General features: G+C 64.4%; 103 protein-coding genes, 2 tRNA genes and 2 pseudogenes (1 of these 107 only partly in view). 74 read left to right on the plus strand and 33 right to left on the minus strand.

Annotated elements, in window-relative coordinates:
- Positions 1-284: 284 nt before the first annotated feature.
- Positions 285-1,301, minus strand: coding sequence for a hypothetical protein (locus tag P2G62_RS12340; protein WP_275735209.1), 1,017 nt, complete (start codon positions 1,299-1,301; stop codon positions 285-287).
- Positions 1,302-1,424: 123 nt separating this feature from the next.
- Here P2G62_RS12340 and P2G62_RS12345 point away from each other — a divergent pair, with 123 nt between their 5' ends.
- On the plus strand, positions 1,425-1,691 hold the full coding sequence (locus P2G62_RS12345; protein ID WP_275735210.1) for a helix-turn-helix transcriptional regulator: 267 nt from the start codon (positions 1,425-1,427) through the stop codon (positions 1,689-1,691).
- On the opposite strand, the gene P2G62_RS12350 is transcribed toward P2G62_RS12345, so the two are convergent.
- Both P2G62_RS12350 and P2G62_RS12355 read right to left on the minus strand, forming a co-directional pair.
- Complete coding sequence (locus P2G62_RS12350) at positions 1,688-3,259, minus strand: site-specific integrase (RefSeq protein ID WP_275735211.1); 1,572 nt, start codon at positions 3,257-3,259, stop codon at positions 1,688-1,690. The genes P2G62_RS12345 and P2G62_RS12350 overlap by 4 nt on opposite strands.
- A 67-nt stretch (positions 3,260-3,326) precedes the next feature.
- A tRNA-Ser gene (locus P2G62_RS12355) sits at positions 3,327-3,416 on the minus strand.
- Between the two features lie 224 nt (positions 3,417-3,640).
- On the opposite strand from P2G62_RS12355, the gene P2G62_RS12360 reads away from it, so the two are divergent.
- Entirely contained in the window at positions 3,641-4,480 is an 840-nt protein-coding gene (locus tag P2G62_RS12360) for a hypothetical protein (protein ID WP_275735212.1), read from the plus strand.
- Here P2G62_RS12360 and P2G62_RS12365 read toward each other — a convergent pair whose 3' ends face one another.
- Positions 4,481-5,227, minus strand: a complete 747-nt coding sequence (locus P2G62_RS12365; protein ID WP_275735213.1) for an SDR family NAD(P)-dependent oxidoreductase — start codon at positions 5,225-5,227, stop codon at positions 4,481-4,483.
- Between the two features lie 218 nt (positions 5,228-5,445).
- On the opposite strand from P2G62_RS12365, the gene P2G62_RS12370 reads away from it, so the two are divergent.
- On the plus strand, positions 5,446-6,039 hold the full coding sequence (locus tag P2G62_RS12370; RefSeq protein ID WP_275735214.1) for an outer membrane beta-barrel protein: 594 nt from the start codon (positions 5,446-5,448) through the stop codon (positions 6,037-6,039).
- 17 nt (positions 6,040-6,056) lie between these two features.
- Here the strand turns inward: P2G62_RS12370 and P2G62_RS12375 are convergent, their stop codons facing one another.
- Positions 6,057-6,899 (minus strand): TPM domain-containing protein, encoded by an 843-nt coding sequence (locus tag P2G62_RS12375; protein ID WP_275735215.1) that lies wholly within the window; start codon positions 6,897-6,899, stop codon positions 6,057-6,059.
- Positions 6,900-7,063: 164 nt separating this feature from the next.
- On the opposite strand from P2G62_RS12375, the gene P2G62_RS12380 reads away from it, so the two are divergent.
- Both P2G62_RS12380 and P2G62_RS12385 read left to right on the plus strand, forming a co-directional pair.
- The gene (locus P2G62_RS12380; RefSeq protein ID WP_275735216.1) at positions 7,064-7,525 is read left to right on the plus strand and encodes an Lrp/AsnC family transcriptional regulator; all 462 of its coding nucleotides are present in this window, start codon (positions 7,064-7,066) and stop codon (positions 7,523-7,525) included.
- Entirely contained in the window at positions 7,525-8,154 is a 630-nt protein-coding gene (locus P2G62_RS12385; RefSeq protein WP_275735217.1) for a LysE family transporter, read from the plus strand. The genes P2G62_RS12380 and P2G62_RS12385 overlap by 1 nt, the downstream gene beginning before the upstream one ends.
- A 51-nt stretch (positions 8,155-8,205) precedes the next feature.
- Here P2G62_RS12385 and P2G62_RS12390 read toward each other — a convergent pair whose 3' ends face one another.
- The 9 genes from P2G62_RS12390 to P2G62_RS12430 form a co-directional block, all read right to left on the minus strand.
- A complete protein-coding gene (locus tag P2G62_RS12390; protein ID WP_275735218.1) occupies positions 8,206-9,378 on the minus strand; it encodes a pyridoxal phosphate-dependent aminotransferase in 1,173 nt (390 codons plus the stop codon).
- Positions 9,379-9,394: 16 nt separating this feature from the next.
- On the minus strand, positions 9,395-10,012 hold the full coding sequence (locus P2G62_RS12395) for a TetR/AcrR family transcriptional regulator (RefSeq protein WP_275735219.1): 618 nt from the start codon (positions 10,010-10,012) through the stop codon (positions 9,395-9,397).
- On the minus strand, positions 10,005-10,949 hold the full coding sequence (gene ppk2, locus P2G62_RS12400; protein ID WP_275735220.1) for a polyphosphate kinase 2: 945 nt from the start codon (positions 10,947-10,949) through the stop codon (positions 10,005-10,007). Before ppk2 ends, P2G62_RS12395 begins: the two co-directional genes overlap by 8 nt.
- A 205-nt stretch (positions 10,950-11,154) precedes the next feature.
- Positions 11,155-12,075 carry a homoserine O-succinyltransferase gene (metA, locus tag P2G62_RS12405; RefSeq protein ID WP_275735221.1) on the minus strand — a complete coding sequence of 307 codons (921 nt, stop codon included), beginning with the start codon at positions 12,073-12,075 and terminating at the stop codon, positions 11,155-11,157.
- A gap of 63 nt (positions 12,076-12,138) precedes the next feature.
- The gene (locus tag P2G62_RS12410; RefSeq protein ID WP_275735222.1) at positions 12,139-12,999 is read right to left on the minus strand and encodes an ATPase; all 861 of its coding nucleotides are present in this window, start codon (positions 12,997-12,999) and stop codon (positions 12,139-12,141) included.
- A gap of 50 nt (positions 13,000-13,049) precedes the next feature.
- Positions 13,050-13,979, minus strand: a complete 930-nt coding sequence (locus tag P2G62_RS12415; RefSeq protein ID WP_275735223.1) for a DMT family transporter — start codon at positions 13,977-13,979, stop codon at positions 13,050-13,052.
- Between the two features lie 118 nt (positions 13,980-14,097).
- A complete protein-coding gene (locus tag P2G62_RS12420; RefSeq protein ID WP_275735224.1) occupies positions 14,098-15,228 on the minus strand; it encodes a hypothetical protein in 1,131 nt (376 codons plus the stop codon).
- Between the two features lie 132 nt (positions 15,229-15,360).
- Complete coding sequence (locus P2G62_RS12425; protein ID WP_345799269.1) at positions 15,361-16,308, minus strand: DMT family transporter; 948 nt, start codon at positions 16,306-16,308, stop codon at positions 15,361-15,363.
- Positions 16,309-16,416: 108 nt separating this feature from the next.
- Positions 16,417-16,599 carry a hypothetical protein gene (locus tag P2G62_RS12430; protein WP_275735225.1) on the minus strand — a complete coding sequence of 61 codons (183 nt, stop codon included), beginning with the start codon at positions 16,597-16,599 and terminating at the stop codon, positions 16,417-16,419.
- Positions 16,600-16,661: 62 nt separating this feature from the next.
- On the opposite strand from P2G62_RS12430, the gene P2G62_RS12435 reads away from it, so the two are divergent.
- A complete protein-coding gene (locus P2G62_RS12435; protein WP_275735226.1) occupies positions 16,662-17,573 on the plus strand; it encodes a hypothetical protein in 912 nt (303 codons plus the stop codon).
- 34 nt (positions 17,574-17,607) lie between these two features.
- Here P2G62_RS12435 and speB read toward each other — a convergent pair whose 3' ends face one another.
- Positions 17,608-18,582, minus strand: coding sequence for an agmatinase (gene speB, locus P2G62_RS12440; RefSeq protein WP_275735227.1), 975 nt, complete (start codon positions 18,580-18,582; stop codon positions 17,608-17,610).
- A gap of 100 nt (positions 18,583-18,682) precedes the next feature.
- Here speB and P2G62_RS12445 point away from each other — a divergent pair, with 100 nt between their 5' ends.
- The 4 genes from P2G62_RS12445 (at position 18,683) to P2G62_RS12460 (ending at position 24,910) form a co-directional block, all read left to right on the plus strand.
- A complete protein-coding gene (locus P2G62_RS12445; RefSeq protein ID WP_275735228.1) occupies positions 18,683-19,648 on the plus strand; it encodes a tellurium resistance protein in 966 nt (321 codons plus the stop codon).
- 69 nt (positions 19,649-19,717) lie between these two features.
- On the plus strand, positions 19,718-21,166 hold the full coding sequence (gene guaB / locus P2G62_RS12450) for an IMP dehydrogenase (RefSeq protein ID WP_275735229.1): 1,449 nt from the start codon (positions 19,718-19,720) through the stop codon (positions 21,164-21,166).
- A gap of 160 nt (positions 21,167-21,326) precedes the next feature.
- Positions 21,327-22,505 carry an RsmB/NOP family class I SAM-dependent RNA methyltransferase gene (locus P2G62_RS12455; RefSeq protein WP_275735230.1) on the plus strand — a complete coding sequence of 393 codons (1,179 nt, stop codon included), beginning with the start codon at positions 21,327-21,329 and terminating at the stop codon, positions 22,503-22,505.
- 233 nt (positions 22,506-22,738) lie between these two features.
- On the plus strand, positions 22,739-24,910 hold the full coding sequence (locus P2G62_RS12460; protein ID WP_275735379.1) for an ATP-binding protein: 2,172 nt from the start codon (positions 22,739-22,741) through the stop codon (positions 24,908-24,910).
- A gap of 45 nt (positions 24,911-24,955) precedes the next feature.
- Here the strand turns inward: P2G62_RS12460 and P2G62_RS12465 are convergent, their stop codons facing one another.
- Positions 24,956-25,549, minus strand: a complete 594-nt coding sequence (locus P2G62_RS12465) for a hypothetical protein (protein ID WP_275735231.1) — start codon at positions 25,547-25,549, stop codon at positions 24,956-24,958.
- Between the two features lie 210 nt (positions 25,550-25,759).
- Here P2G62_RS12465 and recA point away from each other — a divergent pair, with 210 nt between their 5' ends.
- From recA to P2G62_RS12525, 12 genes are all read left to right on the plus strand, one after another.
- Positions 25,760-26,827, plus strand: coding sequence for a recombinase RecA (gene recA / locus P2G62_RS12470; protein WP_275735232.1), 1,068 nt, complete (start codon positions 25,760-25,762; stop codon positions 26,825-26,827).
- A 114-nt stretch (positions 26,828-26,941) separates the two neighbouring features.
- Positions 26,942-29,599 carry an alanine--tRNA ligase gene (alaS, locus tag P2G62_RS12475; protein ID WP_275735233.1) on the plus strand — a complete coding sequence of 886 codons (2,658 nt, stop codon included), beginning with the start codon at positions 26,942-26,944 and terminating at the stop codon, positions 29,597-29,599.
- Positions 29,599-29,889 carry a DUF1330 domain-containing protein gene (locus P2G62_RS12480; RefSeq protein ID WP_275735234.1) on the plus strand — a complete coding sequence of 97 codons (291 nt, stop codon included), beginning with the start codon at positions 29,599-29,601 and terminating at the stop codon, positions 29,887-29,889. Before alaS ends, P2G62_RS12480 begins: the two co-directional genes overlap by 1 nt.
- An 88-nt stretch (positions 29,890-29,977) precedes the next feature.
- On the plus strand, positions 29,978-30,772 hold the full coding sequence (locus tag P2G62_RS12485) for a class II glutamine amidotransferase (protein WP_275735235.1): 795 nt from the start codon (positions 29,978-29,980) through the stop codon (positions 30,770-30,772).
- 175 nt (positions 30,773-30,947) lie between these two features.
- On the plus strand, positions 30,948-32,336 hold the full coding sequence (gene cysS, locus P2G62_RS12490; protein WP_275735236.1) for a cysteine--tRNA ligase: 1,389 nt from the start codon (positions 30,948-30,950) through the stop codon (positions 32,334-32,336).
- Positions 32,337-32,385: 49 nt separating this feature from the next.
- Positions 32,386-34,008 carry a citramalate synthase gene (gene cimA / locus P2G62_RS12495; RefSeq protein WP_275735237.1) on the plus strand — a complete coding sequence of 541 codons (1,623 nt, stop codon included), beginning with the start codon at positions 32,386-32,388 and terminating at the stop codon, positions 34,006-34,008.
- Complete coding sequence (locus P2G62_RS12500) at positions 34,005-34,766, plus strand: squalene/phytoene synthase family protein (protein WP_275735238.1); 762 nt, start codon at positions 34,005-34,007, stop codon at positions 34,764-34,766. The genes cimA and P2G62_RS12500 overlap by 4 nt, the downstream gene beginning before the upstream one ends.
- A gap of 121 nt (positions 34,767-34,887) precedes the next feature.
- Positions 34,888-37,989 (plus strand): methyl-accepting chemotaxis protein, encoded by a 3,102-nt coding sequence (locus P2G62_RS12505; RefSeq protein WP_275735239.1) that lies wholly within the window; start codon positions 34,888-34,890, stop codon positions 37,987-37,989.
- 45 nt (positions 37,990-38,034) lie between these two features.
- Positions 38,035-39,081 carry a chemotaxis response regulator protein-glutamate methylesterase gene (locus P2G62_RS12510; RefSeq protein ID WP_275735240.1) on the plus strand — a complete coding sequence of 349 codons (1,047 nt, stop codon included), beginning with the start codon at positions 38,035-38,037 and terminating at the stop codon, positions 39,079-39,081.
- Positions 39,082-39,083: 2 nt separating this feature from the next.
- On the plus strand, positions 39,084-39,605 hold the full coding sequence (locus P2G62_RS12515; RefSeq protein ID WP_275735241.1) for a chemotaxis protein CheD: 522 nt from the start codon (positions 39,084-39,086) through the stop codon (positions 39,603-39,605).
- 670 nt (positions 39,606-40,275) lie between these two features.
- The gene (locus tag P2G62_RS12520; RefSeq protein WP_275735242.1) at positions 40,276-43,965 is read left to right on the plus strand and encodes a vitamin B12-dependent ribonucleotide reductase; all 3,690 of its coding nucleotides are present in this window, start codon (positions 40,276-40,278) and stop codon (positions 43,963-43,965) included.
- Between the two features lie 239 nt (positions 43,966-44,204).
- Positions 44,205-44,450 (plus strand): hypothetical protein, encoded by a 246-nt coding sequence (locus tag P2G62_RS12525; protein ID WP_275735243.1) that lies wholly within the window; start codon positions 44,205-44,207, stop codon positions 44,448-44,450.
- Between the two features lie 207 nt (positions 44,451-44,657).
- Here the strand turns inward: P2G62_RS12525 and P2G62_RS12530 are convergent.
- A pseudogene (locus P2G62_RS12530) lies at positions 44,658-44,798 on the minus strand (transposase); the annotation flags it as partial.
- 121 nt (positions 44,799-44,919) lie between these two features.
- Here P2G62_RS12530 and P2G62_RS12535 point away from each other — a divergent pair.
- Together P2G62_RS12535 and P2G62_RS12540 are read left to right on the plus strand one after the other, a co-directional pair.
- On the plus strand, positions 44,920-45,216 hold the full coding sequence (locus P2G62_RS12535; RefSeq protein ID WP_275735244.1) for a hypothetical protein: 297 nt from the start codon (positions 44,920-44,922) through the stop codon (positions 45,214-45,216).
- A 4-nt stretch (positions 45,217-45,220) separates the two neighbouring features.
- Positions 45,221-45,406: pseudogene (locus P2G62_RS12540) on the plus strand (transposase); the annotation flags it as partial.
- Positions 45,407-45,674: 268 nt separating this feature from the next.
- Here P2G62_RS12540 and P2G62_RS12545 read toward each other — a convergent pair.
- The 5 genes from P2G62_RS12545 to P2G62_RS12565 all read right to left on the minus strand — a co-directional run bounded on the left by P2G62_RS12545 (position 45,675) and on the right by P2G62_RS12565 (position 55,868).
- On the minus strand, positions 45,675-47,999 hold the full coding sequence (locus P2G62_RS12545; protein WP_275735245.1) for an ankyrin repeat domain-containing protein: 2,325 nt from the start codon (positions 47,997-47,999) through the stop codon (positions 45,675-45,677).
- Positions 48,000-48,473: 474 nt separating this feature from the next.
- Positions 48,474-49,187, minus strand: a complete 714-nt coding sequence (locus P2G62_RS12550; RefSeq protein WP_275735246.1) for a SprT family zinc-dependent metalloprotease — start codon at positions 49,185-49,187, stop codon at positions 48,474-48,476.
- Positions 49,174-52,260 (minus strand): HsdR family type I site-specific deoxyribonuclease, encoded by a 3,087-nt coding sequence (locus P2G62_RS12555; RefSeq protein WP_275735247.1) that lies wholly within the window; start codon positions 52,258-52,260, stop codon positions 49,174-49,176. Before P2G62_RS12555 ends, P2G62_RS12550 begins: the two co-directional genes overlap by 14 nt.
- Positions 52,261-52,290: 30 nt before the next feature.
- Positions 52,291-53,433 (minus strand): restriction endonuclease subunit S, encoded by a 1,143-nt coding sequence (locus P2G62_RS12560; protein WP_275735248.1) that lies wholly within the window; start codon positions 53,431-53,433, stop codon positions 52,291-52,293.
- Positions 53,430-55,868, minus strand: a complete 2,439-nt coding sequence (locus tag P2G62_RS12565; protein WP_275735249.1) for a class I SAM-dependent DNA methyltransferase — start codon at positions 55,866-55,868, stop codon at positions 53,430-53,432. Before P2G62_RS12565 ends, P2G62_RS12560 begins: the two co-directional genes overlap by 4 nt.
- A 715-nt stretch (positions 55,869-56,583) precedes the next feature.
- On the opposite strand from P2G62_RS12565, the gene P2G62_RS12570 reads away from it, so the two are divergent.
- From P2G62_RS12570 to P2G62_RS12650, 17 genes are all read left to right on the plus strand, one after another.
- Positions 56,584-57,678 carry an AAA family ATPase gene (locus tag P2G62_RS12570; RefSeq protein ID WP_275735250.1) on the plus strand — a complete coding sequence of 365 codons (1,095 nt, stop codon included), beginning with the start codon at positions 56,584-56,586 and terminating at the stop codon, positions 57,676-57,678.
- Between the two features lie 232 nt (positions 57,679-57,910).
- On the plus strand, positions 57,911-58,801 hold the full coding sequence (locus P2G62_RS12575; protein WP_275735251.1) for a hypothetical protein: 891 nt from the start codon (positions 57,911-57,913) through the stop codon (positions 58,799-58,801).
- On the plus strand, positions 58,798-60,954 hold the full coding sequence (locus P2G62_RS12580) for a hypothetical protein (protein ID WP_275735252.1): 2,157 nt from the start codon (positions 58,798-58,800) through the stop codon (positions 60,952-60,954). Before P2G62_RS12575 ends, P2G62_RS12580 begins: the two co-directional genes overlap by 4 nt.
- Positions 60,951-61,934: an ATP-binding protein gene (locus P2G62_RS12585; RefSeq protein WP_275735253.1), complete on the plus strand. Its 984-nt coding sequence runs from the start codon at positions 60,951-60,953 to the stop codon at positions 61,932-61,934. The genes P2G62_RS12580 and P2G62_RS12585 overlap by 4 nt, the downstream gene beginning before the upstream one ends.
- The gene (locus P2G62_RS12590; protein ID WP_275735254.1) at positions 61,931-63,442 is read left to right on the plus strand and encodes a TniQ family protein; all 1,512 of its coding nucleotides are present in this window, start codon (positions 61,931-61,933) and stop codon (positions 63,440-63,442) included. The genes P2G62_RS12585 and P2G62_RS12590 overlap by 4 nt, the downstream gene beginning before the upstream one ends.
- A 300-nt stretch (positions 63,443-63,742) precedes the next feature.
- A complete protein-coding gene (locus tag P2G62_RS12595) occupies positions 63,743-63,988 on the plus strand; it encodes a hypothetical protein (protein WP_275735255.1) in 246 nt (81 codons plus the stop codon).
- 201 nt (positions 63,989-64,189) lie between these two features.
- Positions 64,190-65,041, plus strand: a complete 852-nt coding sequence (locus tag P2G62_RS12600; protein ID WP_275735256.1) for a MarR family transcriptional regulator — start codon at positions 64,190-64,192, stop codon at positions 65,039-65,041.
- Positions 65,041-66,057: an ArsJ-associated glyceraldehyde-3-phosphate dehydrogenase gene (locus P2G62_RS12605; protein WP_275735257.1), complete on the plus strand. Its 1,017-nt coding sequence runs from the start codon at positions 65,041-65,043 to the stop codon at positions 66,055-66,057. Before P2G62_RS12600 ends, P2G62_RS12605 begins: the two co-directional genes overlap by 1 nt.
- Complete coding sequence (gene arsJ, locus P2G62_RS12610; RefSeq protein WP_275735258.1) at positions 66,054-67,310, plus strand: organoarsenical effux MFS transporter ArsJ; 1,257 nt, start codon at positions 66,054-66,056, stop codon at positions 67,308-67,310. Before P2G62_RS12605 ends, arsJ begins: the two co-directional genes overlap by 4 nt.
- A gap of 56 nt (positions 67,311-67,366) precedes the next feature.
- Positions 67,367-68,953: a methyltransferase gene (locus P2G62_RS12615; protein WP_275735259.1), complete on the plus strand. Its 1,587-nt coding sequence runs from the start codon at positions 67,367-67,369 to the stop codon at positions 68,951-68,953.
- Complete coding sequence (locus tag P2G62_RS12620; RefSeq protein ID WP_275735260.1) at positions 68,950-69,792, plus strand: fumarylacetoacetate hydrolase family protein; 843 nt, start codon at positions 68,950-68,952, stop codon at positions 69,790-69,792. The genes P2G62_RS12615 and P2G62_RS12620 overlap by 4 nt, the downstream gene beginning before the upstream one ends.
- A complete protein-coding gene (locus tag P2G62_RS12625) occupies positions 69,789-71,180 on the plus strand; it encodes an aldehyde dehydrogenase family protein (protein WP_275735261.1) in 1,392 nt (463 codons plus the stop codon). The genes P2G62_RS12620 and P2G62_RS12625 overlap by 4 nt, the downstream gene beginning before the upstream one ends.
- Positions 71,181-71,271: 91 nt before the next feature.
- On the plus strand, positions 71,272-72,189 hold the full coding sequence (locus P2G62_RS12630) for a DMT family transporter (protein WP_275735262.1): 918 nt from the start codon (positions 71,272-71,274) through the stop codon (positions 72,187-72,189).
- Positions 72,190-72,335: 146 nt separating this feature from the next.
- Complete coding sequence (gene rpsF / locus P2G62_RS12635; protein WP_275735263.1) at positions 72,336-72,725, plus strand: 30S ribosomal protein S6; 390 nt, start codon at positions 72,336-72,338, stop codon at positions 72,723-72,725.
- Between the two features lie 19 nt (positions 72,726-72,744).
- Positions 72,745-72,972 carry a 30S ribosomal protein S18 gene (rpsR, locus tag P2G62_RS12640; RefSeq protein ID WP_068765176.1) on the plus strand — a complete coding sequence of 76 codons (228 nt, stop codon included), beginning with the start codon at positions 72,745-72,747 and terminating at the stop codon, positions 72,970-72,972.
- 12 nt (positions 72,973-72,984) lie between these two features.
- Positions 72,985-73,563, plus strand: coding sequence for a 50S ribosomal protein L9 (gene rplI / locus P2G62_RS12645; protein ID WP_275735264.1), 579 nt, complete (start codon positions 72,985-72,987; stop codon positions 73,561-73,563).
- Between the two features lie 126 nt (positions 73,564-73,689).
- Positions 73,690-74,049: a hypothetical protein gene (locus tag P2G62_RS12650; protein WP_275735265.1), complete on the plus strand. Its 360-nt coding sequence runs from the start codon at positions 73,690-73,692 to the stop codon at positions 74,047-74,049.
- Between the two features lie 56 nt (positions 74,050-74,105).
- On the opposite strand, the gene tig is transcribed toward P2G62_RS12650, so the two are convergent.
- Together tig and P2G62_RS12660 are read right to left on the minus strand one after the other, a co-directional pair.
- A complete protein-coding gene (tig, locus tag P2G62_RS12655; protein ID WP_275735266.1) occupies positions 74,106-75,440 on the minus strand; it encodes a trigger factor in 1,335 nt (444 codons plus the stop codon).
- Positions 75,441-75,582: 142 nt separating this feature from the next.
- Positions 75,583-75,666, minus strand: a tRNA-Leu gene (locus tag P2G62_RS12660).
- A 160-nt stretch (positions 75,667-75,826) separates the two neighbouring features.
- On the opposite strand from P2G62_RS12660, the gene P2G62_RS12665 reads away from it, so the two are divergent.
- On the plus strand, positions 75,827-76,333 hold the full coding sequence (locus P2G62_RS12665; protein WP_275735267.1) for a Hint domain-containing protein: 507 nt from the start codon (positions 75,827-75,829) through the stop codon (positions 76,331-76,333).
- 66 nt (positions 76,334-76,399) lie between these two features.
- Here the strand turns inward: P2G62_RS12665 and P2G62_RS17800 are convergent, their stop codons facing one another.
- Together P2G62_RS17800 and P2G62_RS17805 are read right to left on the minus strand one after the other, a co-directional pair.
- The gene (locus P2G62_RS17800) at positions 76,400-77,251 is read right to left on the minus strand and encodes an NAD(P)H-hydrate dehydratase (RefSeq protein ID WP_345799270.1); all 852 of its coding nucleotides are present in this window, start codon (positions 77,249-77,251) and stop codon (positions 76,400-76,402) included.
- A 69-nt stretch (positions 77,252-77,320) separates the two neighbouring features.
- Entirely contained in the window at positions 77,321-77,959 is a 639-nt protein-coding gene (locus P2G62_RS17805) for an NAD(P)H-hydrate epimerase (RefSeq protein ID WP_345799271.1), read from the minus strand.
- Positions 77,960-78,133: 174 nt separating this feature from the next.
- On the opposite strand from P2G62_RS17805, the gene P2G62_RS12675 reads away from it, so the two are divergent.
- The 3 genes from P2G62_RS12675 (at position 78,134) to P2G62_RS12685 (ending at position 80,702) form a co-directional block, all read left to right on the plus strand.
- Complete coding sequence (locus P2G62_RS12675; protein ID WP_275735268.1) at positions 78,134-78,472, plus strand: P-II family nitrogen regulator; 339 nt, start codon at positions 78,134-78,136, stop codon at positions 78,470-78,472.
- Between the two features lie 63 nt (positions 78,473-78,535).
- On the plus strand, positions 78,536-79,945 hold the full coding sequence (gene glnA, locus P2G62_RS12680) for a type I glutamate--ammonia ligase (protein WP_275735269.1): 1,410 nt from the start codon (positions 78,536-78,538) through the stop codon (positions 79,943-79,945).
- A 181-nt stretch (positions 79,946-80,126) separates the two neighbouring features.
- A complete protein-coding gene (locus P2G62_RS12685) occupies positions 80,127-80,702 on the plus strand; it encodes a YceI family protein (RefSeq protein ID WP_275735270.1) in 576 nt (191 codons plus the stop codon).
- 148 nt (positions 80,703-80,850) lie between these two features.
- Here P2G62_RS12685 and P2G62_RS12690 read toward each other — a convergent pair whose 3' ends face one another.
- Complete coding sequence (locus P2G62_RS12690; RefSeq protein ID WP_275735272.1) at positions 80,851-82,032, minus strand: cytochrome b/b6 domain-containing protein; 1,182 nt, start codon at positions 82,030-82,032, stop codon at positions 80,851-80,853.
- Positions 82,033-82,183: 151 nt separating this feature from the next.
- On the opposite strand from P2G62_RS12690, the gene fabD reads away from it, so the two are divergent.
- The 23 genes from fabD to cysE all read left to right on the plus strand — a co-directional run bounded on the left by fabD (position 82,184) and on the right by cysE (position 102,392).
- Positions 82,184-83,113, plus strand: coding sequence for an ACP S-malonyltransferase (gene fabD / locus P2G62_RS12695; protein ID WP_275735273.1), 930 nt, complete (start codon positions 82,184-82,186; stop codon positions 83,111-83,113).
- A 90-nt stretch (positions 83,114-83,203) separates the two neighbouring features.
- A complete protein-coding gene (gene fabG, locus P2G62_RS12700; protein WP_275735274.1) occupies positions 83,204-83,941 on the plus strand; it encodes a 3-oxoacyl-ACP reductase FabG in 738 nt (245 codons plus the stop codon).
- 181 nt (positions 83,942-84,122) lie between these two features.
- Positions 84,123-84,356 carry an acyl carrier protein gene (locus P2G62_RS12705; protein WP_013067402.1) on the plus strand — a complete coding sequence of 78 codons (234 nt, stop codon included), beginning with the start codon at positions 84,123-84,125 and terminating at the stop codon, positions 84,354-84,356.
- A 164-nt stretch (positions 84,357-84,520) separates the two neighbouring features.
- Entirely contained in the window at positions 84,521-85,783 is a 1,263-nt protein-coding gene (gene fabF, locus P2G62_RS12710) for a beta-ketoacyl-ACP synthase II (protein ID WP_275735275.1), read from the plus strand.
- Positions 85,783-86,949, plus strand: coding sequence for an endolytic transglycosylase MltG (gene mltG / locus P2G62_RS12715; RefSeq protein ID WP_275735276.1), 1,167 nt, complete (start codon positions 85,783-85,785; stop codon positions 86,947-86,949). Before fabF ends, mltG begins: the two co-directional genes overlap by 1 nt.
- 249 nt (positions 86,950-87,198) lie before the next feature.
- Entirely contained in the window at positions 87,199-87,489 is a 291-nt protein-coding gene (locus P2G62_RS12720) for a hypothetical protein (RefSeq protein WP_275735277.1), read from the plus strand.
- The gene (locus tag P2G62_RS12725; RefSeq protein WP_275735278.1) at positions 87,437-88,783 is read left to right on the plus strand and encodes a terminase family protein; all 1,347 of its coding nucleotides are present in this window, start codon (positions 87,437-87,439) and stop codon (positions 88,781-88,783) included. The genes P2G62_RS12720 and P2G62_RS12725 overlap by 53 nt, the downstream gene beginning before the upstream one ends.
- Before the next feature lie 178 nt (positions 88,784-88,961).
- Complete coding sequence (locus P2G62_RS12730) at positions 88,962-90,140, plus strand: phage portal protein (protein WP_275735279.1); 1,179 nt, start codon at positions 88,962-88,964, stop codon at positions 90,138-90,140.
- Between the two features lies 1 nt (position 90,141).
- The gene (locus tag P2G62_RS12735) at positions 90,142-90,375 is read left to right on the plus strand and encodes a hypothetical protein (RefSeq protein WP_275735280.1); all 234 of its coding nucleotides are present in this window, start codon (positions 90,142-90,144) and stop codon (positions 90,373-90,375) included.
- A 10-nt stretch (positions 90,376-90,385) separates the two neighbouring features.
- Complete coding sequence (locus tag P2G62_RS12740) at positions 90,386-90,943, plus strand: HK97 family phage prohead protease (protein WP_275735281.1); 558 nt, start codon at positions 90,386-90,388, stop codon at positions 90,941-90,943.
- Between the two features lie 33 nt (positions 90,944-90,976).
- On the plus strand, positions 90,977-92,176 hold the full coding sequence (locus P2G62_RS12745; protein WP_275735380.1) for a phage major capsid protein: 1,200 nt from the start codon (positions 90,977-90,979) through the stop codon (positions 92,174-92,176).
- Between the two features lie 192 nt (positions 92,177-92,368).
- A complete protein-coding gene (locus P2G62_RS12750) occupies positions 92,369-92,965 on the plus strand; it encodes a hypothetical protein (protein WP_275735282.1) in 597 nt (198 codons plus the stop codon).
- Positions 92,962-93,300 carry a head-tail adaptor protein gene (locus tag P2G62_RS12755; RefSeq protein WP_275735283.1) on the plus strand — a complete coding sequence of 113 codons (339 nt, stop codon included), beginning with the start codon at positions 92,962-92,964 and terminating at the stop codon, positions 93,298-93,300. The genes P2G62_RS12750 and P2G62_RS12755 overlap by 4 nt, the downstream gene beginning before the upstream one ends.
- Positions 93,297-93,704, plus strand: coding sequence for a DUF3168 domain-containing protein (locus tag P2G62_RS12760; RefSeq protein WP_275735284.1), 408 nt, complete (start codon positions 93,297-93,299; stop codon positions 93,702-93,704). The genes P2G62_RS12755 and P2G62_RS12760 overlap by 4 nt, the downstream gene beginning before the upstream one ends.
- A 79-nt stretch (positions 93,705-93,783) precedes the next feature.
- The gene (locus tag P2G62_RS12765) at positions 93,784-94,197 is read left to right on the plus strand and encodes a phage major tail protein, TP901-1 family (RefSeq protein WP_275735285.1); all 414 of its coding nucleotides are present in this window, start codon (positions 93,784-93,786) and stop codon (positions 94,195-94,197) included.
- An 8-nt stretch (positions 94,198-94,205) separates the two neighbouring features.
- Complete coding sequence (locus P2G62_RS12770) at positions 94,206-94,526, plus strand: gene transfer agent family protein (protein ID WP_275735286.1); 321 nt, start codon at positions 94,206-94,208, stop codon at positions 94,524-94,526.
- Positions 94,523-94,762 (plus strand): phage tail assembly chaperone, encoded by a 240-nt coding sequence (locus P2G62_RS12775; protein WP_275735287.1) that lies wholly within the window; start codon positions 94,523-94,525, stop codon positions 94,760-94,762. The genes P2G62_RS12770 and P2G62_RS12775 overlap by 4 nt, the downstream gene beginning before the upstream one ends.
- Positions 94,759-95,418 carry a phage tail tape measure protein gene (locus P2G62_RS12780; RefSeq protein WP_275735288.1) on the plus strand — a complete coding sequence of 220 codons (660 nt, stop codon included), beginning with the start codon at positions 94,759-94,761 and terminating at the stop codon, positions 95,416-95,418. Before P2G62_RS12775 ends, P2G62_RS12780 begins: the two co-directional genes overlap by 4 nt.
- Positions 95,419-95,430: 12 nt before the next feature.
- Positions 95,431-96,063: a DUF2460 domain-containing protein gene (locus P2G62_RS12785; RefSeq protein ID WP_275735289.1), complete on the plus strand. Its 633-nt coding sequence runs from the start codon at positions 95,431-95,433 to the stop codon at positions 96,061-96,063.
- Positions 96,063-96,953 carry a DUF2163 domain-containing protein gene (locus P2G62_RS12790; RefSeq protein ID WP_275735290.1) on the plus strand — a complete coding sequence of 297 codons (891 nt, stop codon included), beginning with the start codon at positions 96,063-96,065 and terminating at the stop codon, positions 96,951-96,953. Before P2G62_RS12785 ends, P2G62_RS12790 begins: the two co-directional genes overlap by 1 nt.
- A complete protein-coding gene (locus P2G62_RS12795; protein ID WP_275735291.1) occupies positions 96,950-97,411 on the plus strand; it encodes a peptidase in 462 nt (153 codons plus the stop codon). Before P2G62_RS12790 ends, P2G62_RS12795 begins: the two co-directional genes overlap by 4 nt.
- Complete coding sequence (locus tag P2G62_RS12800; RefSeq protein ID WP_275735292.1) at positions 97,412-101,383, plus strand: glycoside hydrolase/phage tail family protein; 3,972 nt, start codon at positions 97,412-97,414, stop codon at positions 101,381-101,383. It begins immediately after the preceding gene.
- A gap of 190 nt (positions 101,384-101,573) precedes the next feature.
- Positions 101,574-102,392, plus strand: a complete 819-nt coding sequence (gene cysE, locus P2G62_RS12805; RefSeq protein WP_275735293.1) for a serine O-acetyltransferase — start codon at positions 101,574-101,576, stop codon at positions 102,390-102,392.
- 61 nt (positions 102,393-102,453) lie between these two features.
- Here the strand turns inward: cysE and P2G62_RS12810 are convergent, their stop codons facing one another.
- The 5 genes from P2G62_RS12810 to P2G62_RS12830 all read right to left on the minus strand — a co-directional run bounded on the left by P2G62_RS12810 (position 102,454) and on the right by P2G62_RS12830 (position 107,669).
- Complete coding sequence (locus P2G62_RS12810; protein WP_275735294.1) at positions 102,454-103,716, minus strand: 2-oxo acid dehydrogenase subunit E2; 1,263 nt, start codon at positions 103,714-103,716, stop codon at positions 102,454-102,456.
- 13 nt (positions 103,717-103,729) lie between these two features.
- On the minus strand, positions 103,730-105,088 hold the full coding sequence (locus P2G62_RS12815; protein WP_275735295.1) for a pyruvate dehydrogenase complex E1 component subunit beta: 1,359 nt from the start codon (positions 105,086-105,088) through the stop codon (positions 103,730-103,732).
- Between the two features lie 13 nt (positions 105,089-105,101).
- On the minus strand, positions 105,102-106,106 hold the full coding sequence (gene pdhA, locus P2G62_RS12820; protein ID WP_275735296.1) for a pyruvate dehydrogenase (acetyl-transferring) E1 component subunit alpha: 1,005 nt from the start codon (positions 106,104-106,106) through the stop codon (positions 105,102-105,104).
- A 177-nt stretch (positions 106,107-106,283) separates the two neighbouring features.
- A complete protein-coding gene (locus P2G62_RS12825) occupies positions 106,284-106,580 on the minus strand; it encodes a septum formation initiator family protein (RefSeq protein WP_275735297.1) in 297 nt (98 codons plus the stop codon).
- 195 nt (positions 106,581-106,775) lie between these two features.
- Positions 106,776-107,669, minus strand: coding sequence for a fructose bisphosphate aldolase (locus P2G62_RS12830; RefSeq protein ID WP_275735298.1), 894 nt, complete (start codon positions 107,667-107,669; stop codon positions 106,776-106,778).
- Between the two features lie 231 nt (positions 107,670-107,900).
- On the opposite strand from P2G62_RS12830, the gene P2G62_RS12835 reads away from it, so the two are divergent.
- Positions 107,901-108,884 carry an OmpA family protein gene (locus P2G62_RS12835; RefSeq protein ID WP_275735299.1) on the plus strand — a complete coding sequence of 328 codons (984 nt, stop codon included), beginning with the start codon at positions 107,901-107,903 and terminating at the stop codon, positions 108,882-108,884.
- Positions 108,881-109,357: a hypothetical protein gene (locus P2G62_RS12840; RefSeq protein ID WP_275735300.1), complete on the plus strand. Its 477-nt coding sequence runs from the start codon at positions 108,881-108,883 to the stop codon at positions 109,355-109,357. Before P2G62_RS12835 ends, P2G62_RS12840 begins: the two co-directional genes overlap by 4 nt.
- A gap of 59 nt (positions 109,358-109,416) precedes the next feature.
- Here the strand turns inward: P2G62_RS12840 and P2G62_RS12845 are convergent, their stop codons facing one another.
- Positions 109,417-110,607: a phosphoglycerate kinase gene (locus P2G62_RS12845; protein ID WP_275735301.1), complete on the minus strand. Its 1,191-nt coding sequence runs from the start codon at positions 110,605-110,607 to the stop codon at positions 109,417-109,419.
- A gap of 169 nt (positions 110,608-110,776) precedes the next feature.
- Between P2G62_RS12845 and P2G62_RS12850 the strand changes: the two genes are divergently transcribed.
- The 4 genes from P2G62_RS12850 to P2G62_RS12865 all read left to right on the plus strand — a co-directional run.
- Entirely contained in the window at positions 110,777-111,283 is a 507-nt protein-coding gene (locus P2G62_RS12850; RefSeq protein WP_275735302.1) for a peptidylprolyl isomerase, read from the plus strand.
- The gene (locus P2G62_RS12855; protein ID WP_275735303.1) at positions 111,276-111,854 is read left to right on the plus strand and encodes a peptidylprolyl isomerase; all 579 of its coding nucleotides are present in this window, start codon (positions 111,276-111,278) and stop codon (positions 111,852-111,854) included. The genes P2G62_RS12850 and P2G62_RS12855 overlap by 8 nt, the downstream gene beginning before the upstream one ends.
- A 288-nt stretch (positions 111,855-112,142) precedes the next feature.
- The gene (locus P2G62_RS12860; RefSeq protein ID WP_275735304.1) at positions 112,143-112,523 is read left to right on the plus strand and encodes a phasin family protein; all 381 of its coding nucleotides are present in this window, start codon (positions 112,143-112,145) and stop codon (positions 112,521-112,523) included.
- A gap of 42 nt (positions 112,524-112,565) precedes the next feature.
- On the plus strand, positions 112,566-112,749 hold the 5' portion of the coding sequence (locus P2G62_RS12865) for an alpha/beta fold hydrolase (RefSeq protein WP_275735305.1). The gene runs 1,874 nt beyond the window's last position; only the first 184 of its 2,058 coding nucleotides appear in the window; its start codon is at positions 112,566-112,568; its stop codon lies off the right edge, out of view.

Below are 112,749 nucleotides of genomic sequence, written 5' to 3' on the forward strand. Positions count from 1 at the left end.
GGACGCTTGAGCAATTTGAGGGCTCCGCGCCCGGCGCGCTTGCCCACAACAACCGATCCGACTACCAATCTCAAACCTGCAGACTCTCGTTATGAACGAGGGACCCAAGGGGGGCAGGTCATCTATATGGGAGGAAGTCAGATTGTCGAATGAAAACAGATAGATATAATGAGTTAAGCCTTGCTGCCAATCCGGGGCGTATGTGGCAGTTGGGCGGGGGCATGGGGGAAACCTGTGCTGCGCCTATGTAGAGATGGTCGCTCGGAAAAATGCGCCGTGAAATCTTATTGTGAGCATCGAAGCCTTTCATACTCAGCCCGAACGCGCCACTCTACCGACGCAGCGGAGACTTGCTGGGCAGGCAGGCTGGCTACAATCTCTGCGGCTTGTTGTCTGAGTTCCACCTGAGCGGCCACTTGCAGCATCATCTCATAGACAAAACTGGCAGGTGCGCCAGTACGCTCCAACTCTCGATAGGTTTCAAGTCCGAGGCGTGTTGGTGGTAGGTGTCCCATGCCTGCGGATCGGCCTGCATATCCGTGCAAATCTATGTTTACATAGCCAAAACACGATTTAATGTGCCCGCCATATGAGTGATCTTCATCGGGGCATTCGCGGACAAGTGGACCATCGCTTTGATGCAGAGCGAGTGGGTCGCTCGGATCAACTTCAGTCCATTGGTGCCATTCTGATCCAGTCTGGATCAAATGAGGCACACGACGAGGATTGGCCAGATACGTTTCGCGCTCAGCGACGGTAAGCGTACCCTCAGCCTCTTTTGTGGCTAGTGCTGCAAAGTCAGTATTCGTGGTTTCGATCTGCGTGGCGATGGAAGGTGCGAGGCTTCGGATCAATGCAAGCTGGGCATCAGTGTCCAAACAAGCGGTCTGACTTGCATACCAAAAGGGGAACATGTCGAAGAAACGTTGTTCGGTGTCCTGGGCGGCCAAACGCTGCAACTGACGGCTTCTGGCGCGTTGTGCGGCAGCTAAGTTGTCGTGGCGCATGATGTTGCGGTGAAGATGCAATGGTATCCCGTTTGTCAGTGCGTCCCTGTGTTCTGCTCTATCATAGTCGGCATCACCGGCGCGAAGTCCGCCGATGACAGCCAAGCTGGCTGGAATATACGCTGCATAGCGAGCAAAGCTGCTTCCGTTCACCCAGCCCCATTCATCGAGTAGCGCAGGCACTTCGTCCTTCATGACGGCCTGAATGCCCCCATCGTTAATCAGTCTGCTTGTGGCGACACCAGCCAGCACAAGCGCAGTGGCGGCAACGGCCACTTTGTAAACCGTCTTCATATCAAATCCCGACTTTTCAGGTTGCAAGGTTGCAGGCCCCACTTCTGCACACGATTATCCTAAAATGGTATTATCCTGACTTGGGATTACCCGACTGCCTGCGTCCGATCAACAGGCAGTCACTTGAGCAAGACACTTCGCACACCTGAACACGTTTACCTGTGCCAGCGGCTCAGGCAGGTGCGCCTTGATGCTGGCCTGACGCAAGCTGACTTGGCCGAGAGGCTGGACAAGCCCCAGTCCTTTGTTGCCAAGGTAGAGACGCAAGAACGCAGGCTAGACCTGATCGAGTTCGTCATGTGGATGGTTGCCTGCGGCGACATTGAAGCCGCGCACCAGACTGTTGCCGCGATTGCCGACGGCATCCCCGACAACCTAGTAGCGCCCTAAATCTCAAATTTCTCAATAGCTTCCCGCTTCTGTGTCAGCGTGTGTCCCTCCTTGAAATAGACCTGTTGCGCCACGCCTTGGCGTTCATGGCCCACGATTTCCTGAAACAGTGGCTCGGGCACACCCGCCTGTGCAAGCCGCGTGACCATCGTGTGTCGCAGGCTGTGGAACACCAGCCCGCTTTCCTTCATGCCCAGACCCTGCAGGAACACGGTGTTGAACCAGCGGCCCAGATTGCGGCCATAGCCTTCTTTCGCGTTGTAGGTGAAGGACAGAAACAGGCGTTGCCCCTTGGGCTTGGCCGCGACCCAATCGAGAAAGCCCAGCCGGATCATGTCCGAGTGAACAGGCACGCGGCGCTTGGCGGCAGGGGTCTTGAGGCTCTTGTTTGGCCCGTCACTATTGATATCGAGATACCAGATATCGCCCTCTTGCCGAATGTCGGCAACGTCAAGCTGGGCAATCTCGCGCAGTCTTGCGCCCGTGTAGAGGCCCAGAAGCGCACCCCACTTGTAGTCGTCCTTCTTCACCAGCCCGGAAGCGTTACCCGTCAACGCGGCATGTAGTTTGCGCGTCTGCTCTGGCGTATAGGCTTTGCGGCCTTCATCGGCATGTTTGGCTTTGGCAACCTTCATCCCGTCGAACAGCTTCGCGGGCGCATGGCCATGACGTTCGGCCCAATCCCAGAAGCGGCGGAAGGTGTCGATGTAGCTGTTGACGGTCTTGGCGCTGATCTTCTTGAGGCCCGGAAAGGCTATCGCGTCCTGCAAGGTCAGGTCGCGGGTTTCAGATCTGGTGTTGCGGTTCGCAGGAAGGGACTGCACCAGTTTCTTCATCTCGGCGGCGTCTTGGCGGGTGATTGCGGCCAAGGCCCGATCCTGCCCGAAATGTTCCACCAGCAGCGCGAGGTAGGCGCGGGCCTTGTTCTGCATCTCTGGCGACCATTGCGGCGAATGCTCGGCCATGAAATCCTCAATTGCCGCGCCCAGAGCCACGGAGCGGGCCTGTGGTGGCTCTGGTACTGTCGGGGCGGGTTTGGTGAAGGAATAGCCATCAAGGCCCTCAGCGGCGCTCAGAATGGCCCTGATCTGGTCGCGGCGGGCCTTGCGCATCTCGCGGCGCAGGGAGGGGGCGTTTTCGGCCCATTGAGCGTCTGTAAGGCCCGCTGAGGCGCGGAGGGCGTCAGGGTCTAGAAACAAGTCCGACAGATCGTCGTGGCCCTCTGTGGCGTCCTCATGGGCAGCGAGTTCTTGGCGCAACAGGTCAAGGGACCGATCTGGCAACCCGGTATCGTTCAACCGCTCCACATACCGATCCAGCGAAGCCGCGAAGTAGCTTCGCACCATCTCGCGCATCTCGTCTTGTCTGAGCCTTGCCAAAGCCTTGTTTTCCCGGACCAATCGCCCACAGGATGCAAGATAACGGGCCAGATCGCCAGCCCTATCCGGGCACTTGGTGCGCAGGGAAACCCGAATGGTGCTGCGCTGGCGTTGTTCAGACCGGGGAAGCGGCCAGCGGAAGTAATAGACGCCATGCCGAGAGGGTGACAGGTAGGCGGACAGTTTCATGGGCCTTGTGCTCCACTTGGTGTCGCACTGGCCTGTCCAACTCTTAAGTCATTGATTTAGAGTGATATGGCGGAGAGACAGGGATTCGAACCCTGGGTCGGCGCAAACCGACAACGGTTTTCGAGACCGCCGCATTCGACCACTCTGCCACCTCTCCGCGTCAGGGGTCTTCGTGAGGCGGGGATTTATCGTGCCGCACGGGGGGTTGCAACCGCTTTTTGCAGGATTTTTTCAAAACTGTCGCGGGACGTGGCAGGGCGCCTGCGGGGCTGGCGATTTGGCGCCGGAATGCAGGGGGTTTGCGCGGGTGGCGGCGGTGGGCGCTTGGCAGATCGGGCGGGGCAGAGTAGCCATGTGGGGGCAGTTTGGGAGTGGCCGCCGATGATCCGTCGATTCTTTATCGCCTGGGGGCAGGGGCTCTGCGCGGCGCTGGTGCTGGGCGGGCTGGGGGCCGGGCCTGCGCAGGCCGACCCGGCGCGGATTTCGGACCTTTTGCAGACCGGCCCGATCTTCGAGATCCTGCAGCAGGAGGGTGTGGATTACGGCGCTGATCTGTCCGAGGAAATGCTGGGGCAGCCCGCCGATCCCGCCTGGCGCGCCGAGGTGGCCGAGATCCATGCGCCCGACCGGCTGCGCCCGCCCTATGAGGCGGCCTTTGCCGCCGCGCTGGAGGGGGCCGATCAAAGGGCTATCGAGGACTGGCTGACCTCGGATCTTGGGCATCGGGTCGTCACGCTGGAAGTCAGCGCGCGCCGGGCATTACTGGACCCGGATGTCGAGGAGGCGGCGCTGATTGCGGCTGAACGCGCGGATGCGGCGGGGGATGCGCGGCTAAAGGCGGTGCGCGCGGTGATCGAGGCCGCCGATCTGATCGAGCCGAACGTGATTGGCGGGCTGAATGCCAATCTGGCCTTTTATCGTGCGATGGCGGCCGGGCAGGCCTTTCCCTACGAGGTGACCGAGACCGACATGCTGGCCGAGGTGGCTGCGCAAGAGCCCGACATCCGGGCCGATGTGACCGGCTGGCTCGAAGGCTATCTGTTCATGGCCTATGCCCCGCTCAGCCTGGACGAGTTGCACGACTGCGCCGAATTCAGCGACTCGCCCGCCGGGCGGGCGCTGATGCAGGCGCAGTTCGCGGCCTTTGACGTGATCTATGAAACCAGTTCCGCCGCACTGGGGGCGGCCCTGGCGCGGCGGATGGCGGGGATGGAGCTGTAATCAGCGCATCCGGAGCGCACCGTCGAGGCGGATCACCTCGCCATTCAGATAACCGCAGGAAATGATGAACCCGGCCAGCCGGGCATATTCCGCCGGATCGCCCAGGCGTTTGGGGAAGGTGACCTCGGCTGCAAGGCTGTCTTGCACCTCGGCGGGCAGGCCTTTCATCATCGGCGTGGCGAAGATCCCCGGCGCGATCGCGCAGACCCGGATGCCCTGGGTCGCCAGATCGCGCGCCAGCGGCAGCGTCATCCCCGCGATCCCGCCTTTCGAAGCGGCATAGGCGGCTTGTCCCTTCTGCCCGTCGAAGGCCGCGATCGAGGCGGTGTTGACGATCACGCCGCGCTCGGGCCCCGGGTTTTGCGCCATCTCGGCGGCTGCCAGCCGCAGCACGTTGAAACTGCCGATCAGGTTGATCTCGATGGTGCGGGAGAAACTGTCCAGCCGATGCGGCCCGTCGCGGCCCACCACACGCTCGCCCGTGGCGATGCCCGCGCAGTTGATCAGCGCATCAATGCCGCCCATCGCGGCCTTGGCCTGCGCGATTCCGGCCGCCACGCTGGCTTCGCTGGTCACATCCACCTGAGCGAACTGTCCGCCGATCTCGGCCGCCAGCGCGGTGCCGCGCGCCGTGTCGCGGTCAAACAGGGTGACCTGCGCGCCCTGCGCGGCAAGGTACTGCGCGGTTGCCGCCCCCAGACCCGAGGCCCCTCCGGTGACAATCGCCCTGAGTTGCTGCAGTTCCATTCTGTCCTCCCGATAACTGAACACATGTTCAGTTATGCCGGGGGCGATGCGCCCTGTCCAGTCCGGCCTTCTGCGTCCGCCGGGCGGCCTTCGGCGCAATCTTGCCGCACCCCCTCGAAACCTTGGAACGGAAGGTCTATAATAGAGTTGCTCCAGATGTGGGGGCTGTGCTTTTTGTTTCGGCCTCACACGGTGATGGAGACAAAAAGGAGGGATCCATGAAACGTATTGTATCTTTTGTGGCCGCCAGCGTTCTTGCCGCACCTGCTGCTTTTGCCGGGGGCTATGTGGCACCCGTCGTGGAGCCGGAAGTGGCGCCGGTGGTGATGCCGGTTGCGGGGCGTGACTGGACCGGGTTCTATGGCGGTGTCCAGCTGGGCTACGGCGATGCTTCGGGCGATAACATCGACTTCAGCGCCGATGGCGCCTTTGGCGGTGTCCACGCAGGTTATATGTATGACTTCGGCAAATTCGTGCTGGGCGGTGAACTGGCCTATTCCGCGGCCGACATCAGCGACTCTGACGGGTTTGGCAAGATCGACTCGATGACCCAGTTGAAACTGCTGGCCGGTGCCGATATGGGCGACTGGCTGCTTTACGGGACCGCCGGGATCGAGCGTCTGAACGTCGCGGTCGGTGCGACCGATTTCTCCGACAACATCGGCTTTGGCGGTATCGGTGCCGCTTGGGCGATGAACGACAACTGGATGCTCGGTGGCGAGGTGCTGTATCACAAGGCCGACGATTTCGACGGCACCGGTGTGGACGGCGATATGACCACCGTTGGTCTGAAAGCCTCGTTCCGCTTCTGATCCAAGACGAGCGGGCGCTACCAGCGCCCGCTCGCACCACCGCCCGAGGATCGCCCGCCACCGAAAGACCCGCCCGAATTGCGTGTCTTGCGTGAGACGGTGAAGGGGGTGCGGCGGCTCCAGTCGCAGTTTCGGCAGCGTTCTTCGGTATGCCCGCTGCCGGTGTGGTCCCGGGTCGCAGGAGTGTCGATCACCCGTTCCCGGTTCAGCCCGACCGCGCCGCAATTCGGACAGCGTTTCACGCGCCCGATCAGTTTCCAGATCTGTGTTCGCAGGACAGAAACGGCGAAGGCCAGCACCACCCCGATTGCCAGAACCTTGCCGATCCAGTCGCGATTTTGCGCAGGCGGCGGGGACAGCCCTTCGATGTGGCGTTCCACGATCTGCGTGATTACCGCCTCGGTGCCGGTTTCGATCCCCTCGGCCATCCGCCCGTCCCGAAATGCGGGCAGCATCACCCGATTGACGATGTCCTGCGCGGGGATGTCGTATTCCGGGTTGTAACCCGCGCCCAGTTCGATCCGCATTTCACGATCCTCGGCCAGCACCAGGATCAGGATTCCGTCGTTGCGGGTGGCGTCGCCAATCCCCCAGCCGTTGAACACCCGCGTCGCGAAAGCCTCGAGCGAGTCGGCCGGGTCATAGCTGGCGCGTGTGGGCAGGGTGAGCACCGTGACCTCGATCCCGCTGGCCTCGCGCAGCGTATCCAGCCGCGCCGCGATCCGTGCTTCGGCATCGGCGGGCAGAAGATCGGCCTCATCATTCACAGCAAGGCTATGATAGGGCGGGTAGGGCTCGGCCCCCACAGGGCCGCACAGCGCCAGCCACACCCCCAGCATCCATCCGATCACGACGCGCATTCAGGCTCTCCACCGTTCGGGTCACAGGCCCGTCATCATCGGTGCAATGGTGCGAAAGGTCAAATTTTGCGGCCGATCCAGTTGTGTGCCGCATATATTTCTTTGAAATCCGATGTGGGAGTTATATTTTACTGACGAATCGAATTATTGCTTGGGGTTTTCCTGTGGATGATGATCTAGACCGTAAAATATGCGCCTTGCTGGCAGCGGACGCGCGCCAGTCGCTGGCCCGGATCGGCGAACAGGTGGGGCTGTCGACCTCGGCGGTCAACGAACGCATTCGCCGCCTGACCGAGCGCGGCACGATCCGCCGGATCATGGCCGATATCGCCCCCGAGGCCGCAGGCCTGCCCGTCACCGCCTTCATCTGGGTGGCCCTGGCCGCCGGGGTGGACGAAACCGCCTTTCGCCATGCCATGGTCGGGACGCCGCGCGTCACCGCCTGCCATCATGTCACTGGCGGCTGGTCCTATCTGGTTCAGATCCGCGCGGCCTCGCTACAGGGGGTCGAGGAATTCCTGACGGATCTGAAGGGCGGGCAGTGGATTGCACGCTCGGAAACCATGCTGGCGCTGTCGACCGTGGTCGAACCGCCGTTCCTGTTTCGTGGCAACGTCGAGGGCTGATGATGCTGTTCTTGAAATCACTGATGATGGGGCTGGCCATCGCGGCCCCCTTGGGGCCGATCGGGGCGCTGTGTATTCAGCGCACGCTCAATCGCGGATTTGCCGCCGGGGTGGCCGGGGGGCTGGGCACCGCGCTGGCCGATGCCGCCTATGCCAGCGCGGCGGCGGCGGGCTTTGCCACCTTCGCGGCCGTCTTGCAGGTGGTTTCGGCCCCCCTCGGGCTTGTGGGCGGGCTTTTCCTGCTTTGGCTGGCGTGGAAGGGATGGCCGCGCGGGGCAAGCCCCGTGCGTGCCGCCAGCGCGCCGGACAGTCGCGGGCTTTGGGCCACCACCGCCACCACCTTCGCGCTGACGCTGACCAATCCGGCCACGATCCTCAGCTTCGCGGCGATCTTTGCGGGGCTTGGTCTTGCGAAAACCGCTTCGTTCGGGGCCGCCGCCACCGTGGTTGGCGGGGTCTTCGCGGGGTCGATGCTGTGGTGGATGGCCCTGTCGGGAACGGTTGCCCTGTTGCACCACCGCCTGCCCGAAGGCTTTGCCGCCTGGACGGCGCGGATCTCCAGCCTGATGATGGCGGGCTTCGGGATCTGGGCGCTGTGGTCCGGGGCTGCCGGTCTGTTCCCGGCGTGAAACCCCAGGCGGGCGGAGGGGCCGCGATGGCGCCTCCGTCCCCGGTGCGTCTCAGGGCATCTGCGCCTCGGCAAAGCCGCGCAAGACACGCAGCGCGTCTTCCAGCACCGCGTCAGCCTGGGTCAGGGCGATGCGGATATGCCCGGCCGCGGCCGCGCCGAAACTTTCGCCCGGCATCACGCAGATCTTGTGCTCTTCCAGCAGCCGCGCGGCGAAGGCATCGCCCGACAGGCCGGTGGGCCGGATGTCGGCCATCACATACATCGCGCCCGCCGGCGGGATCAGCCGCAGCGCCTGCGACCCGGACAGCACCGCCTTGGCAATGTCGCGCCGCCGGTGGAAGGGGGCGGCCACCGCCGCCTCGAAGGCCGTGCCCTGACGCAACGCGAACAGGGCCGCGTCCTGGATGAAGCCGGGCACGCCATAGGTGGTGTTGATCGCCAGTTCCAGCGCGGCGGCGATCACCGGCTCGGGCGCGACCATCCAGCCGATCCGCGATCCCGTCATCGCATGGCTTTTCGACAGCGAGCCCAGCACCACGGTGCGCTCGGCCATGCCGGGCAGGGCGCGCGGGCTTTGGAACTGGCCCTGCCAGACCTGCGTGTCATAGACCTCGTCCGAGATCAGCCACAGATCGGCCGCCTGACAGGCGCGCGCGATGCCCCGCAGCGTGGCGTCGGAATAGATCACGCCGGTCGGGTTGTTGGGCGAGTTGATCAGCAGCGTGCGGGCCCCCGCGCTTGCCGCCAGAATATCGGCCTCGGCCGGCTGGAACCCGGCTTCGGCGCGCGCCTCGATCACCCGGGCCTCGGCGCCGGTCGACCGGATCGTGCCGGGGTAGGTGGCGTAATAGGGCGCTACGAACAGCCCCGCCTGACCGGGGTCCAAAAGCACGCTATGCGCCGAGAACAGCGCCGATTGCCCGCCGGGGGTGACAAGTACATTCTCGGGGCGGGTCGGCACGCCACTGCGCGCCTGCACCCGCGCCGCGATTTGCGCGCGCAGTGCCATGGTGCCGGCAATGTCGGGATATCCGGTGTGGCCATTGGCCGCCGATTGCGCCATCGCCGTCAGGATTGCCGGGTCGGTTTTCACGTCCGGCTCGCCGATCGACAGCATCACCACGCTTTCGCCTGCCGCGATCATCTCGCGGGCGCGGAACAGGATGCCCCAGCCATTTCCCGCATCGCCCCGCATATGCGCCACGCGCGCTGCCAGTTCCATTCGTCTCTCCAGTATGTCAGCGGTCCGCGGGCAAAATCCCAAGGCCGCGCAGGTAAATCCCGATGCCGCTTTCCAGCAGATCCTCGGGCGCGTAGGGCGCGCGCGATCCCGGGGCCGCGCGCGCGTAAAGTTCGACGACGCCATGGCTCATCGCCCAGATATGGGCATGCACCATCGCGGCGGGTGGGCGGCGGTTTTCGGGCAGATGCCGCGTCAGCGCCTCGGTCGCGCGCAGCATCGCGCTTTCGGCGCGCGCCGCCGCATCGGCCAGATCGGGGCTGCGCGAGGCGGCGATGCCGCTTTCGAACATCGCCATGTAATGCCCCGGAAACCGGCGCGCAAAGGCCAGATAGGCCCGCCCCACCGCACCGAAGGCGGCCAGCGCCGAAGGCGCGCCACCGTTCCAGGCATGTTCCAGCAGATCGGCAAAGATCCCGAAGCCCTGCCGCGCGCATTCCGCAATCAGATCTTCGCGGCCCGCGAAATGGCGGTAGACGGCGGCGGGCGTCACCCCGGCATCCTTGGCCGCCTCGGACAGGGTAAAGCCCGTGGGCCCCTGCGCCGCGATCAGCCGCAGCGCCGCCTCGACCAGCGCCTGACGCAGGTTGCCGTGATGATAGCCTTGCTTACTCATCCAGGATGCTGCGCCCGCCGCAGATTTTGTTGTCAATCTTGCCAATGGCTTTCGCGTCTTTCTTTGCGTAGTCCACGGCGTTCAGCACAGTCTGGATCGCGGCGATCCGCGCGCGCATCTTGTCGTCCGAGCGGATCACCGTCCACGGCGCATGGTCAGTGTCCGAGCGTTTCAGCGTTTCGCGGATCGCCTCGGAATAGGCGTCCCATTTCTTCAGCCCCTCGACGTCGATCCAGCTGAGCTTCCACTGTTTGAGCGGGTCATGTTCGCGGTCGAGGAACCGCTTCAATTGCTCGGCCCGGTCGACCGAGAGCCACAGCTTGACCAGAATGATGCCTTCCTCGACCAGCATCTTTTCGAAATCCGGCAGTTGGGCAAAGAAATGGGCCCGCTGTTCGGGGGTGCAAAACCCGAAGACATGTTCGACCACGCCGCGGTTGTACCAGCTGCGGTCAAACAGCGCGATTTCCCCCGCCGCAGGCAGCCAGTCGACATAGCGCTGGAAATACCACTGCGTCGCCTCGCGTTCGGTCGGCTTGGGCAGCGCCACGACATAGGCCGAGCGCGGGTTCAGGTTTTCCTGCATCCGCGCGATGGTGCCACCCTTGCCGGCGGCATCGCGCCCTTCGAAGATCACCGCCAACCGCTTGCCAGTGGCTTTCAGATCCCACAGCATCTTGACCAGTTCGATCTGCAGCGCATCCATCTGCGCCTCGTAGTCCTTTTTCTTCATCTCATCGCGGTAAGGATATGACTTCGAAAGGATTTCATCTTTCTTGGCGGTCAGGATCGCGTCGCGCAACGCGGACGGGGCTTCTTCGTTCAGAAACCGGGTGATGTCGCCCACGAACGGGATATCGGCCACCAGCGCCTGCGGCGCGGGCTCTGCCGTTTCGGGTGCGTCCTTGTCTTTTGCCTTGTCCTTGTTCTTGCCCATGGCGGCCCCCGTTGCGATGTGAATGGGCTTCACTATAGGCGCGGCGCGCGGCGCTGCAAGCGGGGTCGGGGGCGCTGCCCCCGCGGGCCCGTGCCGGGCCCTTCCCCCGGAGTATTTTCGCCAAGAAGAAATCGGGCCTCTTCTTCTTGGTCCAAATACTCCCGGGGGTCCGGGGGTGGGGCGCCCCCGGCTGCGGCACCCGCGCTCAGCGGCCGATTTCGGCCAGATCGTAGGGCGTGTCCTGATAGATCGCGTTGATCCAGTTGCCATAAAGCAGATGCGCGTGGCTGCGCCAGCGGTTCGAGGGCGTCCGGCGCGGGTCGTCGTCGGGGTAGTAATTCGCCGGCACATTGATCGCTTTGCCGACGGCCACGTCGCGATCGTATTCTTCCTTCAGCGTGGTGCTGTCATATTCGAAATGGTTGAAGACATAGAGCGCGCGGTGACAGGCATCCTCGACCAGGCAGGGGCCGGTGTCATCCGAGGCCAGCAGCGTGGTCAGCCCCGCCGCGTCCAGTTCCGGCTGGCGCATTTCGGTCCAGCGGCTGACCGGGATCAGCAGATCGTCGGAAAACCCGCGCAGATAGGGCGAGGCAGGCGCCAGATTGCGGTGCCGGAAACAGCCGAAGGCCTTGTGGTCCAGCATGTGCTTGTTCACGCCGTGGAAGTAATAGGCCATCGCCATGCCGCCCCAGCATACCCCGAAGGTCGAGAACACATGGCTTTGCGTCCAGTCGAACACGCGCGTCATCTCGTCCCAATAGGTGACCTCGTCGAAGGGCAGGTGTTCGATCGGCGCACCGGTGATGATCAGCCCGTCGAATTTCTCGCCCGAGGCCTCGACCTCGGCGAAGGGGCGATAGAAGGTTTCCATATGCTCGGCGGCGGTGTTCTTGGTCTGATGCTCGGTCATGCGGATCAGCTGAAAGTCGATCTGGATCGGGGTTGCGCCGATCAGCCGGGCGAACTGGTTCTCGGTCTGGATCTTCTTCGGCATCAGGTTCAGCAGGCCGATGCGAAGCGGCCGGATTTCCTGCCGCGCCGCGCGTTCGGGCGTCATCACCATCACGCCTTCCTTCGACAGGATGTCAAAGGCGGGCAGGGATTCAGGCAGGGTGATGGGCATTGCGTTCGTCCTTGTGGCGGTGTCTGGCCGGTTTTGCCCGGGGCCTTGGCCCCGGCGGATGGGTCAAGCGGGCAGGGCGCCCGCGATCAGCGATGTAAAATCTTTCTCGTCGCGGACAAGGGCGACATCCTCGGCCCGGACCTTGATGCCCCAGTTTTCGGCCATCGCCGCATAGCGGGGCTGGCGATGGGCCAGCGCCTGCGCATAGGTCCAGCGCACGAAATCGTCGGGGTTGACCTCGTCTTCCTTCAACCCCCGCTCGACGCGGTATTCGACCCATTTGCGCTCCAGGAACTGGGGCTGGTAATACATCGGCTTGGGCGCGCGGTCGAAACGGCGCACCAGTTCGCCGGTATGCGCGTCCGAACCTTCGATCCAGACCATCAGCAGGTTGCGCGACAGCGCGTTCAGGATCGGGTCGGCCGGGTCTTCGGGATTGACCACCTCGCAGATCGAGCCGCCCGAATCGCAGACGAAATGCGGGATCTGATAGATTTCTCGCGCACGGGCGATGAAATGCTCGGTGTCGAGCAGCGCCGATTTTTCCGCGGCGCGGTGCTGGTTCTGGCGCAGCATGTAGTCGTCGAAGGGCAGGCCACCCTTGGCCGGGCTGCCGGGCTTGCCCAGATAGGTGGACAGGGGCGCCAGATTGTCGAAGGTGATGTTGCTGGCGATATAGACGCTGTCGCTGAGCAGCAATTCACGCAGGAACGGGTTCTTCATCGCCTCGCGCTTGAAGTTGTCGGCGATATATTCGCCCATGTAGCGCGTGCCGATCCGGTAATCGACCGAGTAGTGAAACCACCCCGAGGCCGAGGCGCGCAGCATCGAGGCCAGATAGGTCTTGCCCAGCCCCGACATGCCGAACAGCAGCACCCGTTTCTGGCTGGCGCCAAGCCATTCTGCGCGATTGGAATAGATCATCCCGGTCCCCTTGCTTGCGCCTCCGGGTTTAACGGCTGTGCGCGCCGCCGTCACGGGGTTTTGGCAGGGGCGGGAACGCGGGCGGCTTTCGGGCGGCTGTTCAGGATCAGCAAGCCTGCCGCCAGCACGGCAAATCCCGCCCAGGCGTTCCAGCCCAATCGTTCGGAATAGGTGGCCCAGCCCGCCACGATCGCCACCGGGGGGATCAGCAGGGTGACCAGCGACAGGTTGCCCGCGCCTGCCAGCGCAAGGATGCGGTAATAGATCAGATAGGCCAGCGCCGAGCAGCCGAGCCCGAGCCACAGCACCGCCCCCCAGACCGGGGCGGACCAGCCGAACTGCGGGACGCCCTCGGTCAGCAGAAGCGCGGGCACCAGCCAGACGGCGCCGCCCGTCAACATGCCTGCGGCGGCGACTTCGGGGGCGATGCCGCGCATTGAAAATCGCGCGTAAGCCCCTGCAAAGCCGTAGGAAATCGACGCACCGATGATCGACAGTTGCCCCATCGAGGCGGGGTTGAAGCCGCGCAGCGCCTCGGGGCCGATGGCCAGCACCACGCCACAAAAGCCGATGCCCACGCCCAGGGCACGGCGCCGGGTCAGGTGTTCGTCGCTGAACACCAGGGCCGCGATCAGCACGCCGAAGATCGCGGTCGAGGCATTCAGGATCGAGGCCAGCCCCGAGTCGATATGCTGCTGGCCCCAGACGATCAGCGAAAACGGAATTGCGTTGTTCAGCGCACCCATCATCAGAAAGCGGAGGATATAGCGCGGCTCGCGTGGCAGGGGCAGGCGGCGCAGCCCGACCCACAGCCACAGCAGCACCATGCCGCCCAGCACCCGCAGGGTCACGGTGGCCAGCACGCTGGCCTCGGTCAGGGCCACGCGGTTGGACAGGAACGAGGTGCCCCAGATCAGCGCAAGCGCGCCAAGCAAGGTCCAGACAAGCGGTGACAGGCGGGGGGAGGCGGTGGTGTTCATGGCGCGACGCTAGCCGGGCGCGCGGGGCTGCGCCACCCGGATCTTGCGGCTGTGCAACGCGCCGCAATGAAAAAGCCCCGCAGACACTGCGGGGCTTTTCCGGTGCAAGGCGTTTGCCTCAGAAGCTGTAGCCGATGCGCAGGCCGACGGCGACGGCGTGGTTGTCGGTGAACTTGCCGAAGGTGCCACAATCGCCATCCGGGCAGGGCGCGACCAGCGCGGCCGGGATTTCGGTATCGGCATCGCCGATCATCACATAGCGCACGCCGCCGGTGATTTTCAGGTTGTCGCGGGTATAGGTCGCCGCCAGACCGACCGCGGTCGAGCCGTCGGTCGGCCCGAGGTCGCCCGCATAGCCGTCCTTGCCGGTTTCGTGGCTGACGAACATGGCGCCCGACCAGTTTTCGGTGAACCGGCGCCCCACACCCAGCGTGTAGGTGATCGAGTCGTTGTCATAGCTGACCAGCGGGTCCTTATAGACGTTCGCGGGGTTGGCCATGTAATTCGTCGGTGCGATCTGGAACGCGGTCCAGTCGACCCAGCGGATCGAGCCGAACACCAGCGTGTCCTTCGCGACCCCGGTCTGACCTTCCAGCGTCAGCGATTGCGGGATCTCGGTCTCGAAGCTGGTTTCCGCGCCGTTCTCGTTGGCGGTGAAATCATGCGTGACGGCCGAGTTGTAGGTCAGCGCGACGCGGGCCGCGATCTCGGGCTTTTCCCAGGCGACGCCCAGCACATAGCCATAGTCGGTCTCGCTCGACGACGACATGTCATAGCCGTCGAACAGATGCACCGTGCCGTTCGTGCGGATCGCGCGCAGGCCGCCGATCACACTGATATTGTTGTCGAATTTATAGCGCATCAGCGCCGTCGTGGCGTAGGAGTTGATGTCCGCCGTAGAGCCGCCGTAAAGGTAGCCGGTGACCGGATAGGACAAGTCGGCGCCCACCGGCTCGTCGATGATCAGCGCGGCGTCGATGCGGTCGTTGACCTTCATCTTCAGCCCAAGGCTCATCGTGGTGTAGTCCTCGGCCATGTCGCCCGAGCCGACCCCGGCCGGCGACAGCGGCGACACGGGGATCTGCTGCGTGCCCGACACTTCCGGGCGCACCCGGCCGATGTTGAACTCCACATAGTTGCCTTGTTCGAACAGGATCCCGACCGACTGGCCCGACCGTTCGATCCCCCCTGCGGTGGCAGCGGTGGCCCCAAGGGCCAGCGCGCTTGCCGTCATCATAACACGTCTCATTTGATCCTCATCCCTAGCGTGTCAGTTATGCGTCTGGGGAAACCCTACCATGACGTTTGCGTTAATCAATCAAGCCTGCGGCCTTACGTCACGTCCGCAAAAGATGCTGCATTGCAGCTTGTTGCGGCTCAGTCACGTTTCGTCAAGGGGCAGCGGTTGCGGGGTGTCCGGCCGGTTGCGCAGGTTGATCCAGTTTGCCCACAAGATCACCGCACCGCCCAGGATCACGGCGATCGAGAGGTTCTCGTGATAGAGCAGCGCCCCCAGTGCCGCGATCAGCGGCAGGCGCAGAAAGTCGATCGGGATGACGACCGAGGCGGGCGCCAGCGCCAGCGCGCGGGTCATGCAGAAATGCGCCCCCAGCCCCGCGACCCCGATCAGCGCGAGCCAGGGCGCGCTGGCCGCCGTCGGCCATCGCCAGACGCCATCGCCCATCATCATCACCGCGCCGAACACCGCCTGCATCACCGTCAGCCACAGCAAGATCTCGATCACCGGGGCGCTGCGCGTCAGCCGCTTCGTGCTGAGCGCGGAGCCCGCAAACCCGACCGCCGCCAGCATCGCCAGCACGGTTCCAAAGCTCAGGCCCCCCTTGCCCCAGGGCTGCGCCACCAGAAGAACGCCGGCAAAGCCGATGCCCGCCGCCAGCAGGCCGCGCGGGGTCAGCCGTTCGCCCAGCACCAGCGGCGCGGCCAGCGTCACCAGGATCGGATAGGAAAATTCCAGCGCGAACAGCTGGGCCAGCGGGATCAGCGTCAGCGCGGCGAACCACAGGTTCTGCCCGGTGAAATGGCTCAGGTTGCGGATCAGGTGCAGCCCCATGTTGCGCGCCTGCAAGGCCCCCCACTGGCCGCTGATCCGCGCGGCCCCCAGCACGATCATCACCCCCAGCACCGATCGCCAGGTCATTATTTCGAACGTGTCGTGCCAGCGCGCGACCTCGCGCCCGGCCAATGCCATCGACACGAAACCGGTCATCGCGCCTGCCATCCACAGGGCCGCGCGGCCATAGGCGTGGGGCGTGTGCGGCGATGCGGCGACATCGGGTCGGCGGCGTGTCTGGGGCTGCGGGCTGGGCACGGGCGGGCTCCGGGGGTTGGGCCTGCTTGATCGCCGGGCGGCGCGGGCTTGTCCAGCGAATTTGATCGCAGGCCGCGGGGCGGTTTGTGTCGACACGCGCGCCGAAGGTCACAAGCCCAGCACGCGCCACAGCGCCAGCGCGCCAAGCCAGGCCAGCGACAGCGCCAGCGCGACCAGCCCCGCAGCCCAGGGTGTGTAGCGCGGGGCAGGCAGGCTGCGCAGGGTGAACCGCGTGACGGGGCGCGCGCGTGCAGGGCGGGACGGGGTGGTTTTTGTGGGGGAAAGGGGCATCTGGTCCTCCTCGGGATGGGGAATTTAAGCATGCGTTAGGTGAAATCTGGCTTAACAGGCGCATGGAGCGGATCGAAATTTCAGAATCGGGTCTGGATGCGGCGGGCTGGGCGATCGCGCTGGCGGCGTTCGAGGGGCTGCCGGGGGCCGCGCTGCAACAGCAGTGGAGCTATGGCCAGATTGCCCGCGCGGGCGGGCGCGACCTGCGCCGCCTGGTGCTGTCCTGTGCGGGGCGGCGCATCGGTCTGGTGCAGGCGGTCGGGCGGTCGGGGCTGTGGCTGGTCAGTCGCGGGCCGGTCTGGCGCGCGGGTGTCGGCGCCGATCAGGCGCGCGCGGGGCTGCGCGCGCTGGCGCGTCATCTGCCCGGGGTGCTGATCGCCACGCCTGAGGTGCCGGCGGCGGGTTTCGGGCTGATCCCGCTGGTCACGCCGCGCCATCAGGCGATCTGGCGCCTCGGGCCGGAGCCTGCGACCTTGCGCGCGGGGCTTGATGTCAAGTGGCGCAACCGCCTGGGCGCGGCCGAACGCAGCGGCATCGCCGTGGTGGCCGACCCCGATCCCGGCTGGCTGCTGCAGGCCGAGGCCGATCAACGGCGGGTGCGCGGTTACGGCGGGGTGCCGGGCGATTTCGTCACCGCCTGGGGGCGCGGCGCGCGGGGCGGCGTGCTGGCGCTGGCGGCGCTCGGGCCCACGGCCAGCGCGCAGGCGGGCGAAAACCTGGCGGGCGTCGTCTTTCTACGTCACGGCAGCGGCGCAACCTATCAGATCGGCTGGTCCGGCGCCGCGGGGCGGGCCTGCGGGGCGCATAACCTGCTGCTGTGGCAGGCGGCGCTGATGCTGCGGGGGCAGGGTGTGCGCTGGCTCGATCTGGGCGATGTCAATTCCGGCGCGGGGGCGGGGCTGATGCGCTTCAAGCTGGGCACTGGCGCCGAGGTGCTGAGCCTTGGCGCCACCAGCCTCGTGTTGCCGGGCTGAGCGCGCGCTGATATTGCCGCCTCCGCCCGGTCCGTCAGGGCGCAAGCGCCGCGCGCTGGCCCCGTTCATGGAAGATGAAGCCCAGGAAGTTCAGCAAGACCTGCGCGGCCAGGATCGCGGTCGATCCGGTCGGGTCGTAATCGGGCGCCACCTCGACCAGGTCGATCCCCACCACCTCATGCGCGCGCGCCACACCCTGCAGGATTTCCAGCACCTCGTAATAGAGGAAACCGCCGTGGCTCGGCGTGCCGGTGCCCGGCGCGATCGAGGGGCAGAACCCGTCGATGTCGATTGTCACATAAAGCCGCGCGCCCTTGGGGATGCGCGCCAGCGCCCCCTCGACCCCGAGCTTGCGGACCTGCCGCACCGACAGGATGTCGTCGCCCATCGCGCGGGCGGCCTCGTATCCTTCGCGCGTGGTCGAGCTGACGTTGCGAATGCCGAGTGCGGTGATCCCAGTCACATAGTCGCGTTCGGCCGCACGGCGCATCGGGTTGCCGTGACCGTGGCGCACGCCGTGGCGCACGTCGACGAAATCCAGATGCGCGTCGATCTGCAGAATGTGGATCGGGCCCTGATCGTCGAAGGCGCGGATGCAGGGGATATTCACCGAATGATCGCCGCCGATCACCACCGGCAGCGCGCCGCCCGCCAGCATCGCGCGCACGCCCGCTTCGATATTTGCATGGCTGGTTTCGGTGTCGGTATGCACGATGTCGGCGTCGCCGATGTCGACGATCCGCACGTCGGGCCCCAGATAGGTGGCCTCGTCCTCGTGGTCGTAGGCGCCGGCATGGCCGAAGGAGAACAGCGTCGAGGCCTCGCGCACCGCGCGCGGGCCAAAGCGGGCGCCGGCGCGGAACTGGGTGCCGAAATCGAACGGCGCCCCCATCACCGCCACGTCGGCGTCGATCGCCGACCAGTCGGAGACATAGTCGCGCTTGCCGAAGGTGGCGATGCCGACGAAGGGCAGGTTCAGCCGCCCGGTTTCATATGCGTGCCGTGTCATGATGTCTCCTCGTGTTTGCCGCAGATTTCCCGGCATAAGCCGCAGTTGCAAGAGCAAGCCCGGGGGATTATGCCGGGACCAGCACAGGAAAGGCGATGCGATGGCATTTCAGGCACCCAAACCGACACCCAAGGGACTTTGGCGGCGCACCCCCCCGGCGATGTTTCCGCCGGTGATGGGGCTTTTGGGGCTGGGCCTCGCCTGGCGGCGCGGGATCAACGAATTCGCCCTGCCGCCGGCACTGGCCGATGCGCTGATGGGCGCGGTGACGATCCTCGGGCTGTTTGCGGTGCTGACCTATGTCGTGAAATTCATGCGCCGCCCGGGCGTGGTGCTGGAAGATCTGCGGATCTTGCCGGGGCGCGCGGGTCTGGCGGCGGGGGTGCTGTGCCTCTATTTGCTGGCGGCGGCCTTCGGCCCCTATGCGCCCGAGCAGGCGCGTCCGCTGCTGCTGACGGGGATCGGCGTGCATCTGGCTCTGACCGTCGCGGTGGTCTTCGTCTTCGCCACCGGCCCGGCAGAGCAGCGCCGCGTCAGCCCGGTGTGGCATCTGCTGTTCTCGGGCTGGATCGTGGCGGCGATGGTGTCGCAGGGGCTGGGGCTGATGCAACTGGGTGTTGCGCTGTTCTGGGTTGCGCTGGCGGCGGCGGTGGCGATCTGGAGCATCTCGCTCGGCCAGTTGTCGCGTGAAACCGTGCCTGCGCCGCTGCGCCCGTTCCTGGCGATCCATCTGGCCCCCGCGGCGCTGCTGGCGACGGTGGCGCATGGCTTCGGCGCGGCGGCGATGGCACAGGCCTTTGCCATACTGACGGCGATCATTCTTGGGGGGCTGGTGCTGCGCGGCCGCTGGCTTCTGGCGGGCGAGTTCTCTCCGATGTGGGGGGCGCTGACCTTCCCGCTGGCGGCAACCGCCAATGCCTGGCTGAGCCTGGGCGGGGTCTGGCGCCTGCCGGGGGCCTTCGCGCTGATCCTGGCGACGCTCGCGATCCCGCCGATCGCGGTGAAGATCTTCAAACTCTGGGCCAAAGGGCAACTTGCGGTGAAAACCAACGCCGCCACCGCCTGAGGGGCTTGCATCCCGCGCAAAGCCGTGAAACAGGGAACCGCCAAACGTTCCCTGCCAAGGAGGCTTTCCATGCAGATTCGTGAGGCGCTCACCTTTGATGACGTTCTCCTTGTTCCGGCCGCATCTTCGGTGCTGCCTTCGGAGGCAGATGTCTCGACCTTCGTGACCAAATCCATCCGCCTCAACATCCCGCTGCTGTCCTCGGCCATGGATACGGTGACCGAGGCGCGCATGGCGATCGCGATGGCCCAGGCAGGCGGCATGGGGGTGATCCACCGCAACCTGACGGTCGATCAGCAGGCCTCGGATGTGCGCCGCGTGAAGCGTTTCGAAAGCGGCATCGTCTACAACCCGATCACCCTGACCGCCGATCAGACCCTGGCCGATGCCAAGGCGCTGCAGGACCGCTATAACGTCACCGGATTTCCGGTGGTGGATGATGCCGGCCGGGTCGTGGGCATCGTGACCAACCGCGACATGCGCTTCGCCAGCGACGACCGCACCCCGGTGCGCGCGATGATGACCTCGGACAACCTGGCGATGCTGCGCGAACCGGCCGACCGCGACGAGGCGATGAGCCTGATGAAGGAACGCCGGATCGAGAAGCTGCTGGTGGTGAACGCCGAGGGCAAGCTGACCGGGCTGCTGACGCTGAAGGACAGCGAACAATCCGTGCTGCACCCGCAGGCCTGCAAGGATGACAAGGGGCGTCTGCGGGTCGCCGCCGCCTCGACCGTGGGCGATGCGGGCTATGAGCGCAGCTGCGCGCTGATCGAGGCGGGGTGCGATCTGATCGTGATCGACACCGCGCATGGCCATTCCGAAGGCGTTGCACGCGCGGTCGAACGGATCAAGAAATTCTCGGGGTCGACGCAGGTCGTGGCTGGCAACGTCGCCACCGCCGAGGCCACCCGGGCACTGATCGGGGCGGGCGCCGACGCGGTCAAGGTCGGTATCGGCCCGGGCTCCATCTGCACCACGCGGATCGTGGCGGGCGTCGGCGTGCCGCAGCTGACCGCGATCATGGACGCGGCCTCGGGCGCGGGCGATGTGCCGATCATCGCGGATGGCGGCATCAAGTTCTCGGGCGATTTCGCCAAGGCGATCGCGGCGGGGGCCAGCTGCGCGATGGTGGGCTCGGCGATTGCCGGAACCGATGAATCCCCGGGCGAGGTGATCCTGTATCAGGGCCGCTCGTATAAATCCTATCGCGGCATGGGCTCGCTCGGGGCGATGGCGCGCGGTTCGGCCGATCGCTATTTCCAGAAGGACGCGGCTTCTGACAAGCTGGTGCCCGAAGGGATCGAGGGCCAGGTGTCCTACAAGGGCCCGGCGGGCGCGGTGATCCATCAGCTGGTCGGCGGCCTGCGCGCGGCGATGGGCTACACCGGCAGCCGCACCGTGGCCGAGATGAAGGGCGGCTGCCAGTTCGTCCGCATCACCGGCGCCGGGCTGAAGGAAAGCCACGTCCATGACGTGCAGATCACCCGCGAAAGCCCGAACTACCGCATCGGGTAAGCACAGCCGGGGGGCTCTGCCCCCCGAACTCCCCGGGATATTTGGACCAGAGTGAAAGAGAATTCCCTTTCTTTCTGGCACAAATATCCCGGGGGTGCGGGGGCGGCGCCCCCGCTTGTCCCGGCGGCTCGTCCGGGTACTTGACGCTCAGGAGAGAGCCATGACCCCCGCTGCCCGCATCGCCGCCGCCATTGAAATTCTGGATCGCACCCTGGCTGGCACACCGGCCGAGCAGGTGCTGACGACCTGGGCGCGCGGGCATCGGTTTGCGGGTTCGGGCGACCGGGTGGCAATCCGCGATCATGTCTATGACGTGCTGCGCTGCCACGGGTCTTATGCGCTTCTGGGCGGCGCGGCAGAGGGCGCGCCGAGCGGGCGCGCGCTGATGCTGGGGTTGTGTCGCGCGCAGGGTTTGCCGATCGAGGATCTGTTTACCGGGGAAGGTTTTGCCCCCGCGGCCCTGACCGAGGCCGAACGCGCCGCGCTGGCCGCACCGATGCCCGAGGATCTGGAAATTCTGGACTGGCCCGCATGGTTGCGCCCGGCGGTGGCGCAGGCCCTGGGGGCGGATTTCGGCGCGGTGAGTGCACTGATGCGCACGCGTGCGCCGGTATTCTTGCGCGTCAATCTGGCGAAGGTGTCGCGCGCCGCGGCGCAGGCCGCGCTGGCGGATGAGGGCATCGAAACGCAGGCTCATTCCCTGGCAGACAGCGCGCTCGAGGTCATGGCAGGGGCCCGCAAGCTGGCTGCCAGCAAGGCCTATGCCGCGGGTCTGGTCGAGTTGCAGGATGCCGCGTCTCAGGCGATGATCGGGATGCTCGATCTGCGCCCGGGGATGCGGGTGCTGGATTATTGCGCGGGCGGCGGCGGCAAGGCGCTGGCGCTGGCCGCGCGCGAGCCGCAGGCCAAGGTGGCCGTGCATGACATCGACGCGGGCCGGATGCGCGACATTCCCGCGCGTGCGGCGCGGGCCGGAGCGACGTTGCGGACCTGCCCGCCCGGGCGACCCGGCGGGCCCTACGATCTTGTGCTGGTTGATGCGCCTTGTTCGGGCTCGGGCACCTGGCGGCGCACGCCAGAGGCGAAATGGCGCCTGACGCCCGAAGCGCTGGCGGCGCTGGTCGAGACACAGCGTGCGATCCTGCAGCAGGCGGCGGATCTGGTGGTGCCCGGCGGTGTGCTGGCCTACATGACCTGTTCTGTGCTGGGGGTCGAAAATACCGGGCAGGCAGAGTGGTTTGCGCAGACCTATGGCTGGCCGGTCGAGACCTGCCGCCAGTTGACGCCGATGCAGGGCGCGGACGGGTTTTTCGGCCTGGTCATGCGGCGTCCGGCGTAAAGGATTGACACATCCTTGGGTTGTGCTTTGATGCCCGTTAACCGGGCCTTAAGCCTTTTGGCGCGCAATGCGGGGAGTTGATTCTGAAGAGGACTTCTGACGTGGTGCACCCCGATCAGCCCCTGCAGCCGCTCTCCCGGTCGGCTGCGCTGCTTGCGCCGGGCGCGCTCTATCTGCTGGTTGCGGGGCTTGGCGCGGCGGCGGGCGCGTTGCTGGTCGAGGATCGCGTGCAGATGATGGTGCTGTTGTCGGCGGGGGGCAGCCTTGTGGCGCTGGCGGCGCTGATGCGTCTGGCCGTGCGGCGCCAGCAGGCGGCGCGTGCGCGGATGAACGATCAGATCGCGGCGTTCATCGCGCATGATGCCTCTCCGTCCTTCACCACCGATGCCGACGGGGAGATCGGTTTTCAGAACCGCGCCGCGCTGGAACGGTTCGGTGCGCGCGGCGGGCAGACGCTGACGCGCGCATTGGGGGAGGTGTTCGCCAATCCCGGGGCGGTGCTGCACCGGCTGCAAAACAAGGCGGCGGCCTTGGGGGGGGCGCGCGAGGATCTGGTCACACGACGCGGCCATGTCCGGCTGTCGGTGCAGCAGATCGGCGCTGGCGCCTATCTTTGGCGGCTGGAAGACATGGTCGAGCGGCCGCTGGGCGGGCGGGGCGCGGAAACTATCAGCCTGCCGATGCTGACCGTGTCGAAATCGGGCACCATCCTGTTCATGAACGAGGCGTTGCGCCGGATCGTCGGCGAGAGGGTGCGCACGCTCGATCGGATCTTCACCGAATTGCCGCTGCGCTCGGGCGAGGAGCATGAGATCGCCAGCACCGAAGGCCCGATGCGCTGTGTCGTGGCCGAACTGGAGGGGGCGGCCGGGCGCAACGAGATCTATCTTCTGCCGGTTTCCGCGGGGCGGGCCAGCACGCATGACCCGGCCTCGTTCGAATCCTTGCCGGTCGCGCTGATGCGACTGGCGGGCGACGGCCGGGTGCTTGCGGTCAATCGGGCGGCGCGCGGGCTGATGGGGCAGATCGCACCCGACACGCGGCTGGCCGAGCTGTTCGAGGGGCTGGGACGGCCGGTCAACGATTGGGTGGCCGATGCCCTGGCCGGGCGGACCGAACGGCGCCCCGAGGTGCTGCGCGCGCGGCGTGGCGATCGCGAGGTGTTCTTGCAGGTCACGCTGAGCCGGTTCGTCGAAGAGGGGCGCGCCGGTCTGATCGCCGTTCTGTCCGACGCGACGCAACTGAAAACGCTTGAAGCGCAGTTCGTGCAAAGCCAGAAGATGCAGGCGATCGGCCAGTTGGCGGGGGGGGTTGCCCATGATTTCAACAACTTGCTGACCGCGATTTCCGGCCATTGCGATTTGCTGATGCTGCGCCATGACAAGGGCGACCCGGATTATGCCGATCTGGACCAGATCAGCCAGAACGCCAATCGCGCGGCCTCGCTGGTCGGGCAGTTGCTGGCGTTCTCGCGCAAGCAGACGCTGAAACCGCGAATTATCGACCTGCGCGATACGCTGTCGGATCTGACCCATCTGCTGAATCGGCTGGTCGGCGAAAAGGTGCGGCTGAGTCTGACGCATGCGCCCGATCTGCGCCCGATCCGCGCCGACAAGCGGCAGCTGGAACAGGTGATCATGAATCTCGTGGTCAACGCTCGCGACGCGATGCCGGGTGGCGGTGAGATCCGGATCGAGACCGACGGGGTGACGTTGCTGGAGGATCTGCGGCGTGATCGCGTTGCGGTGCCCAAAGGCGATTATGTCGTGGTCAAGGTCACTGACGAGGGCACCGGTATCGCGCCCGACAAGATCAGCAAGATTTTCGAGCCGTTCTATACCACCAAACGCGCGGGCGAGGGGACTGGGCTGGGCCTGTCCACAGCCTATGGCATCATCAAGCAGACCGGCGGCTATATTTTCTGCGATTCCGTTCTGGGATCTGGCACCTGTTTCACGATCTATCTGCCCGCGCACGATCATGTGGCTGAGCCCGAGCACGATCCCGAACCGCCGCCGGCGGAACATCCGGCCCGGGCCGGCAACGCGACGATCCTGCTGGTCGAAGATGAGGCGCCGGTCCGCGCCTTTGCCTCGCGGGCGCTGAAATTGCGCGGCTATACCGTTTTCGAGGCCGATTGCGCCGAAGAGGCACTGCGTATCCTGGAGGATGACACGCTGAGCGTCGATGTGTTCGTCACCGATGTTATCATGCCCGGGATGGACGGGCCGACCTGGGTCGCCGAGGCTCTGAAAGCGCGCCCGAATACCGCGGTCGTGTTCGTGTCCGGCTATGCCGAGGATGTCTTCAGCGAGGGCCGTCCGCCGGTGCCCAACTCGATCTTCCTGCCCAAGCCGTTCTCGTTGAGCGAACTGACGGCAACGGTGCAAAACATGATGTCCTGATCGGTCCATGCCAGCGTGCCCTTGGCCGCCAGCGCGTGCTGCGTCTCAGTCCAGCGTGTTGTAAAGTGCGAAATCGGCGGCCATCACCTGTTGCAGCCGTGCCTCGGTTTCCGGCGACAGCTGCACGTCCACCGCAGGCGGCACGTTCACGCGCGGCAGGGTGATGGCGCAATCGAGCTGGTCTTCGAGAAAATGCACGAAAGCGTCCATGTTCTCGTACCGAAAGATCCGGTCGACCAGCGGTGCGCCGTCGGGTCCGGTCAGAATCGCCGACTGACTGCCGATGTCGGCATGGGCGGGCGGCGTGTCCGCTGCATAATCGCGGGCGAAGGCGTCGAAATTGAGCGCACGCATCGGGTGGCCCGGGGTGTCCGCGTCATCACGCAACCGGAAACGATACCAAGAGCGCAGCCAGCCGATCGGTTCGCGCATCAGGGCGACGGTGGAAAATTTCGCCCCCGTGCGCGCGGTCAGATAGGGCGCGATGTGGCGCTGATAATCCTGTGCATTCATATGCTTGAGGTCGGCCGGGCGTTGCATCGCGACAGCCGCCAGCGGTTCGAGCGCCGCCTCGACCGCAGAGGACCCCGCTTTCGGTGTGGCCAGAAACACCAGCCGCTGCTCCCAGAAAATCAGCATCCTGTCCTCTTGTCTGTTTGCCCCTGAATAAAGCCCGGCTCGATTTAGGTAAACCACTCTTTAACCAATATCTTGCTAAGTATTCATGACGAATTCGGTTGATGTGTTCTTATTTTGTGCTCATATAGAGCTAAGATCAAAGCGTGAACATCTTGCGCGGGAAAGCGGCGATTGCTGATCCTCCTGCGCTATGGGATAAGGAAGCGAACCATGGCAACGGCGGGCCTTTTCGAGATGAATGACAAGAGCAAGGCAGACAAGCAAAAGGCGCTGGAATCCGCGCTGGCGCAGATCGAACGGCAATTCGGCAAGGGCTCGATCATGAAACTGGGGGCAGATAACCCCGCAGCCGAGATCGAGGCGACCTCGACCGGATCGCTGGGCCTTGATATCGCCTTGGGGATCGGCGGTCTGCCCAAGGGCCGGATCATCGAGATCTACGGGCCGGAAAGCTCGGGCAAGACCACGCTGACGCTGCATGCCATTGCCGAAGAACAGAAAAAAGGCGGGGTCTGCGCCTTTGTCGATGCCGAACACGCGCTCGACCCGCAATATGCGCGCAAGCTGGGCGTCAATCTGGACGAGCTGCTGATTTCGCAGCCCGACACGGGCGAGCAGGCGCTGGAGATCGTCGATACGCTGGTGCGTTCGGGCGCGGTCAGCATGGTCGTGGTCGACTCGGTCGCGGCGCTGACGCCGAAAGCCGAGATCGAGGGCGACATGGGCGATGCGACCGTCGGCGCGCAGGCCCGACTGATGAGCCAGGCGATGCGCAAGCTGACCGCCTCGATCGGGCGCAGCAATTGCATGGTGATCTTCATCAACCAGATCCGCATGAAGATCGGCGTGATGTTCGGCAACCCGGAGACCACCTCGGGCGGCAATGCGCTGAAATTCTACGCCTCTGTGCGCCTGGACATCCGCCGCATCGGCGCGATCAAGGACCGCGACGAGGTGGTGGGCAACCAGACCCGCGTGAAAGTGGTGAAGAACAAGGTTGCGCCGCCCTTCCGGCAGGTCGAATTCGACATCATGTATGGCGAAGGGATTTCCAAGGTCGGCGAGCTGATCGACCTTGGCGTCAAGGCCGGTGTGGTCGACAAATCGGGCGCTTGGTATTCCTATGGCGACGAACGGATCGGGCAGGGGCGCGAAAACGCCAAGCAATTCCTGCGCGACCATCCCGACATGGCCTATGAAATCGAGGACAAGATCCGCGCGAGCCATGGTCTCGACTTCGGCGTGGCGGGGGAAGACGACACTCTCACCGAAGAGTGAGGCCCGGAACGGGCCAACCAGCGCGGTCGGGTGACAGCCCGGCCGTTTTGCGCTCTCGACAGGGGCGGGGACGGGCGCTAAACGGGGAGAAATCCGCGAAAAGGCCCTCATCACATGCCCAGCCTGAACGATATCCGCTCTACTTTCCTGAACTTCTTCGAGCGCAACGGTCACCGCATCGTGGACAGCTCTCCGCTGGTTCCGCGCAACGACCCCACGCTGATGTTCACCAACTCCGGCATGGTGCAGTTCAAGAACTGCTTCACCGGCGTCGAGAAACGCGACTATGTGCGCGCCACCACCGCGCAGAAATGCGTGCGCGCGGGCGGCAAGCACAACGACCTGGATAACGTCGGCTACACCGCGCGCCACCATACCTTCTTTGAAATGCTGGGCAATTTCAGCTTCGGCGATTATTTCAAATCGGACGCGATCCCCTTTGCGTGGGAACTGCTGACCAAGGATTTCGCGATCCCGAAAGACAAGCTCCTGGTCACGGTCTATCACACCGATGACGAGGCGGCGACGATCTGGAAGAAGGTCGCGGGGCTGAGCGACGACCGGATCATCCGCATTCCCACCAATGACAACTTCTGGATGATGGGCCCGACCGGCCCTTGCGGCCCCTGCACCGAAATCTTCTTCGATCACGGCGATCACATCTGGGGCGGCCCGCCCGGTTCGAAAGACGAGGATGGCGACCGTTTCATCGAGATCTGGAACCTCGTGTTCATGCAGTTCGAACAGTTCGAGGACGGCAGCAAGCGCGATCTGGACATGCAGTCGATCGACACCGGCATGGGGCTGGAGCGGATCGGCGCGCTGCTGCAGGGCAAGCACGACAACTACGACACCGACCTGATGCGCGCGCTGATCGAGGCCTCGGCCCATGCGACCAGCAATGACCCGGACGGGCCGGGCAAGGTGCATCACCGCGTGATCGCCGACCACCTGCGCTCGACCTCTTTCCTGCTGGCCGACGGGGTGATGCCCTCGAACGAAGGTCGCGGCTATGTGCTGCGCCGGATCATGCGCCGCGCGATGCGCCATGCGCATATGTTGGGCGCGAAAGACCCGGTGATGCACAAGCTCGTGCCCGCGCTGGTGCGCCAGATGGGCGCCGCTTATCCCGAACTCGGCCGGGCGCAGGCGCTGATCGAGGAAACCCTGAAGCTGGAGGAAACCCGCTTCAAGCAGACGCTGGATCGCGGGCTGAAGCTGCTGGATGACGAACTGGCGAGCCTGCCCGAAGGGGCGGCGCTGCCGGGCGAGGCGGCGTTCAAGCTTTACGACACCTACGGCTTCCCGCTCGATCTGACGCAGGACGCGCTGCGCGAAAAGGGCCGCACAGTCGAAACCGAAGGCTTCGACGCCGCGATGGCCGAGCAGAAGGCCAAGGCGCGTGCAAGCTGGGCTGGTTCGGGCGAGGCGAAAGACGCGACGATCTGGTATGATATCGCCGAAAAGCAAGGGGTTACCGAGTTTCTGGGCTATGACACCGAGACTGCCGAAGGGCAGATCGTGGCGCTGGTCGCAGATGGCGGCGAAGTGGCCGAAGCCCGGGGCGCGGTGTCGATCGTGGTCAACCAGACGCCGTTCTACGCCGAATCCGGCGGTCAGGTCGGCGATCAGGGGATCATCCGCACCGAGACCGGGGAAGCCCGCGTGACCGACACCAAAAAGGTTGCGGGTGTGTTCATCCATTTCGCCGAGGTGACGAAGGGCGTGATTTCGGCGGGGCAACCCGCGCGGCTGGAGGTCGATCATGCCCGCCGCAGCGCGATCCGCGCCAACCACTCGGCCACGCACCTGCTGCACGAGGCGCTGCGCCGTGCGCTTGGCGATCACGTCGCGCAGAAGGGCAGCCTGAACGCCGAGGACCGGCTGCGTTTCGACTTCAGCCATTCCAAGGCGATGGACCCGGCCGAAGTTGCGCAGGTCGAGGCCGAAGTGAATGAATTCATTCGGCAAAACACCGCCGTCGACACCCGGATCATGACCCCGGACGATGCCCGCGCACTGGGTGCGCAGGCGCTGTTTGGCGAGAAATACGGCGACGAGGTGCGTGTGGTGTCGATGGGCACGCTGCTGGGCTCGGGCAAGGGCGCGGATGGCAAGACCTACAGTCTGGAGCTGTGCGGCGGCACCCATGTCGCGCGCACCGGCGACATCGGCGCTTTCGTGGCGCTTGGCGATTCCGCGTCGAGCGCGGGCGTGCGCCGGTTCGAGGCCCTGACGGGGCAGGCGGCGCTGGACTATCTGAATGCGCAGAATGCCCGTCTGGCCGAGGTTGCCGGCGTGCTGAAAACCTCGCCTGCCGATGTGGCCGAGCGGGTCAAGGCCTTGGCCGAGGAACGCAAGGCACTGGCCAACGAAGTGGCGCAGCTGCGCCGCGAGCTGGCCATGGGCGGCGGTGCCGCGGGCGGACCGGAAGCGATTGAAATCAACGGCTTGAAGTTCATTGCTCAGGTGGTTTCCGGTGTGTCCGGCAAGGATCTGCCGGCGCTGGTGGACGAGTTGAAATCGCGCATCGGTTCGGGCGCGGTGCTGGTTGTGGCCGATACGGGCGGCAAGGCTGCGGTGGCAGCCGGCGTGACCGCGGATGCGACGGGCAAGATCAGCGCGGTCGATATGGTCAAGGCGGCGGCGGCCGCGCTTGGCGGCAAGGGCGGCGGCGGCCGCCCGGACATGGCACAGGCAGGCGGGGCCGATCCGTCGAAGGCCGACGAGGCGGTGGCCGCCGTCAAGGCCGTGATTGCAGGAGAGCTGTGATGCCCGGAGCGTATTGGATCGCCCATGTGACCGTGCTGGACCCCGAAGCCTACGGCAAATATGCCGAGCTGGCGGGGCCGGCGATTGCCGCGGCGGGGGGTAAATTTCTGGCCCGTGGCGCGCGCTATGTGCAGCTGGAAGGCAATGACCGGGCGCGCAATGTGCTGGCCTGGTTCCCGAGCTTGGAGGCGGCCGAGGCCTGCTATCGCGGCCCGGCCTATCAGGCGGCGCTGGCCCATGCCAAGGGCGCCTCGGAACGCGATCTGGTGATCGTCGAAGCGATGGAATGACTTCTCGCGCCGCCCCGGGGCTGCTATCGTGCACCCCGGGGCGGAGCATCTGGACGGCGGTCTTCTGGGGCCGCGATGGGGACAAACCATGTGCCGTTGGGCCGCCTATATCGGGGAACCGATCTTTCTGGATGAGATCATCAGCCGCCCGGGCCATTCGCTGATCCATCAAAGCCATTGTGCCACGCAATGCCATACTGCGATCAACGCCGACGGGTTCGGGCTGGCCTGGTATGGCGAGCGTCGCGACCCTGGGCTTTACCGCGACGTGATGCCCGCCTGGTCGGACCCGAACCTGCGCTCGCTAACTGCGCAGGTGAAATCGGGCCTGTTTCTGGCCCATGTGCGTGCCTCGACCGGCACCGCGACCAGCCGCAACAATTGCCACCCCTTCGTCGTCGGGCACTGGAGCTTTATGCACAATGGCCAGATCGGCGGCTATGACCTGTTCCGCCGCGCCGCCGAAATGATGATTTCCGACAGCCTTTATCCGCATCGCAAGGGTGCCACCGACAGCGAGGCGCTGTTTCTGGTGGCGCTGGACGCGGGGCTGGAGGGCGATCCGAAATGCGCGATGGAACGCGCCACCGCCCGGTTCGAGGCCCTGTCGCGCGAACGCGGCACCACACCCCACATGCGGCTGACGGCGGCGTTTTCCGATGGCGGGCGGCTTTATGCGATCCGCTATGCCAGCGACGATGCGGCGCCCACGCTGTATCACCGCTGGTCCGACAGCCGTCAGGGTCGGGCGGTCGTATCCGAACCGCTGGAGGATGGCGAGGGCGACTGGCAGGAAGTGCCGGCCAATTCCTTCTGCACGTTCGAGGGGGCTTCGGTCAAAATCGAACCCTTCGCGCCGGGGCAATGGGCTGTGGCCGCGTGACGCGTGCGCGCCCCCTTGGCAAGCCCTGCGGGCCGCGCTAGGGTCGCGCCATGAAACAAACCGCCACCCTGATTTGCTGCATTATCGGCTGACTTTTGTCGGGCCGGTTGTTTCTTCAGTTTTCCAAAACGCGATGAACTGCTAAGCCCGCCGCCGAGGCCACTCGCGAGGAGCTATGACCCAGATCCGTTTGCGCAACACCAAGACCCGCAAGGTCGAGGAATTCGCCCCGATCGACCCCCGGAATGTGCGCATGTATCTGTGCGGGCCGACCGTTTATGACCGCGCGCATCTGGGCAATGCGCGCCCGGTCGTGGTGTTCGATGTGCTCTATCGGCTGCTGCGTCACGTCTATGGCGCGGACCACGTCACCTATGTGCGCAATTTCACCGATGTCGATGACAAGATCAACGCAACCGCGCTGGCGCGGCAACAGGCGGGCGCTCCGGGCAGTCTGGAAGAGCTGATCCGCGAACGGACCGAGGAAACGATCGGCTGGTATCACGCCGATATGGATGCACTTGGCGCGCTGCGGCCGAATTTCGAACCGCGCGCGACCGATTTCATCGGTGCGATGATCGCGATGATTGCCGATCTGATCGCCAAGGGGCATGCCTATGCCAAGGATGGCCATGTGCTGTTCCGGGTGCGCAGCTATGAAAATTACGGTGCGCTGTCGGGGCGGTCGGTCGATGACATGATCGCGGGCGCGCGGGTCGAGGTGGCACCCTTCAAGGAAGACCCGATGGATTTCGTGCTGTGGAAGCCCTCGGACGCGGGCTTGCCGGGCTGGGACAGCCCCTGGGGCCGCGGCCGCCCGGGCTGGCACATCGAATGCTCGGCGATGAGCTATGAATTGCTGGGGGCCTCGTTCGACATTCACGCGGGCGGGATCGACCTGCAATTTCCGCACCACGAGAACGAAATCGCGCAAAGCTGCTGCGCGCACCCGGAAGGCCATTTCGCGAATTACTGGCTGCACAATGAAATGCTGCAGGTCGAGGGCAAGAAGATGTCCAAGTCCCTGGGCAATTTCTTCACCGTGCGCGACCTGCTCGATCAGGGCATCCCGGGCGAGGTGATCCGGTTTGTGTTCTTGCAGACCCATTACGGCAAGCCGATGGACTGGACCGCCGAAAAGGCCACGCAGGCCGAGGCGACCCTGCGCAAGTGGCGCGTGCTGACCGATGGCGTGACGCCCGCCGCACAGCCCGCGCCCGGCGTGGTGGCCGCGCTGGCCGACGATCTGAACACGGCGGGTGCGATGGCCGAGTTGCACGCGCTGAGTGCCGATCCGGCGGTGCTGAAGGCCTCGGCCGCGCTGTTGGGTCTGTTGGAGGATGGCATGGGCGATTGGGCCAAAGCGCCCGATGTGGACCTGTCGGCGCATGCCGAAGCCCTGTCAACTTTGCGCGCCAAGGCCATGGAAACCAAGGATTTCGTCCCGGTTGACGCGCTGAAATCTGCGCTGATGGCGGCGGGGGTCGAGGTGCGGATGTCGAAGGCGGGGGTGGAGTTGTTGCCCGGACCGGGCTTCGATGCCAGCCGGCTGCCGCCCCTGTAAACGGGCAGATGAGTATTTGCGCCAAGAAGAAGCCACGAGGAACCAGCCAATGAGCCGCGAGCGACTTTACCTGTTCGACACCACCCTGCGCGACGGGCAGCAGACCCAGGGCGTGCAATTCTCGGTGGCCGAAAAGATCGCGATTGCCGAGGCGCTCGATACGATTGGCGTCGATTACATCGAGGGCGGCTGGCCCGGCGCGAACCCGACCGACAGCGATTTCTTCGCGGCGCGTCCGCAGACCCGCGCGACCTTCACCGCCTTTGGCATGACCAAGCGCGCCGGGCGTTCGGCGGCGAATGACGAGGTGCTGGCGGGGGTGATGAACGCGGGCACCCCGGCGGTCTGTCTGGTTGGCAAGACGCATGATTACCATGTCACCGCCGCCTTGGGGATCACGCTGGAAGAGAACCTCGACAACATCCGCGCCAGCATCGCGCATCTGGTGGCGCAGGGCCGCGAGGCGCTGTTCGATGCCGAGCATTTCTTCGACGGGTTCAAGGCGAATGCGCCCTATGCGCTCGAATGCGCGCTGGCGGCCTACAAGGCGGGGGCGCGGTGGGTGGTGCTGTGCGATACCAACGGCGGCACGCTGCCCGCCGAGGTGGCCGAGATCACCCGCGCGGTGATCGACGCGGGCATCCCGGGCGATCATGTCGGCATTCACTGCCACGACGATACCGGCAATGCGGTGGCGGCGTCGCTGGCGGCGGTGCAGGCCGGGGCGCGGCAGGTGCAGGGCACGCTCAACGGTCTGGGCGAGCGGTGCGGCAATGCCAATCTGACCTCGCTGATCCCGACGCTGCTGCTGAAAGAGCCGTTCCGCAGCCAGCTGGAAACCGGCATCACCGAGGCTGCGCTGCTGGGGATCACCAAGCTGTCGCGCAAGCTGGACGACATTCTGAACCGGGTGCCGTTGCGCAGCGCGCCCTACGTCGGCGCCTCGGCCTTTGCGCATAAGGCGGGGCTGCATGCCTCGGCCATCCTGAAAGACCCGGGCACCTATGAACATATCGACCCGGGCCTGGTCGGCAACACCCGGCTGATCCCGATGTCCAATCAGGCCGGGCAGTCGAACCTGCGCGCGCGGCTGGCGGGCATGGGCATCGAGGTCGACCCGAAAGACCCGCGTCTGGCCACGATCCTGGACGAGATCAAGGCGCGCGAGGATCACGGCTATGCCTATGACGGGGCGCAGGCCAGTTTCGAGCTGCTGGCGCGGCGCGAACTGGGCGTGCTGCCCAGCTTCTTCGAGGTCGAGCGCTATCGCGTCACGGTCGAGCGCAAGCGCGATGCGAAGGGCCGGATGGCGGCGCTGTCCGAGGCGGTCGTGGTCGTCAATATCGGCGGTCAGCGCACGCTGAGCGTGTCCGAGGGAATCGTCGAGGATGGCTCGGACGGCGGCCCGGTCAACGCGCTGTCGAAGGCGCTGGCCAAGGATCTGGGCCCGTATCAGCATTATATCGACGACATGAAGCTGGTCGATTTCCGGGTGCGCATCACCCAGGGCGGGACCGAGGCCGTGACCCGCGTCATCATCGACAGCGAAGACGGGCAGGGGCGGCGCTGGTCCACCGTGGGGGTCAGCCCGAACATCGTCGATGCCTCGTTCGAGGCGCTGCTGGAGGCGATCGTCTGGAAGCTGGCGCGCGACGGGGCGGCCCCGGTATGAGCGATCTGGCGGCCAGCGTGGCGATCTGCGCGGCACGGGTCGAGGCGGGCGACCCGGACCGTTTTGCCGCGGTGATGGCCAGCCCTGCGGAACTGCGCGCGCGGCTCTGGCCGCTTTACGCCGCCAATCTGGAAATCGCGCGCGCGCCTTGGGCCTCGGCCGAGCCGATGGTGGCCGAGATGCGGCTGCAATGGTGGGTCGACGCGCTGGAGGATCTGGCGGCGACGGGGCGGGCGCCTGCGCATGAGATCGGCCCCGCGCTGGCCGATCTGCGCGATCAGGCGGGTCTGCTGGTGGCGGTGGCCGAGGCGCGCCGCTGGGATTGCTGGCGCGAGCCTTTCGACGACCGCGCGGCGTTCGAGACCTATCTCGATCAGACGGCGGGCAATCTGTATTGGGCGGCGGCGCGTGCCCTGGGGGCGGCCCCGGGGGATGAGCGCGCGGTGCGCGATCACGGATTCGCCGCAGGTCTGGCGGCCTGGCTTTCCGCCGTGCCCGCGCTGGAAGCGCAGGGCCGCAAGCCCCTGCATGACGGTCGTCCCGAGGCGGTGGCCGATCTGGCCCGCGCCGGTCTGGCGCGGATGCAGGCAACGACTCTGTCGGGCGCCGCGGCGCTGGCCCTGTTGCCCGGCTGGCAGGCGCGCGCGACCCTGACCCGGGCGGCGCGCGACCCTGCACGCGTGGCGCAAGGGGCGCTGGCCGGGTCGGAATTCGGCCGCCGTGCCGGTCTGCTGTGGCGGGCGCTTTTCCTGCGTTGAGATCCGGCGCGGCTTAAACTTATCTTCAGGTGTTCCGGTCATGTTCCGAGCCAATGGGCGGCTGCCCCTTGGTTCAAGGAACGATTCTGTCTGCGTGGCAGGATTTGTCGGAGGCATGGTGATGAAACTTCTTCACAACCTGAAGCTTGGGGTCAAATTGCCCCTGATGTTGGTGACGATCGCGCTGGTCGCGCTGACGATCATGGGGGGATCTGCCTATCGTGAGGCGCGCAATCTGCTGGAAAAAGACGGCGCGCAGCGCCTGACGCAGGCGCTCGACGATCGCCGCGCGGATCTGGAGGCCTGGGCGGCGAAGCTGATGGCAGATGCCCGTGCCGTGACGGACACGCCTGCGACCAACCGCGCCCTGCGCGAGATGTCCGCCTCGTGGAAGCGGCTGGGCGATGCGCCGGGCGCCTATCTGCGCAAGGCCTACATCGAGGACAATCCCAACCCCAAGGGCGCGCGCCACAAGCTCGATTATCCGGGCGATGTGACCGATTATTCGATCCTGCATCGCCGCTATCACCCCGGTTTCGTGAGCATGGCCATGCAGATGGGCTTTGCGGACATCTACATGATCAACGCCGATGGGGTGGTGGTCTATTCGATGGGCAAGAATGACGATTTCGCTACCGATCTGTTGCAGGGCCCTTACAAGGGCGGGCCGCTGGCGCAGGTGGCAAAGGCGGCGCTGGCGGCAGGCGATAGCGCGCCGGTGGTGTCGGACCTTGCCCAACGCGATGCAGGCGGTGACGCAGTCGGGCTGTTCATCGCCGTCCCGTTGCGCAATGCCGAAGGTATGGTGCAGGGTGTCATCGCTTTCGAGGTCAGCGTGACCCATATCGACGCGACCTTGGCGAACATGCGCGGCCTGGGCGAGACCGGGCAGGGCTATCTGGTGTCCGTCGCACGGGTCTTGCAGAACGATCTGCGCCTGTCGAAGGACAAGACCCTGTTGCAGCCGGTCGAGGAAAGTCCGGCCATTCGCGCGGCCTTTGCCGGTGAAAGCGGCATCATTGTGCAGACGGGCATTGCCGGACAGCCGGTGGTGGCAGCCTTTGCGCCGGTGCAGCTGTTCGGCCGCCATTTCGCGGCAGTGGTCGAGCAAAGCGCCGAGGAGATGTTCGCGCCAGCGCACGATCTGGCACGCTCGATGCTGTTCAATGCGGCCTGGCTGATGGCGCTGCTTCTGGCGATGTCGTGGGGAATGGCGCGCTCGGTCGCGGCGCCGCTGCAGATGCTGGGCGGGATGATCCGCAAGATTTCGGGGGGGGATCGGGTCACCCCGGTTGCCGGCACGCAACGCTCCGACGAGGTCGGGCATATTGCCTGTGCGCTCGAGGCGCTGCGCACGGAATTGCAGGCCGCGGATTCCGCGCAATTGCAGGCCGCGATGCAGGGCACGGCGTTCGAAAGCTGTTCGGCGGCAATGATGATGGTCGATAAGGATTTCAACATCATCTACACTAACCGGGCGTTCATCAAGATGGTGAGCAATCGGCTGGACGATTTCCGCACCGTAACCGCCGATATCATTCCCGATGATCTGATCGGGCGCTCGATGGATGCGTTTCACAAGATGCCGGAGCGCGCGCGCAAGGTCCTCTCCGACCCGGCCAATCTGCCCTACCATGCGGATATCGTGGTGGGCGAAGGGCGCTTTGGCCTGGATGTCAGCGAAGTTGCGATGCCGGGCAAGGGGCAGATCGGTTTCGTGGTGGAATGGCGCGATGTGACGGAATTGCGGATGAACCGCGCGCTTCTGAACGCGCTGGATGCCAATCAGCTGCTGTGCGAATTCACCCCTGCCGGTCTGCTGAGCCGGGCCAATGCCAACATGTGTGCCGCGTTGGGCGAAGAAGAGGCCACGCTTCTGGGGCGCGGGCATGACGTTTTCTTTCACGACGATGGTGCCGGGGGCGAGCTGTGGGCCCGGCTGCAGAAGTTCGAGCCGATCATGGGGCGTTTCGTGCTGCCTGGGGCGGGCGATCGCCAGGTAATCGTTGAAGGCAGCGTGACCCCTGTCCCCGACCGCAACAATCGCATGCTCAAGATCGTCTTGATCGGCAATGACATCACAGAAGCGCAGCATGTCCTGAAGACTGCGGAAGAGCGCAACGCCGCGATGATGGCGGGGCAGCAGGCCGTGGTCGAAGCATTGCGTGTGGGATTGACGAAACTGTCGGACGGCGATCTTTGCGCCCGGATCGACGCGGTTTTCTCCAGCGATTACGAGCAGTTGCGTGCTGATTTCAACGCGGCTGTCAACAATCTTGCTCTGGCCATGCAGGTCGTGATCGACAATGCCACTGCGATCGACAGCGAAGCGCAGGAAATCAGCAACGCGGCAGAGGACCTGAGCCGCCGCACCGAAAAGCAGGCCGCCACTCTGGAGCAGACCGCTGCGGCGCTGGATCAGCTGACCTCTTCCGTCACCTCGGCGACCGAGGGGGCCACCGAGGCCGAGCGCGTCGTGCGCGAAGCACGGGTGAGTGCGGAAGCGTCGGGCGAGATCGTCCAGCAGGCGGTCGCCGCAATGGGCGAGATCGAGGAATCCTCGCAAAAGATCTCGCGGATCATCAGCGTGATTGATGATATTGCATTCCAGACCAATTTGCTGGCGCTCAATGCCGGGGTCGAGGCCGCGCGCGCGGGCGAAGCGGGCCGGGGGTTTGCGGTCGTCGCCTCCGAAGTGCGGGCCCTGGCGCAGCGGTCCTCGGAAGCGGCGCGCGAAATTGACACGCTGATCTCGGCCTCTTCGGGGCATGTGCGCCGTGGCGTCGATCTGGTGGGGGAGACCGGTCGGGCGTTGACCGGCATTCTTGGCTCTGTGATCGACGTGGCCGCGCGGGTGTCCCAGGTGGCGGCCTCGTCGCGTGAACAGGCCTCTGGCCTGGCGGAAATCAATGTCGCCGTGAACCAGCTCGATCAGGTCACGCAGCAAAACGCGGCGATGTTTGAACAGACCACCGCAGCGAGCCATGCCCTGAACCGCGGGGCGCAATCTCTGACCGCCACGACGTCGATGTTCCGGACCCCGGATGCTCGGCCCGTCCCGGCGCAAGGTCCGAAGGGGACGTCGAAGCCTGCGCCACTTGTGGTGCCGGCCTCGAAACCCGCTGAGGCGAGCGCTGCTCCGCCCCCGGCCCCCATGGCGGTCGCAGATGGCAACACCCTGCGCAAACCGATGATCGACGAGGATGAATGGGAAGATTTCTGAGCCAGGGTCCAGCCCAATTGCGTCTTTTGCCGAGAAAGGTCTGACATGGGTCCGAAGCGTGTCTTGATTGTCGACGATTCCCCGACCATCCGCCATCTTATTCGCAGCCGACTTGGGTACGATCCGCGTCTGACCGTTGTCGGCGAGGCATCGGACCCCTACGAGGCCCGCGAAAAGATCAAGGTTCTGATGCCGGATGTGCTGACGCTGGATGTCGAGATGCCCCGCATGAACGGTCTGGAGTTTCTGGAAAAGCTGATGCGGTTGCGGCCGATGCCGGTGGTCATGGTCTCGACCGAGACGCAGCGCGGCTCCACGGCGGCGCTGGAGGCGCTGTCGCTCGGGGCAGTGGATTGCATTGGCAAACCGCGGGTGGACTGTCTGCCCGAAGCGTTTCAGAACCTTGCCGACCTGCTGGTCGCGGCGGCCGGGGCAAGACTGCGGGATCCGGGGCCACGCCAGAAGATCGCACCGGCGACAGGGTTTCACTGGAATGGCCGGATCGTGCTGATCGGGTCGTCGACCGGTGGGGTGGACGCCTTGGAAACTGTATTGTCGGGGTTCCCTGCGAACTGCCCGCCGACCTTGATCACGCAACACATGCCGGCAAGCTTTCTGGCGAGTTTCGCGCGCCGGCTGGCGGGCAAGATCGCGCCGCGCATGAGCCTTGCGGAAAACGATGCGCCCCTGTTGCAGGGGCACGTCTATCTGGCGCCCGGAGGAGAGTATCATTTGGCTGTCGCACCGGGGGACCCTGCGCGCTGCCATCTGATTGCAGGCGAAAAGCGCAGCGGTCACCGGCCGTCGGTCGATATTCTGCTCGAGTCTGCGGTGCCGATGGCGCCCCGGGTCGTTTCGGTGATCCTGACGGGGATGGGTCGCGACGGTGCGGAAGGCATGCTTGCCCTGCGCCGGGGCGGAGCGCAGTGTCTGGCGCAGGATGAGGCGAGTTCGGTGGTCTATGGCATGCCGCGGGCCGCGCTGGAACTGGGTGCGGCGCAACGGGCGGTGCCTCTGGGACAGGTCGCGCAGCAAGTCTTGCAGCTGTGCGGGCGGAGCGATGCGCTTGCAGCGCAGGAAAGCAGGAGGTGACGATGCAACATGCCAAAGACCTGCGGCCTCACCACTTGTCACAGGGGGAATATGCGATCGGCCAACCGGATGGGCGCCCGCTGACCACGATTCTGGGCTCTTGTGTGGCGAGCTGTCTGTATGATCCGCTGACCGGGATCGGGGGGATGAACCATTTCCTGCTTCCCGAAAGCACCGGCCAGTCGGCGCAGGCCGCGAGTTTCGGCGTGAACGCGATGGAGCTGCTGATCAATGATCTGATCAAGCACGGTGCGCAGCGCGGGCGTTTCAAGGCCAAGGTCTTCGGGGGGGCGCGAATGATCGCTGGGCTTTCGGATATCGGCGCCAAAAACGCGCGTTTCATTCTGGATTTCCTGCAACGCGAAGGCATCGAATGCACCGGGCAGAGCCTGGGGGGGACACAGGCCCGCCGGGTCGAATTCTGGCCCGACAGCGGGCGCGCACGTCAACGCCTTCTGGCAGAGGCAAAGATTGTTGAAACCGTCCCCTTGGCCGTCCCGGCGCATGATGTCGAACTGTTCTGAAACAGCGGGAACTGCGGCCAGGCGCGGCTGAAGGCCATGCTGCCATGGGGGCGCCGTGGCGTGGATTGCGGCGCGGCAGATCGGTGAACGGACGGCGGGGATGCCTCCTGATTTGCCACGGGCATGCGAATCTGGCCATTGCCGGGCGGCCCCTACCAGATCTTGTGTCGGTCCCGGGGGGCGATTCCCGCCCTGTGCCGATGCGCTTGCCATTTGCGGGACTTGGGCCAGCACGATAGCGGCGCAGGGGGTAACAAACAGTTACTATCCACAAGATATGGTGGGCTGTGGATGAAATTTCGCGAAATCATCACGCAGATGTCACGAAGCGCAGGAAACAAGGAAAAATCACGCGGGTGCCGCAGCTTGCTGCGCGTGCTGCCTTGTGGATGAATCAAAAGGTTAACGCGGCACCTTCCGCAGGCGGCCCCGTCAACTGAAAAAACGCTCTCGAATGTGTGAAAGTTTTATTGACCGAACTTCTGACCTACGTCAGTTTGTGCGGGTCAGACGCTGAGCCACCAGATGTTGTGGTCGTTGCGGGCGGCATCAGATCCAGTTTCAGGTCGTTCCGAAGGGGTCGGACGACCCCCGGCGCAGCTGTGGGGAAGGGGATCGGTCTGTCCTGACGAAGCGGTCAACGTTTAGAAAAGTGCATGGGACAGGGCAGATGAAAATCGAACGCAAGTTCACCACGGCAGACACCGGCGCCTATGGCGAGATCACCTTCACCACGACCGCATCCGAGATCCGCAATCCTGACGGCAAGATCGTGTTCCGCAACGAGGCGGTCGAGGTGCCCGAAGGCTGGAGCCAGGTGGCCTCTGACGTGCTGGCACAGAAATATTTCCGCAAGGCGGGGGTTCCGGCGGCCCTGACGCGCGTGAAGGAAAAGGGCGTGCCCGAATTCCTGTGGCGTTCGGTCCCCGATCAGGCCGCGCTTGAAAAACTGCCGCAAGATCAGCGTTTTGTGGGCGAAACCTCGGCCAAGCAGGTGTTCGACCGGCTGGCGGGGGCGTGGTGCTACTGGGGCTGGAAAGGTGGCTATTTCACCACCGAAGACGACGCGCGCACCTATTATGACGAGATGCGCTTCATGCTGGCCGAACAGATGGCCGCGCCGAACAGCCCGCAGTGGTTCAACACCGGCCTGCACTGGGCCTATGGTATCGACGGCCCGAGCCAGGGCCATTACTACGTCGATCACGTCAGCGGCGTTCTGACCAAATCGGCCAGCGCCTATGAACACCCGCAGCCGCACGCCTGCTTCATCCAGTCGGTCAAGGACGATCTGGTCGGCGACGGCGGGATCATGGATCTGTGGGTGCGCGAGGCGCGTCTGTTCAAATACGGCTCGGGCACCGGGACCAACTTTTCCTCGCTGCGCGCCGAGGGCGAGAAACTGTCGGGCGGTGGCAAATCCAGCGGTCTGATGGGGTTCCTGAAAATCGGCGACCGGGCGGCCGGTGCGATCAAATCGGGCGGCACCACACGGCGCGCGGCCAAGATGGTGATCTGCGACATGGATCACCCCGATATCGAGCAGTTCATCAACTGGAAGGTCATCGAAGAGCAGAAGGTGGCCAGCCTGGTCGCCGGCTCCAAGATGCACGAGCGCGAGCTGAACAAGATCTTCGAGGCGATCCGCGGTTGGGACGGCTCGGCCGAAGGGGCCACCGATCCGGCGCAGAACGAGGCGCTGAAGGCGGCGATCAAATCGGCCAAGCGCGTGATGATCCCGGAAACCTATATCAACCGCGTGCTGCAATACGCGCGGCAGGGCTATTCCAGCATCGAATTCCCGACCTATGACACCGATTGGGATTCAGAGGCCTATGTCTCGGTCTCAGGGCAGAACTCGAACAACTCGGTGCGGGTCACCAACGCCTTCCTGAAGGCGGTCAAGGAGGATGCCGACTGGGAGCTGATCCGCCGCACGGACGGCAAGGTCGCGAAAACCGTCAAGGCGCGCGAGCTGTGGGATCAGGTGGGCCATGCCGCCTGGGCCTGCGCCGACCCGGGCATCCAGTTCCACGATACCGTCAACGAATGGCACACCTGCCCCGAAGACGGGCAGATCCGCGGCTCGAACCCGTGCTCGGAATACATGTTCCTGGACGATACCGCCTGCAACCTGGCGTCGATGAACCTGCTGACCTTCTACAAGAACGGCCAGTTCGACGCCGACGCCTATGTGCATGCGACCCGGCTGTGGACCGTGACGCTGGAAATCTCGGTGCTGATGGCGCAATTCCCCAGCCAGGAGATCGCGCAGCGCAGCTATGATTTCCGCACGCTGGGACTGGGCTATGCCAACATCGGCGGTCTGCTGATGAACATGGGCCTTGGCTATGACAGTGCCGAGGGCCGGGCGCTGTGTGGTGCGCTGACCGCGGTGATGACCGGGATTTCCTATGCGACCTCGGCCGAGATGGCGGGCGAGCTGGGCGCGTTCCCGGGCTATGCCAAGAACGCGCAGCACATGCTGCGGGTGATCCGCAACCACCGCACCGCCGCCTATGGCAAGACCGACGGCTACGAGGCGCTGGAAATCAAGCCGGTGCCGCTGGATCTGGTGAACTGCCCCGACGACCGTCTGGTCGCGATGGCACAGACGGCCTGGGACGAGGCGCTGACGCTGGGCGAAAAGAACGGCTTCCGCAACGCGCAGGTTTCGGTGATCGCGCCGACCGGCACCATCGGTCTGGTGATGGATTGCGACACCACCGGGATCGAGCCCGATTTCGCGCTGGTCAAGTTCAAGAAACTGGCGGGCGGCGGCTATTTCAAGATCATCAACCGCTCGGTTCCTGCCGCGCTGGAAACGCTGGGCTACAGCTCGGCGCAGATCGAGGAAATCATCGCCTATGCGGTGGGCCACGCGTCCTTGGGCAACTGCCCCGGCATCAACCACACCGCGCTGATCGGCCATGGCTTCGGCGCACGCGAGCTGGAAAAGATCGAGGCCGCGCTGCCCTCGGCCTTCGACATCCGCTTCGTGTTCAACCAGTGGACGCTGGGCGAGGATTTCTGCACCCAGACGCTGGGCATCCCGGCCGAGAAGCTGAACGATCCGACCTTCGACATGCTGCGTCACCTGGGCTTCACCCGCGCGCAGATCGACGCGGCCAATGACCATGTGTGCGGCACGATGACCCTGGAAGGCGCGCCCTTCCTGAAGCCCGAACATATCTCGGTCTTCGATTGCGCCAATGCCTGCGGCAAGAAGGGCAAGCGTTACCTGTCGGTCGAAAGCCACATCCACATGATGGCGGCGGCGCAAAGCTTCATCTCGGGCGCGATTTCCAAGACGATCAACATGCCGAATTCGGCCTCGATCGAGGAAACGCTGGCAGCTTACGAACTGTCGTGGAGCCTCGGCATCAAGGCCAACGCGCTGTATCGCGATGGCTCGAAACTCAGCCAGCCGCTGGCGTCTGCCCTGGTCGAGGATGACGAAGAGGCCGAGGAAATCCTCGCCTCGGGCAGCCAGCAGGAAAAGGCCGCCGTGCTGGCCGAGAAGATCATCGAGAAGGTGATCGTCAAGGAAATCGTGCGCAGCCACCGCGAGAAACTGCCCGAGCGCCGCAAGGGCTATACCCAGAAGGCAGTCGTGGGCGGGCACAAGGTCTATCTGCGCACCGGCGAATATGCCGACGGCCAGCTGGGCGAGATCTTCATCGACATGCACAAGGAAGGCGCGGGCTTCCGGGCGATGATGAACAACTTCGCGATCGCCGTGTCGGTCGGCCTGCAATACGGCGTGCCGCTGGAGGAATTCGTCGACGCCTTCACCTTCACCAAGTTTGAACCCGCCGGCATGGTGCAGGGCAACGACAGCATCAAGAACGCAACCTCGATCCTGGACTATGTGTTCCGCGAACTGGCGGTCAGCTATCTGGACCGCACCGATCTGGCGCATATCAAGCCGCAGGGCACCACCTTCGACGATCTGGGCGGTGGCAAGGACGAGGGCAAGCGCAACGTCGAGCCGGTCAGCGAAAGCGCCGCCTCGAAATCGCTGGAAGTGCTGCGTCAGATTTCCTCGACCGGCTATCTGCGCAAGCGTCTGCCGCAGGAACTGGTGGTGCTGCAGGGCGGCGCCGGGGCGATGGCGCTGGCCGGTGCGGTGGACCCGGTGACCGCGCTCAACACGCTGGTGCCGGAAACCGCGATGGCGGCCGGCGGCGGGTCGTCGACCGCGATTTCCTCGGGCGTGGTGTCGATGGATGCGCGCACCCGGGCGAAGATGCAGGGCTATGAGGGCGAAGCCTGCGGCGAATGCGGCAACTACACGCTGGTGCGCAACGGCACCTGCATGAAGTGCAACACCTGCGGCGGCACCAGCGGCTGCAGCTGAGCCCCGGCGAGGGTGTCTCTCCGGCGAAAGTTCCTCCCAAATCGGGCAAGTTTGTCCCGGATTCGCCGAAAGTCTGTCCCACTGCAGACTCTGGAAATTACGTTCGGATCCGGGAATTGCACGAAGAGGCCATGCGATAAGCGTATGTAAAATATAGTAAATCTGTCAGGTGCGTTTGTGGGCTATGCGTCATTGTCAGGTTTTGCGCCGCGACCAGTAGACTTGAAGGAGTCGCTCTCATGGAGCTTGTTGTCGGAACTCACCGAATAAATGCTACCCTTCGCCGCATTCCCGGTGGGGTAGAAGCCGAACTTGCGGGCGCGGCTCTCAAGCGGTTGATCGACGCCACCTTGGGCTCTGGCGAGACCATCGAGGTGTTGGGCGGCGATCTCGATCGCCATGCGCTCGATGTCGCCGATATCCGCATGGCAGGGGCGGCGACCACGGTGACGCTGCTTTCGATGGGAGCACAAACGGTGCATTGAAATCGGGGGCGGGTGCGCTCGCCCCAGACGCCGAGATGGCCCAGGCAGAATGACGAAAGCTCGGGCGGTCAACGAATGAGCCTGATCGGCGAGACTGGCCCCCTTTGGAAACGAAGGGGGCCATTTTATGAGCCATTTCGAAGTCTCGCCATTGATTGCTGATGCCGCGCTGAAGGCACCTGGCTTGTCAAAATGACAACCGTTCGTGAACCTGCGCTTCCATGCATAGAGCGAGTGCTTGCTCACCCCAAGCCGCTCAGAAACCTCGCTGACAGGCTATCCCCGCTCGGCGATCTGTGCGACCGCATCACGCTCGAACTCGTCGCTGAAAGTGTCTGTGCCCATCATGGCCTCCCTGCCTAAAAATTAGCAAAGAAGGCGTCCACGAAACATGGGGCTATTCACGGATCGACGAGCTGCTGCCTTGGTTGTGGCAAGCGAAACGTCAGCCCAGCAGAGACGCTGCCTGATGGCGACGACCACCTCCGTCTGCATGCTCAGTCACGTCGCCAACCTGCTTGGCGAGGATCTGGACCTCCTCGAAGCCATTGTCAGCAACGACGACAACCTCACCTACGGCAATATCGTCAGTGTCCAGGTCGACCAGGAAACCTACCAGACTGCCCTCACCGACGACGGCATCGGCGAACTTCGCGACATGCTCAGGGCCGCCCGGATATCGACAGAGGAATGGCAAGGCTTCCTCGAGGACTTCGTCGGCAATCCAGACATCATCGCACGCGTCAAGGACATGCCGCTGCGGTAACTATCGGGCGCTTACGAAGAAAGTAGAGATGCTCTTCGCACATCTGAAGCGCATTCTCGGCCTGACCCGGCTACGCCTGCGCGGCCCCAATGGTGCGAAGGACGAATTCCTCCTCGCCGCCATCGCCCAGAACCTCCGAAAGCTCGCAAAGCTGCGGCCTCAGTGCGCCAACTCGGAGGCCACGGCATGATCTAAGTGGCCAGATAGTCGCTACAAGGCGGCGCGACGGGCGATTGTCCGAACCAAACGGCGACCCCCGAGCCTGAGGGCAGCTCAAAACGCGTTCTCAGGCCGACTTTTTCAACAAAATCCGCCCAACGCGCTCGGCCCTCCCGGCAGCGAACTCCGAAGCGGCAGTTCAGGCGAAGCGCCGCGAGAGGCCTGCTCAGCCCTGAACTGCCGATCATGCAGGTCGCAGCACGACCTATGGCGCTCATTTTCTGGGTCGAGGGTGTCAATTACGCGGGGCAAGAGCGACTGCACGCTTCTATGATCTCTTTGAACGCAAACCGAGCCCCCAAGTCGACACCCTTTCTCCGATATTCGCCTCGCAATGCCTTGTAGCACTTCTCATTCCGTGCCGCGATTTCCTGGGCGGCACGTAGTTCCTTTTCGCTCATGGCCCGTAGGCGATGCCCCAACCGATACTGGAATATCTGCGCTCGACCAAACTCGGCGGCAAATATCGCGGGTGTCTTGCCCTCGCATGTTTCCAAAGTGGGGTTGGCGCCAGCGTCGAGTAGAAACTTGAAGCATTCGACCGCGTTGGATCTTACAGCCGAATGCAAGGCAGTGCGTCCAAGCGCATCCTGTGCATCGAGATCGACATTGCGTTCGACGAGGATTTTGACAAATTCCGCGTCTTTGCAATCAGCCGCCCGCATCAACGCCGTCTGTCCGAGATAGTCGCGCGCAGAGAGCACATCGGTCGGCAACAGACGCACAAACCGCAGATAGGTCCCACGCATTCTGGCCGCCAATTCATTGGATGACGGAGGTGCGTTCGACCCGATCATGCTCTCATGCAGTGGCATTACGCGCATTCCAGCGACGAGGTCCGGAACCATTTTGGCCGTAATGGTGAAAAACGTGTCGCCACGCACGTCGCGCAGCTTTCGCTTCAGGATGCCTTTGTGCTCGGAAAGAAAGGTTCGGATTTCTCTTTCATCAGCATCGTTGAACAGCAGCTTGAAAAACGCACCGAAGATTGGCTGGCTCGTGGCTAATGGACGTTCCACAGTCACCCCGGGATAGGGGCGCATGCCGACGTCCCAGAACCATTGAGAGGCGTCGACCGCGGCGAGGCGCATAGAATATTCCAGCGGCGCCTTGCCGATCTCCCAGCGATCCGCTTCCTCAGGAGGCAGAGACCGAGAAAAAACCCGAAAATCCGCCTCGCATCGGTTCTGGTTGAAAGCCGCATCACGCACGGAAAGTGCAAGCCCCAACCGCGCTATGCCGAGCGTGACTGACCCAAAGCTGCCTGCCGCACAAAGCTCTCGCCCGCGATCAAGACTTTCGTGTGCAGCTTCGAAATCGCCTCGAGAAAGGGCGTCCAGAGCGGCAATATACTCGATATCGGCTTCCATGTCGGCCGGTCGCGGATGGGCGCGCGCCCGAGCCAGCGCCTCCGCAACTTTCGCGGCGCGATCCGGCGCGTTGGAACTTCGGGCAGCGTGCCCCTCTTGGATGCATGTTTCCAGGCGTTGCCGCTCGGCCAAAAGCGTGAGATCTACAACCGGCGCTGCTGGAGTATCCATCGCCGCATCGCGGAAGATGTCTTGCAGCGGCCCGCCGGGAACCAAGGAACGAAAATGCTCGCTGAATCGCGCCGCAGTCTTCTCTGCGGCGGGAAGGCGGCCATCTGGGTGCGGCAGGATTGACCAGAAATCTCCCTGCGCAAGCCATTCCGGCACTGCCGCCCGAAACATGTGGTCAGCGGCCACCGGGTCATTCGTCGGCGGAGCGACGGTCAGCTGATGTGCCAGTCGGAACAGCTCAACAAGTTGCAGAGCCTTGTTTTGCATAGGATCCGGTTCATCTGGCGCGACATCCGGCGTCAGACTCGCGACCAAGGCCTTCCAGCCGGTTTCCATCACACGCGCCCAAAGAAACAACTGACGCACAATCCGGGTTTCAGGCGGCGGCGTCACATCGGCGCGGTATTGGAACCTCTGGCCGTCAGTATACCATTCGCCGAGTTTGCGCGGCGTGGGGGTCGCTTTACCCGCAAGCCAGGTCTTGAACGTAAGATGCCGATCATCGCTTGCCTCATTCCATATCGCCTCGATCGGTCCGTCAAGCAGACCGCGCCACCAGCGCGCGGCTGCCGCGACCGGCAAGACGAGGCGCTCCGGGTGATCTGGATCCACGCGAGGCAGAAACCAAAGATCGCCCCCCGGAAGATCGGGCATGATTGGTTCATCGCGGCACCAAAACCCCCAAGTCCGCCCAAGCGCGGGCGCAAGGTCGCGCCACAGGGTCCAGAGAATTTGGCGCTCATCGGCACCGAACGTGGCCGTGTGTAGCGCGTAGGCATCGAGTGTTTCGGCGAAATGGAAGAGTTGTCGCGCAAAATCATCCGACAATTCGGACTGCGGCGGCAGGGGCAGAGAAAGTGCCTCGAAAACGTTCTCGACAAGCTCGGAGGACCGCTTTTCAAAGGCCGCAAGGCGCAAGTTCGAAGCCGCGAAGCGTTCCCGTTCAGCAGCTTGCCAGCCGGGCGAAGCGAACAGCGAAGAAAGAGTCAAAAGTGCTTTGGGAGCATCAGGGAAAGAGGTCATAATTTCAGGGAAATCTCAGGATTGACGACGCGGCCGGGCTGCAAGAACCCGGCCGGTTGAATTGACTATTTGCCCGAGGGCGGGTTATTGCCGCGTCCGCCACCGGAGGGGTTACCAGTGGTGGACGGGCCATTCGGCGGGCGTTGATTGGACATAACTTGCTCCATTTTCTCGTGATCTGAGTATCCTGGCACCGGCGCGTCGCCTACCAGATGAGTCCAAGCTAATCACGTTGGTCAGTTGTCGCGAGAAGGTTGGCGATACACTGCCAAAATTGGTGAAAGTTTACCCCTTGCTCCGCCATGTTCTATCTACTGCTTTGGGGCTCGTTCACCGAGCGGGGGGAGCGTTTGGACGAGGAGCGATGTCCACAAACTGCGCAGCGCGTCGCTCTTTGAGCGAGTCGAGAATGGCCGCTATCGCCGATTGCCGCAGGTGCGATGCCACAACCTCACCGGCGGCTCTCCTCCCTTCTCAGACTGAGAGCGGCAAGGCATTAAGGTCTGCCCGGATTTGTCGCCAGCCCGGCATATTCCTATCCATGATGGCAACGAACACGTCATTGTGCTGCGGCGCCAAGAGGTGGGACAGTTCGTGCAGGACCACGTAATCCAAGGATGGAAGTGGCTTTTGGGCAAGGTCCAGGTTCAACCAAACAAGGCCCTTTTCAGGATTGCAGCTGCCCCATTTCGTTCGCATTAGCTTTATCCCCCAGCGTGGGGTCGAAACGCCCAAGCGTTCGGCCCACTTCGCAACGCGGGGTGATGCCCGCTCTTTCAGTTGCGCTCGAGACCAAGCCTTGAACCACAGGGCCTTCTGATGGGATGTTGCATCTTCCGGCACCGTCATGATCAGACGATCCGATCCCTCAGGTTGGATTGAACACCTTCTCGTGGCAGCGCTTTTGACAAGGAGACGAAGCGGGCGGCCGAAGAGATAATGGGTTTCTCCTGATACGTATCGACGCTCGGTCTGGCGGGCCTGGCCCTCGAATTCGCGTTGCTTCTTCTTGATCCATCCAAGTCGCGTCACGACCGCCACGCGGATAGCGTCATCGCTGATGGCTGGAGGGGCTGCGACGCGCACCCGTCCGGTCGGAGGATAAACCCCGATATGCAGGTTTTTGATCGGTTTACGGATCAGTTCGACCGAAAGCCCAGCGATTTCGATCAATTCAGTATTCATCATGCGACCGGATAATATCGATGATGCTGTCCACGGCGTCCTCTGCGTCAAGGATTTCCAAGAGTTTTCGCCGCAGCATCCGCTCTTTCATCCTGTTCCCGCGCCAGCCGGTTTGGGCCGTGCTTCGGATTGCCTCATCCACTGCCACAGTTGCAGCCTCATCCTGACCGAGGTTGTCGTAAAGCGCCTTGCGCCCGGGCGATGTCATGGACGAGGGGTATTCCCCGCCATGTCCTGCCTTTACCGCCCTGACCAGCGCCGCGATCTTTTCCAGGTATTCGGCATAGGCAATCGCGTCATCCTTTCGCTTCTTGACGAGGTCGGTCAGCAGTTCCGACATCCGTTCATAAAACTTCGGGTTCACCGGCGTTTCGTCGATGATCAATCGGCGGACGTTGTTTTCGATGGCCTCGGCCACGTTCTCGCGCTTTGATTTCAAAGCGTTGGGCAATTCGCCCTCAATGGCTGCCCCTTTGCTTGCGACAAGATCGATCAGGCTGATGTCGTCGAGGTGAGAAATCACCTCGGATTCGTCTGCCTTGATATAAGTGTCGATCAGGTGCCGCATCGCAGGTTCGAACTGCTTCATGTCGACCGCATCACCGCTGTGAAGGCGCACGGCATCGCGCAGCGAGATCGCGCGTTCGACCTCGCCCCGATACTGTGCCAGCTGCAGGTCGTTGACGCCTGACGCGCCCGGATCATCCGCCACCGCCGCGAAGGCACGGGCATAGGCCCCGGCGAGCTTGTATAGCGCCTGTCGCCGCCGCGCTTTCTCGTCGGCCTGCGGATCGCTCTCCCATCCTCCGGGGCTGGAGAACCAGGCCAGAACCTCGGCGTCGCCCTTGGGTTGTTCCACCGGGTCGAGCAGTCCGAACCAGGCGTCGCGCGCGGTCATCAGGTCTTCGCCCGCTTTTTCGGCGCGCGATGAAATCAGCCCCGCGACATCGGCCGCATCAAAGGCATCGAAGGCGCCCGAGGTGTAATCCTCGACGGCCGTTTCGATGTTCTTGAAAAGATCCTTGTAGTCGACGACATAGCCGTAATCCTTGTCGTCCCCGTCGAGGCGGTTCACCCGGCAGATCGCCTGGAACAGCCCGTGGTCGCGCATCTGCTTGTCGATATAGATGTAGGTCGCGGTCGGTGCGTCGAATCCGGTCAGCAGGCGGCTGACGACGATCAACAGCTTCATCTGCGCCGGTTCCTTGCGGAACTTCCGCAGGGCTTCGGTTTCATAGGCGTCCTCGTCCGTGCCCAGATCGGTCATCAGCCGGTCATAGACCTTGTAGACGTATTGCTTTTCCGTCTCGCCCATCCCGGCTTCTTCGCCGGTCAGTTCAGATGCGGTTCGCTTGTAGGAGGTCACGATCGCGCATTTCTTGGCCAGATCGGACCCGGAATTGCGAAAGATCTCGAACAACCTGCAGGCTTCGGGGATCGACCCCGCCACCAGCATGGCGTTGCCACGGCCCGCCTCCAGGCGCGGCTTCTTTGCCATGTCCAAGATGATGTCCGCAGCTATCTGCCCCAATCGGTCCTTCGAGGACAGAACACGCTGCAACGTGCCCCAGCGCTGTTTCAGGGTCGCCTTGGCCACCGGGGTCAGGCCCTTGGTCTTGGCCTCGAACCATTCGTCGATCTTCTTGGGCGAGGCCACGCGCTGGTCGATGTCGCGCGCCTCATAGCGCAGGTCCAGCACGACGCCATCCTCGACCGCCTCGTTGAATCGGTAGGGCGTGCCGATATAGGGGCCGAATACCTCGAGCGATGTCTGCTTGTCCGACCGCAAGAGCGGCGTGCCGGTAAAGCCGAAGAACACCGCATCGGGCAGGATCGTCCGCATCGCGCGGGCCAGCTTGCCCGATTGGGTCCGGTGCGCCTCGTCGATGAAGACGAAGAACTCGCCCACCGGGGCGCCGATCTGGCCGCGCTGGATCTCGGCGATCATCGCGCCCAGCTCGTCCTCTTCCCGCCGCCCGAACTTGTGGACCAGCGAGGACACCACCCGGTCCTTGGGGTCGGCCAAGGCCGCCAGCAGGTCGGCGCCCGATTTCGCACGGCGCACCTTGTCGCCGGTATTGCCGAAAACCGCCTCGATCTGGTCGTCCAACTCCTTGCGGTCCGTCACCACCAGGATACGCGCATCGGGCCGCGCCTCGCGGATCCAGCGGGCCAGCATCACCATGATCAGGCTTTTGCCCGAGCCTTGGGTCTGCCAGATGATCCCGCCCTTTTTCGCCGCCACCGCCTCTTGCGCGGCCTTTACGGCGAAATACTGGTTGGGGCGGGCGAGCTTCTTGATCCCTGCATCGAACAGGATGAAATCGTTGATCAGTTCCAGAAACCGCGCGGGCGCCAGCATCTGCGCCACGTCGCGCTCCAGGGGCAGGGGGGTCGCGCTCTCTTCTTTCCAGGCCAGCCAATAGGGCTGCGGGGTCTGGATCGCGGCATAGCGCAGGCCCTGCATGTCGTTGCCCGCAAACGTGATCTGCACGGTGGTAAAGAAGTGGCGGATGAATTCGGGGCGCTGGTTGTCCAGCGTCTGGCGGATGCCCGCGCCCAGATCGACGGTGGATTTCTTCAGCTCCACCACGCCCATGGCAATGCCGTTCACATACATCACCAGATCGGGGCGCTTGTTATAGGCCTTGGGGGTCTTGGCGCTGATCGCGACCTCTTCGGCCAGCCCGAGGTCATTGGCCTGCGCATTGTCCCAATCGACAAAGCGCACGGTCACGGGGGCCTCGCCGGGGACGGGGGTGACCTGCACGCCATAGCGCAGCATGTCATAGGTGGCGCGGTTCGCCTCATAGAGCTTCAGCCCGTCCATCCGCGCCACGCGCTGCAACTCGGCGATGGCTTTGGTCGCCACCTCGGGGTCATACCCGCGCGCGATCAGCCAGGGGCGCAACAGGCTGGGTTCGATATTGGCGTTGCCCTCGCGCTTGTGCCAGTCACCCAGATAGCGCCAGCCCAGTCCCCTGTTTTCGGTGCCGCCGGGCTGCCCGGAGGTATCACCGCACAGCTGCGCGATCATGCGGTTTTGTGTGGCGCGTTCCGGATCGCCGATGGCCATGGAAATACCCCCTTGAATACTGTCACCCAGTCAGACCAGCCTGACCCGCCCTGTCAAAAGATTTTGCATCATCCCCTCCTTCACCGCCCGCGCCTTGGCGAGGCGGGACTCGAGGGTCTGGATTTCGGCGTCCATGTCCGAGAGGACGGCAGCGATGGCTTGCTGTTCAGACAGCGACGGTGGGCATCGAAGTTCGAAGCCCGTGAAAGTCGGTCTTCTGAGCGAGTCCACTGTAGCTTTTACGGTGTTAATCATCGCATGAGCCCCGAAAAACTGTCGAAGAACGAAGTAAATGAACCTGCCACTTGTCTCTTCCGAGAAGGCTGAAATGCAATAGACCCTTTGGTGAACGTCGAACCTGCCGTTGATGTAGTGGAAGATTTCGCCAATTCGCCCTTCGCCGGGGACCAAGATCGCCTCACAGTCATAAGAAAAGCTGCGAATTCGTTCGACGCTGTCAGAGCGCACGAAGAACGGATATTGACCCATTGGGTCCTTATCTTGGTTGTTGCGCCCACCTGTTGCGATACGCGCAACATCCCCCAGCCGCTTCACCTCCCACTCCCCCGAGAACCCAGGGAGGCGGCGGCGGGCGGTGAGGAGGTCTTGCGCAGCACCCTGCTTGATCAGGCGCTTCTTGGTGATCACCCGCTCCAACCCCGCCACCACCCCATCCGCATCCGACAACGCGGCGGCGATGGCCTGTTGTTCGTCTGGGTCATCGGGCACTGCTGTGGTGAAAGCGCCAATTTCCTGCCTGTTGATCTTGGGCATCCCACTGCGCGCAGACACCGAAATAGCAAAATTGGTGAAGTTCTCTGATAGCAGAACAAACTTCAGAAAATGAGGCGAAACGCCTTCCTTCGCGGTGATCGGATACATGTCGGCGCTGCACAAACAGGCTTTATCGGCAAGGGCGAGCTTCTGAAGATTCGGACGAATCTTGCTGTATATGACGTCGTTTGGTTGAACGAGATATTTGCCGCTAATCGCCCCAAGCTCTTCCGCAGTATATTCGACTGCTATTCTGCCCGTCCCACTTTCGATGTGATCAGGCGCCACTAGAACCATTCTGCGATATGGTTCCAACCGTGGGTCAACTTGTCCGTTCGCAATTCTGCCAAGCTGATAGAAGCTCTTGACGCTCCAACCTTTTGGAATGGCTTCACTCATCCCGCGACCCCCATCGCCGCCAGATGCCCGGCCACCCGCGCCTCCAGCACCCCCAGATCCTTCATGATCTGGGGCAGGGTCTGGCCATAGCGTTCGGTCAGCACCCGCACGCGGGCGGTCAGGGTTTCCGTCCGCGCCTCGACCTCGGCGCCGATGGCCGCAGTGATGTCGGCCAGCCATTTGTCCTGCACCACAAGGGTCTGGATCTGATCCATCGTCAGGGTGGGGTATGTCTTGAGCACGGCTTGCGTCAGCGCGGCCTCGGCCTCTTTCGCCGCGCGTTTCGCCTCGGTCTCGGCCTCGAACAGCTTGGCCACCTGTTTCAGCAGGGCCTTTTCGTCCGGCTCGATGGTCTTGTCCTTCAGGCGTGCCTTCACCCCGCCCGCCGTCAGCTTGCCCGTGTCGCCCATCACCTCCTCGAACAGCCCGCCCTCGGCCCCGTGTTCCTCGGCCAGGTCCTCGATCTCGCGCCCCAGTTCCTCGACGCGGGCGGTGGTATCGTCCAGCGCCTGCTTCATGTCGGGGAAGAAGCTCGCGGTGATCAGGGCGGGCGGGATCACGTCGGCCACAAGGCGGACCTTGTTCACCGTCAGGTCACCCTCTTCCAGCCACTTGACCTTGCCGTCGTCGCTGGTCTCTTTCCGGGCCTCGCGCAGATCGCGCGCCGCCAGCCAGCCGCCGCCCGCGATGATGAACACATCGTCCTGCAGGGTGGTGGCCCAATAGGACATCAGGCGCTGATAGGCCTCATACTTGTCGATCAGGGGGGCGGCGTCGAAGCGGGTCAGCATGTCCTCGGCCAGGCGCTGGATCAGGTCGCGCGGGTGGTCGCCCTGGCTGATCCCCATCAGCAGGGGGGTGTTGGCCCGGGTCCAGCCGTCCAGAATGCCGGTGACCTGCGCGCGGAAGGCCGCGAAATCGGGGTGGCTGCGGATGGTCGCGCGGACCTGATCGGGGGCCACCAGCGGATCGGCATAGCCCGGTCGCGGGTTCGGCCCGAAGAGCGTGGCGCGCAGCGTAGGCATGACCGCCCAGAATTCGCCCAACCCGTCGATGTCCCTTTCGGGCACGCCGCCGTGCAGATGTGCGGTGATGTCTTGCAGATCCTCGGGGTCGGAGCCGTCGATGTAGCGCGGGATGTTCAGGTTGAAATCGTTGCGGGCGATCTCGTCGAAGGGGACGAGACGGGAATAGCCGGGGATGGTCTGGGCTCGCGTGAAGGCGTCGATGATCTTGTGGATGTCACGCGCGCGCAGGCGGTTCTTGTTGCCGTCCTTGATGAAGCCCTTGGAGGCGTCGATCATGAAGACGGGGCGGTTGGCGGTGGCCTGCGCCTTGTCCAGCACGATGATCGAGGCGGGGATGCCGGTGCCATAGAACAGGTTGGCGGGCAGGCCGATCACGCCCTTGATGGTGCCGCGTTTGAGGATCTTCTCGCGCAGCTTGGCCTCGGCATTGCCGCGGAACAGGACGCCGTGCGGCAAGATGACCGCGCCCGAGCCGGTGGCCTTCATCGAGGCAAGGATGTGCAGAAGGAAGGCGAAATCGCCGTTCTTGGCCGGCGGTTCGCCATCAGTGAAACGACCGTATTTCGTTTCCTCGGTCAGGCCCGAGGCCCATGCCTTGGCCGAGAAGGGAGGGTTGGCGACGACGAAATCGAAGGTCTGGAGGGAGTGGTTGTCGGCGAGGAAATGCGGTTCGGCGATGACATCACCCTGAGCGATCTCGGCCGTGGCGCGGTTGTGCATGATCATGTTCATGCGGGCGAGGCCACGGGTGGCGATGTCCATCTCTTGCCCGAAGATCGTGATCGGCACGCGGGCGGTCTCGGCGGCTTTCAGCAGCAGCGAGCCCGAGCCGCAGGTCGGGTCATAAACCGTCTGCTTGGGGCTGGTGGCCCGGCTGACGCCCGCCACGGCGGCCACGACACGCGACACCTCGGCCGGGGTGTAGAACTGGCCCTTGGACTTGCCCGCCTCGGTCGCGAAGTTCCGCATCAGGTATTCGTAAGCGTCCCCCAGAATGTCGTCGCCGTCAGCCCGGTTCTTTGAAAAATTTAGCTCCTCCCGGCTGAAGATGTTGATCAGCGCGGTCAGCGTGTTGATCATCTTCTGGCCGCGCCCGAATTTTTCCGGGTCGTTGAAGAAGGCCCGGTCGATCACGCCGCTGAGGTCGTTCTCCTCGGCGATGCGCGCGATGATCGTGTCCATTCCTTCGCCGATGTTCTTGGACCCGCGCAGGGCCTTCATGTCGGAAAAGGACGCGCCAACCGGCACCTCGATTAGCGCGTCGGGCTGGCCTGCGCGGTCCGAGACATATTTTACGAACAGAAGGGTAAGGATGTAGTCCTTGTAAAGAGAGGCATCCATGCCGCCGCGGAGCTGGTCGCAGCTCTCCCAAAGGGACCTGTAGATGTCGCTCTTCTTGATGGCCATCGGCTGCCCCTTCTCGAAATCTCTTCGGTTTTCAGTTTGATAGGGCGTATTTGCCCTGAATGACAGCCTCCGGTTCGCTCAAGGCTCTGCTTTGTTGAAGGGAAACTGTTGGGAACGAAAGCGTGGCGGGCTGCATTGGCCTACGGTTCCGACGGCCCCGTTTTTCCTTGGGTTCCCTGGGGGAGCAGGCAGGACGAAGTTGGCATCAGGATTGTTTTTCCCACGGCGCGAGTGTGGCGGTCGAGGAAGCCCTTCGGAGCCTGAGCCCGCCGGTGCTGGCCAGAGATCAGGGTGCCATTTGCGCAAAGATGCAATGTTTCTTGAGTTCGAGTTCGATGAAGGTTGATCGCCCGCCCGGTTCGACGGTTTGCGAATTTTTGAAACTTCGCTTCTTCTTTCAGAGTTCGGTCGCAGAAATCATTTTTCGCAAATAAATCAGTGTGTTGACTCAATTTGTCATTTCTGGTGCTTGGCGGCACCAGAAGAATCACCGCCGCCGATGCTGGCTATTTCAGCCCAACGAACGAGAGCGACCTTACCCGGGTCAACGAAGGACAAAGACCATGAAACATCACGACCGGTCTATCGACAGACCCTGACCGTTTGAGGCCTGAGCGGCCTCAGGCAATCGTTTTTCCCAGAACTCACATCCCAGTCTGACGGGCGCAATTTGCCCGCTGGCTTCCCCATGTCGTCATCACACGAAGGACCTCCCATGGCCCGCATACCTTTCATACTCGGGCGCTTACCCGATCCGAAGTTCAACAAAGCCGGAATCGAGCAGCGCCTGAAACAGCATTTTCTGCGTCTGAAAGCGCAAAAAGCCATCTGCGATCTGGCAGAAGAGCCTGTCGAAGATGATGAAATTGAAGACGATAGAAACGGCAGGCAGATCCCTTGGGGTGAGAAGTTCAAGATCACCCGTCGTGCCGACCGGATGCACGCCTGTGCTCTCAAGAGATCTGTTTTCGGGCAATTGAAGCCTGAAGATCGCGAGCGTCTTGAGGGAGTTGCAGCGGGAATTGAGGTCATTCGCATTCCCTCGGATCACCGCGCTGACGAGATTGCTGCTGGACTGCACGAATACTTCCCATGGTTGGAACCAGTGACCAATGTCGTCTGGCGGGGCTTGCGGCGCTCGGTGGAACAGGGCGATCCCGGTGTGCGACTGCCTCCGCTTCTGCTTGATGGTTCCGCGGGCATCGGCAAAAGCCATTTCGCGCGCAAGCTTGCGGAGCTGATTGGCGTGCCCTTCATGGTTGTCGAGGCGACGAGCGAGAATGCGAGCTTCGGTGTCGTAGGCTCCCAAAAAAGCTGGGGCAACGCGGCGCCCGGGCGCTTGTTGAACTTCATCTTGAGCGAGCGGGTCGCGAACCCCATCGTGGTCATCGACGAACTGGAGAAGGCTGGGGACGTTCGCTCTGACAAGGGCCGCAGCTTTTCCTTGACGGAGTCGTTGCTCCCAATGCTCGAACCCCTGTCCGCAGCACGATGGAACTGCCCCTATTTCGAGGTCCCGTTCGACATGCGCTGGGTCGGATGGGTCATGACCACGAACAATTATCACCTCTTGCCTGACCCACTTCTCAGCCGGTGCCCCCCGATCCGCCTTTCTGCACCAACCATCGAACACCTGAAGGCATTTGCACGACGCCAGGGCGCCGACCGCAAGCTGAGCGAGGCGTCGATCGAGGCGATCTGCGAGGCATTGGATCGTGCTGGCGCGCGCGGTTACCTGCCTGATCTTCGCGCTGTGATCAGGATGCTTGACCGAGCCGAATGGATGGAACGGAGGCCGCGCCTTCAGTGATGCGCAAAAAATCCTGGGATCAAGTTGCTCTGCTATCGATTCTGGAAAGCGGCAGGCCCGTGCGGAGATTTGGATAAGTCTTAGAATTTTATGGAAAAATGCCGAAAATATCCCTGTGCCGCCGGAGTTCAGTTCCACGCCAGGACGGCTTCTAATCGAACCTGTGGACAAGTGATTGAATTGACTCGGAATTTTCTTCGAGCATCGCAAAAATACGTAAATGACCTCAACGATGGAGACCACCGACCAGAGAGACAAGGAACTCGAAAAGAAAAGCCCGATCCATCTGGACCGGGCCATTAGTCGGCCGGGCGAAACCCGACACATCACAGGGCAAAAGCCTACGCAGTTTCAACGCAAACGGCAAGTGGTGACCCCGGCCATTCAGCAAAAACCACAGCGGCACTGCCGCGACCTCGATCCAGAGGACGCTAGAATGTTGAATGAAATCTTGACGACTTGGCAGGCGCCAAGGCCAAGTCGCGCCAGACGGACAATTCCGAGAAAGTCATCCAACCACTTCGTTGGGCAGATGACCTTTGGCGAAGAGGTGGGGCAGGGCCAATGCCTCCAGTTTGAAAGCAAACTCGAGCATGATACCGCCTTGCTGCTGATTTACCGGCCGGGTGTCGTGGATGTGATCGACCAAGTTGGTCCAATTCCGCTTCCGCCCAAGCCGAACGAACCCCGCGAACACTATTTTGATTTCGTCTCGGTCGAAGCGATGGGGCGTCGCACCGGGGTGATGGTAAAGCCCAAGTTTCGCACGCAGCGCCATAAATTCCAGGATCTTGCGGCGCGCGTCAGGGCCGCTGCAGTCCCCCGGTTTGTCGATCGCGTGGTCACTGTTACGGAGAACGAGATCGATCCGCGCAAGTTGGCCCGGGCTTCTTTGTTCCACTATTGCCGGTTTGCACAGCCTTCGATCGACCAGATTCTCGCCACGGCGGCGAACGATTTCCGGGGACCTTCGACTGTCCGTCAGTTTTGCCATCAGGTGGGCCTGGGGGATGAGGGGTTCCACGGCGCGATCCGGCTGATCCGGCGCGGTGCCCTGCAGACTGATGTCGAATGGCCGCTCAATCTCGACAGCGTCGTGCATCGCGGAGGTGTCGCGGCATGATGAGACAGCCTGCCTCGTCGCCGATGGTCCTTGCCGAGGGTAGCGAGTTCGCTCGCGGGTATCGTCTTGGCAGAGTGTATCGCTCTGGGCCGACTGGTTGTGAGGTTATCTGGCAGGAATACATTGACCCCGAAACGGGCGAGGTCATCAAGGCTATCGCCGATTTCATCCCGGCCGATATCATCGGCCGGGAGATCTCGCGAGGTTCTCTTCGCATCCTTCGGTTGCCGCCGGAAATGGGGCCGAACGTTGCTGAAATAGCGCAAGAAAAGTCGCCAACTTCGGCTGAACTTACCCGCGCCAGCAATCGCGAGTGTTATATTCTTGCAGCACAGAACCTGATCGATAAGGGCACGATGAAGCCCGTTCGCGCCGATTTTGTCAAAAATTTTGATCAATTGCTCGGCGATGGCCTTCGCGAGGCAAATGCAAGGGCGAGCCGCAGTGCGCGTGGCGCTAAATGTGGCACGGCGCTTGTGATGCTGCGCCCGCCCCAATGTGGTGAAACGATCTATCGCTGGTGGCGCCCCTGGGTGGCGTCTGCCCAAATGCTCAAGATGGACAGTTTCCGCAACTGTGGTCGAAAAGTGGGTGATCGATACACCGACGAGGAAGACGAATTTTACAAGAGCATCATCGAAGTTCGCCTGACCGAGGAACGGCCGAGCATTGCCAGCATCTGTGAGAGCGTCCAAGCCGCTGTCCGCTGCGAAAACGAACGACGCTTGGCCCTGCCTGCGCCCGAGGCGACATTGGCAGTGCCCGGCTATAATTGGGTTTGGCAACTTATCGCACGGATTGCGCCTGCCGATCACGAGGTTCGCACCCGCGGTATGGAGGTTGCCTACCGGGACCTCCATACGCTCGGGTTGGGATTGCAGGTGACCCGCGTTCTCGAACGGGTCGAGCTTGATGAATACACCGTCGATTTGATGCTCTTTCTTCGGATGATTGGACTCGATGTATTCCTGACGCGGGAAGAAGCATCGGCCTTCGGTCTCGATGGCACGCCCAAACGCGTGATCCTGTCGGCCGCCGTTGATGTCTACAGCGGTGCGATCATGGGGCTGCAGATTGCGCGCAGCAGTTCGATCGAGGTCACCCTGCGCACGATCGAAATGATTTATCTCGACAAGCAACCCCTTGCTGATGCCATCGGGGCCGAAATGCCCTGGCCGATGTATGGACAGCCGCAGACGCTGGCCCTTGACCGGGCGAGCGTCAACATGAGTGATGCAGTTTATTTGCGGCTCAGCCATGCCGGCATCACAAATTTGGCCGTGCCTGCGGGAAAGCCGTTCCTCAAGCCGTGGATCGAACGGTTCTTCGCAACGTTCGGCGCACTTTTGCTGCAGCGGTTCACGGGTAGAACTTTTGCGGATGTGGTCCGGAAAGGGGAAAACGACCCTGCGGCCCGCGCAACCGTGACTCTCGATGAATTCCTCGAGTGGCTGACTCGATGGATTGTGGACATTTACCATACGCGCAAGCCACAAACTTTGGGGAAGAAGTCGCCCCTTCAGACGTGGAACGAGGCTGTCGCCGTCAGCCCTCCAATGGTTCGGGCGGATCAGAAAATGCTGCGTCACGCCTTCGGTGTCACAACGACCCGGAAGGCCACCCGCCATGGCATCACCGTCGAGGATATTCGGTATCAGCACGAGGAGATCGCCAAATGGTTTCTGAATGAAACCGAGCGGGATCTGACCGTTGTCTGGTGGGAAAAGAAGATCGGCTCGATCGAGGTTTATCTGCCGGATGGCCGGTCGGTCACAGCGCATTGCGTTGATCCGAAATGGTCCGACAAATCCTATGCCGATCTCGTCGAACAGCGCATGGCTGAGAAGGAGGCGAAGTTGTTCGGCCAAAGAGCGCGAGATCGCGCTACGGTCGAAATTGACGCGTTCACCCGCAACAAGGCCGCGCTTCGCGGCCTCCTGCCGATCATCCCAACCGGGGAGGAATTGGCCACCCGGACGCGCGATTTCAGCCGCTACATGGGGGCCCCCGAGCGCAGGCCTGAAACCTATGGCGATGTCTTCGACAACGAAGTCCAGCCGTGTTCACCGGAGGAGGCCATGCCTGGCAGCCATCCCGGCTTGCTTGCTTCCCAACCAGCCAATGCCAATGACACAGGAGATATCATGGAATGACCACTCTGAAATCGTCAGATACCGCGCCCATGACGGCGCCACCGGATCCAAGCGATCCCGCATCATTCTGCAGGTGGCTCGGAGAGCGCTACATGCTCAATTCTCGCGATGAGATGTTTTCCGCGGCCCTCGGCGAAATCCTTGCAACATCGCCGGACGGTGCTCTGACCGCTACACCTATGCGCTTCGAACTCGTCAACGAAACCCGCGGCATCTTGGTCTACGGCGAGTCTGGCAGCGGCAAGACCGCACTGATCCGGCGGAATCTTCGGCGCACCGCTGCGATCGGGCTGTGGGATGGCAGTGGACATGGCAAGGCCTTCTACATTCGGGTTCCCCCGGAGGCGACGCTGAAGGGGCTTGCAACCGAAATTGCCAAGGAAACCGGCTATCAAGTGGCGCCGAAGCTTCGCACGACGGAAGTCTGGGAAATCGCTCTGCATCGCTTGGCACAGCGTGGGATTACGATCCTCTGGGTCGATGAGGCGCACCACCTGCTCGGTGGCAAAGAAAACGTCGAGGTCCGCCAGCGCCTGAAATCGCTGATGCAGGGTGACAAGGCCATGGCATTGATCGTTTCCGGGATTCCCCTTCTGGATGCCAACATTCGCCAGGACCGCGAAACCGATCGCAGATTTCTGGCCCGGGTCGTGCTCGGACCGATCCGGACCGAACAAGAACGTGGCAAGCTGCGGGAGTTCTTCGGGTGTTGCTGTGAGTTCGCGCGCCTCGCCCCGCCGCGGGACCCTCATCTGGTCGAGCGGCTGGAAGCCGTGACCCATTCCAGCCTGGGCGGATCCATTGAGATGTTTCAGAAGGCAATCTATCGCGCCCTGCGGCGGGGTGATGGCCAACTGGCCCTTGGGGACTTTCAGTTCCTCTATGACATGAGACGTGGTCATCATACCCTTGGCCCCTTTGATCCCGAGGACTGGCCTGCCCTGAAGGATCGTCTCCAGGCCCTGGGATGGGCGCCATGATGATCCTGCGTCCGCATCTGCCCTACGACCCCCGGGAAACATCGGCGTCCTTCGCGCGACGCCTGGCCCTTTTCCACACTGGCCATGGCGCGGGTCGGCTCCTGGAAGATCTCCGGCTTGATCGACATGCCTTTGGTGCAGGAAAGTTCGACACCATGTCCGTGCTCGCGACAGCGTCAGAGATCGATCTTGATGCCCTTTTGGATGGCACGATCGCAAGGTTTTCACGGCACCGGGAATTCCGGGGGGAACGCTGGTCGCGCGAGTTTGTCCTTCCAGAGGGGGCACGCTTCTGTCCCGCATGTCTCCTTGATGATGGTGCCGATAGGGTCGAATGGCATGGCAAGGGCCGCATTGCGTGGCGCCTGCGGCCTATTCTGACCTGTCAGCGTCACGGTCTCCGCCTTGTCACGATGCCGGAAAGGCAAGCCCGCGATGAGCTTGACCATCGCTATCCAATCGGAACGGAACTGCGTGAAATGGCGGCGCGCCAGGTGGAACAGACGCCAACTGCGCTTGAAAATCTGATCCACGACCGCATCTCCGGTCGCCAAACCGATGAAGGGGGATGGCTGCGTGCCCAGACCATCGAACAGGTGACAGAGGTCTGCGAAATGATCGGCGCGACGGTGGAGCAGGGCCCTGTCTTCGACGTCGCGGGCGTGACGGCAGAGGGCTGGCGGCGGGCAGGCGCAGTCGGCCTTGGCATCGCCTCCAAGGGCGAAACCGCCCTTCGTGATACCCTGAATGGAATTGCCGCCCTTTCGGACACGTCCTCTGGAAAAGCCGGGCCTCGGGCGATCTACGGGCGTCTGTATGAATGGCTGGCCTACACGACCCCGGTGGTCGATCATGGACCGATCCGTGCGCTGCTGCGCGAGCAAATCCTCGACACCTTGGCCATTGCCCCGGATGAGGTCCTGCTTGGCGAAAGGGTGGAAGGGCGGCGGCTGCATTCCGTGCATAGTTTGTCCGAGCAGACGGGGATTCATCGCAAACGGCTGCGCAAAATCCTTGTTCAAGCTGGCCTTGCTTCTGGCGAAAGCTGGGACCACGCGGCGCACCGGCTCGTCTTTCCCGCCCAAGTTGCAGAAGGATTTTGTCGCGATTTGGTTGACGCGGTGTCACTGCATCAACTGGCCGAAGCGCTGGATTGCACCCGAAGCCAAGCGGAAAGCCTGTATCGGGACGGAGTTTTGAAGCCAGTTGTTGACCGTGACCTTGGGCAGGGCATTCACAAGCTGGCTTTTGCCCAGCGAGAGATCCGAGGTTTCCTCGAATTTCTGGCGGCGCTTCCTGATGAAACTCGGCAAGTGCCGGAGACTGTCAGCCTTACCACCGCGACGAAAAGGACGGGCCGTAGCACGAGTGACCTCCTTGGCCGGATCAAGGCTGGTGATCTGGCTGCAGTCCGGCGCCCCGGACAAGTCGGATTGGCAAACCTTCGCCTGATTGCTGCAGACCTTCAACCTTTGAAGATCTTGGTCGGCGCCGCCGTTTCTGGCTGAATTCATCGCCTCTTGCGAAAAACTGAACTTGATTCCAAAAGGCTCGCATTGGCGGGCCTTTTTTATTTTAGGTCTTATCACGATAGCGGGAAGTGCCGCTTGGGACAGACTTTTCCCAGAACTGGGACAAACTTTACTCCCACGCCAGTTCATTGCCATTGATTTCAAAAGAAAAAATCACCCCTCTGGGAGGAACTTTACCCGGAGGGACAGGGGGTGACAGAATCGGTTCGGGCGCGTAAGGGCCCGGACCACATCACGAAAACGGACCCCGCGACCGGGGTGAAAGCAGGGGCCAAAGTGGAACTGATTGTCGGAAACCAGCGCATCGCAGCCACGCATCTGCGCCGCATCCCGGGCGGGATCGAGGCGGAACTGGCGGGCGCGGCGCTGACCTCGCTGCTGGATGCGAGTTTCGGCGGCACCGAAATTGCGGTGCTGGGCGGCGATCTTGACCATCACGCGCTGGATGTGGCCGATATCCGTATGGCGGGCGCCACGACCACCATCACCCTGCTGAGCGCGGGCGCGGTGACGCTGCACTGAGATCCGGGGCGGGTGCGCTCGCCCCAGACGTCGAGATGGCCCAGGCAAACCAATACACCTCGGGCGGTGAACCAATGAGCCTGATCGACGAAACTGGCCCCCTTCGGCAGCGAAGGGGGCCTCTTTCGTAACAGGGCTTGTCATCCGGGTGTCATGGAAATTTCACTGGATGACGCTCCATAATTCGATTATTCGCGAATTATGGAAAAGATAATCTCTGATCTGGATGCGACACGCGCCTTTGCGGCCCTTGGCCATGCTGGCCGGCTGGCGGTGTTCCGTCTGCTGATGCGCTTTGCCCCGCGCCCGGTGCGCCCGACCGAAATCGCCACGGCGCTGGATCTGCGGCCCAGCACGCTGTCGAGCTATCTGGCCGATCTGGTCGCTGCCGGGCTGGTGCAGGTCACGCGCGACGGGCGTTCGCTGCATTACGCGGTGGCGATGGCCGAATGCGAGGGGCTGGTGCGCTATCTGGTCGAGGATTGCTGCCGGGGCCGCCCGGCCATCTGTTCCGCCCACACCCCGCCAATGGAGGCGAAGATGCCGGACCGTGTCTATAACGTGTTGTTCATCTGCTCGGGCAATTCCGCCCGCTCGATCTTTGCCGAGGCGCTGCTGCGCGATCTGGGGGCAGGGCGGTTCACCGCCTGGTCTGCGGGCACGCGGCCCGGATCGGCGCTCAATCCCTTTGCGGTCGATCTGCTGGCCCGCAACGGGCATGCAACCGACGGGCTGCGCGCCAAGCATCTGTCGGAGTTTCAGGCCCCGGATGCGCCGGTGATGGATTTCGTCTTCACCGTTTGCGACACCGCCGCCGCCGAGGAATGCCCGCCCTGGCCCGGTCAGCCGATCACCGGCCACTGGGGCCTGCCCGACCCGGTTCAGGCGCAGGGCACGCAGGCGGAAAAGGCGCTGGCCTTCGCGCGGACCTATGCGGCGCTGCGCCACCGCATTGCGGCCTTTGTCGCACTGCCGCTTTCCAGTCTGGACCGGATGTCGGCGCAACAGGCGGTCGACGATCTGGACCGCAACGCTTTGCAAGAGGTGCTGTGATGATCCCCCCTCGTATCGCTGTGAATGGCCTTGGCCGGATGGGCAAACTTGTGCTGCGTGACCTGATCGACCGCGGAGCGGGCGGGCAGATCGTGCTGCTGAACGATTCCGCGGGCGATGCCGAACAGCACGCGCTGCTGCTGGAATTCGACAGCGTGCATGGCCGCTGGCCCGCGCAGATCACCGCGGAACCCGGCGCACTGACGATCAACGGAAGCCGCATCGCGCTGACCCATGAAAAGACGATCGAGGCCTTGCCCCTGGCCGATCTGGGCGTCGATCTGGTGATCGACTGCACCGGGGTGTTCAAGACCGCCGCGAAAGTGGCGCCCTATTACGCGGCGGGGGTGAAGAAGGTCGTTGTCTCGGCCCCGGTCAAGGATGGCGGCGCGCTCAACATCGTTTACGGGGTCAATCACGGGCTTTACGACCCCGCGCAGCATGATCTGGTGACCGCCGCCAGCTGCACCACCAACTGTCTGGCGCCGGTGGTCAAGGTGGTGCACGAAACCTTCGGCATCCGGCACGGCTCGATCACCACGATCCATGACGTGACCAACACCCAGACCATCGTCGACCGCCCGGCCAAGGACATGCGCCGCGCGCGCTCGGCCCTGACCAACCTGATCCCGACCTCGACCGGATCGGCCACCGCGATCACCGCGATCTTCCCCGAACTGACGGGGCGGTTGAACGGCCACGCGGTGCGGGTGCCGCTGCTGAATGCCTCGATCACCGATTGCGTGTTCGAACTGGCGCGCGAGGTTACGGTGGCCGAGGTCAACGCCGCCCTGCAGGCCGCGGCCGAAGGCCCGCTGGCGGGGATTTTGGGGTTCGAAACCCGGCCGCTGGTGTCCTGCGATTACCTGAACGATCCGCGTTCGGGCATCGTCGACGGGCCGATGACGATGGTCGTGGGCGGCACCCAACTGAAGCTTTACGTCTGGTATGACAACGAATGGGGCTACGCCTGCCGTCTGGGCGATGTCGCGCGCATGGTCGCGGGGGCGATGTGAGCGCGCCTGCCACGATCACGCGCCCCTTGCGCGCCTATGCGGCGGTGACGGCGGCCTATTGGGCCTTCATGCTCAGCGATGGCGCACTGCGGATGCTGGTGCTGTTGCATTTCAACGGGCTGGGGTTTTCGGCGCTGCAGCTGGCCTGGCTGTTTCTGCTCTATGAGGTCGCGGGCATCGTCACCAACCTGACCGCGGGCTGGATCGCGGCGCGCTTCGGGCTGGCCAGCACGCTTTATGCCGGGCTCGGGCTGCAGATCGCGGCGCTGGTGGCGCTGACGCAACTGGACCCGGGCTGGAGCGTGGGCGCCTCGGTCATTTTCGTGATGGCGGTGCAGGGGGCAAGCGGCGTAGCCAAGGACCTGGCCAAGATGTCGTCGAAATCGGCGGTCAAACTGCTGGCGCCAACGGGCGAGGGTGCGCTGTTTCGCTGGGTCGCGGCGCTGACCGGGTCGAAGAACGCGGTCAAGGGGCTGGGGTTCTTTCTGGGCGCGGCCCTGCTGGCGCTGGCGGGGTTCGCGCCCAGCCTTTGGGCGATGGCGGCGGTGTTGGGTGCGATCCTGATCGCGGTGGCGCTGTTCATGCCCAAGGGCCTGCCTGCGGGCAAAAAGGGGGTCAAGCTGACCTCGGTCTGGTCGCGCGATGCGCGGATCAACCGGCTCAGCCTGGCGCGGATGTTCCTGTTCGGCGCGCGCGATGTGTGGTTCGTGGTCGGCCTGCCGATCTATTTCGAGGCGGTGCTGTCGGATGGCACAGATCCGGGGCGGCGCGCGGCCTTCTTCCTGGTGGGCGGTTTCATGGCGGTCTGGATCATCGCCTATGGCGCGGTTCAGGGATTCGCGCCGCGGCTGCTGCGCGCCAGTGAACAGGGGCGCGCCGCGCAGGCGGCGCGTCTGGCGGCCTGGCTGACCCCGATACCGCTGGCGCTGGCGGGTCTGGCGCTGCTGGCGGGCGGGCCGCAGCCCTGGCTGACGGCGGCGCTGGTGGCCGGGCTTTTGCTGTTCGGCTTTGTCTTTGCGCTGAATTCCTCGGTCCATTCCTACCTGATCCTGGCCTTTTCCACGGCCGAGCGGGTGACGATGGATGTGGGCTTCTACTACATGGCCAATGCGGCGGGGCGGCTGCTGGGCACGGCGCTGTCGGGGCTCAGCTACGGTCTGGGCGGGCTGTGGCTGTGCCTTGCGACCTCGGGGGTGATGGCGGGGCTGAGCTGGCTGTCGGTGCGGCGTCTGCGCGATTTGCCCGGCCCCTGAGCGGGCTTGCATCGCGCCGCCCCCGCGCCCATGATCGCGCCAGTTCGGGGGGCGGAATGGACGGCGCAACATCACAGCAGGCAGCGGATCTGACGCCGCAGGCGGTCGATCTGGCCTATCTGGAGGCTACGCCCAAGGCACACCGGCGCCGTTTTGCCCAGGTGCTGACCCCGCCCGATTGCGCCGCGACGATGGCCGATTGGGTGGCGGCGGGGGCGCCCGAAACCTTGCTCGACCCGGCCTTTGGCACCGGCATTCTGGCCCGCGCCGTGGCCGCGCGTCGCCCCGCGATCCGCGTCACGGGATATGAAATCGACCCGCAGATCGCCGCGGCGGGGCAGGCGGCCTGCGCCAGGATGGCGCTGGATCTGCGGCGCGCCGATTTCTTCGACGCGCCTGCCGATCAGCGCTTCGATGCGATCATCGCGAACCCGCCCTTCCTGCGCCCGGGCGCGGGCACCGCGTTGCGCGCGCAGGTGCGCGCCACTGCCGCGCGGCTTGGCGTGCCGCTGTCGGGGCTGACGAATGCCTATCTTCTGTTCGTCTTCGAGGCGCTGGCGCGGCTGAAACCGGGCGGGCGCGCGGCCTTTCTTCTGCCTGCGGAATGGGCCAATGCCAACACCGGCGCGCCACTAAAAGAGGTATTGATCTCAGGTGGTTACCTGCGCGAGTTGATCCACTTCTGCGCCCTCAACCCGGTGTTTGCGCGTACGTTGACCACCGCCTCTTTGGTGCTGCTGCAAGCCCCGCGCCCGGGTGAACGTCCGCCCGCAACGATCCGCGCGCGTTTCGTGCCTGCCGATGGGGCAGCGCCGCGCGACAGTGTGCTTGAGGTGGCCGACCTGCGCGCCTCCCCAAAATGGGACGAGCTGATCCGCACCGGCCCGCAGGCGGTGCCGCCGGGCTTCGTCACCTTGGGCGATCTGGCCAGCACCCGGCGCGGCATCGCGACCGGGGCGAACGGGTTCTTTCATCTGAGCGCCGCGGCGGCGGCGGCACGGGGCCTGCGCGCGTCGCAGCTGTTGCCCTGTGTGGCCAAGGCCGCCGATGTGCCCGGGCTGCGCTTCACCCGCGCCGATTTCGCCGCGCTGGAGGCCAGCGACCGCCCGACCCGGTTTTTCGCCCCGCGCCAGCCGCTGAGTGCGCCCGAGGCGGCCTATGTTGCCGAAGGCGCGGCGGCGGGGATAGATCAGCGGTTTCTGACGCGCAACCGCACGCCCTGGTATGCGCCCGAGAGGATCTATCTGGCGCCGGTCTGGGCGGCGACTTTCGGGCGCGGGCAGATGCGGTTCATCCTGAACGAGGCGCGGGTCTGGCAGCTGACCGCGTTTCACGGGCTGTTCCCGATCCGCGATGACGTTGCGTTCCACCGCGCGTTGGTGGCTTGTCTGAACGCCGCGCCGGTGCAGGATCTGATGCGGGGCAGCTTGCGGATCTATGCGCGCGGGTTGCAAAAGCTGGAGCCGCGCGATCTGTTGCAGATCCCGGTGCCAGATCTGCGCCGGGTGCCGCCCGCGCGGCTGGCGGCCTTGGGGCGGGCGCTGACGAGTTTGGACACCGGGCGCCGGGGGGCCGCGGCGCGGCTGACAGCGCTGGTGATGGAGACGGCGGCTGCGGCCGCGATGGCGGAGGACATGGAATGAAACTGGTGCGCTTTGGGCCGGACGGGTCGGAAAAGCCGGGGCTGTTGGACGCGGACGGCACGATCCGCGATCTGTCGGGGGTGGTGGATGACATCGGCGGCGCGGTGCTGTCCGATGCCGGGCTGGCAGAACTGGCCGCGCTGGACCCCGCCACCTTGCCCGCGGTTGCGCCCGATGTGCGGCTGGGGCCGCCGGTCGCCGGCGTGGGCAAGATGATCTGCATCGGGCTGAACTATGCCGATCATGCGGCCGAGGCGGGCATGGCGGTGCCGCCCGAGCCGGTGATCTTCATGAAGGCGACCTCGGCGATCTGCGGGCCCAATGACGCGACGCAAAAACCGCACGGGGCCGAAAAGCTCGACTGGGAGGTCGAGCTGGCCTTCGTGATCGGCACGCGGGCGAAATATGTCAGCGAAGACAATGCGTTGGAGCATGTCGCGGGCTATATGGTCTGCAACGACGTGTCCGAACGCGCGTTTCAGGCCGAACGCGCCGGGCAATGGACCAAGGGCAAAAGCCACGACACCTTCGCCCCGCTGGGCCCCTGGCTCGTGACCCGCGATGCGGTGCCAGACCCGCAAAATCTGCGGCTTTGGCTGCGGGTCAATGACGAGATCTGCCAGAACGGCAGCACCGCGACGATGGTCTATGGCGTGGCCCATCTGGTCAGCTACCTGAGCCAGTTCATGACGCTGCTGCCCGGCGATGTCATCACCACCGGCACGCCGCCCGGCGTCGGCATGGGGATGAAGCCGCCGCGTTACCTGAGCCCCGGCGATGTGGTCGAACTGGGCGTCGAGGGCCTGGGCGAGCAGCGTCAGGTGGTGGTGTCGGCATGAGCGGCCATGCGGCCTTTGACCGGCTGAAGGCCGGAGAGGCGGCGCGCCGACGCGACTTCGGGCTGGAGGCGCGGCGCGCGGCGCTGCGCGCGCTGGCCGCGTCGATCCGCGCGCATGAGGCCGAGATCATGGCCGCGCTGGCGCAGGATCTGCGCAAGCCCGCCGTCGAGGTGCGCCTGACCGAGATCGTGCCGGTGCTGGCCGAGATCCGCCACACCCTGCACCATCTGCGCGGCTGGATGCGGGTGCGGCGGGTGCGGCCCACGCTGGCGATGCTGGGCACCCGCGCGCGGCTGCGCCCCGAACCGAAGGGCACCACGCTGATTATCGCGCCCTGGAACTATCCGCTGAGCCTCTCGCTGGGGCCGCTGGTCTCGGCGCTGGCGGCGGGCTGCGCGGCGGTGGTCAAGCCATCGGAAATGGCACCCGCGACGGCGGCGCTGATCGGGCGCATCGTGGCCGATCTGCCCGAGGGGCTGGCAGAGGTTGTCGAGGGCGGCGTCGAGGTGGCGACCGAGCTGCTGGCCCAGCCCTTCGATCACATGTTCTTCACCGGCTCGCCCGAGGTGGGCAAGGTGGTGATGGCGGCGGCGGCGAAACATCTGGGCTCGGTCACGCTGGAACTGGGCGGCAAGTCGCCGGTCATCATTGGCCCCGGCGCCGATCTGACCCGTGCGGCACGGATGATCGCCTGGGGCAAGTTCGCCAATGCGGGCCAGACCTGCATCGCGCCCGACCATGTGTTCGTGCCGCGCACCCTGCAAGAGCCGTTCCTGACCGCGCTGCGCGACCAGATCGCGGCGATGTATGGCGCCGATCCGCAGACCTCGGGCAGTTTCGCGCGGATCATCAACGCGCGCCACGTTGCCCGGCTGGCCGGTCTGCTGGACGATGCCCGCGCTCATGGTGCCGAACTGGTGCAGGGCGGCGATCTGCGCGAGGATGACCTGTATCTGGCGCCGACCGTGCTGACCCGCACCACGCCCGACATGGCGGTCGAAACCGAGGAATTGTTCGGCCCGATCCTGCCGGTGATCGCCTATGACGATCTGGCCGCGGTGATTGCGCGGGTGAACGCGGGGCCAAAGCCGCTGGCGCTCTATGTCTTTGAAAAGGATCGCGACCTGATCGAGACCGTGACGCGCGACACCAGTTCCGGGGCGGTGGGGGTCAACGTGACGCTGGCGCATTACCTGCACCTGAACCTGCCCTTTGGCGGGATCGGCAATTCGGGTCTGGGGGCGGCGCACGGGATCTGGGGCTTCCGGGCGTTCAGCCATGAAAAGCCGGTGCTGGAAGACCGGTTTTCCTCGCTGGCCTTGTTGATGCCGCCCTATGGCAGCGCGAAAGAGCGGCTGGCGCGGCTGGTGCAAAAGATCCTCGGCTGAGCCATTCGTTTCTTGCATGACGGCCTCCCGCTGGCGCCGGGGGCTTGCTGCGGCGCGGCAAATCGCCCAAGCAGGCACAAAAGGGGGCGCCATGACCGAAACCAACCAGACAGCAGAGCAGGGCAGGCCCGGGTTGGGCTGGATCGGGTTGGCGGTTCTGGCGCTGCCGCCGCTGTTCTGGGCCGGCAATTTCATCGTCGCACGGGCCGCGCGGGGCGATGTGCCGCCGGTCACCCTGTCCTTCATCCGCTGGGCGATCGCGCTTGCCTGCCTGTTGCCCTTTGCCTGGCGCTATATCCGGCGCGATGCGCCCTATTACCGGGCGCATTGGCGGCAGGTGGTGGCGGTGGGCATCCCCGGCGTGACGGCCTTCAACACGCTGGTCTATCTGGGGCTGCAATATACCACGGCGACCAACGGCATGTTGCTGAACTCGACGATCCCGGTGCTGATCCTGCTGTTGGGGGCGCTGCTCTGGGGGCGGCGGATGGTGGCGACGCAGGCGTTGGGGTTGATCGTCTCGACGCTGGGGGTGGCGGTTGTGATCCTGCATGGCGACTGGTCGCGGCTGATCGCGCTGGAGTTTTCGCGCGGCGATCTGATCATCTTCGTCGCGATGGTGTGCTGGGCGATCTATACGCTGGGGCTGACGCGGGTTCCGGCCTCGGTCAACCGGCTGGGGCTGCTGACGGTGCAGGTGGCGCTGACGCTGGTGCTGCTGGTGCCCTTCGTCATCTGGGAGGTGCGCAGCGGCCATGTCCCGAGCTGGAGCCCGGCCGCGATCGGCGCGATGCTTTATGTCGGCATCGTGCCCTCGGTGCTGGCGACGCTGTTGTATATGCAGGGGGTGGCGATGGCGGGGCCCGCGCGGGCGGGGCAGTTCATCCACCTGCTGCCGGTCTATGGCGCGGTCCTGTCGACGTTGTTTCTGGGCGAGGTGCTGCACCTCTATCACGCGGTGGGCTTCGGGCTGATCCTGACGGGGATCGTGCTGGCCGGGCGCAAGTGATCGCGCAGGCATTCTGCCCTTGCATTGCGCGGCCAATCGCCTATAACGCGCGGACTTCCGCATTGATGTGACCCGGCGGAGCCTCTCGTGGTGGGGCGCGGAAGACCAGACCCACCTATGAAGCCGCCTTGCAAACAGGAGCACACATGCCGCTTTACGAGCATGTCCTCATTGCGCGTCAGGACCTGTCCAACGCGCAGGCTGAAGGCCTTATCGAACACTTCTCGACCGTGCTTGCGGACAACGGCGGTAAAGTCGTTGAAAACGAGTACTGGGGCGTGAAAACCATGGCCTACAAGATCAACAAGAACCGCAAGGGCCACTACGCCTTCCTGAAATCGGACGCGCCCGCCGCTGCCGTGCAGGAAATGGAACGTCTGGCCCGTCTGCATGACGACGTCATGCGCGTGCTGACCATCAAGGTCGACGCCCACGAGGAAGGCCCCTCGGTGCAGATGCAAAAACGTGACGAGCGCAGCGAGCGTGGTGACCGCGGCGACCGTGGTGATCGTGGCGAACGCCGCGAACGTCGTTGATCTGAGAAGGAGCTAACCCATGGCGAACAAACCGTTTTTCCGTCGTCGCAAGGTCTGCCCGTTCTCGGGTGAGAACGCGCCGAAAATCGACTACAAAGATGTGCGTCTGCTGCAGCGCTACATCTCCGAGCGTGGCAAGATCGTGCCTGCCCGCATCACCGCCGTCTCGGCGAAGAAACAGCGCGAGCTGGCCCGTGCGATCAAGCGCGCCCGCTTCCTCGCCCTGCTGCCCTACGCTGTGAAGTAAGGAGAGACCCCAATGCAAGTCATCCTTCTGGAACGTGTGGCCAAACTGGGCCAAATGGGCGAAGTCGTGAACGTCCGCGACGGTTACGCTCGCAACTTCCTGCTGCCGCAGGGCAAGGCGCTGCGCGCCAACGACGCCAACATCGCGTCGTTCGAAGCCCGCAAGACGCAGCTTGAGGCGCGCAACCTCGAGACCAAGAAAGAAGCCGAAGCGCTGGCCGAGAAACTCGACGGTCAGGTGTTCATCGTGATTCGCTCGGCCTCGGACGCCGGTGCGCTTTACGGTTCGGTCACCCCGCGCGATGCCGCCGAAGCGGCCACCGCCGAGGGCTTCTCGGTCGACAAGAAGCAGATCGCGCTGAAAGCGCCGATCAAGGAACTGGGCCTGCACGAAATGCACGTCCGCCTGCACCCCGAAGTCGACGTGACCATCGTTCTGAACGTGGCGCGCTCGGTCGAGGAAGCGGAACTGCAGGCCTCGGGCAAGTCGATCCAGGAACTGGCCGCCGAAGCCGAAGCCGAAGCCGAATTCGAAATCGCGGAACTCTTCGACGAGATGGGCGCTGCGAACGAAGAGGGCGAAGACCTCTGATCCCAGAGCGCTTCGAAAAGATCAACCGCGTCCCGAAAGGGGCGCGGTTTTTCGTTGTGGGCGGGCGATTGACAGAATCGCGGGCGGGGCCGGAAATGGAGCTCTTCACCCCATCTGGAGCCCACCATGGCGCAAACGACCACCGACGTGGAACTGACCGGAACGCATCATTTCACCCTGCAGGATCTGGACGAGCCGCTGCGCGCGGCACTGCTGACGCTGCTGATCCCCGGGGCCGCCAGGCCCGCGCCGGGGGCGGGCTGCATCAGCAGCGGTGTCGAGGTGACGGGGCGCTCGTCGAAAACGGTCAGCTACAGCTGCCAGCATACCAACCCGGCCGCGCCACCGTTGATGGGGCGCAAGAAGCTGACCTATGAGCATTACCGCGAGGCATTTCAGTGCCCCGACGGGCACAGCTATGAAAACAGATGGGCCGAGCTGATCGGCGAGGAAATCATCGACCGTTGCCCGACCGACCACGACTAAGCGCATGAAAAAGCCGCCCCGAAGGGCGGCTTTCAATTCCCGAAGGGCAGGGCGGCTTACAGCTCGTCCAGCGCTTCGATGGCTTTCTGCAGGTCTTCCTTCGACACTTCCTTGTCGGTCACCGAAGCGCCCGACACGACGAAATCGACGACCTTGTCTTCGAAGATCGGCGCGCGCAGCTGCTGTTGCATCTGCTGGTTCTGCTGCACGAATTCGAAGAAGGCGCGTTCCTGGCCCGGGTATTGACGCGCCTGGTTCAGCACGGCTTGGGTCATTTCGGCGTCGGTCACCTCGATCGACTGCTTGCGGCCCAGTTCGGCCAGCAGCAGGCCCAGGCGCACGCGGCGTTCGGCCAGCGACTTGTGCTCGTCGGTGGGCTCGACGGAGCCGTGGTTGTGGTCATGCACTTCCGGGTGCTCTTCGTGCCACAGCTGGTGCGCGATCGAGGCGGCCTCGGCATCCACCAGCGAGGGCGGCAGGTCGAACTTCACCACCGCGTCGAGCTGGTCAAGCAGGGCGCGCTTCATCACCGCGCGCGAGGCGCCCTTGTATTCGGCTTCCAGACGCTCGGCGATCTGCGCTTTCAGCGCGGCCAGATCTTCGGCGCCGAATTTCTTGGCCATCTCGTCGTCGATCTCGGCTTCTTTCGGGCCGCGCACTTCCTTGACGGTGCATTTGAACAGGGCTTCCTTGCCCGCCAGATGCGCCGCGCCGTATTGCTCGGGGAAGGTCACCTTGACTTCGACGGCCTCTTCTTCCTTGGCGCCGATCAGCTGATCCTCGAAGCCCGGGATGAACGAGCCCGAGCCGAGCACGAGCGGGTAGTCCTCGCCCTTGCCGCCCTCGAACGCCTCGCCGTCGACGAAGCCTTCGAAGTCGATCACGACCTGATCGCCCTCTTTCGCCTTCGAGCCCTTGCGGCGCTTCTCGAAGTTCTGCGCATTCTTGGCCAGGTTTTCCAGCGCTTCGGTGATGGCCGCTTCTTCGGCCTTCACGACCAGACGCTCCAGCGTGACGCCCGACAGGTCAACGTCCGGGATTTCCGGCAGCGCTTCGTAGGACACGGTCACGACCACGTCCATGCCCGGCTTCCAGGTCTCGCCGTCCTGCATCTCGATCTTCGGCTGCATCGCCGGACGGTCGCCCGATTTCTCGAACAGATCCGACATCGCGCCGTCGACGGCTTCTTGCATCGCATCGCCCATCACGCGATCGCCGAACTGCTTGCGCAGCATCGCCAGCGGCACCTTGCCCTTGCGGAAGCCTTTGATCTCGACTTCGGGCTGCGCTTCGAGGAGTTTCGCAGTGACTTTCTCATCCAGCTCGGCTGCGGTGATGGTGATCGTGTAGCCGCGTTTGAGGCCGTCGTTGAGGGTCTCGGTGACCTGCATGGGGTTTCCTCTGTCTCTAAAAGCCGCGCATGCGGCCTCATCCATGAATTTCAGCCGCCCTTCTATTGGGCGCAGGCCTTGGTGGCAAGGCGAAAAGGGGCGAGCCCGGGGGCGCTGCGCGCAGGTGGCGACTTGGGGAAGATGGTGCGGGTGAAGGGACTCGAACCCCCACGCCAAAGGCGCCAGAACCTAAATCTGGTGCGTCTACCAATTCCGCCACACCCGCATCTGAACGCGCTTGTAGCAAGCTTGCGAGGCGTGGGGTAGGGGGGGCATGAAAATACTCGCCAAAGTCATGCATTGGGCGTAGGTTGCGAAGAGATGGTTAACACGAATTGACCACAGGGCCTGCAAAGACGGGTCGAGGCATGAGAGCAGGATAACCGATGGCGAAAACGACCATGGGGCGCGCGGTTGGTGTATTCTCCGGCCGCGAGCCGGATCAGCGGGCTGATCTGCACACGCATGTGGCGCTGTCCGGGGTTGCGCAGGGCACGCTGGTTCTGACGCTCGACGGGGCGCTGCCGGTCGAGTATCTGGCGCCGGGCGATCGGGTGATTACCCGCTCGGGCGCGCGCCCGCTGCGGGCAGTGGCGGCGCGGCTGGTGACGGGGGGGCTGATCCGCGTGGCGCCGGGTGCGCTTGGCCATGACCGCCCAGAGCGTGCGCTGATCCTGGGCGGACAGGCGCAGGTGCTGGTGCGCGACTGGCGGGCGCAGGCGCTCTATGGTCAGTCTCAGGCGCTGGTGCCGGTGGGGCGGCTGCTCGATGGCGGCTATATCACGCCCTGCGCGGGGCGGATGCGGCTGTTCGCGCTGCAATTCGCGGCGCCCGAGGTGATCTATGCCGATGGTGTCGAGGTCGGGTGCCACGTCGCGCAGATGGCGGCCTGAGGCCAGAACGCCCTGATTTCTTCTTGGCAAAAATACTCATTACCCGGCCCGGGCCCGGGCGCGCGGTCACAGATCGAGCGCACGAAACAGGGTCGGCAGCTCTTCGGGCAGGTCTTCGGCGATCAGTCCGGGGCCGAAGCTGCGCGCGGCTGCGGCATGGAGCCAGGTGCCGGTGCCGGCCGCCTCGAAGGGCGTCAGGCCGCGCGCCATCAGCCCGCAGATCAGCCCGGCCAGCACATCGCCCGACCCGGCGGTCGCCAGCCAGGGCGCCGCGTTTTCCCCGCTGGCATCATGCACCGCCAGCGCGCCATCGGGGGTGGCGATCACCGTATCCGGGCCTTTGAGCAACACGATCGCCCCGGCACGCGCGGCGGCGGCGCGGGTGATCTCGGCCTTGTCGGCACCGCCCTGCAATTGCGCGGCCAGATCGGGGAAAAGCCGCCCGAACTCTCCCAGATGGGGGGTCAGCACGCAGCCGGGATAGAGGTGACCGAAAAGCAGGGCGGGGTCCTCGGCAAAGGCGCTGAGCGCATCGGCGTCGAGCACGCAGGGCCGTTCGCCCGACAGCGCCGCCGGGGTCATTTCCTGCGCGCGGCGCAGCCCCAGGCCCGGCCCCAGGGCAAGCGCCGTGATCCGGCTGTCGCGCAGCAGCCCGCGCAGGGCATAGCTGTCGGGCAGCGGGGTCAACATGACCGCGTTCAGCTGGGCCGCGTGTTCGGGCAGCGCGGGCGGCGGCACCGCCACGGTCACCAGCCCCGCCCCCACGCGCAGCGCCGCGCGCGCGGCCAGCCGCGCCGCGCCACCATGACCCACCCCGCCCGACAGGATCAGCGCATGGCCGTGCGCGTATTTATGTGCGGCGCCCGTTTTGCGCAGCGCAGCGCGCATCTCGTCGGTCAGGGTGATGTGGCGGATCATGGCACCTCCGGCGGCAATGTTGCGGGCTTGGTCAATGCGTATAGGGGGCGGCGGTGAGAAAAGCGTGAATCACAGGCCGATCGGGGCCACGATGACGGGGATGCCCGCAGCGCGCAACTCGGCGTGGATCGGTTTCTCGCGATGAAAGGTCACGGCCAGCGAGCAGGGCGCCGAGGGCCAGTCCGCCGTTTCGGGGCGCGCATCGGCATCAAGCCCCGATGGCAGGTCGATGGCCACGCAAGGCGCGCCGCAGGCCTCGATCGCGGCGAAGATTGCGGCGAACCCGCCCAGCGGGCGGTTCAGGCCGATGCCGAACAGCGCGTCGATGACCAGATCGGGCTGCCCGAAATCGGGCTGCAGCGGCAGCGGCAGCACCGGGCCGATCCGGCGCCAGCGGGCATGGTTTTGATGCGCATCGGGCGGCAGCCGCGCGGGGTCGCCATGCAGATAGAGACTGACCCTCCAGCCGCGCCGCCGCAACAGTCGGGCCACCACGAAACCGTCGCCGCCATTGTTGCCCGGACCACACAGCACCACTGCCTGCCGGGGCGGCTGCGCGGGGCGTTCCAGGTCGGGCCAGTGGGTGAATATCGCGTCGCGCACGCCTTCTCCGGCGCGTTCCATCAACGCAAGTCCGGTAACCGCGCCGCTGCCGATCGCGGCAGCCTCAGCGGCGCGCATTTGGGCGCTTGTCAGAATTTCTGTCATATTTTCGCTCGAATCGTTTTCAAACTGCCCGGCATGCGTGCTATCTGCCCAAAATATAAGCGCACAACTTGGAATCCCGAGCCCCGTCGCGCCCCGCCCAGCCTAGCCGATTGCGAGCCCTGCTGGAAAGTGGTCAGACGGGGGCGGCAAAGACCTGATGAAGGAGTCGGCGGCATGAAAAAAGTGGAAGCGATCATCAAGCCCTTCAAGCTGGATGAGGTGAAAGAAGCGCTGCAGGAAGCCGGTATTCAGGGCCTTTCGGTGATCGAGGTCAAAGGCTTCGGGCGGCAAAAAGGCCATACCGAACTGTATCGCGGCGCCGAATATGTCGTGGATTTCCTGCCGAAAGTGAAAATCGAGATGGTGCTGCCCGACGAAATGGTCGATGCCGCCATCGAAGCGATCACCTCGGCTGCGCGCACCGAGAAGATCGGTGACGGCAAGATCTTCGTCTCTCCGGTGGAGCAGGCGATCCGCATTCGCACCGGCGAGACCGGCGACGACGCGGTTTAAGGTTTTTCGAATACCGGGCCCATCGTGCCCGTGAACCCATGCTCAACGAAAGGGTACTGTGCAATGAGCAAAGTCAAAAAAGCTCTCGAACTGATGAAGGCGGAGGAAGTCGAATACGTTGACGTTCGCTTCACCGATCCGCGCGGCAAGCTGCAGCACGTCACGCTGATCGCCGATCTGGTGGACGAGGACTTCTTCGAAGAAGGCTTCATGTTCGACGGCTCGTCGATCGCCGGCTGGAAATCGATCGACCAGTCCGACATGAAGCTGATCCCGGATGCTTCGTCGGTCTACATCGACCCCTTCTACGCCGAAAAAACCATGTGCGTGCATTGTGACGTGGTCGAGCCGGACACCGGCGAAGCCTATGACCGTTGCCCGCGTCAGGTGGCCCACAAGGCCGAAGCCTATCTGAAATCCTCGGGCATCGGCGATGCGGCCTATTTCGGCCCCGAAGCAGAATTCTTCATCTTCGACGACGTGCGCTATTCGGTGACGCCGGCGAAAGTGTCCTACCAGATCGACGCCGAGGCGGCCGCCTGGAACACCGACACGCCGATGGAAATGGGCAACCTCGCCCACCGCGCCGGCCACAAGGGCGGCTACTTCCCGGTGAACCCGGTCGACGAAGCGCAGGATCTGCGCGGCGAAATGCTGTCGACCATGAAGCGCATGGGCATCAAGGTTGACAAGCATCACCACGAAGTGGCGACCTGTCAGCACGAGCTGGGCATGATCTTCGGTGGCCTGGTCGAGCAAGCCGACAACATCCAGAAATACAAATACGTGATCCACAACGTGGCCCACGCCTACGGCAAGACCGTGACCTTCATGCCGAAACCGATGAAGGGCGACAACGGCTCGGGCATGCACGTCAACATGTCGATCTGGAAAGACGGCAAGCCGCTGTTTGCCGGCGACAAATACGCTGACCTGTCGCAAGAGGCGCTGTATTTCATCGGCGGTATCCTGAAGCACGCGAAAACGCTGAACGCCTTCACCAACCCGTCGACCAACAGCTACAAGCGTCTGATCCCGGGCTTCGAGGCCCCGGTTCTGCGCGCCTACTCGGCCCGCAACCGCTCGGGTTGTGTCCGTATTCCGTGGACCGAATCGCCGAAAGCGAAACGTGTGGAAGCCCGCTTCCCCGATCCGGCGGCGAACCCCTATCTGTGCTTCGCGGCGCTGATGATGGCCGGCCTCGACGGGATCAAGAACAAGATCGACCCGGGCCCGGCGTCGGACAAGGACCTCTACGATCTGCCGCCCGAAGAACTGGCCGCGATCCCGACCGTCTGCGGTTCGCTGCGTGAGGCTCTGGAAGCGCTGGAAGCCGATCACGACTTCCTGCTCGCGGGCGACGTGTTCACCAAGGGCCTGATCGAGGGCTACACCGCGCTGAAGTGGGAAGAAGTCTATGCCTACGAGCATACCCCCCACCCGGTCGAGTATCAGATGTACTACTCCTGCTGATCCCGTCCGGGATTATCGGGGAAAGGGCGCCGTTCGCGGCGCCCTTTTGCTTTGGGCGCCGCCGCTGTCGCAGGCGTGATGAGCACCTGCGCACAGAACCTGTTTGGTTCTGTGGAATTGCGACGCTAGCCCGCAATGGGCATCCTGAGGCCATGTTCACGCATTCAGGGAGTTTTCCGCGATGAAATCCGTTCTTCTGGCCGCCGGCCTTGCCTTCGGTCTGGCCACCGCCGCCGCTGCCGCGCCCGAAACCTATACGCTCGACGCGAGCCACAGCCAGATCGTGTTCAGCTACACCCATCTTGGCTTCTCGACGACCACGGGCATGTTCTCGGGCTTCGAGGGCACGATCGAATTCGATGCCGAAGATCCGGCCGCGTCGTCGGTCAGCGTGGCCTTCCCGACCGCCTCGCTCTACACCGGCTGGGATGAGCGTACCGCGCATTTCCTGACCGAGGATTTCTTCGGCGCCGAAGCCGCGCCCGAGATTTCGTTCAAATCGACCGGCATCGAAGTGACCGGCGAGAAAAGCGGCAAGATCACCGGCGATCTGACGATCAACGGCATCACCAAGCCGGTGGTTCTGGATGCGGTCATGACGCAGATGGGCGAACATCCGATGGCCAAGAAGCCCTGGGTCGGCTTCGACGCCACCACGACCGTGCTGCGCTCGGATTTCGACATGGGCCAGTTCGCGCCCTATGTCAGCGACGAGGTGGCGATCGCGATCTCGATCGAGGCGATGAAAGCCGAATAAGCTTTCTGTCACTTGCGAAAACGGCCGCCGGAGCGATCCGGCGGCCGTCTTTTTTGAGTATTTGTGCCAAGAAGAAGGAAGCTGGTCTTCTTCTTGGCACAAATACTCCCGGGGGGTGCGGGGGGCAGGCGGCCCCCCGCGGTTCGGGTCAGTCGCGGCGGCTGGCGGTAAGCGCCACGTCCACGGTGACGGCAAAGCCCACGGTGCCCTCGTCAGGGTAGCTTGCCCCCATGCCAAAGGCGCGCCGGTCCAGCGTCACCTGGCCCTGCATCGTCGCGGTCTCGCCCTCGAGGGTCAGGGTGAAGGGCAGGGTGACGGGCACCTCGGCGCCGCGCAGGGTCAGGGTGCCCGTGGCCAGATGATCGGCGCCCTCCTGCCGGGTGATGGCGGCGGTGAAGGTGGCCGTCGGGTGGGTGGCGGTATCGAAGAAGTCCGCCCCCTTGGCCTGGTCTGTGACCGATCCGAGGGTAAGCGCGGTGGTGTCGATCTGCACGGTGACCGTGCCGGTGCCGGGAGTGGGATCATAGTCGATCGCGGCGCTCCAGACTGGCAATTGCCCGGTCACCGCGGCGCCCATTTGCTGCACGGTGAAGCCAAGCGTCCCTTCGGTCACCTGCCAGGTGCCGGTTTGCACGGTGGCGGTCTGTGTCTGCGGGGCGGGGCGCCCGGGGGTGGGCAGGGTGAGCCCCGCGCCGATCACTGCGGCCCAGAGTATCAGCGCCGCCAGCAGCGGCCCCCCCAGAGCATGTGCCGCACCGGGCGTGCCCGCCGCCGTGCCGCGCGTCATCCGCGCCAGCGTCGCGTCGCGGTCGATCAGCGCGTGTTTCAGAGCGCCTGCGATATGCAGGGCCAGCGCGGCATAGAGCACCAGTGCCGAGAGTTTGTGCAGGGTTTCGAACCCATGGGCGAGGGCGTCGGAGCGGGGCACGAAGGGCAGGGTTTGCCCAAAGGGCCACAGGATCGGTGCGAACCCTGCCTGCGCGGCGTGGCTGATCCAGCCCGAGAGCGGCATCACCAGCATCGCGCCGTAAAGCGCCCAGTGCACGGCCTCGGCCGCGAAGGTTTCCAGCCGGCGTTCGGGATGCAGGGGCACTGGTTTCGGCTGGCTCAGCGCCCAGAGGATACGCAGGAGCGCGGCGAAGAAGACCGTGACCCCGATCGTCTTGTGCAGGGAATAAATCGTCTTCAGCGTGGCGACGGCGGCATCGCTGTCGCGCGGCAGATCCTCGGCATAGAGCCCGAGGCCGATTGCCGTCAGGATCAGCAGCGCGATCAGCCAGTGCAGCGTGCGCGCGACGCCGCCATAGCTTTGGGGGGTGTTGGTCAACATGGGGGCAACTTTCAGAAGGGGGATTTCGGTCAGGATACGCGCTGCGGGCCGGTGCGGCCATGGCGACACGCGCACAGGCGATGTGCGCAAGTTGTTGTCTCGGACGCGGCGTCACGTTAGACCGGGGCAAGGTTTGAACGTGGAGGATGGCATGAGCCGAGCATTCGTATTTCCGGGGCAGGGCGCGCAGGCAATCGGTATGGGCCGCGCATTGGCCGACGCCTATCCGGCGGCGCGTGCGGTGTTTGACGAGGTCGACGCGGCCCTGGGCGAGCGCTTGAGTGCGCTGATCTGGGAGGGCGACATCGAGACGCTGACGCTGACGGCGAACGCCCAGCCCGCGCTGATGGCAACCTCGATCGCCGCGCTGCGCGCGCTGGAGGCCGAGGGCTTCGGCATCGCGGATGCGGCCTATGTCGCGGGGCACAGCTTGGGTGAATATTCGGCGCTGTGCGCGGCGGGGGCGCTGAGCGTCACCGATACGGCGAAACTGCTGCGGCTGCGCGGGCAGGCGATGCAATCGGCGGTGCCGGTCGGCGTGGGCGCGATGGCCGCCGTGCTGGGGCTGGATCTGGCCGCCGTGCAGGAGGTGGCGGCCGAGGCGGCGCAGGGCGAGGTCTGTCAGGCAGCCAATGACAACGATCCCGCGCAGGTGGTGATTTCGGGGCACAAGGCAGCGGTCGAACGCGCCGCCGAGATTGCCAAGGCGCGCGGCGCCAAGCGGGCGCTGCTGCTGCCGGTCAGCGCACCGTTCCATTGCGCCCTGATGCAGCCCGCTGCCGATGCGATGGCCGCGGCGCTGGCCGAGACGACGATCACGGCGCCGGCCGTGCCGGTGGTGGCCAATGTGGTGGCCGAGGCGGTGAGCGACCCCGAGGAGATCCGCAAGCTGCTGGTCGAGCAGGTCACCGGGTCGGTGCGCTGGCGCGAGAGCGTGCAATGGATGGTGGGCGCGGGCGTGACCGAATTCTGGGAAATCGGCGCGGGCAAGGCGCTGTCGGGGATGATCAAGCGGATCGCCAAGGAGACGGTGCAGCGCAATGTGGGCGCGCCCGAGGATATTGCGGCGCTGAAGGGCTGAGGCGCGGAGGAAGGGCGCCGGGGGCCAGCCCCCGGACCCCCAGGATATTTGGACCAAGATGAAAAGGCTTGGTTTAGGAAGGGACTGCAGATGTTTGATCTGACTGGAAAAACGGCGCTGATTACGGGCGCTTCGGGCGGTATTGGCGGCGGGATCGCGAAGGCGCTGCATGGCGCGGGCGCGACGGTTGCGCTGTCGGGAACGCGGGTCGAGCCGCTGGAGGCGCTGGCCGCCGAACTGGGGGAACGGGCCTTCGTGTGCCCGGCGAACCTGTCGGATGCGGAATCGGTCGAGGCGCTGCCGAAGGCCGCCGCGGCGGCGATGGGCAGCCTGGATATTCTGGTGAACAATGCGGGCATCACCCGCGACAACCTGTTCATGCGGATGTCGGACGAGGAATGGCAGTCGGTGATCGACGTGAACCTGACCTCGAGCTTCCGGCTGATGCGCGGGGTGCTGCGCGGCATGATGAAGGCGCGTTGGGGGCGGATCGTCAACATCACCTCGATCGTGGGTCAGACCGGCAACCCGGGGCAGGGCAACTATGCTGCGGCCAAGGCGGGGCTGGTGGGGATGTCGAAATCGCTGGCCTATGAGGTGGCGAGCCGTGGCATCACCGTGAACTGCGTGGCGCCGGGCTTCATCGCCACTGCGATGACCGACAAGCTGAACGACGACCAGAAGGGCAAGATCCTGTCGCAGATCCCGGCGGGGCGGATGGGCGCGCCCGAGGAAATCGCGGCGGCGGTGCTGTATCTGGCCAGTCCCGAGGCAGGCTATGTCACGGGCGCGACGCTGCATGTCAATGGCGGCATGGCGATGGTGTGACACGCGGTCCCGCCGCTTGCGAAACGGCTTGCCTTGGGGCAAGACTGTGTTATGAGCGGCGGGGACGGGCCGGGGGCTGACCCAGCCTGACGGCAGCCATCGCGCAAGCGGGGCGGATAAAGCTGCTCTACCGAGCAAGGACATAGGGACGGGCCAAGGCCCTCAAACTTGAGGAATTGACATGAGCGACATCGCAGATCGCGTGAAGAAGATCGTCGTGGAGCACCTGGGCGTGGAAGAAGACAAGGTCACCGAGACCGCGTCCTTCATCGACGATCTGGGCGCCGACAGCCTTGACACCGTCGAGCTGGTGATGGCTTTCGAAGAAGAGTTCGGCATCGAGATCCCGGATGATGCGGCCGAAACCATCCAGACCTTCGGCGATGCGGTGAAATTCATCACCGAAGCCGCCTGATCGGATCTTCGGTCCAGGTTTGAACGGCGCCCTTGCGGGCGCCGTTTTCCTTTGTGCGGGCGGGGTGTCGCCGCGGGCCCGGGCGGGGTGTGTGCTGGACGTTGCGCCCCTGCGCGCGCGCGTGTATCAGATCGGGGTCTGAGGAATTGTCAGAGAGGTCGAGGATGCGTCGGGTAGTTGTCACGGGTCTGGGAATGGTCACGCCGCTGGCTTGCGGTGTCGAGGAAACCTGGTCACGGTTGATCGCGGGCCAGTCGGGGGCGGGTCTGATCTCGCGGTTCGATGCGTCCAATGTGACGACCAAATACGCCTGCGAGATTCCGCTGGGCGATGGCAGCGACGGCACCTTCAATCCCGACGAGTGGATGGAGCCGAAAGAGCGCCGCAAGGTCGACGATTTCATCCTGTACGGCATGGCTGCGGCAACGCAGGCGGTGCGGGATTCGGGCTGGATGCCCGAGGACGAGGAAAGCCGCGAGCGCACCGGCGTGATGATCGGGTCCGGCATCGGCGGGCTGTCGACGATTGCCGACACGGCGCTGCTGATCGCCGAAAAGGGGCCGAAGCGTGTGTCGCCCTTCTTCATTCCGGCTTGCCTGATCAACCTGGTGTCGGGGCAGGTCTCGATCAAGTTCGGCTTCAAGGGGCCGAACCATGCGGTGGTGACGGCCTGTTCGACCGGCGCGCATGCAATCGGCGATGCGGCACGGCTGATCATGCTGGGCGATGCCGATGTGATGGTGGCGGGCGGCGCCGAGGCGCCGATCTCGGAAATCGGGATCGCCGGGTTCAACGCCTGCAAGGCATTGTCGACGGCACGTGCGGAGGAGCCGACCAAGGCCAGCCGCCCCTATGATGCGGATCGCGACGGGTTCGTGATGGGCGAGGGGGCCGGTGTCGTCGTGCTGGAGGAATACGAGCACGCCAAGGCGCGCGGCGCCAAGATCTATGCCGAAGTTCTGGGCTATGGCCTGTCGGGCGATGCCTATCACATCACGGCCCCGGCGTCCGATGGCGACGGCGGCTTCCGCAGCATGAAGGCGGCGCTGGCGCGTGCCGGGCTGACGCCCGATGCGGTGGATTACATCAACGCGCATGGCACCTCGACCATGGCCGATACGATCGAGCTGGGCGCGGTGGAGCGGCTGATGGGCAATGCGGCGGCGAAGGCCACGATGTCGTCAACCAAGTCGAGCATCGGGCATTTGCTGGGGGCGGCCGGCGCGGTCGAGGCGATCTTCTGCATTCTGGCGATCCGGGATCAGATCGCGCCGCCGACGCTGAACCTGGATAATCCGGCGGTGGATACGACGCTGGATCTGGCGCCCAACGTGGCGCGCAAGCGGGAAATCAACGTGGCCCTGTCGAACAGCTTTGGCTTTGGCGGCACCAACGCCAGCCTTGTGCTGGGCAAGGTTGCGGGCTGATGTGGCGCCATATCGTCTCTAACTTCCTGACGGTTCTGATCGTGATTCTGGTGGGTCTGGGCGGTCTGGCCGCCTGGGCGAAGAAGCAGTACACGAATCCTGGGCCGTTGACGCAGGCGGTCTGTCTGCGGGTCGAGCCGGGGGCGAGTTTCGCGCGCGTGTCCGAGGATCTGCGCGGGCAGGGGGCGATTTCGTCGGCCTATATCTTTCGCGCGGGGGCGGATTACGCAGGCAAGTCCGGGGCGCTCAAGTTCGGGTCCTATCTGATCGACCCGGGCGCCTCGATGGAGGGGATCGTCGATCAGATCACCTCGGGCGGGCCGTCGAGTTGCGGCACCGAGCTGAACTTTCGCATCGGGGTCACGGCGCAGGACATGATCCTGCGTGAGCTGGACCCGGTGTCGGGCCAATATGTCGAGAAGGCGAAGTTCGACCCGGCGGCCGAACCGGCGCCCGAAGGTTTTGCCGAGGAATCGAGCAAGGCCGATGTGCGCACGCGGGTGACGCTGGCCGAAGGGGTCACCAGCTGGCAGGTGGTCGAGGCGCTGAAATCGGCCGATTTCCTGAAGGGCGAGATCAAGCAGATCCCGGCCGAGGGCAGCCTTGCGCCCGACAGCTATGAGGTGAAGCGCGGCTCGGACCGGAATGCGCTGATCGCCGAGATGCAGGCGCGCCAGCAGGTCATTCTGGCCACCGCCTGGGAGGCGCGCGCGCAGGGTCTGCCCTATGAGACGCCCGAGGAAGCCTTGGTGATGGCCTCGATCGTCGAGAAGGAAACCGGCGTGCCCAGCGAACGGCGGCAGGTGGCGAGCGTGTTCATCAACCGGCTGGAGCAGGGGATCAAACTGCAGACCGACCCGACGGTGATCTATGGCGTGACCAAGGGCCAGGGCGTGCTGGGGCGCGGTCTGCGGCAATCGGAATTGCGCCGCGAGACGCCCTACAATACCTATGTCATCGACGGGTTGCCGCCGACGCCGATTGCCAACCCCGGCCGCGCGGCGATCGATGCGGCGCTGAACCCCGATTCGACGCGCTACCTGTTTTTCGTGGCCGATGGCAGCGGCGGACATGCCTTTGCCGAGACGCTGGACGAGCATAACCGCAACGTGGCGGCTTGGCGCAAGATCGAGGCGGAGCAACAAAATCAGGGTGCAGGTAACTGATTTCGTTTTGGAAATGCAAAAACCGGGGCCGTGGTGCCCCGGTTTTTTCTGGGTATGGGGCACAACCCTGAATTTAGGGCTTGACTTTGCGAACGCTCTAAAGTAGAAAAAGTGCATGCTAGGAGAAGTGGGCAAGCGGCGGGGGTGACCCGATGCCGCTTTTTTCATTTCGCTCGTGCGGTCAAACGGCATGAGAGGCGGGTTCAACAGCACATGGATATGACTTTCTCGGGTGGGAAAGAGCCTTCGGTGGATTTGCTGAAGGAAACGGAAGTTTTGTATCGGGAAGTGGCCGAGGAACTTGCGCTGGCGATGCGAGGGGTTCGCCAGGGCGAAACGGGCGAGGCCAAGGCCGCCATTCAGGCGGTCAAGGATCTGCGCACGGCATTTCAGATGGTTATGGATGAAAGGACACGCGTTGAAAAACTCCGCAAACAGGTTGCCGGGGTCGTCCGAGACTATGCGCTCGACTTCGACGCGGCGCGAGATGAGATCGGGCGCCGCCTGGCTCGCCTGCGCGAGGCAGGAGGAGGTGGATGAGTTTCTGGAAGGGCTGGGCGACAACGCGTTGCTGGCCCTGCCGTGGATGTTCGAGTTCTGGGCGCTGCCGCATCAGCTTCCCCCCGCAGGCGCCTGGAAAAGCTGGGTGATCATGGGCGGGCGCGGTGCGGGCAAGACGCGGGCCGGGGCCGAGTGGGTGCGCGCGCAGGTGGAAGGCGCGCGGCCGCTCGACCCCGGCAGGGCGCGGCGCGTGGCGCTGGTGGGGGAGACCTTCGATCAGGTGCGCGACGTGATGGTGTTCGGCGACAGCGGCATCCTGGCCTGCTCGCCCCCCGACCGGCGCCCCGAATGGGAGGCCGGGCGGCGCCGGCTGATCTGGCCCAATGGCGCGACCGCGCAGGCGTTTTCGGCCCATGAGCCCGAGGCGCTGCGGGGCCCGCAATTCGATGCCGCCTGGGTCGATGAACTGGCCAAGTGGAAGAAGGCCGAGGAGACCTGGGACATGCTGCAATTCGCGCTGCGGCTGGGCACCCACCCGCAGCAGGTCATCACCACGACGCCACGCAATGTGGGGGTGCTGAAGACCATTCTGAAGAACCCCTCGACGGTGGTGACCCATGCACCGACCGAGGCGAACCGGGCCTATCTGGCGGCTTCGTTCCTGGAGGAGGTGCAGGCGCGCTATGCCGGCACCCGGCTGGGGCGGCAAGAGCTGGAAGGGGTGCTGCTGGAGGACGTCGAAGGCGCGCTGTGGACGACCGCGGGGCTGGAAGGCTGCCGGGTCGATCGTGCCCCCGATCTGGATCGGATCGTGGTGGCGGTGGACCCGGCCGTGACCGGGCACGCAGGGTCGGACGAATGCGGGATCGTGGTGGTGGGCGCGGTGACGCGCGGGCCGGTGCAGGATTGGCGCGCCTATGTGCTGGAGGATTGCTCGGCGCGGGGCAAGCCCACCGACTGGGCGCGCGCCGCCATCGCCGCGATGGAGAAATATGGCGCCGAAAAACTGGTGGCCGAGGTCAACCAGGGCGGTGACATGGTGGAATCGGTGATCCGGCAGATCGACCCGCTGGTGCCATTCAAGGCGCTGCGCGCGGGGCGGGGTAAATCGGCGCGGGCCGAGCCGGTGGCGGCGCTTTATGAACAGGGGCGGGTGCGGCATCTCAAGCATGGTCATCTGGGCACGCTGGAAGATCAGATGTGCCGGATGACGGTGCAGGGCTATGAAGGGCGCGGATCGCCCGACCGGGTGGACGCGCTGGTCTGGGCGCTGCACGAGCTGATCATAGAGCCCGCCGCGCATTGGCGCCGCCCGCAGATGCGCCAGCTTTGACTGGTCTGCCAGAGGGGGGATGCCCTTCTTCTTGGCACAAATACTCCGGGGGTGCGGGGGCTGGCCCCCGCGGGTGCCCCCGGCGCGACCTGTGAAAATTCGGATGAAAGGGCTGGGGATTTCCCCGGCCCTTTTTCTTTGCGGCCCCGGGGCCGTGGGCCAGCTCAAGGAGAACGGGATGGGAATGCAATTCTTTCGCAAGGGCGCGCAAGCGGCAGTGCCCGAGCAGAAGGCCTCGGTCACGGGGCGGATCGTGGCGATGGCGAGCGGCGCGGGGCGCGTCGTGTGGAGCCCGCGCGACACCGTCAGCCTGACGCGCACGGGCTTTACCGGCAACCCGGTGGGGTTTCGTTGTGTGAAACTGATCGCCGAGGCGGCGGCGGCGGTGCCGCTGGTGTGCCAGGATGCCGAGCGGCGCTATGAGATCCACCCGTTGATGGATCTGATCCGGCGCCCGAATGCGGGGCAAGGCCGGGCCGAGCTGTTCGAGGCGCTGTATGGGCAGCTGCTGCTGTCGGGCGACGGCTATCTGGAGGCGGTCAGCGCCGAGCCGGGGCTGCCGCGCGAATTGCATGTGCTGCGCTCGGACCGGATGTCGGTCGTGCCGGGCACGGATGGCTGGCCGCGAGCCTATGACTACACGGTGGGCGGGCGCAAGCATCGGTTCGACATGACTGGCCATCCCGATCCGGTGTGCCATATCAAGAGCTTCCACCCGCAGGACGACCATTACGGGCTGAGCCCGATGCAGGCGGCGGCGGTGGCGCTGGATGTGCATAATTCGGCCAGCGCCTGGTCGAAGGCGCTCTTGGACAATGCGGCGCGGCCCAGTGGCGCGATCATCTACAAGGGCGCGGATGGGCAGGGCACGCTGAGCCCCGAACAATACGACCGGCTGACCTTCGAGATGGAGACCCATCATCAGGGCGCGCGCAATGCGGGGCGACCGATGCTGCTGGAAGGGGGCTTAGACTGGAAGCCGATGGGGTTCAGCCCCTCGGACATGGAGTTTCACGAAACCAAGGCGGGGGCCGCGCGCGAGATTGCGGTGGCTTTTGGCGTGCCGCCGATGTTGCTGGGGATTCCGGGCGATGCGACCTATGCCAATTACGCCGAGGCGCACCGGGCGTTTTACCGGCTGACCGTGCTGCCGCTGGCGACGCGGGTCACGGCGGCGGTGGCGTGGTGGCTGTCGACGCATCTGGGCGCTCAGGTCGAGTTGAAGCCCGATCTGGACCAGATCCCCGCGCTGGCGGCCGAGCGCGACCAGCAATGGAAGCGCGTGGGCGAGGCGGACTTCCTGAGCAATGCCGAGAAACGCGCCCTGCTGGGCCTGCCGCCGCTGGCGGAGGCGTGAGATGGGGGAAGGCGGGTCGCGCTATCTCAAGGAGCCGTTCGAGGTTCATGAGCAGCGCTTCGAGGCCACCGAGAAGATCATGGAGCTGCAATTCAGCCAGGTCGACCGGCGGCTGGGCCGGATCGAAACCATGATCGAGGGTCTGGAGAAACGGCTGTGGATGACGGTCTACGGCGTGGTGGCCGTGATCCTGACGCAGGCGGTGCAGAGCGTGTTGGAATACGCGCCGAAATAAGGATTATCACATGAAGACAAGTGATTACGGGCTTGAATTGAAGTTCTGCCGCGCCGAGCAGGTGGTGCAGGTGAGCGAGGGCGCGGTGATCGAGGGCTATGCCAGCCTGTTCGGTCTGCCCGATCAGGGCGGCGATGTGGTGCAGCCCGGCGCTTATCGCAAAAGCCTAGAGCGGCTCAAGGCGCGCGGTGGCAGCGTCAAGATGCTGTGGCAGCACGACCCGGCGCAGCCGATCGGCGTGTGGGACGAGATTTTCGAGGACGAGCGCGGGCTTTACGTCAAGGGGCGGTTGCTGCTGGACGTGGGGCGGGCGCGCGAGGCGGCGGCGCTGATCGGGGCGGGGGCGATCGACGGGCTGTCGATCGGCTATCGCACTGTAGCTGCCGAAAAGGACGCAAAAGGCCAGCGGCTTCTTGCGGAACTGGAGCTTTGGGAGGTGTCGCTGGTGACCTTCCCGATGCTCAAGGAGGCGCGGGTGGCGGGCAAGGGCGAGAGCCTGGAGACCGAGACCTGGCGCGATCTGGCCGAGGCGCTGACGCGCGCCGCGGCTGACATGGCAGCGCGCTGAGCGCGGCCAGTGACCCATGGAGATCGAGTGACGATGAAGACCGAGACCAAGGCTCGGGCCGGGACGGGTATGTCCGAGGGCCCGGACCCGGCGGCTGAGGTGAAAACCGCGCTGGCCGGGTTCCTGAAGGAAATCAAAGGCTTTCAGGATGAAGTGAAGACCAAGTTTCAACAACAGGACGAGCGTTTGACCATGCTGCACACCAAATCGACCTTCGCCGGGCGTCCCGCCCTTTCCGCCGCCGCCTCGGAAGAGGCGCCGCATCAGAAGGCCTTTGCGGCCTATCTGCGGTCGGGCGACGATGACGCGCTGCGCGGCCTGTCGCTGGAAGGCAAGGCGCTGAATACCGCGGTGGCCGCCGAGGGCGGCTATCTGGTGGACCCGCAGACCTCGGACACGATCCGCGGTGTGCTGAAGGCCACCGCCTCGATCCGCCAGATCGCCAATGTGGTCAACGTCGAGGCGTCGAGCTTCGACGTGCTGGTCGACCATTCCGAGATGGGGTCGGGCTGGGCGAGCGAGACCGCGGCCCTGACCGAGACCGCCACGCCGCAGATCGACCGCATCTCGATCCCGCTGCATGAACTGGCGGCGATGCCGAAGGCCAGCCAGCGCCTGCTGGACGACAGCGCCTTCGACATCGAGACCTGGCTGGCCAATCGCATCGCGGACAAGTTCGCACGGTCGGAAGCGGCAGCCTTCGTGGCGGGCGATGGCGTGGACAAGCCCAAGGGCTTTCTGACGCATACCAAGGTCGCCAACGGGGTCTGGGCCTGGGGATCGCTGGGCTATGTGGCAACCGGCGCGGATGGCGATTTCGCCGCGGTGAATGCGTCGGATGCGATCGTCGATCTGGTCTATGCGCTGAACGCCGAATACCGTGCCAACGCGAGCTTCGTGATGAATTCGAAGACCGCCGGCGCGGTGCGCAAGATGAAGGATGCCGACGGCCGTTTCCTGTGGTCCGACGGGCTGCAGGCGGGCGAACCCGCGCGTCTGATGGGCTATCCGGTGCTGATCGCCGAGGACATGCCGGATATTGCCTCGGGCACCACCGCGATTGCCTTTGGCGATTTCGGTGCGGGCTACACCATCGCCGAGCGCCCGGATCTGCGCGTGCTGCGCGACCCCTTCTCGGCCAAGCCGCATGTGCTGTTCTACGCGTCCAAGCGCGTGGGCGGCGACGTGAGCGATTTCGCCGCGATCAAGCTGCTGAAGTTCGCCACCTCGTGAGGGGGGTGAAAGGGCCGGGGGCGTAATCCCCCGGCCTGCGAGTTGGGGCCCCCGCGCCCTGGCTTCGGGCGGGCGCGGGTTTGACCGTCGTCGCCTAGCTGCTCCCTCCGTCCGAGCGGCGGCGGGGAGGGCCCGCGCCCGAACGCCCAACCCCGCGCCCTTGGGGCGCGTTGCGAATTTCGGAGAATTTCCATGATGCTGAACGAAGAAACGGCGGTGGCCTCGGGGCGCCTGCCGATGGCCGAATTCCGCGATCACTTGCGGCTTGGCACGGGCTTTGCGGATCTGGGGGCGGAGGATGCGGCGCTGGAGGCCTATCTTCGCGCGGGTCTGGCCGCGATCGAGGGGCGCACGGCCAAGGTTCTGCTTTCACGCGACTTCACGCTGAGCCTGGAGGCTTGGCGCGACGACGCGAGCCAGCCGTTGCCGGTGGCGCCGGTTAGCGCGGTGAGTGAGGTGCGGATGGTGGACCGCGACGGCGCGATCACGGTGATCGACCCCGCGCGCTATCGGCTGGTGCGGGACATGGCGCGCCCGCGGCTGGAGGCCATGGGCGGGCTGTTGCCGGGCATTCCCGCGGGCGGCACGGTCGAGATTGCCTTCACGGCGGGGTTCGGCCCGAGCTGGGCGGATCTGCCGGTCGATCTGGCGCAGGCGGTATTCCTGCTGGCCGCGCAATATTACGAGCTGCGCCATGATCGTGCGGGCGAGGCCGATGCGATGCCCTTCGGGGTGATGGCGCTGATCGAGCGCTGGCGCACCGTGCGGGTGCTGGGAGGCCGGGCATGAGCGTGCCGGTATTGAACCGCAGGCTGGAGCTGGAAGAACCCACGCGGGTGCCCGATGGCGCGGGCGGCTTCACGCTGGTGTGGCAGAGCCTTGGCGCGCTGTGGGCCGAGGTGACGGCAGGCACCGGTGTCGAACGGGCAGGCGAGTTCGTGACGCTGGCGTCAGTGCCCTACCGGATCGTGGTGCGGTCGGCCCCCGTGGGCGATGACCGCCGTCCCCGCCCCGAACAGCGGTTCCGCGAGGGCACGCGACTGTTTCGCATCCTGGCGGTGGCCGAGGCGGACCGGGGCCAGCACTACCTGACCTGTTTTGCCCGCGAGGAGGTGGTGGCATGAGCTATGGTGTTGCGGCCGCATTGCAGGCGGCGGTGTATCAGCGGCTGGTGGCGGATGCGCCTTTGGGCGCGCTGGTCGGCACGGCGATCTATGACGCTGTGCCGCCGGGCACCGCCGAGGCGACCTATGTCAGCCTGGGCCCCGAGGATGCGCGCGATGCGTCCGACATGACGGGCGACGGGGCGGCGCATGATTTCGTCGTGTCGGTGGTGACCACCGAGGCCGGGTTTCAGGGCGCCAAGGCGGTGGCGGCGGCGATTTCGGACGCGCTGGTCGGGGCCGAACTGGCGCTGGCGCGGGGCAGGCTGGTGGCGCTGTGGTTCGTGCGGGCCAAGGCGCGGCGCGTCGAGAAGGCCGACACCCGGCGCATTGATCTGACATTCCGGGCGCGGGTCGAGGGCTGAGGCCCCCGCGCTTTCGGGCAGTAGCGGGCCGCCTGCGGGGCCGGCCCCTGGTTTATCATCTTCATCGGAGACTTCAGTCATGGCAGCGCAGAACGGCAAGGACCTTCTGATCAAGCTCGACCTTACCGGGGGCGGGCAGTTTGAAACCATCGCGGGGCTGCGGGCCACGCGGATCAGCTTCAACGCGGAAACGGTCGATGTGACCTCGCTCGAAAGCCAGGGCGGCTGGCGCGAGTTGCTGGGGGGGGCGGGCGTGCGCTCGGCCGCGATTTCGGGGTCGGGGGTGTTCAAGGACGCCGCGACGGACGAGCGCGCGCGGCAGATCTTTTTCGACGGGGAAGTGCCGGATTTCCAGGTGATCATCCCCGATTTCGGTATCGTGCAGGGGCCGTTCATGATCACCGCGGTCGAATATGCGGGCAGCCATAACGGCGAGGCGACCTATGAGCTGTCGATGGCCTCGGCCGGCGCGCTGAGCTTTACGGCGCTGTGAGGCCCGCGATGGCAAACCCCTGGGCGGGAGAGGTGGCGATCTGGCTGGATGGCGAGCGGCATGTGGCCCGTCTGACGCTTGGCGCGCTGGCAGAGATGGAGGCGGAACTGGCCGGGGGCAGCATGCTGGCGCTGGTGGAGCGGTTCGAGACCGGCGCGTTTTCGACGCGCGATGTCCTGGCGCTGGTGGTGGCGGGGCTGCGCGGTGGCGGATGGGGCGGCACGGCGGCGGATTTGCGGTCGGTCGAGATTGGCGGTGGGCCGGTCGAGGCGGCACGGATCGCGGCCGAGTTGCTGGCGCGTGCTTTCACCGTGCCGGGCAGCCCGTGAGTGCGGCGGCGGGCGGGCTGGACTGGCCCGGGTTGATGCGGGTGGGGATCCGCGGGCTCGGGCTGCGCCCGGCGGAGTTCTGGGCGCTGACGCCCGCGGAATTGGCGCTGATGCTGGGCGAGGCGGCGGGCCGCCCGCAGCTGACGCGGGCGCGGCTGGACGAGCTGGCGGCGCAATGGCCCGACCGGCCCGCCGCCGCACCGGCGCAAGGTGAAACACGAAAGGATGGGCGATGATCGAGGTGGACGGGCTGGACGGTTTGAGCCAGCAGGCGGCGGATCTGGAAAAGAGCCTGGGCGGAGCCGAGGCGATGGCCGGTGCGTTCAACGACGAGCTGGGGCGGATGCGTGAAAGCATGATCTTCACCGGGCGTGAGGTCGGCACGCTGAGCAACAGTATCGGCCGGGGCCTGCGCAAGGCGTTCGACGGGGTGGTATTTGACGGCATGAAGCTGTCCGACGCGCTGAAAAGCGTCGCGCAGAGTATGAGCGACAGCGTCTATTCGGTGGCGATGCGGCCCGTGCAAAATGCGGTCGGCGGAGCGATTGCCAGTTCGATGAACGGATTGCTGAGCGGCATGTTGCCTTTTGCCAGCGGTGGGGCATTCAGCCAGGGGCGGGTGATGCCTTTCGCCAAGGGCGGTGTTGTCAGCAGCCCGGTCAGTTTTCCGATGCGCGGGGCGACCGGCCTGATGGGCGAGGCGGGGCCCGAGGCGATCATGCCGCTGGCGCGGGGCGTCGATGGCCGGCTGGGCGTGCAGGCGGCCGGCGGGCGGCAGATCAATGTGGTGATGAATGTCTCGACCCCAGACACGGCGGGGTTTGCGCGCAGTTCCAGCCAGATCGCCGCACAGATCAACCGCGCCCTGGCGCGCGGTCAGCGCAATAGCTGAGGAGCGAAGAGAATGGCCTTTCATGACGTGCGGTTTCCGGCGAACCTGAGCTTTGGTTCGGTCGGTGGGCCGGAGCGGCGCACCGAGATCGTGACCCTGACCAACGGGTTCGAGGAACGCAACAGCCCCTGGGCACATTCGCGGCGCCATTACGATGCGGGCGTCGGTCTGCGCAGCCTGGATGATGTGGAGCGCCTGATCGCGTTTTTCGAGGCGCGCGCGGGGCAGTTGCACGGCTTCCGCTGGAAGGATTGGGCGGATTACAAATCCTGTCCCGCCTCGCAGGCGGTGGATTACGAAGATCAACTGATCGGCACCGGCGATGGCGTGACGCGCGCGTTTCAGCTGCGCAAGACCTACAGTTCGGGCGGCGTCGATTATGTGCGGCCGATCACCAAGCCGGTCGCGGGCACGGTCAAGGTCGGTCTGCAGGGCGATCATCAGTCCGAAGCCGTCCATTTCACGGTCGATACCGCGACCGGTGTCGTGAGTTTTCTGGAGGCCCCGGCGGAAGGCGCACGGATCACGGCGGGGTTCGAATTCGACGTTCCGGTGCGGTTTGACACCGACCGCATTCAGGTCTCGGTTCAGTCGTTTCAGGCGGGCGACCTGCCGCAGGTGCCGGTGCTGGAGGTGCGGATCTGATGGGCTATTCCGAGGAGTTGAAGGCGCATCTGGCGACGGGATGCACGACGATCGCGCGGGCCTGGGCGGTGGTGCGCAAGGATGGCCGGGTGCTGGGGTTTACCGACCATGACGCGGAACTGATGTTCGAAGGAATCCGGTTCGAGCCCGACAGCGGGATGACGGCCAAGGCGCTGGTGCAGGGCACGGGGCTGGCGGTGGACAATACCGAAAGCTTCGGCGCGCTAAGTTCCGAGGCGATCACCGAGGCCGATATCTTGGCCGGCCGGTTCGACGGGGCCGAGGTGCGGGCGTGGATCGTGAACTGGGCTGATACTGATCAGCATGCGCTGACGTTTCGCGGCTCGCTGGGTGAGATCACCCGGGGCGCGGGGGCGTTCACGGCAGAGCTGCGCGGATTGAGCGAAGCGCTGGGGGTCGAGGGGGGCTGGATCTATCACCCGCGCTGTTCTGCGGTGCTGGGGGATGCCAATTGCCGGTTCGATACCCGCGCGCCGGGCTATGCGGCGGAGATCGCGGCAGAGGAGATCGAGGCGGCGGTGGTGTTCCGGTTCGCCGGGCTGCCGGGGTTTGATGACCGCTGGTTTGAAAAGGGCCGGATCAAGGTGCTGAGCGGCGCTGCGGCCGGATTGGTCGGGGTCATCAAGAACGATCGGGCGCTGAAGGACGGCACGCGTGAGATCGAGTTGTGGCAGAGGCTGGGGGCGGATGTCGCGCCCGGCGATTTGCTGCGGCTGGAGGCGGGATGCGACCGGCGGGCCGAGACCTGTCGCCTGAAGTTCGACAATTTTCTGAACTTCCGTGGATTTCCGCACATGCCAGGCGAGGACTGGCTGGTGAGCTATCCGGTGCAAAGCGGCAGCAACGATGGTGGGAGCCTGTTCGGATGATACCGCAGGGGGCGCCCGAATCTGCCGGGCTGCGTGCGCTGTCTGTGGCTCGCGACTGGGTGGGAACACCCTATCAGCATCAGGCATCTGTGCGGGGCGCAGGTACGGATTGTCTGGGGCTGCTGCGCGGAATCTGGCGCAGGCTTTACGGGTGCGAGATGGAACCGATTCCGCCATATACCGCCGACTGGGCCGAGCCAGCGCACAGCGAGATGCTGTGGCTGGGATTGCGGCGGCATCTGGTGGAGGTGACGGGCGCCGAAAGTCCCGGCCAGCTTTTGTTGTTTCGCATGCGCGCGGGAGCGGTGGCCAAGCATCTGGGGATCCTGTCCCGGACCGGTCGGAACGCCGCATTCATTCATGCCTACACCGGACACGGTGTGGTCGAAAGCCCGCTTCCGGCGCCATGGCGGCGTCGGATCGTGGCGCGATTCCAATTTCCTGAAGGAGCCAGATGAATGGCGACGATTTTGCTTTCGGCGGCAGGTGCCGCGATTGGCGGCGGTTTTGGTGGCACCATTCTGGGCCTGTCGGGGGCGGTGATCGGGCGTGCGATCGGGGCGACGTTGGGTCGTGCGATCGACCAACGGTTGTTGGGTGTGGGCGCGCAATCGGTCGAGACGGGCAAGGTCGAGCGCTTTCGCCTGACGAGTGCAAGCGAGGGCGATGCCGTCGGTCGGGTTTGGGGACGGATGCGCGTCGGAGGACAGGTGATCTGGGCCACCCGGTTTTTCGAAACCAAGAGCGTGAAGAAAAGCGGGGGCAAAGGGAGCCCGAGGGTCAGGATCACAAATTACAGCTATTCGGTCAGCATGGCTCTGGCGCTCTGCGAGGGGGAGATCCTGCGCGTCGGCCGGGTCTGGGCGGATGGCACCGAGGTCGACAAATCCACGCTGAACATGCGCGTCTACACCGGCTCTGGCGATCAACTCCCCGATCCCAAGATCGAGGCAGTGGAAGGCCCGGGCATGGCGCCGGCCTATCGCGGAATCGCCTATGTGGTTTTGGAGGACTTGGCGCTGGAGCCCTACGGCAACCGGGTGCCGCAGTTCACCTTCGAGGTAATGCGTCCGGCCCAGGGCGAGTTGATTGGCGACGTGCCCGATCTAGTGCGCGGGATCGAAGCGGTGGCCTTGATCCCCGGCACCGGGGAATACGGGCTGGCGACCACGCCGGTGGAATACGCCAGTGTCGTGACGGGGCTGCAGGGGACGACATGGCTCAATTCGCTAGGGGTGCAGCAACTGTTTGCCCCGCAGGGAGAGACGGTCATTGTCAACCAGAATGCGCCGGGCGGGCAGACGGATTTCGCGCTGGCGCTGGAGACGCTGAACGAGGAATTGCCCAATTGCGGGGCCGCCTCGCTGGTGGTGTCCTGGTTCGGTGACGATCTGCGCTGTTCCAGTTGCCGGATCAGGCCGATGGTCAATGATCATACGGGTGATGGCAAGAACATGCGCTGGCAGGTGTCCGGGTTGTCGCGCGTTCAAGCCGACTTGGTGCCCAAGCTGGAGGGTGCCGACGTCTACGGAGGCACACCCGCGGATGCGGCGGTGATCGAGGCGATCGCGGCGCTACGGGCGGCGGGCAAGGCGGTGACGTTCTATCCGTTCATCCTGATGGAGCAGTTGGCGGGCAATCTGCGCACCGACCCCTGGACCGGAGAGGAGAGCCAGCCTGCGTTGCCCTGGCGCGGGCGCATCACCCTGTCGGTGGCACCGGGGCGAGTGGGGACGCCGGACCGCACGGCCGTGGCAGAGGAAGAGGTGGCCTGGTTCTTTGGCGAGGCGCAGCCCGGCGATTTCACGGTCGCGGGCGGCAAGGTAACCTATTCCGGCCCTGAGGAATGGTCTATGCGCCGCTTCATTCTGCACTATGCCCATCTGTGTGCCTTGGCCGGGGGGGTGGATGCGTTTTGCATTGGAACCGAGATGGTAGGGCTGACGCAGATCCGAGGGATGAGTGACAGCTTTCCCGCGGTCGCGGCATTCCGGCAGCTTGCGGCTGAAGTGAAGGCGATCCTGGGGCCCTCCTGCAAGATCGGCTATGCGGCGGACTGGAGCGAATATTTCGGTCACGTCACCGCCGAGGGGGATCGGTACTTTCATCTGGACCCGCTGTGGGCCGATGCCAATATCGACTTCATCGGTATCGACAATTACATGCCGTTGTCGGATTGGCGCGATGGTGAAGAGCATCTCGATGCCGGTTGGGGCGCGATTTACAATCTCGATTACCTGAAGGCCAATATCGCGGGTGGCGAGGGCTATGACTGGTATTACGCGCATGACGCGCATCGTCAGGCACAGATCCGCACGCCGATCGTCGATGGGGAACATGATGAACCGTGGATCTGGCGTTTCAAGGATCTGCGCGGCTGGTGGGGGAATTTGCACCATGATCGGATCGGTGGGGTGCGCAGCGCAACCCCTACGGCCTGGATACCCCAGTCCAAACCGATCTGGTTCACCGAAATGGGATGCGCCGCAATCGACAAGGGCACCAATCAGCCCAACAAGTTTCTGGACCCAAAAAGCTCGGAATCGAGCGCGCCCCATTTTTCGGACGGGCGGCGGGACGAGCTGATCCAGATGCAGTATCTGCGCGCGATGGTGGATTTCTGGGGTGATGGAGCGAATAACCCGATCTCGGACAGCTATGCGGGTCCGATGGTGGATATGAGCCGGGCGCATGTCTGGGCCTGGGATACGCGCCCCTTTCCACAGTTTCCGGCCAATGGTGTTTTGTGGTCGGATGCGGCGAACTATCCGCGCGGGCATTGGATTTCGGGCCGGGCTACATCGCAACCGCTGGCCAGTGTCGTTGCCGAGATCTGCGCATTGTGTGGGCTGCAAGAGATTGACGTCAGCGGGCTATATGGTGTTGTGCGCGGTTACGCGATGAGTGGTGGGCAGACCGGGCGCAGCGGATTACAGTCGTTGATGCTGGCCTATGGGTTCGAGGCGTTGGAGCGCGACGGGAAGGTGGTGTTCCGGATGCGCGACGGGCGTGTGGATGCGAAGCTGGCGCTGTCGGAGTTGGCGCTGGGGGAAAACGACACAGATCTGGAAACAACGCGCGCGCCTCAGGCAGAGACGGCCGGGCGTGTGCGGCTGGCCTATGTTGAAGCCGATGGCGATTTCGAAACCCGCGCGGTGGAAGCGGTTTTCCCCGATGAAGAGGCCGGCGTAGCGGCTGCATCCGAACTGCCGCTGGCGCTGTCGCGCGCACAGGCGCAGGGGATTGTCGAGCGTTGGCTGTCAGAGGCGCGAGTGGCGCGCGATGGTGCGAAATTCGCCTTGCCGCCGTCGTTGGGGCATCTGGGGGCGGGCGATGTGGTGGCGCTGAGCACAGTGGAGGGAGTGCGTCGCTATCGGATTGACCGGGTTGAGCGGGCAGGCGTTCTGGACGTCGAAGCGGTGCGTGTCGAACCCGGGGTTTACGAGTCTTCCGATGAGGCAGAAGAACTCGCCACTCTCAAACCCTTTGCGGCTCCGATCCCGGTGATGCCGGTGTTTCTGGATCTTCCCCTGATCAACGGGCTGGAAGATCCCTATGCGCCGCATCTGGCGGTGACTGCCTCTCCTTGGCCGGGAACTGTGGCGCTGTATTCCGCAATCGAAGATGCAGGGTATGTGCTGAACCACAGTTTTGACGGACGGGCGGTGATTGGCACAACGCAGACTGCGCTGGCAGCGGCGCAATCCGGGGTTTGGGATCGTGGCCCGGCGCTGCGTGTGCAGATCGTTGGGGGCGAGCTGGAAACGGCTTCGGTTGCTGCTGTGCTGAACGGGGCGAACCTGATGGCGATCGGTGACGGCAGTTCCGACAATTGGGAGGTTTTCCAATTCGTCGAGACGACGCTGGTGGAGCCCGGCGTTTGGGATTTGAACCTTCGACTGCGGGGGCAGGCCGGGTCCGATGCGCTGATGCCGTCTGCATGGCCTGCAGGCAGCACTGTCGTGTTGCTGGACGGTGCACCCGAGCAAATCGCGCTGCCACCTGCAGTGCGCGGTCTGGCGCGGCACTACCGGGTTGGATCGGCACAACGGAGTTACGACGATCCATCCTATCTGCATACAGTGCAGGCGTTCTCGGGGATCGGGTTGCGCCCGCTCAGCCCGTGTCACCTGCGAGCGGCAGAGAGCGGCGGCGGTTGGACGGTATCCTGGGTCCGACGCACACGGATCGACGGGGATAACTGGGACAGTTTCGAGGTGCCTTTGGGCGAGGCGGAGGAGCGCTACATGGTGCGGGTGCTCGACAATGGCGCTATCCGACGAGAAGAGATTGTGAGCGTGCCAAACTGGAGTTACAGCGCTGCAAGCAAGGCGGCGGATGGCATCGTGGGGGATTTCACGCTACAGGTTGCGCAATTGTCGGATACTTTCGGACCCGGCCTGTTTGCAGCGGTTGATGTCGAAGCCTAAGCAATGCCACGCATTGATCTCTGTGGCGGGAAACCTGATGGCGCTTGCATCGCCAAAAACAGTTTAGCGCTGCCGACGCTGGCGCATCTGATTGGTGTGCCTGTGTTTGAGCTTTTCGCCGCGCCGCCCTTCCCCTATGTCTGGGGCATCCTATCTGATAGGATCGCAGTCACGTCTAAGGAGTAGTGCAATGGCCGAAACCCGTGCGAAAGTCGCCACCGTCGATCCGGTCTGGACCCGGATTTGCGACGAGGCTGAGGCCGCCGTGCGTGACGAGCCGCTTTTGGGGGCGCTGATCCATGCGGGGCTTTTGCATCACCCGACGATGGAGCGCGCACTGGCCTATCGGTTTTCGCTGAAGCTTGCCTCGGGCGAGATGAGCGAACAAATCCTGCGCGAAATCGCCGACGAGGCCTATGGGAGTGACCCTAGGCTGGGGCAGGCGGCACGCGCCGATCTGGTGGCCGTGGTTGACCGCGATCCGGCGTGCCATCGGTTCTTGCAGCCGATCCTGTTCTTCAAGGGTTATCAGGCGTTGCAAAGCTATCGCATTGCGCATTGGCTCTGGGGGCAGGGGCGGCGGGATATGGCCTATTTCGTCCAGATGCGCACATCAGAGATGTTCGGGGTCGACATTCATCCGGCGGCGCGGATCGGCAAGGGCGTGATGATCGACCATGCTCATTCGATCGTGATCGGGGAAACAGCGGTCGTCGGCGACAATGTCTCGATGCTGCATTCCGTGACACTGGGGGGCACTGGCAAGGAAGAGGAAGATCGCCATCCGAAGATTGGTGACGGTGTGTTGATCGGGGCGGGGGCAAAAGTGTTGGGCAATATCCATGTCGGTGCCAACAGCCGGATCGCCGCCGGGTCGGTCGTCTTGTCGGATGTGCCCTGCTGCAAGACAGTGGCGGGGGTTCCTGCCAAAATCGTCGGTGAAGCTGGCTGCGATCAGCCGTCGGTCAAGATGGACCACAGGCTGAAGGGGTGCGATTGCGAGGATTGAACCGTTTTGCATGAAAAAAGGGCCGGAGCATAAGCTCCGGCCCTTTTTTCATGTTTGGGTATCAGGCCAGCATCGCGATCGGATTTTCGAGGTTCTCGACAATCGCCGCCAGCAACTCAGCGCCGAGCGCCCCGTCGATCACCCGGTGGTCGACCGACAGCGTCATCGACATCATCGTCGCTACCTCAATCTCGCCGGCCGCATTGACCACCGGCTTCTTCACCCCGGCGCCGACCGCCAGAATGGCGCCATGCGGCGGGTTGATGACCGCATCGAAGTTCTCGATCCCCATCATGCCAAGGTTGGAAATCGCGAAGGAGCCGCCCTGGTATTCATGCGGCGCAAGTTTGCGGTCGCGGGCGCGCTTGGCCAAATCCTTCATCTCGTTGGACAGTTTCGAGAGCGATTTTGCCTCGGCATCGAACAGGACTGGCGTGAACAGCCCGCCTTCGATGGCCACCGCAACCGCCACGTCCGAGGCTTTCATCTTCAGCACCCGGTCGCCCGCCCAGACGGCATTGGCATCGGGCACCGCCTGCAGCGCCAGCGCGCATGCCTTGATGATGAAGTCGTTCACGCTGAGCTTGACGCCGCGCGCCTCCAGCTTGCTGTTCAACTCGGCCCGGAAGGCCATCAGCGCATCCAGACGCACTTCGCGCCGCAGATAGAAGTGTGGGATCGTCTGCTTGGCTTCGGTCAGGCGCGCCGCAATCGTCTTGCGCATCCCGTCCAGCGGCATCTCGGTATAGGCGCGGCCTTCATAGAGCTTGGCCACGCTCGAGGCAGAGACCGGCGCCGGGGCGGCGGGTGCCGATGCGACTGGGGCAGCCGGGGCGGGCGCCGCGGCTTTCGGCGCGGCGGTGCTGCCTTCGACATCGGCCTTCACGATCCGGCCATGCGGGCCCGAGCCTTTGATAGATGCCAGATCCAGCCCCTTGTCCGCCGCGATCCGACGCGCCAGCGGCGAGGCGAAGACCCGCGCGCCATCGGCCTTGGGGGCCGCCGGAGCCGGGCTTGCCGCCGCGGCAGGGGCAGCTGCGGGTGCCGCGGCCTTGGGCGCAGGTGCCGCATCGGCGCTTTCGCCCTCTTCCAGCAGCACCGCAATCGGCGTGTTCACCTTCACACCCGCCGTGCCTTCGGCCACCAGGATCTTGCCGACGATCCCGTCGTCGACGGCTTCGAACTCCATCGTCGCCTTGTCGGTCTCGATCTCGGCCAGGATGTCGCCGGAACTGACGCTATCCCCCTCTTTCACCAGCCATTTCGCCAGTGTGCCCTCTTCCATCGTGGGCGACAGCGCGGGCATAAGAATTTCAACAGCCATTTGCGTGGGCCCCTTAGCGATATGTGACTTTTTTGACCGCCGCGACCACCTCGTCCGAGGTCACCAGCGCCAGCTTTTCCAGATTGGCCGCATAGGGCATCGGCACATCCTTGCCCGTGCAGTTGATCACCGGCGCGTCGAGGTAATCGAAGGCGCGCTCCATGATCGTGGCCGACAGGTGGTTGCCGATGCTGCCCACCGGGAAGCCCTCTTCCACGGTCACGCAGCGGTTGGTCTTCATCACCGAGGCCAGCACCGTGTCATAGTCGATCGGGCGCAGCGTACGCAGGTCGATCACCTCGGCCGAAATCCCCTCGGCGGCCAGCTTGTCGGCGGCTTCGAGCGCGTGGCTCATGCCGATGCCGAAGCTGACGATGGTAACATCCGTGCCCTCGCGCCAGATCCGCGCCTTGCCGAAGGGGATGGTGAAATCGTCCAGCACCGGCACCTCGAAGGACCGCCCGTAGAGGATCTCGTTTTCCAGGAAGATCACCGGGTTCGGGTCGCGGATCGCCTGTTTCAGCAGGCCTTTCGCATCGGCCGCCGAATAGGGCATCACCACCTTCAGACCGGGGATCTGGGCATACCAGGCGGCATAATCCTGGCTGTGTTGCGCGCCGACGCGGGCGGCCGCGCCATTCGCGCCGCGAAACACGATCGGACAGCCCATCTGGCCACCCGACATATAAAGCGTCTTGGCCGCCGAGTTGATGATCTGGTCAATCGCCTGCATCGCGAAGTTGAAGGTCATGAATTCGACGATCGGGCGCAACCCACCAAAGGCCGAACCCACCGCAATGCCGGTAAACCCGTGTTCGGTGATTGGCGTGTCGATCACCCGCTTGGCGCCGAATTCATCCAGCAGACCCTGGCTGATCTTGTAGGCGCCCTGATATTCGCCGACCTCTTCACCCATCAGGTAAACCTCGGGCGTGGTACGCATTTCTTCGGCCATCGCCTCGCGCAGGGCTTCGCGCACGGTCATCGTCTTCATCGGCGTGCCTTCGGGCCAGTCGGCCGATGCCTTGGAAACGACCGGGGCAGGGGCTTCGGCTGCGACGGGCGCTGCCGCCGCCGGGGCAGCCGCCGCGGGGGCTGCGGCAGGGGCGGGCACCGCATCGGCGCTTTCACCCTCTTCGACCAGCACTGCAATCGGCGTGTTCACCTTCACGCCCGCCGTGCCCTCGGCCACCAGGATCTTGCCGACGATCCCCTCATCGACCGCCTCGAATTCCATCGTCGCCTTGTCGGTCTCGATTTCCGCCAGGATCTGGCCGGACGTGACCGTATCCCCTTCTTTCACCAGCCATTTCGCCAGCGTGCCCTCTTCCATCGTCGGCGACAGGGCGGGCATCAGAACTTCGGTTGCCATTCTTAACTCTCCCTTACGCGTAGATGTCGGTCCACAGCTCGCTCAGGGCGGGCTCGGGGCTGGTTTTCGAGAATTCGGCGGCTTCGTTGACCACGGCCTTGATCTCTTTGTCGATGGCTTTCAGGTCGTCGTCGGTGGCATGGCCGCCGGCCAGCAGCAGCTCGCGCACATGTTCGATCGCGTCACGTTCGTCGCGCATCTTCTGCACTTCCTCGCGCGAGCGGTATTTCGCCGGGTCCGACATCGAATGGCCGCGGTAGCGATAGGTCTTCACTTCCAGAATGTAGGGGCCTTCGCCTGCGCGGCAGTGCGCCACGGCCTTCTCGCTTGCGGCCTTCACCGCCAGCACATCCATCCCATCGACCGTCTCGCCCGGGATGCCGAAGGCCTCGCCGCGGGTGTAAAGGTCGGGCGTCGAGGTCGAGCGTTTCTGCGCCGTGCCCATCGCATATTGGTTGTTCTCGATCACGAAGATCACCGGCAGCTTCCACAGCGCGGCCATGTTGAAGGTTTCGTAAACCTGGCCCTGGTTTGCCGCCCCGTCGCCGAAATAGGCGAAGGTCACATTGTCATTGCCCATGTATTTGTCGGCGAATGCCAGCCCCGCGCCCAGCGGCACCTGCGCGCCGACGATGCCATGGCCGCCGTAGAAATGCTTCTCTTTGCTGAACATGTGCATCGAGCCGCCCTTGCCCTTGGACAATCCGCCCTCGCGCCCGGTCAGCTCGGCCATCACACCCTTCGGGTCCATCCCGCAGGCCAGCATATGGCCGTGGTCGCGATAGCTGGTGATGCGCTTGTCGCCTTCTTTCGTCGCTGCCTCCAGGCCCACGACAACGGCTTCCTGCCCGATATACAGGTGGCAAAACCCCCCGATCAGACCCATGCCATAAAGCTGCCCCGCCTTTTCCTCGAAACGGCGGATCAGCAGCATGTCGCGGTAATATTTCAGCAGATCGTCCTTCGAGACATTGGCGCCTTCCGCGCCTTTTGCCTCGGGGTTCTTGCGTGTTGCCATCGGGCGGCCTCCCCAGAACAGATAGTTCAACGTTAAACTAGTTTTTAACGCAAGGCCGCGCGAAACGCAACGGCATGCTGCGCGCTTTGTGCGCGGCACGCGGCATTCCGGCGGAGAGGGCACGGCAAAACGCCCCAAGCGCGGGCTCCGGGCGGCAAATGCGAAAATATCGGGCGTTCAGCGGATGACGATTTCGTCGGCGCGGATCGTGCCCAGCACGTCGCGCGCCCGTTCGTCCAGCAGGTCCAGATCCAGATAGGCATCCGACAGGCGCATCGTCAGATTGGACATCCGCTCCGCCTCCTGACGCAGCGCATCGCGCTCGGCGCTCAGATTGGCGATCTCGGCTTCGATCTGCACCCGGCGGAACACCCCGTAAGACCCCTGCACGGCGGCAAAGGTGAAATAGGCCCCCAGCACGAACGCGACGGAGAAAAAGATCAGGGGGCCAAAGGTGGGGCGTTTCGGGGTCATGTCTGCGTGCCTCATGTGCCCAAAGCGGGCCGCCTCTTGTCGGGCGATGGGGGAATCATGCCACAAGCGACGAGTCTTGTGAATCCCTTATCTGCGCGGGGAAGCCTGATTTTCTTTGATTTTCGGGCGCTTCGGTGGGGTGCGCAGCAAAAAGGGGGCCGCGGGGCCCCCTTTGATCCGGCCCTTGATCCGGGCTCAGCCTGCGATCGAAGCCGCGTGGATCGCGGTGATCGCCTCGCCCAGTTTCGCGTCGAACTCTGCATCCGTCTGCTGCGCGCTCAGCCCTTCGGTCAGCGCGCGCGAGAACGAGGCGATGATGCCGGTGTTCTGCGCCAGGATGGCATTCGCCTCATCGCGCGAATAGCCGCCCGACAGCGCCACGACCTTCATCACCTTGGGATGATCGACCAGCGGCTTGTAGAAGTTCGGCACGCTCGGCAGGGTCAGTTTCAGCATCACCTGCATGCCCTCGGGCAGCGCGTCCAGCTGTTTCAGGATCTCGGTGCGCAGGATCGCCTCGGCCTCGGCCTTGTCGGCGATCGAGATCGTCACTTCCGGCTCGATGATCGGCATCAGACCTGCCGCGATCACCGCTTTCCCCAGCTCGAACTGCTGCGCCACGACAGCGGCGATGCCCTCGGCATTGGCCGCCGAAATCACCGAACGTTCCTTGGTGCCGAAGATCCCCGCCGCGACCGCGCGCGCCAGCAAGGCCTCCAGCCCCGGGATCGGTTTCAACATCTGGCAGCCGTTGACCTCGGCTTCCAGGCCCTTGTCGATCTTCAGGAAGGGCACGACGCCGCGTTTGTCCCACAGGTAGGTGGCGGTCGGGATGCCGTCGATGTTGCGGTCCATGGTCTGTTCGAACAGGATCGCGCCGATCACCTTGTCGCCGGTGAAGGCGGGCGATTTGATGATCCGCGAGCGCATCGCATGGATCATGTCATACATTTCGGTCTCGCCCGAATAGGCGTCCTCGTTCACGCCGTAAAGCTTCAGCGCCTTCGGGGTCGATCCGCCCGACTGATCGAGCGCGGCGATGAAGCCTTGCCCCTTTTGCATCTGTTCGGCCATTTTCGCGTTCGGCATGTCAAACTCCCGATGGTTGAGTGGCGCGCGCGGCGCCGATTGCTTTCGGGTTATCCTCTTGCACGCTGCGGTGCAATTCTGGTGACGCTAACGCGATGGAAATGGGCTGTTTTTCGCACCTTGCTGCGGCCTTGTCGGGCGGGGTGCGCAAATGTCGCGCGGCAAGGGGCGCAAAAGGCTGCGCAAATGTGCTAGACTGCGTCGCAGGCAATGCCGTGACAGGAGGTTTGAATGCCATCCTTTGCATCGCTTCTGGGGGCCGCGCTGCTGGTCTGCATCGGGTCTTTCGCCGCCGCTCAGGATGCCACCGACGTGCCCGGGGCCGCCGATCCCGAAGGCTTGCCGCGGATTTCGGGGGCGTTGATCATCGGCTACGATCAGGCGGGGTATGACGAATTCGCCTATCCCACCGCGCCGATCACCTGGGACGGGGCGCCGGGGCAGGCGCGTGTCGAGGGGCCGCACACCCGTGTGCTCTATGTCGTGCCCGACGATCGCGCCCCGCTCGAGGTGATCCGCAACTATCAGGCCGAACTGACCGATCAGGGCTATGAGCCGGTCTATGAATGCGCCGCCGAGGCCTGCGGCCCGGTCACGCCGGTCACAAAATTCCTGTATGGAATGAAGCTCGAAAATGCCGGGCAGATGAGCAAGATGGCCTTTTCCATGCCCCGGGCGGATCAGCGCTATCTGGTGATGCGCGCGCCTGCGACGGGCACGCTGGTTTCGGTCTATGCCGCGTTCGAAACCTTCGATCACTTCCCGCAGACCGCCGACAAGGTTCTGGTGCTGCTTGATGTTATCGAGGGCAAGCCGATGGAGCGGCGGATGGAACTGGTCAAGGCGGCCGAAATGGCCGGGGCCTTGGGGGCCGAAGGGCGGGTGTCGCTCTATGGTGTTCTGTTTGACTACGACAGTGCCGCATTGCGCCCTGAATCCGATGCGACCCTGGCCGAGATCGTCACGCTTCTGGCGGGTGATCCGGGGCTTGCGCTGTTTGTCGTCGGTCATACCGACATGACGGGCAGCTATGACTATAACCTTGACCTGTCGCGCCGCCGTGCGGCCGCCGTGGTTGCCGCCTTGACCGGCCGGTTCGGGGTCGCGGCGGATCGGCTGGAACCGGCCGGGGTCGGCCCGCTGGCCCCGGTGGCCCAGAACTCCACGGAAGAGGGGCGCGCGCTCAACCGCCGCGTCGAACTGGTGCAACGATGAAAGCTGTGATCGCCCTTGCCTGTGTCCTGTGCGCCGCGCCGGTCTGGGCGGACGCCCCGCAATCGGCCTGCGACTGGCTGCGCCTGGCGGCCCCCGAGGCGTTTCCGGGCGCGGATCTGGCCTATGAGACGCGGGTCGAAAAGGCCAGCGATGCGATGACGCTGTCGGTCTGTTCGGTCACCGCGCCCGAGGGCACATCGCTGACGCTGCTGCGGCGCACCGTGCCCGGCGAAACCCGCGCCGTCAGCGATCTGGTCGCAGGTTACATCGCCGAGCAGACCGCGCTGATCGGTGCCGATCCGGGGCTGGCGCCGCGCGATCTGGGCGATGCGGCGCTGTGGGACGGCACGATGCGCCAACTCGCGATCTGGAGCCATCAGGGGCAGGTCTTGATGATCTTTTCGGGATTTGGCCCGCAGGCCGAGGCGCAGGAAACCGCGCTGGCCGAAGCCATCCTTGCCGCCGGGGGCTGATCCCTCTCCCCGGGCGTGCGGGGTCGGGTGGGCAGATCCTCTGCCCACCCGACGTTTTTTCAGTGCATCAGCGCCGCGACGCCGGGCAGTTCCTTGCCTTCCATCCATTCCAGGAAGGCGCCGCCCGCGGTCGAGATATAGCTGAAATCCGCCGCGGCCCCCGCCTTGTTCAGCGCAGCGACGGTATCGCCGCCACCGGCCACCGAGATCAGCGCCCCCGCGCGGGTCAGTTCGGCCGCCTTGGCCGCGGCCGCATTGGTCGCCGCATCGAAAGGCGCGATTTCAAAGGCGCCGAGCGGGCCGTTCCAGATCAGCGTTTTCGACGCCTCGAAGACCTTGGCGATCTGCGCCACCGCTTCGGGGCCCGCATCCAGAATCATCGCATCGGCGGGGCAGGCATCGGCGGGCACCACCTCGTTTTCGGCGCCTGCCTTGAATTCGCGCGCCACAACCACATCCACCGGCAGATGGATCGCGCAGCCCGCGGCCTTGGCCTTGGCCAGGATCTCGCGTGCGGTATCGGCCATGTCATGCTCGGCCAGCGATTTGCCCACGTCGATGCCCTGCGCGACCAGGAAGGTATTGGCCATGCCGCCACCGATCACCAGATGATCGACCTTGCTGACCAGATTGCCCAGCAGGTCAAGCTTGGTCGAGACCTTGGCGCCGCCCACGACCGCCGTCACCGGACGCGCCGGATTGCCCAGTGCGGCCTCCAGCGCCTTCAGTTCGGCCTCCATCAGGCGGCCAGCGGCCGACGGCAGGATCTGCGCGATCGCCGCGGTCGAGCTGTGCGCCCGGTGCGCGGCCGAGAAGGCATCATTCACATAGACCTCACCCAGGGCGGCCATCGCGGCGGCCAGCTCGGCGTCGTTCTTCTCTTCGCCTTCGTGGAAGCGGGTATTTTCCAGCAGCAGAACCTCTCCCTCGGCCAGGGCCGCCACGGCCTTTTTCGCCGGGGCGCCGATGCAGTCGGGGGCGAAGGCCACCTTGACGCCCAATGCCTTTTCCAGCGCGGGAACCAGCGGTTTCAGGCTCATTTCCGGCACGACCTTGCCTTTCGGCCGCCCGAAATGCGCCAGCAGCACCGGCTTGCCGCCCTTGGCCAGAATGTCGCTGATGGTCGGCACGATCTTCTCGATCCGCGTCGCATCGGTGACCACGCCGTTTTCCACCGGCACGTTGATATCGACACGCACCAGCACAACCTTGCCCGCAAGGTCCATCTCGTCGAGCGTTTTCCAAGCCATTTCAATCCCCCGAAGCAAAATCCGGGGGCCGCCCCCGGGACTCGCGATCACACGCGTTCACGCAAACTTGCCCCGATGTGGCTGGGGCGTCAACGCCATGCGGCGCTTTGCCCTTCCAAAACGCGCATCCCTTCCGTAAGTTTCCCGCAAAACCCGAGGAGACCAATTCATGGCCGATATCAAAGACCCCGAAAACACCATCATCATCGAGCTGAAGGATGGCCCCGTCGTCATCGAGCTGCTGCCCGACGTGGCGCCCAAGCACAGCGCGCGGATGAAGGAACTGGCCCGCGCCGGTGCCTATGACAACGTGGCCTTCCACCGGGTGATCGAGGGCTTCATGGCCCAGACCGGCGATGTGCAGCACGCCAATATGGAAAAGGACTACAACCCCGGTCGCGCGGGCACCGGCGGTTCGGACCTGCCCGACCTGCCGGCCGAATTCTCGAAACTGCCGCATGACCGCGGCACGCTGGGCGCCGCGCGCTCGATGAACCCGAACTCGGCCAATTCGCAGTTCTTCATCAACTTCAACGACAACCATTTCCTGAACGGGCAATACACCGTTTATGGCCGCGTGATTTCGGGGATGGAGCATGTCGACAAGATCGCCCGCGGCGAGCCGCCGCGCAACCCGGACCGGATGATCTCGGTCAAGGTGGCCGCCGATGCGTAAGCTGGTTCTGGCCGCGCTGGTCTCGCTGGGGGCAAGTGGCGCCTTCGCCGAAGGGTCGGGCGTGCCCGACACCGACGGCCCGAACCTGACGCTGGAAGTCGGCGGTTCGGTTACCGGCAAGGTGGTGATTGATCTGTTGCCCGATGTGGCGCCCAAGCATGTCGAGCAGATCGTCGCGCTGGCGGGCGAGGGGGCCTATGATGATGTGGTGTTCCACCGCGTGATCGACGGCTTCATGGCGCAGACCGGCGATGTGCAATTCGGCAAGCGCGGCGGCGAAACCCGGATGGCGGGCATGGGCGGTTCGAACCGTCCCGATCTGCCGGCGGAGTTTTCCAACCGCTCTTTCGTGCGCGGCATGGTGGGCATGGCCCGCTCGTCCGACCCGAATTCGGCCAATTCGCAGTTCTTCATCATGTTCGATGCCGCGCCGCATCTGGACGGGCAATATACCATTGTCGGCCATGTGATCGAAGGCATGGAGATTGTCGATCAGCTGAAAAAGGGCAACCCGGCGGCCAACGGGCTTGTCGAGGACCCCGATTACATCGTCCACGCGACGGTGGAATGAGCCTCTGGCGCGGGGAGGGAATCTGCCCCGCGCCAACCTCCGCAGCGGCCCCGGATATGATCTGATGCGGCCCCGGTCATTAAAAATTCACACTGGTTTCTGCACTGCGGCATTGCGCAAAGGGGCGTGTTGGCCGATCTTTGCTGCCGATCAAGCCAATGTGATAAGGGTTTCGCCGCATTTTCCGGCAGATTTGCGCCCGTTCGCGCAGAGGTTGTCACAGATCAATTCTGCGGGTGCAAAGTCATGTTAGCTTTGGCATACTGGTTAAGCTGAAGGAGAACAGATATGCCCAGCAAGAAGACTGATCCGATGTCGGCCATGGCGGATCTTATGAAGGCGCCCGCCCTGGATGGCTTTTCGATGTTCATGCGCCCGCAGGCCAAGATGGCCGAGGCGCTGCTGAAACAGAACATCGAAACGCTCGATTTTCTGAAGACCCGCTTCGAGCGGGACCGCGCGATGTTGGCTGATCTGGCACAAATCGACGATCCGGCCAAGGCGATGGATCTGTGGTCAAGCTTTTGGCAACGAATGATGAGCGATTATTCGACCGAGACGACCAAGCTTGCGGCTTCGGTCACCGAAATTGCCGAACAGGCAGTGCGCACCGCTACGGAGGAGGGCGAGGCGCTGATGACGGTGGTCAATCCCAGCGAGAAGAAGTGACGACAGGGCGGGCATCCCGCCCGCCTGAATGAAAGTGGACCCATGACCAAACCTGCCTCGAAAGCGCCGCGTCCCGTGCGCGCCCGGGCGAAGGCGGCCGCCAGCGCGGTCGCCAGCCCTGCCTCCGATCCTCAGATGCATTCCCCCGATATCGCCCCGATGGACACCGCTGAAACGCCCGTGACCGGGGTGCAGCCCGCGCCGGAAAAAACCGCGCGCCCGCGCC

The organism is Paenirhodobacter sp. CAU 1674 (assembly GCF_029222945.1).
Taxonomy (GTDB): domain Bacteria; phylum Pseudomonadota; class Alphaproteobacteria; order Rhodobacterales; family Rhodobacteraceae; genus Rhodobacter.

What these genes read in the sequence shown, in the direction of transcription:
- recA (WP_275735232.1), top strand. Translation starts at nt 25,760, where the DNA reads ATGGCAACGGCGGGCCTTTTCGAGATGAATGACAAGAGCAAGGCAGAC.
- P2G62_RS12675 (WP_275735268.1), top strand. Translation starts at nt 78,134, where the DNA reads ATGAAAAAAGTGGAAGCGATCATCAAGCCCTTCAAGCTGGATGAGGTG.
- P2G62_RS12620 (WP_275735260.1), top strand. Translation starts at nt 68,950, where the DNA reads ATGAAACTGGTGCGCTTTGGGCCGGACGGGTCGGAAAAGCCGGGGCTG.
- P2G62_RS12580 (WP_275735252.1), top strand. Translation starts at nt 58,798, where the DNA reads ATGATGAGACAGCCTGCCTCGTCGCCGATGGTCCTTGCCGAGGGTAGC.
- P2G62_RS12685 (WP_275735270.1), top strand. Translation starts at nt 80,127, where the DNA reads ATGAAATCCGTTCTTCTGGCCGCCGGCCTTGCCTTCGGTCTGGCCACC.
- P2G62_RS12505 (WP_275735239.1), top strand. Translation starts at nt 34,888, where the DNA reads ATGAAACTTCTTCACAACCTGAAGCTTGGGGTCAAATTGCCCCTGATG.
- glnA (WP_275735269.1), top strand. Translation starts at nt 78,536, where the DNA reads ATGAGCAAAGTCAAAAAAGCTCTCGAACTGATGAAGGCGGAGGAAGTC.
- cysS (WP_275735236.1), top strand. Translation starts at nt 30,948, where the DNA reads ATGACCCAGATCCGTTTGCGCAACACCAAGACCCGCAAGGTCGAGGAA.
- cimA (WP_275735237.1), top strand. Translation starts at nt 32,386, where the DNA reads ATGAGCCGCGAGCGACTTTACCTGTTCGACACCACCCTGCGCGACGGG.
- P2G62_RS12800 (WP_275735292.1), top strand. Translation starts at nt 97,412, where the DNA reads ATGGCGACGATTTTGCTTTCGGCGGCAGGTGCCGCGATTGGCGGCGGT.
- P2G62_RS12815 (WP_275735295.1), bottom strand. Translation starts at nt 105,088, where the DNA reads ATGGCAACCGAAGTTCTGATGCCCGCCCTGTCGCCGACGATGGAAGAG.
- P2G62_RS12755 (WP_275735283.1), top strand. Translation starts at nt 92,962, where the DNA reads ATGAGCGTGCCGGTATTGAACCGCAGGCTGGAGCTGGAAGAACCCACG.
- P2G62_RS12600 (WP_275735256.1), top strand. Translation starts at nt 64,190, where the DNA reads ATGGAAAAGATAATCTCTGATCTGGATGCGACACGCGCCTTTGCGGCC.
- P2G62_RS12725 (WP_275735278.1), top strand. Translation starts at nt 87,437, where the DNA reads ATGAGATCGGGCGCCGCCTGGCTCGCCTGCGCGAGGCAGGAGGAGGTG.
- P2G62_RS12395 (WP_275735219.1), bottom strand. Translation starts at nt 10,012, where the DNA reads ATGAGTAAGCAAGGCTATCATCACGGCAACCTGCGTCAGGCGCTGGTC.
- P2G62_RS12520 (WP_275735242.1), top strand. Translation starts at nt 40,276, where the DNA reads ATGAAAATCGAACGCAAGTTCACCACGGCAGACACCGGCGCCTATGGC.
- cysE (WP_275735293.1), top strand. Translation starts at nt 101,574, where the DNA reads ATGGCCGAAACCCGTGCGAAAGTCGCCACCGTCGATCCGGTCTGGACC.
- P2G62_RS12510 (WP_275735240.1), top strand. Translation starts at nt 38,035, where the DNA reads ATGGGTCCGAAGCGTGTCTTGATTGTCGACGATTCCCCGACCATCCGC.
- P2G62_RS12840 (WP_275735300.1), top strand. Translation starts at nt 108,881, where the DNA reads ATGAAAGCTGTGATCGCCCTTGCCTGTGTCCTGTGCGCCGCGCCGGTC.
- mltG (WP_275735276.1), top strand. Translation starts at nt 85,783, where the DNA reads ATGTGGCGCCATATCGTCTCTAACTTCCTGACGGTTCTGATCGTGATT.
- P2G62_RS12605 (WP_275735257.1), top strand. Translation starts at nt 65,041, where the DNA reads ATGATCCCCCCTCGTATCGCTGTGAATGGCCTTGGCCGGATGGGCAAA.
- P2G62_RS12730 (WP_275735279.1), top strand. Translation starts at nt 88,962, where the DNA reads ATGGGAATGCAATTCTTTCGCAAGGGCGCGCAAGCGGCAGTGCCCGAG.
- P2G62_RS12575 (WP_275735251.1), top strand. Translation starts at nt 57,911, where the DNA reads ATGGAGACCACCGACCAGAGAGACAAGGAACTCGAAAAGAAAAGCCCG.
- P2G62_RS12780 (WP_275735288.1), top strand. Translation starts at nt 94,759, where the DNA reads ATGATCGAGGTGGACGGGCTGGACGGTTTGAGCCAGCAGGCGGCGGAT.
- rpsR (WP_068765176.1), top strand. Translation starts at nt 72,745, where the DNA reads ATGGCGAACAAACCGTTTTTCCGTCGTCGCAAGGTCTGCCCGTTCTCG.
- P2G62_RS12825 (WP_275735297.1), bottom strand. Translation starts at nt 106,580, where the DNA reads ATGACCCCGAAACGCCCCACCTTTGGCCCCCTGATCTTTTTCTCCGTC.
- rplI (WP_275735264.1), top strand. Translation starts at nt 72,985, where the DNA reads ATGCAAGTCATCCTTCTGGAACGTGTGGCCAAACTGGGCCAAATGGGC.
- P2G62_RS12860 (WP_275735304.1), top strand. Translation starts at nt 112,143, where the DNA reads ATGCCCAGCAAGAAGACTGATCCGATGTCGGCCATGGCGGATCTTATG.
- P2G62_RS12435 (WP_275735226.1), top strand. Translation starts at nt 16,662, where the DNA reads ATGGAGCGGATCGAAATTTCAGAATCGGGTCTGGATGCGGCGGGCTGG.
- P2G62_RS12565 (WP_275735249.1), bottom strand. Translation starts at nt 55,868, where the DNA reads ATGGCCATCAAGAAGAGCGACATCTACAGGTCCCTTTGGGAGAGCTGC.
- P2G62_RS17805 (WP_345799271.1), bottom strand. Translation starts at nt 77,959, where the DNA reads ATGACAGAAATTCTGACAAGCGCCCAAATGCGCGCCGCTGAGGCTGCC.
- P2G62_RS12375 (WP_275735215.1), bottom strand. Translation starts at nt 6,899, where the DNA reads ATGCGCGTCGTGATCGGATGGATGCTGGGGGTGTGGCTGGCGCTGTGC.
- P2G62_RS12415 (WP_275735223.1), bottom strand. Translation starts at nt 13,979, where the DNA reads ATGAACACCACCGCCTCCCCCCGCCTGTCACCGCTTGTCTGGACCTTG.
- P2G62_RS12550 (WP_275735246.1), bottom strand. Translation starts at nt 49,187, where the DNA reads ATGATGAATACTGAATTGATCGAAATCGCTGGGCTTTCGGTCGAACTG.
- P2G62_RS12430 (WP_275735225.1), bottom strand. Translation starts at nt 16,599, where the DNA reads ATGCCCCTTTCCCCCACAAAAACCACCCCGTCCCGCCCTGCACGCGCG.
- P2G62_RS12455 (WP_275735230.1), top strand. Translation starts at nt 21,327, where the DNA reads ATGACCCCCGCTGCCCGCATCGCCGCCGCCATTGAAATTCTGGATCGC.
- P2G62_RS12665 (WP_275735267.1), top strand. Translation starts at nt 75,827, where the DNA reads ATGGCGAAAACGACCATGGGGCGCGCGGTTGGTGTATTCTCCGGCCGC.
- speB (WP_275735227.1), bottom strand. Translation starts at nt 18,582, where the DNA reads ATGACACGGCACGCATATGAAACCGGGCGGCTGAACCTGCCCTTCGTC.
- P2G62_RS12795 (WP_275735291.1), top strand. Translation starts at nt 96,950, where the DNA reads ATGATACCGCAGGGGGCGCCCGAATCTGCCGGGCTGCGTGCGCTGTCT.
- alaS (WP_275735233.1), top strand. Translation starts at nt 26,942, where the DNA reads ATGCCCAGCCTGAACGATATCCGCTCTACTTTCCTGAACTTCTTCGAG.
- P2G62_RS12785 (WP_275735289.1), top strand. Translation starts at nt 95,431, where the DNA reads ATGGCCTTTCATGACGTGCGGTTTCCGGCGAACCTGAGCTTTGGTTCG.
- ppk2 (WP_275735220.1), bottom strand. Translation starts at nt 10,949, where the DNA reads ATGGGCAAGAACAAGGACAAGGCAAAAGACAAGGACGCACCCGAAACG.
- metA (WP_275735221.1), bottom strand. Translation starts at nt 12,075, where the DNA reads ATGCCCATCACCCTGCCTGAATCCCTGCCCGCCTTTGACATCCTGTCG.
- P2G62_RS12790 (WP_275735290.1), top strand. Translation starts at nt 96,063, where the DNA reads ATGGGCTATTCCGAGGAGTTGAAGGCGCATCTGGCGACGGGATGCACG.
- fabF (WP_275735275.1), top strand. Translation starts at nt 84,521, where the DNA reads ATGCGTCGGGTAGTTGTCACGGGTCTGGGAATGGTCACGCCGCTGGCT.
- P2G62_RS12370 (WP_275735214.1), top strand. Translation starts at nt 5,446, where the DNA reads ATGAAACGTATTGTATCTTTTGTGGCCGCCAGCGTTCTTGCCGCACCT.
- P2G62_RS12630 (WP_275735262.1), top strand. Translation starts at nt 71,272, where the DNA reads ATGACCGAAACCAACCAGACAGCAGAGCAGGGCAGGCCCGGGTTGGGC.
- P2G62_RS12770 (WP_275735286.1), top strand. Translation starts at nt 94,206, where the DNA reads ATGGCAAACCCCTGGGCGGGAGAGGTGGCGATCTGGCTGGATGGCGAG.
- P2G62_RS12350 (WP_275735211.1), bottom strand. Translation starts at nt 3,259, where the DNA reads ATGAAACTGTCCGCCTACCTGTCACCCTCTCGGCATGGCGTCTATTAC.
- P2G62_RS12480 (WP_275735234.1), top strand. Translation starts at nt 29,599, where the DNA reads ATGCCCGGAGCGTATTGGATCGCCCATGTGACCGTGCTGGACCCCGAA.
- P2G62_RS12570 (WP_275735250.1), top strand. Translation starts at nt 56,584, where the DNA reads ATGGCCCGCATACCTTTCATACTCGGGCGCTTACCCGATCCGAAGTTC.
- P2G62_RS12365 (WP_275735213.1), bottom strand. Translation starts at nt 5,227, where the DNA reads ATGGAACTGCAGCAACTCAGGGCGATTGTCACCGGAGGGGCCTCGGGT.
- P2G62_RS12625 (WP_275735261.1), top strand. Translation starts at nt 69,789, where the DNA reads ATGAGCGGCCATGCGGCCTTTGACCGGCTGAAGGCCGGAGAGGCGGCG.
- P2G62_RS12390 (WP_275735218.1), bottom strand. Translation starts at nt 9,378, where the DNA reads ATGGAACTGGCAGCGCGCGTGGCGCATATGCGGGGCGATGCGGGAAAT.
- P2G62_RS12420 (WP_275735224.1), bottom strand. Translation starts at nt 15,228, where the DNA reads ATGAGACGTGTTATGATGACGGCAAGCGCGCTGGCCCTTGGGGCCACC.
- P2G62_RS12445 (WP_275735228.1), top strand. Translation starts at nt 18,683, where the DNA reads ATGGCATTTCAGGCACCCAAACCGACACCCAAGGGACTTTGGCGGCGC.
- P2G62_RS12535 (WP_275735244.1), top strand. Translation starts at nt 44,920, where the DNA reads ATGGCGACGACCACCTCCGTCTGCATGCTCAGTCACGTCGCCAACCTG.
- P2G62_RS12525 (WP_275735243.1), top strand. Translation starts at nt 44,205, where the DNA reads ATGGAGCTTGTTGTCGGAACTCACCGAATAAATGCTACCCTTCGCCGC.
- P2G62_RS12465 (WP_275735231.1), bottom strand. Translation starts at nt 25,549, where the DNA reads ATGCTGATTTTCTGGGAGCAGCGGCTGGTGTTTCTGGCCACACCGAAA.
- P2G62_RS12340 (WP_275735209.1), bottom strand. Translation starts at nt 1,301, where the DNA reads ATGAAGACGGTTTACAAAGTGGCCGTTGCCGCCACTGCGCTTGTGCTG.
- P2G62_RS12855 (WP_275735303.1), top strand. Translation starts at nt 111,276, where the DNA reads ATGCGTAAGCTGGTTCTGGCCGCGCTGGTCTCGCTGGGGGCAAGTGGC.
- P2G62_RS12735 (WP_275735280.1), top strand. Translation starts at nt 90,142, where the DNA reads ATGGGGGAAGGCGGGTCGCGCTATCTCAAGGAGCCGTTCGAGGTTCAT.
- P2G62_RS12810 (WP_275735294.1), bottom strand. Translation starts at nt 103,716, where the DNA reads ATGGCTGTTGAAATTCTTATGCCCGCGCTGTCGCCCACGATGGAAGAG.
- P2G62_RS12740 (WP_275735281.1), top strand. Translation starts at nt 90,386, where the DNA reads ATGAAGACAAGTGATTACGGGCTTGAATTGAAGTTCTGCCGCGCCGAG.
- P2G62_RS12690 (WP_275735272.1), bottom strand. Translation starts at nt 82,032, where the DNA reads ATGTTGACCAACACCCCCCAAAGCTATGGCGGCGTCGCGCGCACGCTG.
- P2G62_RS12830 (WP_275735298.1), bottom strand. Translation starts at nt 107,669, where the DNA reads ATGCCGAACGCGAAAATGGCCGAACAGATGCAAAAGGGGCAAGGCTTC.
- pdhA (WP_275735296.1), bottom strand. Translation starts at nt 106,106, where the DNA reads ATGGCAACACGCAAGAACCCCGAGGCAAAAGGCGCGGAAGGCGCCAAT.
- P2G62_RS12500 (WP_275735238.1), top strand. Translation starts at nt 34,005, where the DNA reads ATGAGCGATCTGGCGGCCAGCGTGGCGATCTGCGCGGCACGGGTCGAG.
- P2G62_RS12410 (WP_275735222.1), bottom strand. Translation starts at nt 12,999, where the DNA reads ATGATCTATTCCAATCGCGCAGAATGGCTTGGCGCCAGCCAGAAACGG.
- P2G62_RS12745 (WP_275735380.1), top strand. Translation starts at nt 90,977, where the DNA reads ATGAAGACCGAGACCAAGGCTCGGGCCGGGACGGGTATGTCCGAGGGC.
- fabG (WP_275735274.1), top strand. Translation starts at nt 83,204, where the DNA reads ATGTTTGATCTGACTGGAAAAACGGCGCTGATTACGGGCGCTTCGGGC.
- P2G62_RS12585 (WP_275735253.1), top strand. Translation starts at nt 60,951, where the DNA reads ATGACCACTCTGAAATCGTCAGATACCGCGCCCATGACGGCGCCACCG.
- P2G62_RS12555 (WP_275735247.1), bottom strand. Translation starts at nt 52,260, where the DNA reads ATGGCCATCGGCGATCCGGAACGCGCCACACAAAACCGCATGATCGCG.
- P2G62_RS12460 (WP_275735379.1), top strand. Translation starts at nt 22,739, where the DNA reads ATGATGGTGCTGTTGTCGGCGGGGGGCAGCCTTGTGGCGCTGGCGGCG.
- rpsF (WP_275735263.1), top strand. Translation starts at nt 72,336, where the DNA reads ATGCCGCTTTACGAGCATGTCCTCATTGCGCGTCAGGACCTGTCCAAC.
- guaB (WP_275735229.1), top strand. Translation starts at nt 19,718, where the DNA reads ATGCAGATTCGTGAGGCGCTCACCTTTGATGACGTTCTCCTTGTTCCG.
- P2G62_RS12705 (WP_013067402.1), top strand. Translation starts at nt 84,123, where the DNA reads ATGAGCGACATCGCAGATCGCGTGAAGAAGATCGTCGTGGAGCACCTG.
- P2G62_RS17800 (WP_345799270.1), bottom strand. Translation starts at nt 77,251, where the DNA reads ATGATCCGCCACATCACCCTGACCGACGAGATGCGCGCTGCGCTGCGC.
- P2G62_RS12765 (WP_275735285.1), top strand. Translation starts at nt 93,784, where the DNA reads ATGGCAGCGCAGAACGGCAAGGACCTTCTGATCAAGCTCGACCTTACC.
- P2G62_RS12650 (WP_275735265.1), top strand. Translation starts at nt 73,690, where the DNA reads ATGGCGCAAACGACCACCGACGTGGAACTGACCGGAACGCATCATTTC.
- tig (WP_275735266.1), bottom strand. Translation starts at nt 75,440, where the DNA reads ATGCAGGTCACCGAGACCCTCAACGACGGCCTCAAACGCGGCTACACG.
- P2G62_RS12750 (WP_275735282.1), top strand. Translation starts at nt 92,369, where the DNA reads ATGATGCTGAACGAAGAAACGGCGGTGGCCTCGGGGCGCCTGCCGATG.
- P2G62_RS12515 (WP_275735241.1), top strand. Translation starts at nt 39,084, where the DNA reads ATGCAACATGCCAAAGACCTGCGGCCTCACCACTTGTCACAGGGGGAA.
- P2G62_RS12760 (WP_275735284.1), top strand. Translation starts at nt 93,297, where the DNA reads ATGAGCTATGGTGTTGCGGCCGCATTGCAGGCGGCGGTGTATCAGCGG.
- P2G62_RS12835 (WP_275735299.1), top strand. Translation starts at nt 107,901, where the DNA reads ATGCCATCCTTTGCATCGCTTCTGGGGGCCGCGCTGCTGGTCTGCATC.
- fabD (WP_275735273.1), top strand. Translation starts at nt 82,184, where the DNA reads ATGAGCCGAGCATTCGTATTTCCGGGGCAGGGCGCGCAGGCAATCGGT.
- P2G62_RS12385 (WP_275735217.1), top strand. Translation starts at nt 7,525, where the DNA reads ATGATGCTGTTCTTGAAATCACTGATGATGGGGCTGGCCATCGCGGCC.
- P2G62_RS12590 (WP_275735254.1), top strand. Translation starts at nt 61,931, where the DNA reads ATGATGATCCTGCGTCCGCATCTGCCCTACGACCCCCGGGAAACATCG.
- P2G62_RS12485 (WP_275735235.1), top strand. Translation starts at nt 29,978, where the DNA reads ATGTGCCGTTGGGCCGCCTATATCGGGGAACCGATCTTTCTGGATGAG.
- P2G62_RS12850 (WP_275735302.1), top strand. Translation starts at nt 110,777, where the DNA reads ATGGCCGATATCAAAGACCCCGAAAACACCATCATCATCGAGCTGAAG.
- P2G62_RS12360 (WP_275735212.1), top strand. Translation starts at nt 3,641, where the DNA reads ATGATCCGTCGATTCTTTATCGCCTGGGGGCAGGGGCTCTGCGCGGCG.
- P2G62_RS12560 (WP_275735248.1), bottom strand. Translation starts at nt 53,433, where the DNA reads ATGAGTGAAGCCATTCCAAAAGGTTGGAGCGTCAAGAGCTTCTATCAG.
- P2G62_RS12615 (WP_275735259.1), top strand. Translation starts at nt 67,367, where the DNA reads ATGGACGGCGCAACATCACAGCAGGCAGCGGATCTGACGCCGCAGGCG.
- P2G62_RS12845 (WP_275735301.1), bottom strand. Translation starts at nt 110,607, where the DNA reads ATGGCTTGGAAAACGCTCGACGAGATGGACCTTGCGGGCAAGGTTGTG.
- P2G62_RS12545 (WP_275735245.1), bottom strand. Translation starts at nt 47,999, where the DNA reads ATGACCTCTTTCCCTGATGCTCCCAAAGCACTTTTGACTCTTTCTTCG.